Below are 114,738 nucleotides of genomic sequence, written 5' to 3'. Positions count from 1 at the left end.
GGCATGAGTGCGGCCGGCTCCCGGGCCGGCCTTGAGAAACGGGGAGAAGAGACATGAGCGGAACCGGTGATCCCAGCGAGGAGATCGCGCGCCTGACGGCCGAAACCTTCGAGGCGGAGCGTGGCAAGCCGCTGCCGCTCGCCGGTGCGCCGGATGCGGCGCTCACGGTTGTCGACGTGAGCCGCCTGGCGCATGGATTGCGCGAGGGCGGCGCCTTTTCGGTGCTGCTGGAGGGGCCCTCGGCCATGCCGCTGGAGCAGGGCCTGCACGAGGTTCTCATCGCGGAAAAGACGCTGCCGCTGTTCCTGGTGCCGCTGCTGCGCGATGGCGATGTCATGCAGTACGAGGCGGTCTTCACCTGAGCCCGCGCAAGGGCGGAACCGCCGCCGTCGGGCGGTCGCCGGCGGTCCTCACGGCCGCTGGCCGGGCCGCCAGTGCAGCAGGTGATAGATGCCCTTGTCCTCGCTGAAGGCGAAGCCAAGCCTGCGGTAGAGCCGCATGGCACGGTTGTTGTGTTCGACGTGAATGCCCACGGCACGCCCCTCCCGCTCCGCCATCGCGAGAACATCCGCCAGAAGTGCCGCGCCGAGGCCTCCGCCGCGCGCCGCCGGAAGCAGGGCGATGTCGATGATCCGGATTTCAGAAGGCCAGCGCTCCAGATAGAGCCTGCCGATCGCCTCGCCTTCCCGCTCGACGATGAACCACGCCGCGTCGGGATAGTTCTGCATGTAGTGGGTGTGCTGGGCGTGGAACTGCATGTCGAGGAAAGCGGTCTTTTCCGCCTCGCTCCACGGCACGGGAGCGAGTTCCTCGGCGCGTGTCGATGCATACAGCCGGCTCAGGAACGCGAGATCCGCGCTGCCGACGCTGTCGGCCGTGAAGGCCCGAAGGGCAAGACCCGCCCCGCGCGCCGACGGAAACTCCGCCGGCGTGAAGGGGGCGCCCGTCGATGCTGCGTCCGTGGTCGTCATCTCAGCTGTCAGGCGGCGTGAGATCGCGCACGATGCCGTAGGTGAAGATGCCGGAGGAGGCGATCTGGCTCCAGCCGGCTCCCCATGTGGTGGAGTTCAGCGCTGTCTGGCTGATCAGGGACACCGAGTTGTTCTGGGAGGCGCCCAGGAAGTAGCTCAGCCGCCCGTCGGAATTGTAGTCCATCGCAGCCAGTCCGAAGCCGGACGCCGTCGCGATCTTCTGCCATCCGTTCCAGCGCTGGCCGGCCACGTGGGTCTGGAGATTGGCCCATATGCCGCCGTCCTGCGCGACGGCGACGAGCATGATGAGGCCGTCGCCGTCGAACCCGCTGGTCACATTGATCAGCGTGGTGTCGGTCATGCCGGGCTTCGTCCATTCCGACCAGCCTTCCTCGTCGGGAACGGTCTGGCGCAACTGCGCGACCTCGTTGTCCGATGAGACCATGAAGATGTTGATCGCGCCCGTGTCGTCGAGCACGCCGCAGGGGATCGACTTCGCGGTTCCGCTGGTGGCGTCGTCGATACGCTCCCAGCCCGTCCAGTCGCCGGCGGTCAGCGACTTGAGCTCGGTCTGCGCGTTGACATGCACCTGCGCCTGCGCGGGGTTCTGTCCCATGGCGATCAGCATGATGCGCCCGCTGGCGTCGTTGACGAGGCTGATCCGCGAGACGTCACCCGCCGAAAGTCCGGTCCAGGAACTCCAGAGCGTTGCGGGCGGGGCGGGAACCTCGACCGTGACCTCGATCGGCGTGTCCGTGCCCGGAGGCGTGACCCACTCGGTCTTCTTCTGCGTGGTCAGGGGATTCTGGTAGCACCACCAAACGATCCCGCTGTCGGCGTCGACACCGAAGATCTCGACGCGTCCGGACGGACCGCGGCCCATGACGAGCTGCTGGAAGCCGGCGACGCCGTCGGGCATCCCGAGGTCGTGCGGCGCGTTCCAGCGCTGGCCGCCGCCCGGTGCCTGCTCGACGGCTTCGTCGATGTAGTGAACGGATGCGGGCGAGCCGGTGGTCTGGGCGACCATGGCAACGCGACCGTCCAGTGTCGATCCGGTGCCGAGCACGATATAGGCGTGGCCGGTGTCGATCGGCGTCAGCGTCCCGGTCCACGGGCCGTTGGGCGCGATCTGTGCCGTCCAGACAAGCTGGTTGTTGTCGGAACTGATGCCGACCATCATCAGCCGGGACAGTTCCGCGAACGGCGTCTCGCCGACCTCGATCTCGATCATGTCCCCATGCTCACCGGGGATCTGCCGTGTCTGGCTCATGCGTCTTCTCCCTGTCTTCCGGCCGGGCCGGTCGTCGCCTGGGGCCTGAAAGGGCGCGCGGAGCGACGGATCATCCCGCGCGCCGCCCTTCAGCCGCGCGACGGATAGAGGCCCTGAAGCGCGATGATGAAGTTCATCGCCAGATAGGGCTGCATGTTGTTGTGCGCCTGGCTGCCGCCGGCGTCGGTGATCGTCTGGTAGGCCATGCTCGTGTTCGCCGTTCCGGTGGCGTAGGCCAGGCTTCTGGCCCGGCCGAACGTGACGTTGGACGCGGGCTGGGTCTCGTCGGCGATCAGGGTGCTGGCGAAGAGCGAGTGCGAGTGGTTGGGCAGTTGTGCCTCGGTCAGCGTCACCGTCTCGGTGCCGCCGCGCTGGCCGAGCCGGCGGGAGGTCAGGCCGGGGCCGCGCCCCTGGTGCATCGGCGCCCGGCCTTCCATGTTGGGAAGGGCGGTGGTGGTGCGCCCGTCCCCGCCATAGGTGGTGCCGATGAGCGAGAACAGGGCCGTGTTCTGCGAGATTGGCAGAAGCTGGCCGTTGCAGAAGGCCCAGCCGCGCGGGGCGAAGTTGCCCGCGAAGATCCGGATTTCCGCGATGAAGGGTTCAGACATGACGGACCTCCCTCAGTGCCGGCTCGGATACACGCCGAAAAGCGCGATAATGAAACTCACGCAAAGATAGGGCTGCATGTTCGTGTGCGAACGACTGCCGCCCACATGGCTGAGCGAATTGACGGCCATGTTCGTGACCGGCGTTTCCGTGGTGAAGATCGGCGCGATCTGATCCGCGAGCACACGGCCCGTCGGCATGTCGTCGGTGCCGGAGGTCTGCATCGCCCTGAAGTCATGGCCGTGGCTCGGCATCTGGTTCACCGTCAGGGTCACCGTTTCCGAGCCGCTCTTGGAGCCGAGCCGCCGTTCCGACAGTCCCGGGCCCTGGCCCTGGTGGATGGGAATGCGCCCGCGCATGTCGGGCAGGCCGAAGGTCGTGCGGCCATCGCCGCCGTAGATGGTGCCAAGCAGGCTGAAAAGGGCGTCGTTCTGCGACACGGCCAGCAGCTGGCCGTCACAGAAGGCCCAGCCGCGCGGGGCGAAGTTGCCCGCGAACATGCGGATCTCGCCAACATAGGGCTCTGACATGAATTGGGTCCTCCCGGAAAACGGTTTGGGCGGAATGCGCCTGGCGCTGGGTCAGTTGCGTGAGGGGAAAAGCCCCTCGATCGCGATGCAGAACGAGACCGTCAGATAGGGCTGCATGTTCTGGTGCGCCTGACTGCCGCCCACATGGGTGACCGTGTTGCTGCGCAGGCTGGTGACGCTCGCGCCAGGGTCCGTGTACCCGGAGGGAAGATCGGCGAGATAGGCATTCTGCGGAATGGGCGTAGTGCCCGGTCCCGAGATTGCGTCGGCCGCATGCATGTGCTGCGGCATCTCGTTGACGCTGAGCGTATGCGTTTCCTCGCCCGACTTCTGTCCCTCGCTGTGATGGGCTCCGCCATCGGAACGCCCGACGTGGATCGGCGTGCGTCCGCGCAGGTCGGGCAGCGCGAAGGTCGTGCGACCGTCACCGCCGTAGGTGGTGCCGAGCAGGGAATAAAGCGACTGGTTCTGGCTGATCGGCAGGATCTGGCCGTCGCAGAACGCCCAGCCGCGTGGCGGGAAATTGAAGCCCATCATGCGGACTTCCGCGAGAAATGGTTCTGCCATGGCGCATACCTCCCGTTCTGTGCCAGTAGGGGTATATTGTAAAAAATACCAATCATTGGTTGTGCCTGAAGGCAAACTCCGCCCCTGGCACCCTGCAGGTCTCCTGTTCACTCATGCGGCGTTGCCGCCAGCCCTTACGGGCAGGCGGCAACGATGTTGTAGGTGCCGTTGTTGCCCCCGACCGCAGGCGGGCTGAGCGTGTTGGTGCCGTTGAGCACACTTGCGATCGCCGGGCCCGTGGAACTGCCCACGGGCGTACCGACGAGGTTGAACGTGTGGCCGCTGTCCGACGTGACGTAAATGCCGCCGGCAAGGAAGCCACTGGAATTCGTGACCGTGTTGCCGGTGATGTCCGCGCACATGGAACCGGTGTTGCCGCTGCCGGCGTCGATCTCAATTCCGGCAACTGGGAAACCCGCTCCGGACGTGTGGTTGACCTGGTTGCCGGTGATCACTGCCGTGACATCCTGCGTTGCACCACCGGGCTGGAAGAACTTGATGCCTGAGTCGTTGTAGTCGTGGATGATGTTGTTGCTGACCACATAACTGGCCGTGCCACCGCCATCCGCGTCGAACTGCATGGCAAAACCGCCAAAACCACCGCTGCCGCCGGCACCGGATCCGGTGACACCGGAAGTGCCGATGGTGTTGTTCCGGACCTGCGAGGTCAGCGTTCCGCTGAAGAGGCTGCCTGTCTGGATCTCGATCGGGCTGACGCCATTGCCGGCGCTGTAGATCGCGCTCATGTCATTGTCGAGAATGTCGAGTGCGACCGTGCCGGACCCGGTGAATGCGGCGTTGACGCCACCACCGCCGCTGGTCGGGTTGCTGCCATGACGCTGGAAGGTGTTTCCGACACCCGTGCCGCCGATGTCGAGATCGAGGTCGGCGCTTTGGGAGGCGATGATCTGGATGTGATTGGCCAGGGCGCCCGCGAAGGTGTTGTTGGTGATCGTGCCGTTGATGGCTCCCCCCGACACGCTGATCTGCAGGGCGTCATTGCCGAAACCGGCGGTCGCGTCGTCACCGGCAAAGATCGTGGCGTCGGAAATCGCCAGCGTCAGCGTGCCGCCGTTGGTCTTGTCGATCTGGATGGTGTTGTCGGACGCGCCGCCGTAGGTGCCGCCCGAAATCGTCAGCGTGCCGCCGGCGTCGTACATATAGACGGTGCCCTGTCCGACGGACGAGCCGAAGGAGCCCTGCGTGTCGATATTGACAAGCTGCAGGTCGACCGCGGACTGGCCGCGGATGCCGTGATTGCCGCTGCCGTTGACCACCATGTTGGCGAAAATAACGTCGTTGACGTTCTGCAGCCAGATGGCGGTGTCGGTCGTCGCGGCGAGCGTGCCGCCCGAGCCGTCGGTGGAGCCGGTGCCGGTCACCGAGAACGTGCCGGACGTTCCGGTGTTGATCAACGAAATCGCGCGATCCGCGCCATTCGTCGAGACCGACTGCAGCGTGATGCCGCTGGCCCCGATGGTGGTGCTGCTCAGATCGACGCCCCGGCCGCCGCCTGTGGAACTGACGGTGTTGCCGGTTCCGGTGATTGAAAGGCTGCCGCCAAGGGCCGAGATGATACCGCGACCCGTCGTCGTGGAGACAACCAGGCCACCATTGGTGAAGCTGACCGAACTCGAGGCGTCATTGCCGTTCATGCGGATGGCATCGTTCGCGCCGCTGGTGATCGTCTTCGAGGTGCCCGAGAACGTCACGCTGGTGCCGCTGGCGAGATTGGCGAGGTCGAGGGCCGGACCGCCGGTGGCGGAGGAATTGTTGAGGTTCAGGGTCCCGTTGACGGCGACCGTGCCCGAAATCCCGTCGAGGCGGACGCCGCGTCCGGTGCTGGTCGGGGCCGAGACGTTGTTCAGCGTCAGGTTCACCGTGGTGTTGGTGATGTCGAGTGCCGCCGTACCATACGAGGTGACACTCACCGCCGAGACGGTGCCGATCGAAACCGTGCCGGCGTTGCTGGCGTAGATGCCCATCGTGTTGCGTGCCGCAAAAGCCGAGGCGGATTCCAGAGTGAAATTGCCGGTGTTGTTCTGCAGATAGATGCCGCCGCCGCTCTCGCCGGGGTCGTCGGTATCGATGGACACGCTGTCAAGCGTGATATTGGTGGCCGTGTTGCGGATGTCGATCGAGGCGACGCCGTCACCCATGGCGTTGTTGGAACTCACGCTGCCGCCGCCGATGGTGACCTGTCCGCCAAAGTTGGAGACGATGCCCTGGCCACCCGAGCCCGATGCGCGCTGGAACTCCGTGAAAACGAAACGCGCCATGTTGATGGTCGAGCTGGAATTGTTGCTCGTGAGCACAAGCCCGTCACCGCCGGCCGTATAGGAGGCATCGTTGCGGTTGGACGCCTCGATCTGCGCCTGGAAATCGGCACTGAAGGTGCTCGCCGCGTTGGCGATGCGGATGCCCGCAGCCTGGGCGTAATAGATGATGCTCGATGCCGTCGTCGTGAACGATCCCGAGTTGCCGTCGAGATTGAGGCCGTAGGTCATCGGGCCGGCCGCGTTGATATCTCCCAGCGTGATCTGGTTGAAGATGAAATCGGCGGAGGAGCTCAAGATGCTGATGCCGGTTCCGCTGACGCCCAGCGCCGAGGTGTTGTTGACCCGCAGCGTGCCGCTGCCGCCGACGGTGTCCAGATCGATGAAGTTTCCGGTGGCCGTGCCGCTGGCCGTCGCGTTGGCGAAGGTGATGCCCGCCGCGCCGACGTTGACGTTGGACAGGACCATCCCCTGACCGGTCGTCGTGTTGATCGAACGGGTGCCCGTCGCCGCGACGGAGAAGTTGACCGTGCCGCTGCCGGTGCGCCCGCCGGTGATGCCGGTGCCGGTGGATGTGTCGATGTCCAGCCCGCCGGTGAAGGCGATGTTGGTCGTGTCGCCCGTCGCCGCCGTGAACTCGAGGCCGCCGCCGGCAGATCCGGCATTGTTGATGGTCGTCGCGCCGAAGCTGAAATCACCGCTGGAATCGATGATCTGCACACCGGAGTCACTGGAGCCGGAGATATTGAGCGTGCTGATCGTCAGGGCGCTGTTGCCGCCGCCGCCGACCGCGTCGCCGCCATCCACCAGCACGCCGGAGCCGCTGGCGTTGGTCGAGGTCACTGTGCCGAAGGTCAGGTTCATCGTGAGCGGGTCGAGGAACAGCGCCGTGCCGTTGGTCGTGTCGACCGTGCCCGAGCCGCCGCCCGTCATGGTGAAGTCGGTATTCAGCCCGTTCGTCTTGGTATCGACCAGGAGGCCGGTGCCATTGTCGTTGTAGATGTTGAGCGTCGTGAAATCGATCGCGCCCGTGGTGTCGATGAAGGCGACGCCGTCGTCCGAGACGCGCGTTCCGGTCCCCTGGCCCACGTTCAGCGTGCCGGCCGAAACCGTCGCGCCGGCACCGTCGCTGTCGAAGTCCACCTTTTCGAAGCGGATGCCGCCACCCGTGCCGTTGCCGATCACGGTGTTGCCGGCGAAGGCGCGCACCTGCACGGAGTTCTGCACCGTCGAGACGTTCTGGCCCGTGATCGAGACTGTCGGCACGCCCGTCGCGGCACTCTCGAAGGTGGTGTTCGAGATCGAAAGCAGGACGTTGTTCGCTGTTCCGGCTCCGGTCTCGTCGACGTCCAGCGCCTGGCCGCTTGAACGGATGACGTTCGTGCCGGTCATGTTGAGCGTGAGCACGCCGCTGCCGGAGGAGTCGACGTCGATACCAGCCCCCGCGACATCGGTCGTGTCGCCGTTGCCGCCGGACCCCATGGTGATGTCCGTCAGGGTGACCGTGTTGGAAACCCCGTTCGAGTTCACGATATGGATGCCTGCACCGGCCACGTCATTGCCGGTGCCGGTGTTCGACGAACCGATGATCAGGCCGGAGAGCGAGGCATCCGCGTCCTGAAGCAGGATGGCTTCCGCATCGGTGTCATCGACCCGGTTGATGCCGGTCGAGGTGACCGAGAGGGATCCGCCGCCGCTGCCGTCGAAGCGGAGCCCGCCGTCCAGGTCGAGACCGGAGAACTCGACGTTGGTCGCCCCGCCCGTCGTCGCGATGTCGATCGATCGCGCGGAAGAACTGACGTCGATCTGGCTGGAGCGGATGCGGGCCGTCGCATTGGCCGCATAGGACGCGGAGATGCCGTCACCCGAACCGGTGTTGCGGATGGTGGTGTTCTGGATCGTCGAGGATCCGGCAAGCGCCACGGTGCCGCTCGCGGAACTGGAGGTCAGGATCGCGCGGACATCGTCGATAGTGCCACCGGACGCCGTCACTTGCGTGCTGGAGGTGATGCCGGTGAGCTTCAGGCTGGCCGGTGCGCCCGAGCCGCTGAGGCCGAGCGTGGCAAGGTCCACCGTCTCGCCGTTAACCATGGACACCAGAACCTGGCCGTCCGCGAGCGTGAAGGTTCCGTCGTCCTGCGCGACCACATCGATCACGTCGCGAATACTGTCGTCGTTGTTGTCGACGAGAATGATCGCGTCGGCGCCGGAGGCTTCCGCGCCCGCGATCGTGCCCGGGGTCAGGAAGGTGCCGTTGCCCGCGCCCGTGCTGCCGTTGCTGCCGACGACATAGTAGGACGGTCCGGCGAGGTTCGAGGTGTTGGTGGTGCCGAGCACCGTGCCGAAGGCCACATCCTCGAGGTCGTATTCGCCGGTCGAGCCCATGCCCGTCGTCACCACGGCGAAGCCGGTCGTGTCGATGGTGCTTTCCGTGCCCGGATTTGTCGCGTCGCCGTCACCGTACTGGAAGCGGACACCCGCGCCGATGTTGGCGTTGGTGAAGTCGATGCCGGTCTGGACGTTGAAGATCGCGCTCGAGTTGGTTGTGACCACGTCCTTCGTGTTGACATAACCGGTGAGGTCGATGGCCTTGGACCCGGCGCTTCCATTGCCGGTGATGTCGAGGGTCGCGAAGGTGATCTGCCCGTCGAAGGTGCCGCCCGACAGGTTGAGGCCGGTGCCCGCACCGAGGTTGACCACGTCCATGTTGCCGAAGGTCATGTTGCCGTTGGCATTGGTCGCGCGGAACGCGTTGCCCGAACCGCCGGCCATGTCGATGGTCGTGTCGCCGGCCGTGAGCGTGCCGGAGTTGCCGTTGAGCAGGAAGCCGTCGCCACCGGCAAGCGTCAGGTTGACCGTGCCGAGATCGACATTCGCGGCCACGCTGGTCATGGAGATCGCGGAACCGGTCGTGCCGCTGATCGTGGTGGTGCCGGTGACGGTGAAGTCGCCGCCCCCGAAGCCGTTCATGCCGAGGGCCACGGCCCCGACGGCACCTGTGTTGCTGAAGGAGGTCAGGGTGATGCCGCTGGCGGCAATGTCCGACCCGGCGAGGTTGAAGCCCTGGGCGTTCGTGACGTTGAGGCTGCCGGTCGTGATACCGAGCGAACCGCCATTCTGCATCAGGATGCCGAAGCTGCCGTTCGTATCGATGTCGAGGTCCGCGAAGCTGAACACGCCGTTCTGCCCGGCATTGTCGACCGCCAGGCCGGAACCGCCCATCGCGGTCGTGGTGCCGAGATCGACCGCGCCGGTGAAGGAGACGGAATAGTCTCCGGTCGCGCCGAAGGACGCGATGCCGCTGGCACCGTTGCCGTTGGCCGCCACCGTACCGGCGTGGGTCAGGCTGCCGCCGGCGATGTTCAGAAGGGTGATGGCGGCACCCGAGGTGATGTCGATCGAACTCGCGGCATCGAAGGTGTAGGCCGCGTCGCCGCCCTCGATGTAGAGCGCCTCGCCGTTGGTTCCGGAAATGTCGACATTCGTGCCGGTGAACGTGCCGCCGGCATTGAGGAACGAAAGCCCGGTGCCGCCTGTCACGGACGCGATCGAGACATTGCTCAGGCTGTTCGTGCCGGAGCTGCCGCTGAAGAAGATCGACCGCCCCGTGGCGCCCGTCGACGTGATGTTGGACAGCGAGGTGCCCGACGCGTTCCCGAGCGCGATGTCATTGGCATTGCCGGAGAACGACGAATTGGACACCTGGGTGCCCGTCGACGTGGTGATGTCGATGCCGGTTCCGGTGAAATTGCGGATGATCGAGCGATCGACGGTCAGCCCGGTGGAGGACGTGCCCGAGATGCCGGTGCCGACCGTTCCCCCGCCATCGAGAACCACGCCGGCAATGCGGTTGCCGGCGGAGCCGAGCCCCACCAGCGGATCCGTGGCCGTCGAGGTCACGACCGCGCCGCCGTTTCCGGTCGGGTCGGCGATGGTGATGCCGGAGGCCGAGAGCAGGATCGTCGGCGGTACCGTGAGGCTGACGGTGATGGCCTGGCTGCCGCCCGCGCCGTCGCCGAAGCTGAGGAGCTGCATCTGGTCGAGCAGGTTCAGCGTGTCGTTGCCGTTCGTTCCCGCGACATTGATGGTCGCGCCGTTGTTGATAAGCACGATGATGTCGCCGGCGCCCGCGGCAGCCTCGGCGGCGGCCAGCGTCATCGGGTTCGAGGCATCGCGGCCCGAGCCGTCGCCGCCACCCGTCGCGCCGTCGGAATCCACGAAGTAGATGGCACCCGTGCCGAAGCCGAGGCCGGGGCCGCTGGTGAAATTCACGTCCCGGAAGTCGTAGCTGCCGACGGTCGGCGCGGACGACGCGTCGATGGCGGTGTTGGCCGAGATCGTCGACCCCTGGTCCGTGCCGTCCTCGCCGTCGCCGAAGGTGAAGATCGCATTGGTCGAATTGTTGAGCCAGACACCCGTGTTGACGCCGGCAATGCTGCTGGACTCGCCCGTGGCCGAACTGTCGCCGAGGCGTACCGTGCTGCCGCCCGTCGTGCCGCGCAGATCGACGCCGATGGTGTTGGCGGACCCGTTGCCGGTCACGTCAAAGTCGTTGGCGGTGACGGCGGCGTTCAGTGTCGCGCCGTTCAGCTCGATGCCGGTCGTCTCTTCCGAATTGAGCGCGATGTCGAGATCGTTGAAGGAGATCGTCCCGTCGATCGTGCCGGAAATGTCGACACCGGCGCTGTGCGCCTCCCGGCCGGTGCCCGCGACAGCGGGGCCGGTGAACGGGTACAGGTCCGCACGGGGATTGACGATGGAGACCTGGTTGAAGGCGATCGCGCCGCTGGTGTCGGCGATGCGGATCGCGTCCTCCACCGTGTCGGTGATCGTGACGGTCCCCGTGGAGGTGAAGGTGCCGCTGTTGCCGGCCAGGTTGATGCCGACGGTCGCGCCGCCGGTCGTAAAGACGGTGCCCGCGGGCGGGGTGCCGCTCTGGGTGCCGATGGTGATGTCGCCAAACGTGAAATCGCCCGAGGAGTTGGAAATCGACAGCGCACCGGGAGTCGAGAGCCGCTGGTAGCCGGTCGCCCCGAAATCCTGTGACAGCTCTGCGTTGCTGATGTTGGTGGCACCGGTGACCGTGAAGTTTCCGGAATAGTTGTTGGCGATGAAGCCTCCGCTCCCGCCCACGCCTGTCGTCCTGGTCAGCGTCATGCTGGACAGGGAAATCGAGCCGTCGAACCCGCCGGTCGTGCTCTCGAGCTGCACCCTGCCCGCGTCGATGCTGCCGCCTGCGATATTGAGGGTCAGGCCGTTGTTGCCGTAGCTTGCGACCAGGCCGCCGTCAACGGTGTTGACCGTGTAGTCGCTGAAACTGACGCTGCCGCTGTTCCCGCCGAGGAAGAAGACGCCGTTGCGGGTGGCCAGGCCCGGCGTTCCCGACGCGAAGGTGCCGCCGTTGACGGTCTGGATGCCGGCTGCGCCGAGATCCGCATCGAAGGTGACCCCCTCGAAGGAGACACCGTTGTTGAAGAAGTCCGGATCGAAGGATGTCGCACTGCCCAGAAGCGTGTTGTTCGCGAAATTGGTGACGGTCACCAGCTGGTTGTAGGCGGTTACGCGGACGGCTGAATCCTCGGTCGCGAATGTGGAGTTGGACACGGAGACGACGGCGCTGTCATCTCCATAGGTCGCCACCACGATGCCATGTTCGCTGGGCCCGACGCTTCCGAAGGACGCGTCGTGGGTGATCGTCAGCCCGTCCACGGCAAGCTCGAACGCGCGTGTCGCTGCCCCGTCGCTCTGGACGAGCTGGAAACTGTTGAAGCTGCTGCCGGAGGCAACCGTCGCCAGTGTGCCGCCGTTGACGGCGAGCGATCCGTCGAGATCGCGAAGGGCCACCGAGCCCATGTTCGAATTGCTGGTGTCGATCGAGTCGAACGTCGCCTGCACGTTGAGGCCGGTGAGCGACAGCGCCATGGCACCGGTCGTCGTGATCGTCTCGCTGGCGAAGTTGCTGACCCTGAGCGTGCCGCCGCCGGTTCCCACGAGGCCCGTCTGGCCGGAAGTCGTGATCTGCAGGCCGCCGTCGAAGGCAAGGGTGGACGTGGTGCCGTTGTTGTCGAAGGAAACGCCCGCGCCGCCGCCGAGCGCCGTGGTCTGGCCGAGGGACACCAGCCCGCCGAAGGTGACGTCGCTCTGGCCCGTCGCGCCGCTCACCGAGATGCCGCTGGAGCCGGCGCCGTTCGCGGTGACCGTGCCGAAGTGACTGAAGCTGCCGCCGACGCGGCTCGCGATGGAGACCGCCGTTCCGCCGCTCGACGTGATCGAGCTGGACGCGTTGAAGGAGATCGCGGCGTCGCCGCCCGTGACCGCGAGCGTGTCGGACCCGGTGATGTCGACATTGTTGCCGGTTACCGTGCCGCTCGTGTTGGTGAGCGACACGCCCGTTCCGGTCGCGTCCACCGACACGTTGGTCAGCACGACGGAGCCGGAGGTGCCGTTGAGATCGATGCCGTTCTGTGCGGTGGTGCCGCCGGATCCGATCGTCACGCCCTCGATGGTCACGCCCGCGATGCCGGATCCCGAGATCGCCGTGCCGGCGGCGCTGCCGATCGTGATGTTGCGGACCGCGTTGCCGTTGGCGAGGCCGATGGTGCTGACCGCGCCGGACGAATTGGTCAGCGTCGCCGCGCCGTTGCCGGTCGGATCGGTGATGGTCACCGCGCCCGACGGCAGGTTCGAGCCGGTGATGTTGGCGGCGATCACGTAGCCGGCGGAGGAGAAGGTGCGCCCGTCGCCGAAGGTGTTGATCGTCTGGCCGTTGGCGAGCTGGAACGTCAGGCCCGACGTGTCGATGGCCGATCCGTCGTTGACCAGGATGAAGTTGACGGTGCCCAGGCCCGCGGCCGCCGCGATCGCGGTGGAGATGGAGGCGCGGTTGGTGGAGGACGATCCGTCGCCGGTTCCCGTCGCGGTGGCCGAGATGAAATAGTTCGGCACGCCGGACATGGTGAAGTTGAACGGCGCGGAAAAACTCGTGGTGCCGAGTGCGTAGCTGCCGTTGGCGGCATTCACGCCGACGCCGTCGAGGCCGTAGATCGTGCCGCCGATGGTGCCGCCGCCCCAGTTGAACACGGCATCCGGCGCGGCCGCCGCGGCTCCGTTGGTGCCCAGGACAAGGCCGGTGCCCACGTTGGAGATGTTGCCGCCGTCGATGATGTTGATCACGCGGCCGTTCTGGGTGCCGGAAATGTCGACGCCGCGGCTGGCCGTCACGCCCGTTCCGGTGATGTCCAGGCTCTGCATGAGCACGGAGGCATCCGCGCCGGCCATGTTGAGGCCCGCGCCGCCGCCCACGCCCGTGATATCCACGTCGCCGAAGGTGAGATCGGCGTTGGAGGTGCCGCTGAGGTCGATGCCGTCGCTCGACGCGCCCGCGCCCAGCCCGTTGATCTGGGTCGTGCCGGAGAACGCGAAGGTGCCGCCGCCGCTGATGACGATGGCGTCGTCGCCGGTGTTGGTGGCGGAGTAGTCGTTGACGTTGATCGCGCCGGAATTGTTGGTGAACGTCAGCGCGTCGCCGGAGACGTTGCTCACCGAAATGTTGTTGAGGGTCGTCGTGCCGGTGTTGTTGGCGATGACGATGCCGTTGGTGCCGCCGTCGATGGTGATGTCCGACAGGACGGCACCCTGGTTGTTCAGCAGGATCGACGTGCCGGTGATGTTCGAGAACGACAGGTTCGACATCGACGTGTTCGACGCGCCGATGATGCTGATGCCGTTCGTCGCATCCGTGATCGTCAGGTTGGTGAAGGTCGCGCCGTCGACGTTGTTGCCGTCGAGCACGGTGGTGCCGCCGCGAAGCGTCAGACCCGTGACCAGCGTGTTGTCGGCCAGCGTCACCGTGGTCACGCCCGGGTCGCCGTCAATGGTGCCGGCGGTGCCCGAGAGCAGGAAGTTGGTCGTCGAGCCGTCCGAAAGCTGCACGCCGATGGTGGAACCGCCGCCGGCCAGGACCTGGCCGTTCTGCAGCGTCACGCCGGCCGTCGTCACGTCGCCGTTGGCGCCAAGCACCACGACGATGCCGTTGGCGCCCGCACTGGTGATGGCGTTGGACAGGCTGGTCGGATCGGCGAAGGAGCCCGTGCCGCCGCCGCCCTGGGTCGCGTAATAGATGTCGCCGTAGGTCGCGCCGGTGTTCGGGTTCACGACCGGGATCGAGGCGATTGACGTCGAGCTCTGGCGGCTGCCCGCGCGGATGCCCTTGTCGCGCCGCACGCCCTCGTCCATGCGGTCGAGCAGCCGGCTCTCGTCGCGCGCGCCATGCGTCGTGGGCGCCTGGCTGCCGGCGAAGAGCGGAATCCTGAGCCGCGCCGAGGCGACGGCGTCGAGCTTGTCGGACTTGTCGTAGACGAGTTCCGCGCCGAGCGTGAAACGCGAACCGGTGAGGCTCAGCACATCGTCGATGCGGTACTCGAGGCCGAGGCGCCCGCCGGCCTCGGTGTCAAAGCCGTCGCGGTCGTAGAAATAACCGCCCGCATAGGCACGCAGGCGCTGGTTGTCGCCGAAGGGGGAATCGAACAGCGCGCCGATTTCGCCGGTCAGTCCGTACAGCAGGGCGGTGGCGTCGTCCTGGCGGACGCGGGTCTCGACAAGCTGGTTGTTGGTGACCGTGACGCCCGTGCTGCGCACCTGGGAGCCGGTGCCGGCGGTGCCGCTGAGGGGAACATGGGCGTTGATGCGCAGGTCGAAGTTCGATGTGAAGGCCTCGAGGCCGAGGGTGGCGCCGAGCAGGACCTTGCGGTTGTCCGTGCGCACCACGTCGACAAAGGCATTGGCGCCGAGGATGAGGTCCGCGCCCACGACCTGGCGCAGGCCGAGACCGAAGGAGGAGGAGCCTTTCGCGTTCTCGCCGTAATCGAGGCGCATGTCGAGGAAGACGAGGCTGTCACCATCCTGCCCGATCGGCATGAAGCCTTCGAGGAAGGCGCTCGATTCGGATCCCGCCTGGGCGCCGATTTCACCCCAGGCGCCCCACTGCGGGGCTGCGTCCTGCGCGACCGCGGAAGCGGAGGTGCCGGCGAGGAGTGCTGCCGCGCATGAGGACGACAGCAACTCGCGACCCGCTCCCGACAGGAAGCGACGATGGGGACCGACGTACGAAATGACACCCTCCCAGGTGTTGGAAACTCTTAACGGAAACGCGCCGCGCCCCACGCAACACGGAACGCAACCAGCGGTAAGGTTTCCGATACGTCAGGAGATTGCAACGCCGCTTGAGCCGATTCAGGCGAGAAGGCACAGAATTCAGCGGCTTGTTGCCGGTGTGCTACACCGTTTTCGTGATATGGATCATTCACAAATACTATTATCGGTAGAATGAATATAGTTATATTTCGTGGCGGAATGAGACGCCAGACCCGGCCAGCGCACCGTTCCGCTGGGTGAAAAGATTAACGCGGACGGCTCTGGACGGCGGACGCGAGGCCGGGTTTGATGCGGCGGAATGTAGCGTCGCGGGAACCGCCTGCCGCTCGCGACAAGGCCCGTGCGGAAGGCGGGAATTTCCGGATAAGGAAGGAAAGCATGAGCGTACTGGTGCCCGAGCCGCTGACGGCGGACGCCTTCGCGCCTTTCGGTCAGGTGATCGAGGCGACCCATGCCGTGAGCCATCTCATAAACGGGGGGCGCACGCGGCGCTATCACGCGCTGGCGACGGCGGAGCCCGGTGAGGGTGGTGAGGCGATCCTGTCGATCTTTCGCGGCACGCCCTGGCCATCGCCGGTACGGATCAGGATGCTCGAGCGTCATCCGCTCGGCTCGCAGGCCTTCGCGCCCATGGAGCGCCATCCGTGGCTCGTGGTCGTCGCCGAACGGCCCGAACCCTCCGCGTGCCGGTGTTTCCTGGCGCGCGGCGACCAGGGCGTGCAGATCGCCCGTGGCGTCTGGCATCACCCGCTCCTGGTGCTCCAGCCGACCCAGGATTTCCTGGTCGTGGACCGCCGGGGCGAGGGCAACAACCTGGAAGAGGTGTTCTTCTCCGAGGACGCGACACCGACGCTGGCGCCCGTTTGAGGCGGCTGCGCCGGGATCTCAGACCACGTTGCGCTCGCGGTAGGTTTGCAGGAAGGCGCGCACGCGCGCGTCGTCCGGTTCGCTGGAGAAGATCTCCTGCGGCGGACACAGCGTCACGAGCCGGCCCTTGTCGAGGAAGGCAACCCGGTCGGCGACATGGGCGGCGAAGCCCATCTCGTGGGTGACGACGACCATCGTCATGCCTTCGGCGGCCATCTCCTTCATCACCGTCAGCACCTCGCCGACGAGCTCGGGATCGAGGGCCGAGGTCGGCTCGTCGAAGAGCATCACGCTCGGCTCCATGGCGATGGCGCGGGCGATCGCGACGCGCTGCTGCTGGCCGCCTGAGAGGTTGGCCGGGTGACTGTCGGCCTTTTCCGCCAGATGCACCTTGGACAGTGCCGCGCGGGCGGCCTCGTGGGCGCGCGCCTTCGGCATCCGTTTCACCTGCATCAGCGCCTCGGCGACGTTCTCCAGCGCGGTGAGATGGGGCCACAGGTTGAACTGCTGGAACACCATGCCGATGTGCTGGCGCTGGCGGCGAAGCTGTCCCGCCGGCACGGTCCGGCGCGACCCGGTGCCCGCCCCCTCCTGCCAGCCGATCAGTTCGCCCTCCAGGCGCACCTCGCCCTGGTCGTAGGCCTCCAGGAAGTTCAGGCAGCGCAGAAGCGTCGACTTGCCCGAGCCCGAGGGACCGATGAGACACAGAACCTCCGAGCGGTTGACGTCGAGCGTGATGTCCTGGAGGGCCTTGAAGTCCTTGAACGACTTGCCCATTCCCCGGACGGTGATCATCGGTGCCGTCTGGCCGGCGGGTGTTTCTTGACGCATGGGCATCCCCGTTTGCGATCGATCTCAGGCGCGCTTCAGGTGGCGCGTGACGCGGGCCTCGACGCGCCCGCCGAGCCAGCTCGTGGCGATCACCATGAGCCAGTAGAACAGCGACAGCACCAGGAACGGCTCCACATAGGTGAAGGTCTCCGAGGCCATGGTCTGGGTTTCGTAGAGCAGCTCCGGCACGGTGACGACGGACAGGATCGCCGTCTCCTTGCTGAGGATGATGATGAAGTTGGTCAGCGGCGCGGTGATCGGCACCAGCATCTGCGGCAGGATGATGCGCCGCATGATCCGCGTCTCCGACAGTCCGACGCAGCGCGCCGCCTCGATCTGCCCCTTGGGAATGGCGTTGAAGCCGGAACGGAAGATCTCCGCGAAATAGGGGCTGCCGTAGACAATGAAGCTGAGAATGCCGGCCTGCACCGGGGTCAGCACCAGCCCGAGGTAGGGACCGCCGTAGTAGAGGATGAAGAGCTGGATCATGAAGGGCGTGCCCCGGATCAGCTCCACATAGAAGTCGATGAGCCAGCGCAGCGGGGCAAGCGGGGCCCAGCGATAGAGGCAGGCGACGAGAAAGCCGAGCACAAGCCCACCGGCCGTGCCGACGATCCAGCACAGGATGGTTACACCGAAGCCCGACAGAAGGGCGGGGCCGTAGCGGACGAAGAGGTCGAGTTCCATTTCGCCGTCTCCTAACCGATCTGCAGCCGGCGCTCGGCCAGGCGGCCGAGGCGTGACAGGGTGAAGTTGATGACGAAATAGATGGCGGCCGCGGTCACATAGATCTCCAGCGGCCGGTAGGTCTCTCCGGTGATGTTTTGCGCCACGCGGGTCAGTTCGGCGATGCCGACGACGGAGGCGAGCGAGGACACCTTGACCAGCAGGATCAATTCGTTGACCAGGGAGGGCAGGCCGATGCGGATCGCCTGGGGCACCAGGATGCGCCGCCAGAGCGCCAGCGGCGGAATGCCGAGCGCCTCCGCGGCTTCCGACTGGCCGCGCGGGATCGCCTGCAGTGCGCCGCGCAGGATTTCCGCCGTATAGGCGGCGGAGCACATGCCGGTGGCGGCGATGGCCGCGCCGATCGCCGGCAGGTCGATGCCGATATGGGGCAGCATGTAGAAGAACATCAGCAACTGCACGAGCAGCGGGACGCCCCGGAAGAAGCTGATGTAGAGCGCGGCGAGCCGCGACAGGACGAGAGAGTGCGACAGGCGGGCCGCGCAGATCAGGACACCGAGCACGATCGCGATCGCCATGCCGGAGACCGAGATCACAAGGGTCCATCGCGCGGCTGCCAGAAGGTAAGGCAGGTTGTGCGCGATGACGTCGAAGGAAAAATCCACCGGCTATCGCTCCCCTTGGGCGATGTGAACGGACGTCGTGAACGCCGGGCGGTTCGCGGGCCTGGGCGGCCGGTGCCGGGCGTCCTGAAGCGGCCGGCGGAGACATGCCCCGCCGGCCGTGCGGCGCTTACTTGACCGCGGGCATCTCGGTCGGCAGCTCCGGCGCGGTGCCGAGCCACTTCTCGTTGATCGCCTTGATGCGGCCGTCCTCGTGCATCTTCAGCAGGGCGGCATTGATCGCCTCGACGAGCGAGGCGGTCTCGTCGCCCGGACGCGCGACCCAGCCGAAGTACTTCGGATCGCCGAAGGGCGGGGTGACCAGCTCGAACAGGCCGGGACGCTGCACGGCGGCATAGCCCATCAGCGGCATGGAGTTGGCGACGCCCTGGATGCGGCCGGCGGCCAGGTCGGCCAGGGCCTCGTCGATGTTCACGTACTCACGCACGTCCGCCGGGGTGTCGAGCTTGGCGGAGAAGGCCTTGAGCTGCTCGAGCTGGGCGGAGCCCTTCTGCGAGCCGACGGCCTTGCCGGCGATGTCTTCCGGCTTGGTGATGCTGTCGTCGCCGGCTTTCTTGGCCAGCGCTACCGTGGCGTTGCCGATCGGCAGGGTGAAGCTGTAGCGGCTCATGCGCTCGGCGGTGATGGTCACCGGCGCGTTGACGATGTCGAACTTGCCCGCCTCGAGGCCCGGCAGGATCGACTGCCACGGCAGGTCGAGGAACTCCACCTCGACGCCAAGCTCCTTGGCGACTTCCGTGAAGAGGTCGTGGCAGATGCCCTGGTACTTGCCGTCCTTGAGGATGTCGAAGGGCGCGTAGTGCATTTCGGTGGCGGCGACGATCTTGCCCTTGGCCTTGATGTCGGCGAGCAGATCCGCCTGTGCGGCGCCGGAAAGGCCGAAGCTGAGGCCGAGCGCGGCCACCACGCCGAGGATGGTCGATTTCATCACGTTCTGTCTCCTGGTCTCTGGAAGAAGGAAGCTTCAAGCTCTCTTATTGTTTTTGATGGCGTCAGCCAAGAATGGCCGGAAGATTCAGGTCATGCTCGCGTGCGCAATCGAGCGCGATGTCATAGCCGGCATCCGCATGGCGCATCACGCCGGTCGCGGGGTCGTTCCACAACACGCGCTCCAGCCTGCGGTCGGCGTCCTCGCTGCCGTCGCAGCAGATCACCATGCCCGAGTGCTGGGAAAAGCCCATGCCGACGCCGCCGCCATGATGCAGGCTGACCCAGGTCGCACCGCTCGCGCAGTTGAGCAGCGCGTTCAGCAGCGGCCAGTCGGACACGGCGTCCGATCCGTCCTTCATCGCCTCCGTCTCGCGGTTGGGCGAGGCGACGGAGCCCGAATCGAGGTGGTCGCGACCGATGACGATCGGCGCCTTGAGTTCGCCGTTGCGCACCATCTCGTTGAACGCGAGGCCGAGGCGGTGGCGATCGCCGAGCCCGACCCAGCAGATGCGCGCCGGCAGCCCCTGGAAGGAGATGCGTTCCCGCGCCATGTCGAGCCACTGGTGAAGGTGCGTGTTGTCGGGCAGGAGCTCCTTCACCTTCTGGTCGGTCTTGTAGATGTCCTCCGGATCGCCGGAGAGCGCCGCCCAGCGGAACGGGCCGACGCCCCGGCAGAACAGCGGGCGGATGTAGGCCGGCACGAAGCCCGGGAAGGCGAAGGCGTTCTCAAGGCCTTCCTCGAGCGCCACCTGGCGGATGTTGTTGCCGTAGTCGAGGGTGGGAACGCCGGCGTTCCAGAAGTCGACCATGGCCGCCACATGCTCGCGCATGGAGGCACGCGCCGCCGTCTCGACCGCTTCCGGATCGCTTTCCTGCATGGCGCGCCACGCGCCGACGCTCCAGCCCTTCGGCAGGTAGCCGTGCACCGGATCATGCGCGGAGGTCTGGTCGGTGACGATGTCCGGGCGCGGGCCGCCGGCCTTCATGCGTGCGACCAGCTCGGGGAAGATCTCGGCGGCGTTGCCGATCAGCGCCACGGACTTGGCCTCGCCCGCTTTCGTCCAGCGCTCGATCATCCCGAGCGCCTCGTCGAGCGTGTGCGCCTTCTCGTCGACGTAGCGGGTGCGGATGCGGAAATCGGCGCGGGTCTCGTCGCATTCGACCGCCAGGCAGCAGGCGCCGGCCATCACGGCCGCGAGCGGCTGGGCGCCGCCCATGCCACCGAGACCGGCGGTCAGGATCCACTTGCCCTTGAGGTTGCCCTCGTAGTGCTGGCGTCCGGCCTCGACGAAGGTCTCGTAGGTGCCCTGCACGATGCCCTGGCTGCCGATGTAGATCCACGAGCCGGCGGTCATCTGGCCGTACATCATCAGCCCGGCCTTATCGAGCTTGTTGAAATGCTCCCAGGTCGCCCAGTGCGGCACAAGGTTCGAGTTGGCGATGAGCACGCGCGGCGCGTCCTTGTGGGTGCGGAACACGCCGACCGGCTTGCCCGACTGCACCAGCAGGGTCTCGTCCTCGTTCAGCTCGCGAAGGCTCGCGACGATCCGGTCGAAATCCTCCCAGGTGCGCGCGGCGCGTCCGATGCCGCCGTAGACGACGAGCCCGTGCGGGTTCTCCGCGACGTCCGGATGCAGGTTGTTCATGAGCATCCGCATCGGCGCTTCCGTGAGCCAGGACTTCGCCGTGATCTCGGTGCCGGTCGCCGGATAGACGTCGCGGGTGTTGTGGCGCGGGTTGGTCATTGTGTCCTCCGGATCAAAGCTTGCCGTCGAGCGCGAGGCGCTCGAGACGGGGCAGGATGTCTGCAAGATGGGGGCGAAGCCGGGCGGCCTTCGCCTCGTCGTAGGCAAAGGGCGCGCTCTCGGCTGCCAGATGGGTCGACTGGGCGAGTTCCATCTGGATGGCGTGGACATTGTCCGAAGGCCGGCCGTAGTGACGGGTCGTCCAGCCGCCCTTGAAGCGGCCGTTGAGAACGCTGGTGTAGCCGTCCGCCGCGGCACAGGTCTCCGCCACGGCCTGTTCGATCAGCGGATGGCAGGTGGTGCCGTTGTTCGTGCCGATGTTGAAGTCGGGAAGCGTGCCGTCGAACAGGAACGGGATGTGCGAGCGGATCGAGTGGCAATCATAGAGGATGGCGACGCCGTGGATCGCCTTCACCCGTTCGATCTCTGCGGCGAGGGCCGCGTGGTAGGGGGCATGGAACGCCTCCCGGCGCGCGGCAACGTCGGCGTCGTCCGGGCTCTCGCGGTCCTTCCAGATCGGATCGCCGTCGAAATCGGTCACGGGCACCAGGCCGGTCGTGTTCTGCCCCGGATAGAGGCTCGCACCGTCCGGGCCGCGATTGGCGTCGATGCAATAGCGGTGGAACGTGGCGCGGACGGTGGTCGCATCCGCGAGCAGCCCGTCATAGAGCGTGTGGACATGCCAGTCGGTGTCGGCGAGCTCCAGACCACGGTCGTTCAGTCTTGCGCGGATGTCGGCGGGAACCTCGGTGCCGGTGTGCGGCAGGCCGAGGATGACGGGGCTCGACCCCTGGCGGATCTCGACGGGCGTCATGCGATCTCTCCGACAACCAGAAGCGGCGCGGTGCTGGTCGCGGCGACGAGCGCGCGCGTCGAGACAAGGCGGGCTGCCGCCTCGATGTCACCCGCCATGTAGCGGTCGGCGGTCAGCGGGGCGACATGCTCGCGCAGCTTCGCAACGGCCGCCTGCAGCGGCCGGCTTGTCGCGAGCGGCGCGCGGTGTTCGACACCTTCCGCCGCGCACAGCAGCTCGACGCCGAGGATCACGGCGAGATTGTCGTTCATGTGCGCAAGCCGCCGCGCCCCGTGGGCGGCCATGGAGACATGGTCCTCCTGGTTGGCGCTGGTCGGCGTGGAATCGATCGAGCAGGGGTGGGCGAGATGCTTGTTCTCGCTCATGAGGGCCGCCGTCGTCACCTCGGCGATCATCATGCCGGAATTGAGGCCCGGATCGCGGGCAAGGAAGGGCGGCAGGTCGAAGGAGAGCGTCGGGTCGACCATCAGCGCCACGCGGCGCTGGGCGATGGCGCCGAGCTCGGCGATGGCGAGCGCGATCTGGTCGGCGGCGAAGGCCACCGGCTCGGCGTGGAAATTGCCGCCCGAGACGATGCGGCCCTCGTCGATCAGCACCAGCGGGTTGTCGGTCGCCGCGTTCGCCTCGATCTCCAGCGTGCGGCCGGCCATGCGCAGCAGGTCGACGCAGGCGCCGGCCACCTGCGGCTGGCAGCGGATGCAGTAGGGGTCCTGCACGCGGCTGTCGCCGGTGCGGTGGCTTTCGCGGATCTGCGACCCGGTCATGAGGTCGCGCATGGCGGCGGCGACCTCGATCTGGCCGCGATGGCCGCGAAGCGCGTGGATCTCCGGCAGAAGCGGCGCCGTGGAGCCCATGATCGCGTCGGTCGAAAGGCTCGAGGTGACGAGCGTCGCTTCCGCCAGGCGCCAGGTGGAGAACAGTCCGGCGAGCGCGCAGGCGGTGGAGAACTGGGTGCCGTTGATGAGGCCGAGCCCTTCCTTTGGGCCGAGAACGACCGGAGCGAGGCCCGCCTTGGCAAGGGCTGCTCCGCCGGCCATGCGCGTGCCCTCGAACTCCGCCTCGCCCTCGCCAATGAGCACGGCGGTCATGTGGGCGAGCGGGGCGAGGTCGCCGGAGGCGCCGACCGAGCCTTGCGAGGGCACGACCGGCGTGACGCCGCGCGCAAGGCAGCCCTCGATCAGCTCCATCACCTCGAAACGGACGCCGGAGGCGCCGCGCCCGAGCGACAGGAGCTTCAGAACCATCATCAGCTGGGTCGTGGCGGTGTCGAGCGGCTCGCCGACGCCGCAGCAATGGGAGAGGATGAGGTTGCGCTGAAGCGTGGCCGTGTCGGCGCTCGCGATCTTGACGCTGGCGAGCTTGCCGAAGCCGGTGTTGACGCCGTAGACGGCCTCCTCGCCGCTTGCGGCCTCCGCCACCCGCTCGCTTGCCAGGTCGATGGCGGGCTTGGCCGCCCGATCAAGCGTGACGGCAAGGTTCTCGCGGTGGATCGTCTCGAGGTCGTCCAGCGTCACGGCGCCGGGGGTGAGAACGCGGGGCGTCGTCATTTGGCGTCTCCGAAAATGCGCTCGTGCAGCGGATTGAAGCCGATGCGGTAGGTGAGTTCGGCCGGCTCCGCGACGTCCCAGACGGCGAGATCGGCGATCCTGCCAGGCTCCAGCGTGCCGAGGTCGGCGCCAAGGCCGAGCGCGCGGGCCGCCTCGCGCGTGACGCCGGCAAGGCATTCCTCCGGCGTCATGCGGAAGAGTGTCGCGCCCATGTTCATGGTCATGAGCAGCGAGGTGAGCGGCGAGGTGCCGGGATTGCAGTCGGTCGCGAGCGCGATCGCAACGCCCGCCGCGCGCAGGGCGTCGACGGGGGGAAGTTGCGTCTCGCGCAGGGTGTAGAAGGCGCCCGGCAGCAGGACCGCCACGGTGCTGGCGGCCTTCATGGCGGCGATGCCGTCCGCGGAAAGATATTCGAGGTGATCGGCGGAAAGCGCACCATAGTCTGCCGCGAGCTTCGCGCCGCCGAGGTCGGACAACTGCTCGGCGTGCAGTTTCACCGGGATCCCCAGCGCGCGGGCCTTGTCGAACACCCGCGTCATCTGCTCCGGCGAAAAGGCGATGCCCTCGCAGAAGCCGTCGACCGCGTCCACGAGGCCCTGCGCATGGGCCGCCTCGAGACCCGGGATCACCACCTCGTCCACATAGGCGTCGGCGCGGTCCCTGTATTCGGCCGGTACGGCATGCGCGCCAAGGTAGCTGGTGACGACGCGCACCTGGCGCTCGCCCGCCAACCGGCGCGCGGCGGCCAGCATCTTGATCTCGTCCGCGATGGTCAGTCCGTAGCCGGACTTGATCTCGAGCGTCGTGACGCCCTCGCCGATCAGCGTGTCGAGACGGGGCAGGGCGGAGGCGACCAGGTCGTCCTCGCTCGCGGCCCGGGTCGCCGTGACCGTGGACACGATGCCGCCACCGGCCCGGGCGATTTCCTCGTAGCTCGCACCTTCCAGGCGCATTTCGAACTCGCGCGCCCGGTTGCCACCGTGCACGACGTGGGTGTGGCAGTCGATGAGGCCCGGCGTGACCAGCCGTCCGCCAACGTCGCGGCTCGGCAGGCCGGAAAACCGCGCAGGCAGGTCGGCGGCCGTTCCGCACCAGGCGATGCGTCCGTCGGCGCCGATGACCAGCGCCGCATCCTCGATCAGCCCGTAGGCCGGACCGCCGGCCCGCATGGTGGCAAGGCGAGCCCCGGTCAGGAGCTTTGCGGAACCGTCCGCGCTCGTGTTCATTGCCTGTCCCCGTCCCTTGCCGGTGTCGTGGTGCCCGCTCTGGCGTGCCCCGGACCCGGCTGTGCGCGACCGGTATGGCCGGTCGTTCGTCATGAAATATGTATTTGTGAAATTAGGATATGTATGTACATAATTGTCAATCCTGAAAATGAGGCGAGCATGACGCGGATTTGGGCAGAGACGGCCTTGCTGGGCGAGGGATGGTCGAACGACGTGGTCGTGGAGGTCGGTGACGACGGCACGATTGTGAAGGTTCTTGAAGGCGTTGGCCGTGACGAGGCGAAGGCGGGGCATCATGTCGGTGCGCTGCTTCCCGCCCCCGCCAATCTTCATTCGCACGCATTCCAGCGGGCGATGGCCGGCCTGAGCGAGCGGCGCGGACCGGGCGCCCATGACACGTTCTGGACCTGGCGCGAAATCATGTACCGCTTCCTGGGCGCCTTCACGCCGCAGGCGATCGAGGACGTCGCCGCCTTCGTGCAGATGGAGATGCTGGAGGCGGGATACGCGGCGTCCGTCGAGTTCCACTATGTGCACAACCAGGCCGACGGCACGCCCTATGACGATCCGGCCGAGCTGTCGCGCCGCATCGCCGCCGCCGCCAGGACGTCCGGCGTCGGCCTGACGCTGCTGCCGGTCTACTACGCGACCGGCGGTCTCGACGGACGCCCGCTTGCCGGTGGCCAGCTTCGCTTCCGCTCCGACCTCGACGCCTTCGCCCGCATCGTGGCGGGCGCGGAGGAGGCCGTTGCCGGTCTGCCCGCCGATGCGGCGCTCGGCATCGCGCCGCATTCCCTGCGGGCCGTGCCGGCGGATGCGCTTGGCGAACTGATGCGCATGAAGCCCGGCGCGCCGCTGCACATGCATATTGCCGAACAGACCGGCGAGGTGGAGGAGGTGCTGGCCCATCATGGCGCACGACCCGTGGAGTGGCTCTTTGCCAACCACGATGTGGACGAGCGCTGGTGCCTGATCCACTGCACCCACCTGAGCGACGGCGAGCGGCGGTCCATCGCCACGAGCGGCGCGGTGGCGGGCCTGTGCCCGATCACCGAATCGAGCCTCGGTGACGGCATCTTCGATGGTGCGCGATATCTCGAGGAGGGCGGCACGCTGGGCGTGGGCTCCGATTCCAATATCCGCATCGCCCTTTCCGAGGAGATGCGCACGCTCGAGTATTCGCAGCGTCTTCGCGACCGCCACCGCGCGGTTCTGGCGACGAAGGAGCGCTCCTGCGGGCGCCGGCTGTTCGACGAGGTGGTGAAGGGTGGCGCGCGTGCCGCCGGGCGCGCCTCCGGCGCGATTCGCGAAGGCGCGCTCGCCGATCTCGTAGCGCTCGACCGCGCATGCCTCGATCTCGACGGCCTTTCGGGCGACACCATGCTTGACGCATGGATCTTTGCCGGCGACGACAGGGCCGTTGCCGAGGTCTGGGCGGCCGGGCGACATGTCGTCAGCGGCGGGCGTCATGTCCGGCGCGATGCGATCGAGGCGCGCTACCGTGCCGCGATGAAGATGTTGAGGGCGGCCCTTTGACCGACACGACCGGGAGCGGCACGACAGGAACGGGCGCTCCCGCCTCCGGCGGCGAGCCGCCGCGCACGGCCAATTCCTTCCGCGCAATCAAGGCGGAAATCCTGCGCCGCATCCGCGACAGGATATGGCAGCCGGGGGAGCTGATCCCCGGCGAGGAGGACCTGGCGCGGGAGTTCGGCTGCGCCCGCCCCACGGTGAACCGGGCCCTGCGCGAACTTGCCGAGATCGGCATCGTGGAGCGCAAGCGGCGCGCGGGCACCCGCATTGCCGCCCATCCCTTGCGCGAGGCACGGCTTGAGATCCCGATCGTGCGCGACGAGGTGGAGGCGCGTGGCGCGAGCTACCGCTTCTCCGTCCTGTCGCGGGAGAAGGGTCCGCCGCCCGTCGGTCTGCGGGCCCGTTTCGACCTGCCGTCCGCCGCGCCCATGCTGCATGTGCGCTGCCTGCACATGGCGGACGGTCGGCCCTGGCAGTACGAGGACCGCTGGATTCACCTCGCAGCCGTTCCCGACATCGAGAACGAGCCCTTCGACGAGCAGAGCCCGAACGAATGGCTGGTGCGCAACGCGCCCTTCTCGGAAATGGAGATGGTGCTCGGCGCCGCCGCGGCCTCGCCGCAGGAGGCGGAGCTTCTGGGCATTCGCGACGCGGACCCGGTGTTCGTCTTCGAGCGCAGCACCTGGCTGCTCGACCGGCTCATCACCCATGTGCGGATGCTCCACCGCGCCGATTACCGCATGGTGTCGCGGTTCTGAGGGCTGGGCCCGATGAAAGAGACGGGACCGGTTTTCAAGGGCCGGTAACGCCCTTGCCACGTGATCTTCATCGGGGCGTCCATCGCTGAATGTGTCAACCGTGAGTTGTTCGTTAAGAGTGCTCCTGCAAAATGGTGCCAACGCATCACGGTTGCTCAGGGGGTGGCATGTCCGATCGCTTTTTCAGTCTTGTTCTCCAGAAGGAGCCGCGACACGTGGATGACGCGGCCGTGGTCGAGCGGTTGCGTGACCTGGTCGCGCCGATCGGCCTTTCGGTGTCGCTACTGAAGGACGGTCTGGACGGTGGCCCGGCCGTTCTGGAAATCGGTGGCGCCAAGGTCAGCATCGTGAGGCAGGCCCAGCCCGTGCCGGACGGCACGCTGGAGCGCGTCGCGCGCGGCTCGATCGGCTGGCCCGAGGCCCCCGCCGCCGTCGCCGTCCATACCGGCCATGTCATCGTCGGCTGTCTGGAGGAGGCGCAGGACCACCAGCAGGCCCTGCACTTCGCCGCCATGACGACGCTCGCGACCGCCGCCGTGCTGCAGGAAAGCGACGGGCTCGGCGTCTACTGGTCGACCGGCGAGATCATGGTCTCGGGCGAAGGCTGGCAGCAGGCGGCGGCCGCGATCCTGGCGAAATCCCTGCCGGTCGCCGACTGGATCAACCTCATCTGGCGGCGCGGCGGCGAGGGAGAGATCGGCGTCGTCACCGAAGGCGCTCGGGCGTTCTTCGGCATGGAGATCGAATTCGCGCCGGCACGGCTCGAACCGGCGGAGATCGCCGGCAAGATCTTCAACGTTGTCCACTATCTGCTGATGAACGGCGCGGTGCTGAAGGATGGCGACACGCTGGGGCAGAGCGCGGAAGAGATCATCCGGGTGCGTTTCAGGGAGCGTGGCGCGCAGTTCGACGGCCGGGTGATCGAACTGTCGCTGGAGCGGGGCGAGCCGACGCCGGAGCCTGTGTCCCGGCCTGCGCAGCAGTCCGCGCCGATGGCGGCGTCCGCTCCCGAGGCGGCTCCCACGGGCGCCGGTCCGGTCTCTGAGGCGGGTGATGGAACGCCACCCGTTGCCATGCCGGCCATGCCGCTTCCCGACGCCGGCAAACCCGCGCGGCCCAGGCGCCCGGTCTTCGGCAGGCGGGGCCTGAACTGATGGCCTATTACCTGTCTCTGCGATCCTATCAGCCCTATGCCCAGGGGCATTTTGAGTGGGAGAACGAGGGCGCTTACAAAAGCTATGGAAGCATAGCCTCCGGGCTCAGTCGTGGTTTCTGGATCGACCCGGATTTAATGCCGAAATCCGCTCGGCAGACGCGGGACAAGCGGCTCCATGATGTCATCCCCATGCCCGGGATGAATGCGGTCAACCAGCGCTTCAAGGACCTGGTGGAGGAATTCGAGCCCGGGATCCACCAGTTCATCCCCCTTGAACTCCATGATCGCAAGGGCGTGCCGATCGAGGATCAATATTACGTTTTCAACTGCATGGTCTCGATGGATGCCCTGCTTGTCCGGGAGAGCGGCCTGCACTGGGAAGTCGATGAGCCCTCCGGACAGCCTATTATCCGTATCAACACACGCAAACCGATGGTGCTGAGCAAGCCTGCGATCGGATCGCACCACCTCTGGACGGGGCTCTATCTGCACCCTTCGACCAGAGATCATGTCTTCTGCTCGAACGCATTCCAGAAGGAGCTCAAGGCCCGCAAGATCCGCTATCTCGATCAGAAGCCCTGCGAGGAGCTGGACCTGCCCTGGACGCCGGAAGACAACATTCAGCCTGCGCTCGACTGGGAGAAGGAGCATGGCGAACCCTGGGGCTACCGGCCGAAGCTTCGCGCCAGCATCCTGAAGGAACGCGGACGCCTGGAGCTTTAGGAGGCAAGCTTATGGTCTGGATGATCGCGCTGGAATATCAAGATCGAGGCACTCCCCGCTTCGCTCTGGATCCGTTCGAAGACAGTCCGTCACGAAGTAACAACTTCGGTTTCAGCCGCGGCTACTGGGTGGATCCTGCCCGGCAGCCCAGGAGTGGTCAGCAGACGACCAGGAAAAAAGTCCCCGATATCTTCCCGCTTCCGGGCCTCAACGCCGTTCGCCAAAGGTTCAAGGATTTGGTGGAGGAGTTCGAACCTGGCGTTCATCAGTTCATGCCGCTTGTGCTGCGAGACAAGGACGGCGAGCAGATCGACGATCAGTTCTATGTTTTCAACTGCGCGGTGTCCTTTGACGCGATCCTTGTACGTGAAATGGGTTTGGAACCTGTCCAGGAAGGCAAGGAGCCGCCAGTATATACAATTAATTCGTATAACAAGATTGCTGTGAGCAAGCCCAGAATAGAAGGGCATCATCTCTGGATGGGACACCACCTCAGACCAGTGGGGCGTTGGGTATTCATATCCGATGAACTGCACAGTGAAATGAAAAAGAGAAAGATACGCTACTTCAAAGAGGAACATCCAGATGTTCTGGACGTTCCATGGCGGGCAGAAGAGCAGATCAAACCGATTCTGGATTGGGAAGCCAGTCATCCCGTCGAACAATGGACGGCGGCGTCTCGAATAGAGAGGGAACTAAAAGGCTCGGGCGCCCGGTCTTCGGCAGGCGGGGCCTGAACTGATGGCTTGCAATATTGACCCGGCCTTCAGTCCCGCGCGAGCCACGTTTCGAGTTTGAAGGCGAGCCGGAGGACATGCTCTCGTGCGGCTTAAGCGTTGACCGCCCGTCGGACCAGGGCGGATTGCGTCCCGTGCGGCGGGTTCAAGCGCTCACATCGCGCCTTCCTTCGTAAAGTTCGCGATAGGACTGCCTTAATATTTCTCGTTCATCTTGCGCTTTCGATTTGAGGGGGCGGGCACCCCCGATTTCATCCGGGGTTCAACAGTGTGCGATCGACCGGGGGGTGGGGCGCACGGACGGGGAAACGTCGATCGTGTACACCGTGCTGTCCTGCATTGCTGTCGACCACAATCCGTTTCTCGTGGTGCTGGCGGCGGCCATCTGCGTCGCCGGTATCTGGGTCAGCTTTCGCCTGTTCCAGCGCGCCCGTGATACCCATGGCGCGATGCGCGCCGGCTGGCTGTTCCTGAACGGCATGGCGGCCGGATCCTCGATCTGGTGCACCCATTTCGTCGCCATGCTTGCCTTCAAGACACAGGCCGCCGTCTTTTTCAGTCCGACGCTGGCGATCCTGTCCCTGTTCCTCGCAATCGTCGGCACGGGCGCCGGTTTCGCACTCGCCTCGAGCGGGCTGTTCCGCCTTGCCCCGGAAGCCGGCGGCATGCTGGTCGGCGCCTCGGTCGCGGCCATGCACTATCTGGGGATGCTGGGGTACCGGGTGGACGGCCTCGTGCACTGGAACCAGAACTATGTGATCGCCTCGGTCGTCGCGGGTGTGGCGCTCGGCGCGCTGTCGCTCAACCGCTCCATGCGACCCGTCACGATCTGGTGCCGCTACGGCGCCAAGGTTTCCATGGTGCTTGCCATCGTGGCGCTGCACTTCACCGGCATGGCCGCGATGACGATCACGCCGCTGCGTCCGGTGTTCGCCCCGGCCGAGGACCAGACCTGGGCGCTGGCACTCGCGGTGGGCGGCGTCGGCCTCATGGTGATGGGCATGGGCATCGTCACCGCGCTCATCGATCACCGCACCCGGACCGTTGCCGACGAGGACCTGCAGCGCATTGCCGAGATCGATCCGCTGACCGGGCTGGGCAACCGGCTCCAGTTCTCGCGCAGGCTGGAGGAGGGCTGTATCTGGGCCGACAGCAACGACACCCGCCTGTGCCTCGTGCTGGTCAACATCGATGACTTCAAGGTTCTGAACGACCTGCGCGGCCAGACCGCCGGCGATGCCTTTCTCGAGGCGCTGGGCGTGCGCGTGAACGCGCTCCTTAAGGACGGCGAACTGGCCATGCGCATCGGTGGCGACGAGTTCGCCATTCTCAGGCGGTTGAAGGCGGATGAGTCCGTCGATGCGTTCCTGTCTCGGCTGGAGGCCATGTTCCGCCGGCCGCTCAAGGCGTCCGGCTCTCAGCTCGCGTGTTCCGCCGGCATGGGTGTCGCGATCTATCCCGACCACGGCCTGTCGCCGTCGGACCTGCTGGCCAACGCTGGAATGGCACTCGCCCGCGCCAAGGCCGATGCCGTCGAACACACCCAGTTCTGCGATGGTGTCATGGACCAGGAGGAACGCCGCCGCCGGGGGCTTTCGCAGGCCCTGCGAGGCGCGGTCGAGCGCGGCGAGTTCTCGCTGTTCTTCCAGCCGCAGATGGACATTCCCGCCCGGACGCTCTCCGGAGCCGAGGCGCTCATCCGCTGGACGCATCCCGAGCACGGACCGGTGTCGCCGGCGGTCTTCATTCCCATCGCCGAGGAAAACGGCCAGATCGTTGCCATCGGCGACTGGGTTCTGGAGCAGGCCTGCCGGCTTGCCGTGACCTGGGCGGAGCCGGTCCGGGTGGCCGTCAATCTTTCCGCCGTGCAGCTTCGCCAGGAGAATCTGGTGACGCGCGTTGCGGAGATCCTCGAGACGACGGGACTGGATCCCGCGCGGCTCGAGCTCGAGGTCACGGAATCCTCGATCATGGCCGACCTCGGCAAGAGCCTGACGCTGCTGCACGAAATCCGCGCGCTCGGCGTTTCCGTCGCCCTCGACGATTTCGGCACCGGCTATTCGGCGCTGGCGAGCCTGCGTGCCTTTCCCTTCGACAAGATCAAGCTCGACCGGGGGTTCGTCGCGGACCTGGACGGCTCGGAGGAATCGCGCGCCATCATTCACTCGGTGCTCATGCTGGGTCGCTCTCTGGGCACGCCCGTGCTTGCCGAGGGTGTGGAAAACGAGGCGCAACTGGCCTTTCTCTCGGCAGCGGGCTGCGAAACCATCCAGGGCTTCCTGTTTTCACCGCCCGTGCCCGCCGGGGAACTCGCCCGCCAGATCCAGTCCGGCAATGCCTTCGCCCGCTCCGGTACGCAGCGCCACCTGCGGCTGGTCGACAACGAACTGGCGGTCGCCGGCTGACGCGCCGCCAGTGGCACGAAGCCCGGCCCGCGCCCGGTCCGGCGAAGGGCGGCGATCCTTCTGTTTCCCAAGGCAAAACATCCTGACGTAACGTCGGTGATGACCGTCGGGCAGTTTAGAATTGTTTTAAAATATTGATTTTTCTGGAATAAAAACTTGACTGCAAAATACCAAATAGCGTTATTTCGCCTCCGTGCCGCAAGGCGGATCCTTTGACGGCGGGGCCTTGAACCCCGTCGAGCGGGGGCAGGAATGAACGGACAGACCGACAACCGGGGCGACCCGGCGAGCGGAGACCCGGAAACCGGCGTGGAACGCCTGGTGGTTGAGGGGTTGAGGTGCTGGCTTGCCGGCTACCGTGACGGACGCATCGAGACTTGGGAGACGGCCTGGAGCCTTTTCGCCCGGACACTCGGCGTGACACGTGCCAGGGCCGCGGTCTCGGCATTGTCCTGCTATGCCCGTGCCCTGAACACATGGGCCAAGGTCGGCTTCGAGATGATGCCGAGCGAATGCCCGGGGCGCTGCGCCCACGAGTGCCTTGCCATTGCCCTGTTGTCCGCGTGGCAGCGGGGCAGGCGTGAGGAGGCGGCGGGCATCGCCGATGAACTCGTGGTGTCGGGCGGACTTCCCGAAACGCTCGAGGCCGCCGCAAACCTCGCCGACACCCTGCGCCGTCTCGACATGGTGCTTCCGCATGGACCCGGATGTTTCGCCCGTGCCCTCGCGGGGCTGGCACCCGTGCCCGGCAACACCACCCGCCACTAGGATTTGTCGCCAGGCAAACCCTGGCCGCACAGGACTTTCCGCCTTCGGGCGGACCCGCCGGTCATCCGGCAGCAGCCGCCGGCCCAGCCGGCTCCGATACCAGGCGCCGCGGGGGCGGCGCCGCCACATACCCAGGGGATGGGGAGACTGAACATGAGAAAGAAACTGCTTCTGGCAACGATCGCGGCGCTTGCGCTGCTTCCCGTGCAGCGTGCCGCTGCCGTCGAGGCGGAGGCCGTCGTCAGCGGTTACGCCGACATTGCAGCCGCCGCCTATGGCGAGTCGCTGGAAACGGCGAAGGCTCTCGAGACCGCCGTCGACGCGCTGATCGCGACGCCGAACGAGGAAACCCTCGCCGCCGCCCGCAAGGCCTGGATCGAGGCGCGCCGTCCCTACCAGCAGACGGAGGCCTACCGCTTCGGCAACGCCATCGTCGACGACTGGGAAGGCAAGGTGAACGCCTGGCCGCTGGACGAGGGGCTCATCGACTACGTGGACGCCGGCTACGGCACCGAGAACCCGGAAAACCCGTTCTACACCGCCAACATCATTGCCAATCCGAAGCTTTCGGTCGCGGGCAAGGAGATCGACGCCACCGAGATCACGCCGGAGCTTCTGGCCAATGAGCTTCAGGAAGCGGGCGAGATCGAGGCCAATGTGGCGACCGGCTACCATGCCATCGAGTTCCTGCTGTGGGGCCAGGACCTGAACGGCACCGGCCCGGGCGCCGGCGCGCGCAAGGCGAGCGACTACGACACCGCGAACTGCACCAACGGCAACTGCGACCGTCGCGCGGCCTACCTGAAGGCGGCGACCGAACTGCTTGTCGCCGACCTGCAGGAGATGGCTGATGCGTGGAAGGACGGCGGCGCCGCGCGCAAGGAGCTGTCCGACAAGGGCACCGAGGGCGGTCTTGCGACGATCCTGACCGGCATGGGGTCGCTGTCCTACGGCGAGCTTGCGGGCGAGCGCACCAAGCTCGGCCTCATGCTCCACGATCCGGAAGAGGAGCACGACTGCTTCTCCGACAATACCCACATGTCGCACCTCGATGACATCATCGGCATCCGCAACGTGTGGCTCGGCACCTACGAGGGCTTTTCCGGCAACCCGGTGAAGGTGGCCTCGCTCAAGGAACTGGTCGAGGAGAAGGATCCCGAGCTCGCCGCCGAGGTGACCGCCAAGCTCGACGCCACTGTGGCGGCGGCCGAGAAGATGCGTGAGCGCGCCGAGACGGTCGAGGCTTATGACCAGATGATCGGCGAAGGCAACGACGAGGGCAACGCCACCGTTCAGGCCGTGGTCGACGCGCTGGTCGAGCAGACCCGCCCGATCGAGCGTGTCGTGGCCGTGCTTGGTCTTGAGTCCATCGCCTTCGAGGGCTCGGACAGCCTGGACAACCCGAACGCCGTCTTCCAGTAAGACGCCTCGGGCTGCAGACGCCTGAATCAGAACCGGACGCGGCGGTCGGCGAGGGATCGCCGCGTCCCCTTGCCTTTTGCCCGGGTTGGAGGGAAACCGGTACCGGAAACCCGTGTCGTGATGCTCACCAAAAAGATTCTCTTCAAGGCGGGGCTGCTCGGCGGCTCCCTCCTGCTCGTCCCGGCCGCGCTGGCCGACGCCGATCTTGCCCACCGTGACGACCTGTCGCCGCGCGATCGCGCGCGCGTCGCCCGCGTGCTTGCCGATCCGGACGACTGGAGCACGGCCGAGCCCTTCGAGCCCATGCAGGGGGGCGCGGCGACGCATACCAAGCGCGTCAACGCCAATGCCTTCTCCTTTCCCTCCGCCAATATCTCCTTCGAGGAGCAGCAGACATTCGCGCTTGGAAACGGCCTGTTTCGCAAGTTCTGGGTCGCCTCTCCCTCCTCGACGCAGGCCTCGGACGGACTGGGACCGCTCTACAACGCCCGCTCCTGCCAGGGATGCCACCTGAAGGACGGGCGCGGTCATCCTCCCGCGCAGGGCGAGGAACCGGTCTCCCTGTTCCTGCGCCTTTCCGTGCCGCCGAAGACGGAGGAGGAGCGCGCGCGTCTTGCCGGGGGCCATGCCCTGGTGCTGCCGGAGCCAACCTACGGCACCCAGTTCCAGACCTTCGCCGTGACCGGCCTCGCGGCGGAGGGGCGGCTTGAGGTCAGCTATACAGAGCGCCCCGTGGTGCTTGGAGACGGCACGCGGGTCATGCTGCGCGAGCCTTCCTATACAGTCTCCGACCTTGCCTACGGCCCGATGGCCGGGGACGTGATGATGTCGCCGCGTGTGGCGCCGCAGATGGTCGGACTCGGCCTGCTCGAGGCGATCCACCCCGGTGACATCGAGGCCATGGCCGACCCCGACGACGCGGATGGCGATGGCATTTCCGGTCGGGTGAGCCGCGTCCTGGATCCGGAAACCGGCGAGATGACCATCGGCCGTTTCGGCTGGAAGGCATCCGAGCGCAGCGTGCGCAGCCAGTCGGCGGGGGCGTTCGCGGGGGATATCGGCATCTCGACCCCCGATGTTCCGCGCGACCACGGCGATTGCATGCCGGCGCAAACCGCGTGTTTCGAAATGCCGTCCGGCACCCAGCCGCGTCTCGGCGACACGGAAGCGCCCGATCCGGTCATGGAGCTCGTGACGTTCTACTCGCAGAACCTGGCGCTTCCCGCGCGCCGCAATCCGGGGGCCCCGCAGGTCCTGGCCGGCAAGAAGATCTTTCACGATCTGGGCTGCGCCTCCTGCCATCGGCCAAAGTATGTCACGTCACGCAAGGCGGAGGTTCCCGCTCACCGCTTCCAGCTCATCTGGCCCTACACCGACATGCTGCTTCACGACATGGGCGAGGGGCTTGCCGACAATCGTCCGGCCGGAACGGCAACGGGCCGCGAATGGCGGACCGCTCCGCTGTGGGGCATCGGTCTGACGGAAACGGTCTCCGGCCAGCAGAGCTACCTGCACGACGGGCGGGCACGCACATTGGAAGAGGCCGTGCTCTGGCACGCGGGCGAGGCGGAGGCCGCCCGCGATGGCTATGCGGCGCTTGAAAAACGCGACCGGGACGCCTTGATCCGTTTCCTGGAATCGCTTTGACACAGCCGAATGGTGTAGATCAGGCTCGCGGGAGCCGATCGACGGAGAGGCCGCCGCCGGCGCGCCGCAACAGGAGAGCGACATGGGCACCAGTTTTCGTCATCGCATGTCCGGGCCGGCAGGCCGGGGCACCGCGTCCGTCGGCGGGGCAGGGGCCGCTTTGTGGCGAACCGGTCTCGCGATCGCCTGTGCCGTGGCACTTTCCCTCGCGCCCCGGCCAGGTGTCGCCGATGAAGGAGAGCCGGCGATGGGCGCGGTCGACACGACGCCTGTCGACTATGCGCGCTTCGTGCCCGCCCTGATCGAGAATTTCGCGCGGCCCGCAGCCAGCGATCTGACCGAAAGCCTCGTGACGCTCGAAAAGACAATCGCGGGTGTCTGCGCCAAGGGCGCCGGTCCCGATGCGGCCGAAGCCTTCGACGAAGCCTTCGCCGGCGCGGTTGCCGCGCACGGGCGCCTCGCCGCGTTGCGGGCAGGCGCGCTTGCCGATGACGCGCGTGCGGAGCGCCTCGCGTTCGTGCCGGACTCACGCGGCGTGGTGCGCCGTCAGGTCACCCGGCTCGTCGCCGCCAGGGACGAAACCGCGATCGATCCGGCGAGCCTGCGCGAAAAGAGCGTCGCGCTTCAGGGCCTGACCGCCCTTGAGTGGATCGCCTACGACAAGACCGGCGAGGTCGTTCTGGGGCGCGCGGAAGAGGGGTCGGGGGAAGAGGCAACAAAGGCGGCCGACTATGCCTGTGCCTATGCGACGGCGCTTGGCGCGCGCCTCGAGGAGACCTCGCGCGAGGTGAGCGAGGCGTTCGGCGCACCGAGTGGCCAGACCGCTCTCCTTCTGGCGCCCGGGCCCGACAATGCGCTCGTGCATACCGACAAGGAAGCGGCGAGCTTCGTGTTCAACGCCCTTCTCACGTCTCTGGAACTGGCACGCGACCAGATCGTCGGCCCCCTTCTCGACGAGGGCCCGGTCACCTTGCGCGCCGCGCGCATTCCCTTCTCGCGTTCCCATACCGGCTTTGTCCATCTGGCGGCCCTGATCGACGGTTTCGCCGATGCCATCGTCGCCGCCGGATACCCCGAGGCGCGCAGCGACGGAGCGTGGATCGGCAACACGCTCTCCTTCGAAGCGGGCAATGCCCATGGCGCGCTGGAGGCTGTCGATCCCGACCCCGTGCTTGCGCTGGAAGGGGAGAAGGATCTGGGCAAGCTCACCTATGTGCGCACGATCCTCGACGGCCTGCGTCCCATGGTGGCCGGGGAACTCGCCGGCCATCTCGACTTCAAGGGAGGCTTCAATGCGCTCGACGGTGATTGATCGCCGCAGTCTGCTGGTCGGGGCGGGGGCCGCCCTGACCGCCGCCGTGACGCGCTCGGGCAGTGCCCGCTCGGCGCAGATGTTTGCCGCGCTGGATGCCGAGGATCCGCTTTTCGCCGGTGCCCGGCGCGAGGCCGACGGCACCCACTCGGTGGTGGTGACCGGTGTCGACGGCCTGCCGCGCGTGAAAATCGCGCTGCCCGACCGGGGGCATGATATCGCCGTGTGCGAGAAAAGCGGCCGCTGTCTCGTCTTCGCGCGCCGTCCTGGCACCTTCGCCGTGCTGTTCGATCCGCACGGCAAGACGCCGCCGCACACCATTGCCTCCGTTCCGGGGCGCCACTTCTACGGACACGGCGTGTTTTCTCCCGACGGGCAACTCGTTTTCGCGACGGAGAACGACTACGAGACGACGCGGGGCGTCATCGGCGTCTATGACGTCTCGGGCGATACACCGGCGCGCGTGGGCGAGCTGTGGTCGGGGGGCATCGGCCCGCATGACATCCTGCCGATGCCCGGCGGAAAGACGCTGGTGGTCGCCAATGGCGGCATCGAGACGCATCCCGACCGTGACCGGGAAAAACTCAACATCGACACCATGCAACCCAACATCACCTTCCTGGATCTGGATTCGGGCGCGGTGATCGGGCGGCTCGAGGCGCCCGCGCATCTGCACAAGCTTTCGCTGCGCCACATGGCGGTCGGCGAGAACGGTCGCGTGTGGATCGGCGCCCAGCACCAGGGCGGTCTCGACGAGACGCCGCCGCTCCTGGCATCCCTTGACCTGGGCAAGGGGCGGCTGGAGTTTCACGATCTGCCGGACGAGCTTTCCGGGAAGCTGGAAAACTACATCGGCTCGGTGGCGCTCAGCCGCGACGGGGAGGTGGTCGCCGCCTCCTGCCCGAAGGTCGGCCGGTTGCTCTATTTCTCAGCGAGCGACGGCAGCTTCATGGGAAGCCAGCAGCGCCCGGATGCCTGCGGCCTGGCGGCGCTCGACGCGAACGGCTTCCTGATTTCCGATGGCAATGGCGGACTGAGCGACAGCGCGGACGTGGCGGGGCGCCCGGTGCCGCTTGCGTCGTCGCCCGGCGTTTCCTGGGACAACCACATGGTGGCGGTCGACCCGATGCGCTTCGGCGCCTGAATGCGGTGTGCCTGAATGCGGTGTGCCTGAATGCAGTGTGCCTGAATACAGGGCGCCTGAATGTGGTGTGCCCGGCAGGAGCCTCCTGCCGGGTCCTCTCAGGTGACGTCGGCGAAGGAAATCTCCGCCATTATGTCGCCGGCAAGCCTCTCGAGTTCCTGTGACAGGTCACTCGCGGCGAGATCGATGGGAAGCACCACGTCCACTTCGGCGCGGAACATGCGCTCGCCGCTCATGGAACCCGCATAGGCTTCCGTTTCCAACTCGGTGATGCTTACGCGCCTTGCGGCAAAGAGCGTTGCAAGCGCGTGCAGGATGCCGGGATGATCCTGGCACATGAGCGAGACATGGGCCGCCTGGCCGTGGTTTTCCGACGCCGCGTCGGCCTGTTTCACCGTGACGGCAATTCCCTCGCCCGCCAGCGCGCCGAGCGCACCCTCGAGCTCTTTGGAACGGCCGACGGGGACCTCGACGCGAACGATGCCGGCAAAGGCGCCCGCAAGCCGGGACATGGAGCTTTCGATCCAGTTGCCGTCGTGACGTGCGACGATGCTCGCCAGCGTCTCGACAAGGCCCGGCCGGTCCTCGGCAATCGCCGTCAGCACGAGTGAGGTCGTCTGCATCCCGGTGGCTCCTTCAGGCTTCGCCATACATGCCTTGTCCATCGGGCCACACCCTAGAGCAGAGGCGGTCCGCCGTCATCCCGATCAGCGCGGCGGGCGCGAGGAAAGCCCGAAGGCTGCGGTGTAGAGGCGCTCGGCGATCAGGGACAAGCGCGTGAGGATGCGCACGGGCAGCCGTGCCAGCGAGGGCACCACGTCGTGGCAGAAGGCGACCTTGCGCACATAGTCCTCCACCTCCCAGGTGAACCAGCTGTAGGCCGGGAAATAGGCCGTGTCGCCGGCTTCCAGTCGGCGGGTTTCGCCGTCCGGGCCCGTGACGGTGACCGAACCCTCCAGGATGTAGACCGCCTCGTCGCATCCGAAATACCAGTGGAAACGCCCGGCGGTGCAGTCCCACACCGCCATGTTGGCGTTGCGGTCGTCCCCCTGTGCCAGGGTGAGCGCGCGGGCCCTGGGCTCGCCGTCCAGGATCCAGTCCGGGTTGATCGGTGCGTCCTGGAGCTCGAGACCCTCGGTGCTGGCGAGCGTGAGGCCGGAGGCCATGCGCATGGCGCCCTGCGGAATGTCCCGGGACGTCGTGTCTTGCGCCGCGAGCCTTGTCATCTTTTGCATTCCTCCCTGGGTGCGGGGCCTGCCCCCGCTCGTGTTGCCGGGAGATTGCCGTAAGGAGATAAACAACCGGTTAGGCGGCGGCGTGTCGGCACGTCGATACGCCGCGGCGGAATTGCCGCTTGATGCCCGCCCGCCGCTCCTCTAGCGTGCCCGGCCAATGACGGCGTCCCTTGAGGGGCTGAAAGCGATTCCGGTGGAGATCGACCCAAGTCGGGGATCCACTCCGGAGCTGTCTGGACGGCGACCTGCCAAGCACCGCCCGCGCGATGTCGCGTCGGGCGAGCGGCCTGCTGCGTTCCCCGACCCGCCCGCTCCGCAACGGTCTGCGCGTCACCCGAACAAGGACAGCCTGTCACATGGCCGAAAGCATGCCGCTAGGGCATGTCGGCGCGGGGAGCTCTCGGACGAAAGACGACTTTGTCGTTTTCCCGAGTTCGGGCAAATCTCCCTGCGCGATACGTGAGGGAGACACGACATGGCGAACGCAACCGCTCACGCCGGCGGGCAGGACGGGGCACCGGAGACGCGGACCGCACCGCAAACGGGTCCGGTCGCCGGGGGCGAAAAGCTCGGGCTGATGATCTGCGGGCACGGCAGCCGCAACCGTGGCGCGGTGCGTGAATTCGCGCAGCTTGCCGAGCGCCTGCGCGACCGGTTTCCCGACTGGCCGGTGGAATACGGCTATCTCGAATTCGCCAATCCCGTGATCAAGGACGGTCTCGACCGGCTGCGCGAGCAGGGATGCACGCGCATTCTCGCCGTACCGGGAATGCTGTTCGCGGCCGGGCACGCCAAGAACGATATTCCCTCCGTCCTCAACACCTACCAGGCCCAGAATCCGGGCGTGACGATCACCTACGGTCGCGAGCTTGCCGTCGATACGCGGATGATTCGCGCCGCCGGCGAACGCATCCGTGAGGCGCTGGAGGCGGCGGGCGACGACGTGCCGATGCATGAGACGCTGCTGGTCGTCGTGGGGCGTGGCGCGTCCGATCCGGACGCCAACTCGAACGTGGCCAAGATCACCCGCATGTTGTGGGAAGGCTTCGGTTTCGGGTGGGCGGAAACGGCCTATTCCGGCGTCACCTTTCCGCTGGTCGCCCCGGGCCTCGAACATGCGGCGAAGCTTGGCTACAAGCGCATTGTGGTGTTCCCCTATTTCCTCTTCTCCGGCGTGCTGGTGAGCCGCATCTACAACACGACCGACGAGGTGGCGGAGCGTCACCCCGACATCGAGTTCCTGAAGGCGGGCTATCTCAACGACCATCCGCAGGTGATCGACACGATGGCCGACCGGGTGCAGGAGATCCTGCAGGGCGCCAACCTGATGAACTGCCAGATGTGCAAGTACCGCGAACAGGTGCTGGGCTTCGAGGAGGACGTTGGCCGGCCGCAGGAGAGCCATCACCACCACGTGGAAGGGCTCGGTGACGACGCCGAATGCAAGCTGTGCGAGGACGTGTGCACGGGAGCCTGCGATCAGGTGGCGACCGGCGGCGGCCATCACCATCATCACCACGCGGACGGGCATGGGCATTCGCACGACCATGCCCACGGTCATAGTCACGGCCATGATCACCATCATGGTCACGGGCATCACCACCATCATGATGGCCATGACCACGACCATCATCACCCGGTCTATCCGCATGCGGACCACCCGCTGGGACCGCGCTCGATGAGGAAGGACGGGTGAGCGGGCGGCCTCCCGCATACGACTATGTGAAGGACCCGGGCGAGATCTACCGGCGGTCCTTCTCGATCGTGCGCGGCGAGGCCGCGCTCGCGCACCTGCCTGCGGCCCTGCATTCGGCGGCGGTGCGGATCGTCCATGCCTGCGGCGATCCGTCCGTTACCCGCCATCTCGCCTGGAGCGAGGGGGTGGAACAGGCGGTCGCGAATGCGCTTCGCGCCGGGGCTCCGGTCTTCACCGACGTGCGCATGGTGGCGGAGGGGATCATCGCCTCGCGTCTTCCCGCCGGCAACGAGATCCGCTGCACGCTGAACGAGCCGGGGGTTCGCGACCTTGCCGCCAACCTTGGCACGACGCGTTCGGCGGCCGCCGTCGAACTGTGGCGCGACGGGCTCGACGGCGCGGTCGTCGTGATCGGCAATGCGCCGACCGCGCTGTTCCATCTGCTGGAAATGATCGGCGCGGGCGGACCGCGTCCGGCCGCCATCCTCGGGTTTCCCGTCGGCTTCGTCGGCGCGGCGGAATCGAAGGAGGCGCTTGCCGAAAACCCCTTCGCCATTCCGTTTCTCGCCCTGCGCGGCCGGCTTGGCGGCTCGGCGATCGCGGCGGCCGCGCTCAATGCCCTTGCCGCCGGGCTGCCCGAGGAGGAGATCGCGTGAGCGCCCGTCCGGATCCTGCGTCTCCCTGGCTGACGGTGATCGGCATTGGCGAGGATGGCCTTGCCGGACTCTCCGCCATTGCGAGGGCTGCGCTCGACGAGGCAGGGATCGTCTACGGCGGCGCGCGCCACCAGGACCTTGCCGAGGTTCCGGGCGCGCGCTTTCGATCCTGGCCGAGCCCCTTTCACGAAGGTGTCGCGGAGCTTGAGGCGCGGCGCGGCCGACCGACCGCCGTGCTGGCCTCCGGCGACCCGATGTGGTTCGGCATCGGCGCGACGCTGGCCCGGAGCATTCCCGCCGAGGAAATGCTCGTGCTGCCAGCCCCCTCGTCGCTGTCGCTTGCCGCCGCGCGTCTCGGCTGGCCGCTTGGCGAGGTGGAAATCCTGTCGCTGCACGGTCGCCCGGTCGACACGTTGCGGGCCGCGCTCTATCCCGGCGCGCGCATCCTCGCGTTGACGAGCGGGTCGCGGACGCCTGGCGAGATCGCCGATCTTCTGGTCGACGAAGGCTATGGCGAAAGCCGGGTCGTGGTGCTGGAGCACCTTGGCGGCCCGGTGGAGCGCCGCGTCGAGGCGCTTGCGGAAAGCTTCGAGGGCGTGGTCGCGGATCTCAACGTCACGGCGATCGAGGTGGTGCCCGTGCGCGACACGCCGTTGCGCGCCCGCGTGCCGGGTCTGCCCGATGACGCCTTTCGTCATGACGGCAAGCTCACCAAGCGTGAAATCCGGGCCGCGACGCTGGCACGCCTCATGCCTCTTCCAGGCGCGCTCCTGTGGGACGTCGGCGCCGGATCGGGAGCGGTCGCCATCGAGTGGATGCGTGCCGCGCGCGGCGCGCGCGCCATCGGTCTTGAGCCTCACGACGGACGCCGGGCGGTCGCCCGCGCCAACGCAGCCGCACTTGGAACGCCGGGCCTCGAACTGCTCGACGCCGATGCGCCGGAAGGACTCGAGGGACTGGAGGCGCCCGATGCCGTGTTCCTGGGCGGCGGCCTGACCGCGCCGGGAATGATCGAGGCGGTGCTGTGGGCCCTGAAGCCGGGTGGGCGGCTGGTTGCCAACGCGGTAACGCTGGAAAGCGAGGCCGTGCTTCTCGCCGCTTACGCGAGGTTCGGCGGCGACCTGACCCGTATCGCGATCTCGCGTGCGAGCCCTGTCGGCGGCATGACCGGCTGGCGGCCGCTGATGCCTGTCACGCAATGGAGTCTGGTGAGATGAACCAGGACGGCGGTGCCCGCGCCACGGGCACTCTTTACGGCGTCGGTCTCGGGCCGGGTGACCCGGAGTTGATGACGCTGAAGGCGCACCGGCTGATTTCGTCGGCCCGGGTGGTGGCCTATCCCGCCCCCGATACGGGGGAGAGTTTCGCCCGCTCCATCGCGGCGGACGCAATTCCGGCGGATGCCCGCGAGATCCCCATCGTCGTACCGATGCGTGTCGAGAGGTTTCCCGCAAGGGCCGTCTATGACCGCGCGGCGGAGGAAATCGCCGGGGAACTCTCCGCCGGCCGCGACGTGGTGGTGCTGTGCGAGGGGGACCCGTTCTTCTACGGCTCCTTCATGTATCTGTACGAGCGTCTCGTCGACCGGTTTCCGGCGGAGATCGTGCCGGGCGTCACCTCGCTGACCGCCTGCGCCGCACGTCTGGGGCGTCCGCTCACCGCGCGCAACGACGTTCTCACCGTGATCCCGGGTCCGCTCGCCGACGAGGAGGTCGCCGCGCGCATCGAGGCTGCCGGCGCGGTCGCGATCATGAAGGTGGGGCGGCACCTTTCGCGCCTCAAGTCCCTGATCGCGCGGCTTGGCCTTCTCGATCATGCGGGCTATGTCGAACGGGCGACGCTCGCCGCCGAGGCGGTCGCGCCGCTCGGTGAGGTGGACACCGCCTCCGCGCCGTATTTTTCGATGATCCTGATCTACAAGGGAGATGAAGCGTGGATGCTTCCGCCGCGATCCTCGTCCTGACGCCGGCGGCGCTTTCGACCGCGCGCAAGGTGGCCGCCGCGCTGCCGGGCTCGACCCTGCACGGGTTGGCCCATCGCGTGCCGGGTCTGGATGTCGCCTTTGCCGAGACGCTCAATCACATTCGCGCGCTCTACCAGGCCGGCACGCCGATCATCGGCGTGTGCGCGTCCGGCATCCTGATCCGCGCGCTTGCCGCCGTGATCGAGGACAAGCGCGCCGAACCACCGGTGATCGCGGTCTCGGAGGACGGTGCGAGCGTCGTGCCGCTTCTTGGCGGTCATCGCGGGGCGAATTCGCTTGCCCGCCAGGTCGCCGGCGCTCTGGAGGCCCATGCGGCGGTGACGACGGCCGGGGACACGGCGCTCGGCGTTGCGCTCGACGCGCCGCCCGCCGGATGGTGGCTCGCCAATCTTCCCGATGCCAAGGGCTTCATGGCCCGCCTTCTGGCCGGTGAACCGGTGCGCGTCACCGGAGAGGCTCCGTGGCTGAGCCGCTCGCGCCTTGCCGTCTCGCCAGACGCGGAACTTGAAATCGCGGTCACCGACGAGGCGGTGACGCCCGGACCCGACCGTCTCGTCTATCATCCGCGCACCCTCGTGGTGGGCGTCGGCTGCGCGCGTGGCTGTCCGGCGGAGGAACTCGTTTCGCTGGTGCGCGAGACCCTGGGCGAAGCGGGCCTGGCCGAAGGCGCCGTGGCGGCGGTCGCCTCCATCGACCTGAAGGGCGACGAGACGGCGATGGCGGAACTTTCCGCCGTGCTTGCCGCGCCGCTGCGTCTCTTCGATGCTGCGACCCTCGAGGCGGAGCGTGACCGCCTCGCCAATCCTTCCGAGGTCGTCTACGCGGAAGTCGGCTGCCATGGTGTCGCGGAAGGGGCGGCACTCGCCGGCGCGGGCGTCAACGGATCGCTTATCGTCGAAAAACGAAAGACGGCCAATGCGACGGTTGCCGTCGCGCGTGCGGCGGCTCCGGTCTCGGCAAAGGAAGTCGGGCGGCCACGCGGGCGCCTCGCCGTCATCGGTATCGGTCCGGGCCGCGACGACTGGCGCACGCCCGAGGCCTCGCGCCTGCTTGCCGAAGCGGACGAGGTGATCGGCTATTCGCTTTATCTCGATATTGTCGCGCCGCTCATCCAGGGCAAGCCGCGTCATGCCTTTCCGCTCGGCGCCGAGGAGGAGCGTGTCCGCTTCGCCCTTGAACGGGCGGGCGAGGGGCGGTCCGTCGCGCTTGTGTCGTCCGGTGACGCGGGCATCTATGCCATGGGCGCGCTGGTCTATGAACTGGTGCACCGTGACCGGGATGCTGGCGGCGTGAGCGATGCGGCGCGCCGGGTGGAGATCGTCAATGCGCCGGGCATCTCGGCGCTTCAGGCCGCCTCCGCGCGTATCGGCGCGGTGCTCGGCCATGATTTCTGCACCATCTCGCTGTCCGACCTGCTCACCCCGTGGGAGGCAATCGAGAAACGGCTGAAGGCAGCCGCCGACGGTGACTTCGTGATCGCCTTCTACAACCCGGTCTCGAAGCGCCGGCGCACGCAGCTTGCCGCCGCCCGCGAGATCCTGCTCGCCGCCCGCCCCGCCGACACGCCGGTGGTTCTTGGTTTCAACCTCGGACGCGCGGGGGAGACGCTCACCGTGACCACGCTGGGCGATCTCAAGGTGGATGACGTGGACATGCTGACCACCGTGCTTGTCGGCTCGTCCGCCTCGCGCGCGGTCATGACCGGCTCCGGCAAACCCTTCGTCTACACGCCGCGCGGCTACGCCAAACGCATCGAGGAGAAGCTATGACGGTCCATTTCATCGGCGCGGGTCCGGGCGACCCGGACCTGATCACCGTGCGCGGGCTGAAGCAGATCCAGTCGTGCCCGGTCTGCCTGTTCGCGGGCTCGCTGGTGCCCGAGGCGGTCGTGGCGGCCGCTCCCGAGGGCGCGCGGGTTGTCGATACGGCGCCCATGACGCTGGACGAGATCATGGCGGAAATCGTGTCCGCCCATGAAAAGGGACAGGACGTCGCCCGGGTTCATTCCGGCGATCCCTCGCTCTACGGGGCGATCGCCGAGCAAATCCGCCGCCTGCGCGCGCTCGGCATTCCCTTCGACGTGACACCGGGCGTTCCCGCCTTTGCCGCCGCCGCCGCCGCGCTGGGGCAGGAACTCACCATTCCCGAGGTCGCGCAGACGGTGATCCTGACGCGCACGGCCATGCAGTCCTCCGCGATGCCGGAAGGGGAGGATCTCACGACCCTGGGGAAGAGTGGCGCGACCCTTGCGATCCATCTTTCGATCCGCAACCTGCGGGAGGTCGAGCGTCAGCTTTCGCCGCTTTATGGCGCCGATTGCCCCGTGGTGGTCGCCTATCGGGTCGGCTGGCCTGACCAGGCGTTCATCCATGGCACCCTGTCCGATATTCACGAGAAGGTGCGCGCGGCGAAGATCACCCGCACGGCACTCGTGCTTGTCGGCCATGCGCTGGAGCCGCAGGAGGATTTCCGCGACAGCGCCCTCTATCACGCCGACCACGTGCATGTTCTGAGGCCGAAGAAAAAGAAGAAAACCGCCAAATCCACAACCTGAAATACGAAATCTTACAATTTCAACCTATGAGTGAATAGCCTAGCCTTCTCCCGTACAAACCGGAGGAGGAAAGACCATGTCGCATGAAGAGGCGCAGCTCGAGCGTATCGTCAACCTGGATGGCGACAGGCACAAGATCCTGGAATTCTACGAGGACTGGGCATCCACCTATGCCCGGGATGTCGTCGAGGGGATCGGCTATACCGGCCATGTCCTGACGGCGAAGGCGGTGGCGGCGCGGGTCGGTCCGGAGGCGGAAATCCTCGACGTGGGCTGCGGCACCGGACTTGTTGCCGTGGAGCTGAAACAACGCCGGCCGGCGCTGCGGATCGACGGGATCGACCTGACTCGCGGCATGCTCGACGAGGCGGAGGAGACGCAGGCGTATCGCTCTCTCGTCCTTGGCGACATGAACCATCCGCTGGACGCGGATGACGACACCTACGACGGCATCGTCAGCTCCGGCGTCTTCACCACCGGACATGTGGGGCCGGAGCGGATGGACGAACTGGTGCGTGTTGCCCGTCCCGGCGCCCCCATCGTCCTGGCCATTCGCGACACCGCCTGGGAGGGAGAGGGGTTCAGCGCTCATGTCGACCTGCTTGAGCGGCAGGGGCGCCTGCGCGTGGAGGAAAGCCGGCGCGAGCCCTATCTGCTGAAAACCGGTGTCTTCTGCCAGCTCTGCGTTCTCGCGGCCGCCTGACGGGCGTCGGTTTGCATCCTGACGGGTCTCTGCCTAGGGTATGGCGCAAGCCAGAAAAGGAGAGACCCGTCATGGAATCGGACAATCCGCTTCTCAAGCGCGCCTATGCCCTTGATGGAGATGCCGGCCGCATTCGCGACCTGTATGCCGACTGGGCGGCGAGCTACGACGCGGATACGCTCGACGGCATGGGGTATGTCGCGCCGGTTCTCGCGGCGCGCGCGCTGAGCGAGGCGTTGGAGGGTGAAACCGCCGAAGCCCGCATTCTCGATGCCGGATGTGGCACGGGCCTTGTCGGAGCCGAGATCGCGCGCCGCACGGAGGCCGAGATCGACGGCATCGACCTTTCGCCCGGCATGCTGGAGGAAGCCGCGCGCAAGAAGGTCTACCGGAGCCTTGCCGAGGCGGACATGACCGCGGCGCTCGATCTTCCCGACAACAGCTATGACGGTGTCGTCAGCGTCGGAGTGTTCACCAGCGGTCACGTCGGGCCCGAGGCGATCGACGAACTCGCCCGCGTGGCACGTCCCGGCGCGCCGCTTGTCGTGACCGTGCACGAGAAGGTGTGGGAGCCCGACCGCTATGCGGCACATCTGGCGGAGATGGAGCGCCACGGACTGATCCGGTTGCGTGCGATCAACGATGCGCCCTACCACGAGAAGGAAGGCTACACCTGCAAGCTCTGCCTGCTGGAAGCGGCCTGAGTTGCGACAACGGACGGGTCATGCCCGTCCGTCCGCCTTATGCGATATCGATCAGATGGCAGAAGGACCCCATGACCGTGCCGGCCCTGAGCCCGAGCGCGCCGAGGTCCGCGCCGGTCGCGTCGCGTGCCTGGAACAGCCGCTCCGCCGCCCCCTCGTGCAGGATGGAGGCGTAGTGCCATTCGTGTGCGGAAAAGCCGCCGGCGAATGGCGCGCCCAAAAGCCCGTCGAGGTGTCGGTATCCCAGATGTCGGCGACGGCTTGCAAAGCTGGTGGTCAGCGGCAGCAGGCCGAGCATCCTGTGATGTATCCCTTCGGCGTCCACCAGAACGTCGCCCAGGGTCATGTAGCCGCCGCACTCGCCATAGATCAGGGCTCCGCGTTGCACGGCCGATGCCATGCCCTGTTGGAAGGTTGCGGTGGCTGCCAGCCGGGCGGCATGTAGCTCGGGGTAGCCGCCGGGCAGGTAAACCGCGTCGGCCTCTTCGCAGGGGGACTCATCGGCCAGTGGCGAAAAGAACGAAAGTTCCGCGCCGGCTCGTCGCCAGCCTGACAGGAGATGGGGATAGGCGAAGGCGAATGCCACGTCGCGGGCAACCGCGATCCGCTGGCCGAAAGGTTCAAGCCGTTTCGGCGAAGGGGCATCGGAAGCCCTGTCCGGAACCGCCAGTTCTCCCGCGACCTTGCGCAGGGCCACGAGGTCGCAGGAGGCGGCGATGCGTGTGGCGGCGCTGTCGAGAAACGCGTCGAGGTCGTCGCGCTCCCCGGCCTGGACCAGGCCCAGATGGCGCTCGGGAAGGGCAAGGGCAGCGTCGCGTGGGACGGCGCCGAGCACAGGCATTCCGACGCCTGCGAGTGCGCCGGACAGCATCGCGGCGTGGCGCTCGCTTCCCACGCGGTTGAGGATCACACCGGCGATATGGACGTCGTCGCGATGGTCGCGAAAGCCGCGTACCAGCGCCGCGACCGAGTGAGATTGTCTGGCCGCGTCGACGACAAGCACCACAGGAAGCCCGAGGCGGGCGGCGAGGTCGGCAGTCGAGCCGGATCCGTCCGCCGCGCCGTCGAAGAGACCCATGACCCCCTCGACAAGCAGCAGGTCGCAGCCCGCCGCCTGGTCGCCCGCCAGTGTGTCGACCAGCGCGCCACGCATGGCGTGGGCATCGAGGTTGACGCTCTCCCGTCCGCTGGCCGCCGCGTGAAAGGCCGGGTCGATGTAGTCCGGTCCTGCCTTGGCGCTGGCAACGGCAAGCCCGGCGCGGGCGAAGGCGCGCAGCAGTGCGAGCGTGATGACCGTCTTGCCGCTTCCGGACGCGGGGGCCGCGATCACGAGGCCGGGCGCGCGGGAGGCGTGCGAATGCGAGGAGGCGGGAAGGCTCACGCCGAGCCGGCCTCGGTTTCCCTGCGCAGGCCGAGCGGGTCCGCGTCGAGCGCGCGTCCGGCCAGCGCGCCCAGCCAGTCGAGCCCGGCGCGCAGGCGCACCACCTCGCCGACACAGACGACCGCGGGCGGTTCAAGGGCGGCTTCGCGGGCAGCATTCGCCGCCTCGCCGAGCGTGGTTTCCAAGACGCTCTGGCTGGCGAGCGAGGCGTTGCAGACGATGGCGACCGGCTCCGAGGCGGCGCGTCCGGCCGCCATGAGTTCGCCCGTGATCTGGGCAAGATGCTTCATCGCCATGTACATGACGATCACCGGGGAGCCGCTTGCAATGCCGGCCCAGTCGATTGCGGAGGGGGCAAGGCCCGTCTGGTCGTGGCCGGTCAGGAAGGTGACCGCCTGATTGGTGTCGCGATGGGTGGCGGGAATGCCGGCGTAGGCCAGTCCGCCGATGCCGGCCGTGATGCCGGGAATGATGCGGAACGAAATGCCGGCACCGACCAATGTGAGCGCTTCCTCGCCGCCCCGTCCGAACACGAAGGGGTCGCCGCCCTTGAGGCGAAGCACGCGTTTGCCCTCGCGCGCGTGCTCGATCAGCCGGAGCGAAATGTCGCGCTGCTTGGGGCTCGGCTTGCCGCCGCGCTTGCCGGCGTATTCGACTGCCGCGTCGGCCCGCGCGAGCTTCAGGATCGATGTGTCGACAAGCGCGTCGTAGACGATCACGTCCGCCTGCTGCAGCCCGTTGAGAAGATGCAGTGTCATCAGCCCCGGATCGCCGGGGCCCGCGCCCGCGAGCCAGACCGTGCCGGCCTCGAAAACGGGCAGCCTGAGATGGGAAGGGTCGGGGCGCTCCAGCGCGCGTGTCGTCGTATCGCTCATCAGGCTGCCGATATTAGGGGGCCTTGATCGCCGCGCCAAGGTCGCAGAACCGCCTGCGAACACCTGTTTTGCGACCCTTTCACCCGGAGCCGGCACCTGGGCCGCTGCGCGCGTGACGCATTCCCGCGGCGGGCCTATAGTCCGCCGCATGAGCGAGATCGACCCGAAGCCCCTGCGCCGTGGCTGGACCACGGGTGCCTGCGCCACGGCCGCCGCGAAGGCGGCCTGTACCGCGCTTTTGGCAGGGCGGTTTCCCGATCCCGTGACCATCGTGCTGCCGAAGGGCGAGGAGCCGGCCTTTGCGCTCTCCCGCGAGGAGGTCGGTGAGGACGAAAGGGGGGCGTTCGCCCTTGCCGGCATCGTCAAGGACGCGGGCGACGATCCCGACGTGACCCATGGCGCACTCGTGATCTCGACCGTGCGCAAGGGGGAGCCTGGTTCCGGGATCGCCTATCGCGCCGGTGAGGGGGTGGGAACAGTGACCCGCGCAGGGCTTCCGATCGATCCGGGCGAGCCGGCCATCAACCCGGTGCCGCGCAGCATGATTGCGCAGGTGCTTGCCGAAGTCGCGGCGATGGCCGGCGTTCCGGCCGACTTCGAGGTGGAGGTTTCGATCCCCGGTGGCGAGGAGATCGCGAAACGCACCATGAACCCGCGCCTGGGTATCGTCGGCGGCCTTTCGGTCCTCGGAACCACCGGCATCGTACGTCCCTTTTCCTGCGCGGCGTGGATCGCCTCGATCCATCGCGGGGTCGATGTGGCGCGGGCCGCCGGGCTGGAGCATGTCATCGGCGCGACCGGGTCGACCTCCGAAGCCGCCGCACGTGCCCGCCACCCCGATCTTCCCGAGATGGCCTGTCTCGACATGGGCGACTTCGCCGGCGGGCTGCTCAAGTATCTGCGCGCCCATCCCGTTCCGCGCCTGACCATGGCAGGCGGCTTCGCCAAATTCGTCAAGCTGGCCCAGGGCGCGATGGACCTGCATTCCGCCCGCAGCCAGGTTGATTTCGATGCGCTTGCCGGGCTCATGCACGAGGCGGGCGCACCGCCTCTCCTGGTGGAGGAAGCGCGACAGGCGAACACCGCCAAGGAGGTTCTGGACCGTGCGGCGGGCGAGGGGATCGACGTTGCTGCGCTGGTGGCCCGTGCCGCGCGTGGGCGCATTCTCGAGATTCTCAGGGGGGCGCCGGTTCGCGTCGAAGTGCTTCTCGTGGACCGCAAGGGACAGCTCGTTGCCGAGCTCCCCTTCGAGGGCGACGGGGCGGCCCCATGACGCAGCCGGAGGACACCGCGCCGCTCAAGGTTCTGGTGCTGGGTGGCACGGGGGATGCGCGCGCGCTTGCCGCCCGGCTTGTCACGGACACGCGCTTTTCAGCGAGCGTGTCGCTCGCCGGTGCCGTCGAGAGGCCCGACGCCTATCCGCTCCCCGTGCGTTCGGGCGGGTTCGGAGGCGTCGAGGGCCTGTCCGGCTGGCTCAGGGACAATGCCGTCGGTGCGCTGGTCGACGCGACCCATCCCTTTGCTACCGGCATTTCCCGGAACGCGGCCGAAGCCGCCCGCGCCACGGCCACGCCGCTCGTGCGCCTGGAGCGTCCGGCCTGGCGCGCGGGTCCGGCGGACAGGTGGCAGGAGGTCGACGATCTGGGTGAGGCGGTGGCGGCGCTTCCACCTGGCGCGCGACCGTTTCTCGCAATCGGGCGCAAGGAGATCGCGCGTTTTGCGAGCCGGTCCGATCTCGACTGCCTGATGCGCATGATCGATCCGCCCGGCGAGGAGGAACGGTTGCCCAGGGGAAGGCTTGTGCTCGCACGCCCGGCGCGGGACGCGGACGCCGAGGTCGCCTTGCTGAGCGAACACGGGGCCACACATGTGGTTGCCAAGAACAGTGGAGGTCCGTGGGGCGAAGCGAAACTGATCGCGGCCCGAAGGCTGGGCCTTCCGGTGATCCTCCTGCGTCGTCCGCCGGCTCTGGAGGTTCATTCCGTCCCCGAAGTGGACGGAGTTCTCGACTGGCTTGAAAGTCTGTCCGCCCGGTGAGGCTCAGGCGCCGCCGCGCCCCCGAAGCTTGAGAAGTGCAATCTTCCAGAGGTAGCGGATCACGCCGGAGGTGTAGCGCTTGCCGAGCCGGCGCGGCTCCTGCAGGAAGCGGAACACCCATTCGAGTCCGGTCCGGCGCAGGAGGGAGGGCGCGCGCACGACCTCACCCGCCGTGAAGTCGAACAGGGCGCCGACACCGATGGCGAGCGGGACGTCCAGATGGTCGAAGAGCCTGTCGATCAGGAACTCCTGCTTCGGATTGCCCATGGCAACAAGCAGGATGTCGGGTCGTGCGGCATTGATTCCGGCCGCGACTGCCAACTCGTCCTTGTCCGCGAAATACCCGTCGTGCCAACCGCAGACGTCGATGTTCGCATGATTGGCGGCGAAGCGGTCCGCCGCGCGTTCGACGATCTCCGGCTTCGCGCCGAGCAGGTAGAGACGCGTTCCCGCAGGGGCCTTGTCGAGAAGCGCGGGTATGAAGTCCGTCCCGTTGAGATTGTCGGGAAACCCTTTCCCGGCGAGCACGCGCGCCCCGATCTCGGCTCCGATGCCATCGTTGAGAACGAGGAACCGTGACAGCGTGTCCGCGAAAACCGGCTCGTCCATGGCAAGCAGGATGCCGTGCGCGTTGGCAAAGGCGACCCGTTCGCGGCGGCGCGTCGCGATGGTCTCGAGAAGGCGCTGGATGGCCGCATCCCGCGACAGGCGGACGATGCGCACCGGGCCGATGGCGACCACGTCCGGCGCCTGCACTTCGGCGGCAATCGGATGGCTGTCCGCGCTGCCGTGCGGAACCTCGCTCATGCGGGGCTTCCGAAAAGCGGTGCGTCGGGCTGTAGGGTGGCGCTGCGGATCATCGTGCGCTGTGGGTTCCCTGTGGTCGGTTGGTTGCATATGGCGGCAACAATCGACCGCCCGGCCCTTGTCCGCAAGTCCGGACGCCGCAAATTCCCCTGTTGCCGGAGCGTTTCCCGCATGGTCGCGCAAGGGCTTGGGAGTTTCTTAACCATGATTCCGGCACTCTTGCGTACATGATCGAAGGGCCTGCCATGCGGCGGGCCCGGGCACGCGCGATTTCGGGCGCGGCGGATAAAGGTTCGGATTGCGCCGATGATCGACGTCTACCAGATACCCGGCATCCTGAGAAAGCGGTTCGCCTGGCTCGTCATCGTGCCTGTAATTTGCGTCGCGCTGGCCGTCGTCTACGCGCTCCTGCGCACGCCGACATACACCGCCACGGCCGAGCTTTTGATCGAACCGCAGAATTTGCAGATTGTCGGCAACGACATCGTCCAGCGTGGGGGAACCGATGGCGTGCAGCGGCTGGCCATCGACAGCCAGGCCTATGTGATCCTGTCCAACTCGGTCCTGGATGAAGTCATCGACAAGCTCGATCTGGAGAGCGACCCGTTTATCCGGCCGACGTCGGGCGGTCTGATCTCGAGCCTGCTTGGCGGGGGCAAGGTGGAACTCAGCCCCGAGGACCGCCGCTCGGCGACCATCGACAGCCTGCGCAAGAACCTGAAGGTAGCGCGCGTCGAGAATGCCTTCATCTTCAATATTTCCATGACGCATTCGGACCGCTTCAAGGCGGCCGAGATCGCCAACGAGGCGGCTAGGGCCTATCTCGAGGAGCAGAGAACACTGCGCTCGGACGCCACCTTGCGCGCCAGCGTCGAGTTGCAGGCCCAGGCCGACAGCCTGCGCAAGCGCGTCGAGGCGGCGGAAGCGGCGGTCGAGACGTTCCGCGCGGAAAACGGCCTGATCAGCACCGGGGACCGGGGGCTGGTGGTGAGCCAGAGCCTTCAGGACATCAACACCCAGCTTACCCAGGCGAGGGTCGAGCTTGAGGGAGCGAAAGCCAATGCGGAACTCCTCGAGGGACTGACCGCCTCCGCGATCGAGGCCGGCGCGCTCCCCGCCAACCTGCAGACCTCGACGCTCGGCTCCCTGCGCGTGCAATACGCCCGCATCGCCGAGCGGGAGTCACAGGCCGCGACCACGCTTGGGGCCAACCATCCCCAGCTTCGCGAATTGCGCTCCCAGCTTGCCAACACGCGCGGCCTTATCGAGGCGGAACTGAACCGCGTGCGCCGGTCGGTGGAGGCGAGCCGTCAGCGTGCGGAGGCCAATGTGGCCGCGCTGGAGGCCGAGCTTGCCCGCGTGTCGTCCAACTCCGTCGACCAGAGCAAGGCCCAGATCCGGCTGCGCCAGCTCGAGAGCGAGGCGGAATCCCTGAACACGGTCTACCGCTCGTTCCTCTCGCGGGCGAAGGAACTCGACGAGCAGCGCGAGATCGACACGAGCAATTCGCGTGTCATTTCCGCCGCCGTCGCTCCGCTTCGTCCCACGGGCCCCTCGGGTGCGATCGTGGTGATCGCGGCCGCCATTTTCGGCGTGATCGCCGCAGCCGGCGGCAGTGTCGGATTCGAGATCCTGAACGGCCGTCTGGGGTCGGAGCGCGAGCTTGTCGATGTGACCGGCGTTCCGCTGATCGCCAGCGTCAGTGCGCCGCCGCGCCGTATCGCTGGACGAGGGGGTGCGGACCCCACCGCCGCCGAACGCCAGATGGCGGTGATGCGCATTGCCTATGCCTTGCGCCATGCCTTCGAGCATGAGCGCCCCGCGCATGTTCTCGTGCTCTCGGTGGACGAGAAGCTCGAGATCTCGCCGCTGGTGCGCGCCATCGCGGCCAGCCTCTACGACATGGGCGAAGACGTGCTTCTGGCTCATCCCGTCGACGGCGGCAATGGTCGGATGCCGGAAGCGCAGGCTCCCGAGGCAATGCCGCCCGCCCGCACGCGCTTGTCGAGCCGCCGGCGCGAGGCCGCGATCGCTCCCGCACCCGCACCGGCTGCCACCGATGCAGGACCCTTCACGGTCGAACGCCTCGATGGCGGGGCGGGGGAGCGCGGCGTGGATCCGTTCTCCGCGACCGATCAGGAGTTTCTCGTGATCGACGGCGGCTCGGCCACCGCCAACCCGTATCTGCCGACGCTGCTCGGAGCGGCCGACGCGATCCTCCTGGTGTCCAGCGTGGGCGGTACGGCGCGCAGCGATCTTGATCGCACGCTTGCCATCCTGAAGCCCTGGGAAGACCGGATGCTCGGAAATGTCGCGCTGGCAGCCTGACCCACTGGCGCGCCCGGCAGCGAGCCGGCTTCCCTCCTCGCGCCCCACGGCCGTTCGTCGTCCGGATGTCCATCACATGTGGACGCTGGCCGCGGGTATGGTCGTCGTCGGCACCGTGGTCTTCAACTTCCTGCTTGCCTTCGTGAACACCCGCCTTTTCGGCGTGTCGCAGAACCTTGTGATGCTCGCGGAACTGGTGCTGATCTCGGCAACGCTTGTGCTGGCGGTGGACAGACGTGCCGGGCTCTACACGCTTCTGGCGGTCTATCTCGCCTACATGCTGTTGATCCTGTCGCTGCGCCCCGAGCTGGACCTCAAGGCGATCCGTGACGGACTGATCCCGATCGCCTTCTATTTTCTCGGCCGCAAGATGCGTCGCATCGAGGATGTGGACCGGATCGTGCTCGTCTGCGCCGGCATCGTCGTGATGATCGGACTGTTCGAGTATTTCCTGCTCGACGCCTTCATAGCCAACGTCAACGTGCTGAAATACTACATTGCGCGAGGTTCGCTCGACGTGGGCGACAAGGGCATGGGCGATTCCTCCCTGTTCATCAGCGGCACACGCTTCCAGGGCCGCAACCTGCTCCCCTTCCTCGGGCCGCATCGTGTCTCCTCGGTCTTCCTGGAGCCCGTGGCGATGGGCAACTTCGGCGCGTTCCTCGCGCTGTGGGCGATGTTTCGCAAGGACATGTCCCACCGGCTCTGGCTGGCTGCGGCCGCTGTCGTGGTCATCATCATGGGCGATGCCCGGTTCGGGATGATGGTGTGTTTCGCGCTCGTGGCCGTGCTCCCCTTTTCCCGTCTGATCCCCCGTGTGGTCTGGTTCCTGATCCCGGCGTTGATCACCGTCGCGATGGCGATCTACGGCCTGTCGACCAACGCGGTGTACTGGGAAGACAACCTTGCCGGCCGCTGGCTGCACGCATCGTGGATCCTGCTCAGCCTCGACGGATGGGGGCTGTTCGGAATGTCACCGGTAACGCCGTTCCTCGAGGACAACGGATACGCCTATTCGCTGCACCAGTTCGGCATTCTCGGAGCCGGCGCGCTGTGGGGGCTTTATATCTTCGGTCCCGTGCGCTCGCAGGATGCCTGGCGGTTTCGCGCCCCGCTGGTTACCTACATCTGCCTGCTGATGATCGTCTCGAGCTCGTTCTACTCGATCAAGACGGCGGCGATCCTGTGGTTCTGTGCGGGCGCTGTGGACGTGTGGGCGGGCTTTTCCGTTCGCGGCACCTATCGCGGCGCGGCCTCGCGGCTGAGTGCCCCGCTGTAGAAATCCTCGTAGCGCTTCGCCGTGCTGTCCCACGAATAGCCGGCCGCGACGACCATCATTGCCTCCCGCGTGGCCTCCGGTGCGCGTTGCAGGCCCGCATGGGCGGCCTCGAGTGCATCCGCCGCCACGACCGCGTCCGAATACCCCGTGAGCCGGATCCCCTCATGACGTGCGGCGAAGGCCATGAAGGCGGCGTTCGCCTCCACCACCGGAACAAGTCCGGCGCTCATGGCCTCGATCAGGGCAATGCCGAAGCCTTCGTAGACCGAGGCGCTGGCGAACAGGCTGGCCTGACCCAGCAGTGCGCGCATGTCCGCGTCGCTCGGCCCGACATGAAGGGCGACACGGCCCTCGAGCCCATGTCGGGCGATCATCGCGCGCACGTCCTGCGCGCTCCAGTCGAAGGGTGTTCCGATGATGTCGAGACGCCAGTCCGGATGACGCGGGGCCAGTTCGGCCATGGCGTCGATCAACCGGTCTATCCGCTTGTTGGTCGAGAGCCGGCCGATTGTGACGATGGAGCGGGTCGGCTTGCGCGAGCCCGCATCGCCGAGTTTCTCCAGATCCACGCCGTTCTCGATCAGGCGCACGGTTCCGGGCGCGATGGTCGCGAAGCGCTCGTAGTCGCTCTGGCTGCAGCAGGCCAGCCCCCGATAGGCCATGGCCGAAAGGCGGGTCAGGGTGTTGAACCAGAGCGTCTTCAATCCGCCGGCATTGCCGCTGTGAAAGAACCCGCCGTGGGTCGTGGCAACAAGCGGGATGCCCTGAAACGGACGGGCGAGGGCCAGTGCGTCGAAGAAGAAGTCTATGGCGTGGACATGGACCAGATCCGCTCCCCGGATCGCGGAGAAGACGCCGGGCGTGACCGGATAGCGGGTCGAGAGATGCGAGGGCAGGCGCACGACCTCGATTCCCTCGATGGTTTCGCGGGCCGGAAGACGCGTGCCGTCCCCGCCACGAAAGACGCGGTCGCACGTGACGACGGTCACCCGCGCGAAACGGTCGCGCTGGCGTGCGGCAAGGCTTGCCACGAAATCCTCGAGCCCGCCGATGCTCGGCCGGTACTGCCGTACGACATGCACGAGATGGAGGGAGGAGATGTCCTTCATGCGTGCAAGCCTCCGGGACGCGCGACCGGATCACCGCCACGTGCCGAAAGAGCCCGGATCACGCCCTCGACGCCGCACAGGGCGAGATGGTGGCCGTCCTCGGGGGATTCCGCATTCTGGCGCGGGAGCAGCATCGGCGACTTGCGGTGTCCTGGAAACAGGCAGCCGGGTGTCGTCGTGACCGCGCTGGCGAACCCGATTTCGGCGAGCCACTTCGCCTCGCGCGTGCCGGTGATCGAGGGCGGGCCGTAGGGATAGGCGAAATGCGGCACCTCGCGCTGGAGCAGGGTCTCGAGATCGGCCTTGTTTCCGGCGATGTCCGCCACCGCGTCCTCGCGCTTCAGCAGGCCCAGCGCCCGGTGGGTGCGGGTATGGGCCCCGATCGACACCAGCGGATGCTTGTCGAGCTCGCGCACCTCGTCGGCACGCAGGAACGTGTCCCGCACCAGGTCCGGCACACAGACGTCGTTTGCGGCGAACAACGGCCCGAGTTGCTCCGAGCGCCGGAAATTCTGCCAGACCCAGGCCGTCGCGCGGCGCAGGCCCCAGATCTTCGAGGCGGTGTCGGGGCACTGGAAACGGGTGTTCATCGGCTCGAAGTCGACCGCCTCGCGGTCGCGGAAAAGCGCGAGAAGACCCAGCCACCACGCATTGAGCGAACCGTCCATCGAGCCGGTGGGAACATAGATCGTCGCAGGCGCCTCGTGGCGTTCGAGGACGGGCAAGGCGAGATCGCGATTGGAGCGGTAGCCATCGTCGAAGGTGAGGACCACGAAGGGACGCGGGTTGTCTCCCGAAAGTCGCGTCAGTCCCTCGTCGAGTGTGACGATGTCGCGCCCCTCCGCGCGCAGGCGGGCAAGCAGCGTGTCGAGCACGGAGATCTCGCAGCCCTGGTCGAGCGTACCCTCCCGGCTTTTCACGAAATCGTGAAACATGAGGATGGTGCCGCGGCCGCGATAGCGCCGTCCGACAAGGCGCGAGAGCCCGGTCCAGTTCAGCGTCCTGAGGCCCGTAGAGAGCACGAGGGATCTGATGCGCTCGCGCACCGTGGGGCCGGGATGAATATCTCTGCCTTCGGTAAGATCCGCCAAGTTCTTTTCCCGCCCCGTTTCCTGCCTGTCGGCCCCTGCGTCTCCAGAGTTGCCGCGCGGATCCGTAGCGGCCGCGCCTGCCAAGTCTTATCCGCTGCTTATGAACGTCAGGTTGCCAGATGACGCCCATACCCGAAGGCGGCGCGAAACGGGGCCGGTCCGGGCCGCCCGAGTGTATCGCATCAAGACCCTGTTCACCGATCCTGTTGCTTTTCGGGGGCGTTCGCGTCATGGGCATTGTTCAAATACTGCGAATTAACATTCACACCCTAGGGTTTTGATTGCTGGGCGAGATACCGGAAGTGGGGCTGGCGCGACCTGACCCGTGACACTCCGGTGTGCCCTGCAGGGCCGACCTCGGACAAGGGATCCGTTCCGACTGATGCGCATTCTCATGGCCTGCGGGGCCTTTCCTCCACATTTCGAAGGCGGCGCGCCCGTTTCCGCGCTTCTCGTCGCGCGGATGCTCGTGGGAGAGGGGCACGAGTTGCGTATCATGACGGTGGGGGACGAGGACGTTCGCGAGACCTATGAGGGGCTCGAGGTGCACCGCGTTCCAACGCTCAACATCGACTGGAACTACTGGAAGCCGGGCCGTCCCGTGTGGAAGAAGGGGATCTGGCACATCCTCGAGAACGGCAATCCGCGCGCCCATGCCGCCATGCGTCGCGAAATCGCCGAATATCGCCCCGACGTGCTGCTGACCGACAGCATCGAGAACATCAACGTCGCTTCATGGGCGGCGGCGCGGTCCATGGGCGTTCCCGTGGCGCATACCCTGCGCAATGCCTTCCTGCTGTGCTGGCGCAGCGTGATGCAGAAGAACGGCCGCAACTGCGACCCGCGCTGCGTGAGTTGCATGGTCTCCTCGCTCGGCAAGCGCTTCTTCTCGCGCTATGTGGACGCGGTCTGCGGCGAGACGCAGGGCGTGATCGAGCGACACGTGGACGAGGGATATTTCCCCCAGGCGGCGACACGCTGCATTCCCGGCGTGATCGACGGCGAGATTGCCTCCGCGCCGCGCTCCATGCCGCAGGGCCGGCCTTTCCGCATCGGCTTTATCGGGGTGCACCGTCCGTTCAAGGGACTGGACGTCCTGGGCCGTGCCGCGCGGCGTCTCGAGGGCGATCCGTCGGTGGAATATGTCATCGCCGGAACCGGCAAGCCCGGCGAGGAGGACATCCAGCGGCAGGACTTCCCGCGCGAGCGTACCCGGTTCCTTGGCTGGAGCCAGCCGGAGGAGTTCTTTCCGCAGATCGACCTGCTCGTCTTTCCCTCGGTCGGTCGCGAGGCTTTCGGCCGCGTCGCGATCGAGGCTTTCGGACACGGCGTGCCCGTGGTCGGCTCCGATCTTGGAGGCATTGCCGAGACGATACGGCCGGGCGATAACGGCTTCCTGTTCCCCGTCGCCGATGACGCGGCGCTTGCCGAATGCATCACCCGGGTCGCCGGGGACCAGGTGCTCTACGAAACCCTGTCACGCGGGGCACTTGCCTCGACCGATGCCTATCGGTGGGACAGGGTGGCCTCCCAATACACCGAGCTCCTCCGGCTCGCCGTGAACCAGGCATCCGCCCGGCGCGGCAGCGGAGCGCGCGAAGGACTGGCATCATGATCGAACGCATCCGGACCATCGTGGCCGGTCGCGGATTCCGCAAGCTGTTCTGGTCGCTTCTCAGTCGCGGCAGCAGCACGATTCTGAGTTTTGCGCTGCTTTTCGCCGCCAGCCATGCGCTGGAGACGGACGAATACGGCCTCTACATCTTTCTGTTCTCGGTCGGGTCCTCTCTCGGCCTGATCTGCGTCTTCGGCCAGCAGGTGCTTCTGGTGAAGCACTTCCGCCTGCAGAACCACGAACCCGGCCGCACCAATCAGGGGATCCTATTCTACAACAGTCTCTGGCTGCTGCTTGGCTGCGGTGGACAGCTTCTGGCGGCAGCGCTCCTCTGGACCTTCGGCGAGGGGCTTCCGGCCCCCTACGACCATTTGGAGATCGCGCTCGTTTTCGGTGCGATCTTCACGCTCAGCGAGTATCTTCAGGGATATTTCCTCGTGTTCGGGCGCATCGTTCTGGCGCTCATGCCGCGCGAGAACCTGTGGCGGCTGCTGTGTTCGCTGGCACTTGTCGGACTTGCCTGGGGAGGCTGGGTCACGAGCGGTGCGGCGGCGGCGGAACTCGTGGCGGGGCTGCTGGCGATCATGGTCGGCTATCAGGCGGTGCACTTCGTGGCGGCCGAGGGACTGGGCTTCCTGCGCTCCCATGGCGCGCGCGAGGACGTTCCGGAACGGGTCTGGCGCAACGAGACGCTGAACTTCTCCGCCAACGGGTTCTTCCAGGCGGCGGCGCTCTATCTCGAGACGATCCTGATCGGCATCGCGATCGGCCTCGACATCGCCGCCTTCTACTTCGTCGCCAACCGCATCGCCTCCCTGCTGATCCTGCCCGTTCTGGCGATCGACACGGTCGGCGTCCCGCTCATCTCCGCAAAGTTCCAGGAGAAGGACCACGATGGCGCACAGCGCCTTGTGGCGATGCTCTCCGCCGGCAGTTTCGTGCTTGCCCTGATCGGCGGCGTCGGCCTCTTCTTCGTCGGACCTTTCGTGCTGCATCTGTTCGATGACGCCTTCGTCGAACACTTTCCGGTGCTGGTGCTTCTCTCGGTCGGCGCGATCGCCCACGCATTCTTCGGTCCCGGCACGTGGCTGATGATGATCGGCGGCGGCGAGGGCTACCTGCTCAGGATCCGCAGCGTGATCTTCGTCGTCTACCTGGCCCTGCTGTTCGGGCTCGGCAGCCAGTTCGGTCCCGAAGGCGTGGCGATTGCCGGCCTGGGCCAGCTTCTCGCGCTGCACCTTGTCTCGCGGTACTGGACGATCCGTCACTGGAAGGTGGATTGCGCGGCGACGGCCTTCCTGGCCCTGCGCTGGCACGACAAGCGTGCCCGCGAGACCGGCGACGAACCGGGGGGCATGGAGCGGCCCGTGCCCGCCACGGGAGGGAGTGGGGAAAATGGGTCTTCCTGAACCGGTCTTGAGGGGCGGCGCCCTTGCCCTTGCCGCGTTCCTCTCCCTTGCCCAGCCCGTGGCCGCCGCGGAATGCCTGCGTGGCGCCAACGCGGCGGGGGCCGAGTTCGGCTACAACATTCCCGGTGTCTTCGGACGCGACTACACGTATCCCTCCGCGAAGACGCTCGCCTACCTGCGTTCCAAGGGCATGAACGTGGTGCGCCTGCCGTTTCGCTGGGAACGGCTGCAGCCGAAGCTCGACGCGCCCTTCGATCCCGTGGAGCTCAAGCGCCTTACCGACACGGTGAACACCATCACCGACCTCGGCATGACGGTGGTGCTGGACCCGAGCAACTTCGCCAAGCACTTCGACGATCTTGTCGGTTCCAGGCGGGTTCCGCTGTCCTCCTTCGCCGATTTCTGGCGTCGGCTCGCCCCGCTTTGGGCCGGCCGTGACGACGTGATCTATCTGGTCATGAACGAGCCGGCCTATATCGACGCCAAGGATTGGCTTCCGGCCAACAACGCGGCACTCGCCGCGATCCGCGAGACGGGTGCGGACAATTTCGTTCTGGTCGCAGGTACGATCTGGACGGCGGCCGTGCACTGGTACGCGGACCAGCCGGGCGGCTCCAACGCCGAGGTCATGCGTGGTGTCGTCGACCCGATGAACCACTTCGGCTTCGACATTCACCAGTATCTCGATGACGACTACTCCGGCACCAAACCGGCCTGCAACAAGGTCGAGGAAGCCATGGAGGCCTTGAAGCGGGTTACCGCCTGGATGGAGGAGACGGGCAATCGCGCCTTCCTCGGCGAGTTCGGCGGATACGCGCGACCCGATTGCTATCGCGGGCTTGCCCGCGTCGTCGGGTATCTCAATTCCCGGCCCGACATCTGGCTTGGCTGGTCGATCTGGGCCGCCGGCGACTGGTGGGGCGACTATCCTCTGTCCATTCAGCCGAACGAGAACGGGGACCGGCCCCAGCTCACCGCGATCGAGCGCTTCATTCCGCGCACGCGGCCGGAGGAAAAATCCTGCAAGGCGCTGGAGCGACGCTGATGGCCGGAAAGCCCGTTCTTGCCGCATCGTCCGGCGCGCTTCCTCCCCTTCGTCCTCTGGCGATTGCGGGAACATTCGCGCTTCTGCACCGGCCTTCCGGCGATCCCGGACCGGTCGGCGTGGTGATCGCCGATCCGCTTGGCTACGACGCATTGTCCCTGCGCCGTCCCATGCGTCTGCTCGCCGACAGGCTGGCCGGTCAGGGCGTTCCCGTGGTGCGCTACGACCAGCCGGGCACGGGGGATTCCGCCGATGACGCCCTGGCCGTAACGGGCATCGACCGCCTTGCGGAGACGCTTCGCGCCGCGTGCCTCGAACTGATGGCCGAAACCGGCGTGCAGCGTGTCGTTGTCGCCGGTGTCGGTATCGGCGCCTTTCTGGCCGTGCGCTGGGCGGCTGAAAACCCGCTCGAGGCGGCCGGCCTTGCGCTTCTCGCCCCCATGGTCAGTGGTCGCAGTACGCTTCGGGAGTGGCAGATGCGCGCGGCGATGATCGGCGACATGACCGGATCGCCGCCGGTTGCGGTCGAGGGCGCCGCCCTCGCGGTTGCCGGTCTTGCGATTTCCGACCCTCTTGCTGCGGAAATCCGCGGCGTGAAACTCGACGCCGGAGAGGTGCGCCAGGACCTTCCCGTGCTCGCGCTTGCCCGTCCGGGCGTGGCGGCGGAAGAGGCTTTCGCCGATGCCTTTGCCGGGCGTCCCGACTGCGAGGCCGGCCTGTTCGAGGCCTTCGACGCGGCGGTCGCGGACCCGACCCTTTCCCTGCCGCCGGAGGACGCGTTCTCCCGCGTCGAGGCGTTGGTGCACCGGGTTGTCCTGCGGGAGCAGGAGAGCCGCGTCCAGGTGCTGCCCGCGCTTTCCTCCCCCTCCGAAGTCGCGGTTCTGGAGGGGAACGGATGGCGTGAGCAGCTTGTCGTCTTCGGCCCCGAAGAGGCTCTCGTCGGCGTATGGTGCACGCCCCGGGCGCCCCGGTTCGGTGTGTCGCATCCGGTGATCTTCCTGGGGGCGGGCGGCAATCCGCGCGCGGGGTGGGCACGCGGCACCGCGCAAATGGCGCGCCGGCTTGCAAGCGAGGAGGGCATTGCCTCCCTGCGTTTCGACCTGGCCGACGTTGGAGACAGTCGCGCGCGCTCAGGCGCCCCTTCCACCGTTCACTACTGGTCGGGGCAGACGGAGGAACTCTCCGCCGCGCTGGACCTGTGCCAGCGTTTCGTGCCGGGGTCGCAGGTGATCGTCGCAGGGTCCTGTGGCGGCGCCTATCTGGCCCTCAACGGTGCCATGGCCGACACCCGCATTGCCCATGTCGTCGCGATCAACCTGCAGCGGTTTCTCTGGGATGCGCGCGACGATGTCGGTCGCATCCTCAGGCTCGGCAACGTCGCGACGCGCGACTACGGGTGCAAGCTTCTGGACCGTCGGAAACTCCGCCGGCTCCTGTCTGGGCAGGTGGCGGCCGGCGCGATCCTGGGAGAGGTCATGCGTCGCGGCCTTCGTGGCGTTGAGCGGGCGAGCGCGCCCTGGCTCTTCGGTCTGTCTCCCTTCTCGCGGCTCTATCGGCGTGTGCATCGGGGCCTTGAGGGGCTGGCGGCACGTGGCGTTCCCGTCGATCTCTTCTACAGCGAGGGAGATCCGGGGCTCGCCCAGCTCGACCTGTTTTTCGGCAGGTCCCGTTCCGGACTGGCCGCCTATCGCAACGTCGACGTGAAGACGCTTCCCGGCGCGGACCACAGTCTGACGCGTGCCGCTGACCGGGAACCTGTATTCGCGCGCCTGCGACAGATCGCACGACCCGCGCCGCACGGCATCAGCGCCGAGGCGGCCGAGTAGCGCCGGCGGCCTGCGGAGCGGCTGACAAGGTAGTTGGCCAAGGGTGGCTGGCCAAGGGCGGTTGGTGGTTTCAGCCGGCGGAAAAGCCCTTTGACACGGCGTTGAGCGCCCGCACGCTTCCCGACGGGCCCGCGCCTGCGGGCATTTCCTCACGCGCAACGAGGTGCACAAGGCGTTCGCAGCCGGGCGCCAGGTGAAACCAGTTGTCTTGCGGAAGGTATCCGGGCGCGTCGATCGCAACGCTCTGGGCGACCCTGTCCGCGGCAATTCGCAAGATCGTGTGACCCGCCTCGTCCCGCTCCGGCGTGACGGACAGCTCCGCCGGGGACATCGGCCGGCTGCGCCCGAGCGGGAAATGGAAGGCTTCGTCGAGGCGCTCGCCTGTTTCCGCGTCCAGCATCGCCACATGCACGCAGTCGTGCGAGGCGGGGCCGAACCTGTAGGCATGGGTCACGTCGAAGAACGCGCCGATGAGATCGGTTGCCCAAAGGCTTTTCGAGTCATGAGGGGTCATGTCCAGAACATGCTCTCCGCTGGCGACGGCCATGCCGTTGCGTGCCAGGCAGCGCAACGCGAGCTTCACCCTGCGCGGAGCGGGCCCGTCGTTGGCCACATGCACGGCAAGGCCGTTCGTCCCTTCGTCCGTTGTCGAGACGCGCAAGGGCGCGAAGGCACGCTTGAGCGCATAAAGCGCCGACTTCGGCGTGCCGTCACAGGAGACGATGCCCCAGCCGGCGCCCGGCATCAGGTCCTGGAAGGTCCACACCAGGGCCCCCGCGCAGGAAGAGCCGGGCCGCCGCCATTCGGCGAAGGTCGCTTCCATCACCTCCGCGACGGCCGCCCGGCCGTGGTCGAGATAGGACGCAGGATCGCCATACCGCAGATCGAGCGGGTCGACCCGGTAGAGGTCGCGCACGTAGTGATCGCGCACGTCCTCGAAATCCCATCCGACATCCCGGTCGCGCGGCACGCCGCGCTTCCAGTCCGGATGATGACAGGGGGCTCCTTCGGGGCCCATCGGGGCTCCGGTCTCCGGCACATTGGAAAAGGCAAGGCATTCGCCGGCAAACCGGACATTCGCCCGCCGTGCGTCCTCCAGCGGTCGGCGGTATGCGCCGACGCCGTAATAGTGCGCGATGCCGTTTCCCGGCAGGAACGGCAGGCCCTCGCCGGACGGGGAGTTTGGAACATAGGGCACGTCCGGGCGAACGGAGGCGGCGGCTTCGGGCAGGATCTCCCGCGTCAGCGGGCCGTTCCACCGGCTTTCGGGCAGGCCCATCATCGCGCCCTGCTGGTGCATCTCGCTGCCGCCGCAGATGACGGCAAGTGAGGGGCAGAACGAGGTTCCTGCCAGGATTTCGCGGGTCTCCCGCCGGACGGCTTCGGCGAAGTCCGGATCGCTTGCCGGATAGTCGAGGTTCGCAAAGGGCAGGTCCTGCCAGACGAGCAGGCCGAGTTCGTCGCAAAGCTCGAAGAAGGCGCGTGCCTCGGGGGCCATGGTTCCGCCGATGCGCAGCATGTTCATGTTGGCATCGCGGGCAAGCGTCAGCCAGGGCGCATAGGCGTCCCGTGTGCCGGGAAGCGAGACGATGTCCGCGCTCGTCCACACGGCCCCGCGACAGAACACCGGCGATCCATTGATGCGCAGCGAAAACCCCGCGCCGTCCGGTCCGTGATCGACCTCGATGCGCCGGAACCCGGTCCGGCACAGGGAAAGGTCGACGCCGTCGCCGGCGAGCCGCACCTCGTGAAGGGCGGGCGTGCCGTGCGTGTGCGGCCACCAGGGGGCGACGCCTGGAAGCGTCAGATGGGCCTCGAGCCCGTCTTCGTCTCCTGCCTTTGAAAGATCCGCCTCGTGCCCGGCGCAGGTGATGCGGAGACCTTTTGCCCCAGCAAGGCCCGGTCCCGGAACCAGACAGACCGTCAGGTGTCCGGTTCCCTCCGCGTCGAGCGTTGCCGTCACGCTCAGGTCTTCCAGACGCACGGCGCTTTCGGGGACAAGATGCAGCGGGCGCCAGGGGCCCACCGCATGAACCTCGGGACACCATCCCGGCATGTGGCCGAGAAAGGTGGTGCGCACGAGCCGCAGGCCGGGTTCGTTCACGAGTTTCGTCTTCCAGCGCGCGCGTGGGCCAGGCATCTTCAGATGCGGACGCAGCGCGCGGAAGCACAGGTGGATTTCTTCCGCCCGCTCGAGATCGATGGCGACCTCCTGGCGGGCGTACATGCTGCTTGAGATGAGAAGGGGTTCGTTGTCGAGCCATGCCTCGCAGATCGTGGCGAGGCCTTCGACGACAAGACGGCAAGGCCCGTTCGCGGGCACCGGCAACCTTGCGCGGTACCAGACGTCCTGATCGTGCAGGGGCAGCGGTGCGTCACGGTCGTAGCGTCCGGCCCGTTCCAGTGCCTCGGCCGCCGTTCCCGGCACCTGTGCCGCGATCCATCCGGTTTCCCCGGATAGCTCGCGCGGGGCCGAGGCAAGGCCGGCCGGCGTGAGCGCAAGTTCCCACTCCGCATCGCGAAGAAGGTCCGCGCTGCCGTCGAGCGTCGCCGCGTCGATCATGAAACCCCTCCCGGACGGATCACGCCGCCGCGTCGTGACGGCCGGATTTCGCGAGCCGCTCGCCTACGTTTTCCATCAGCGCGTCCCAGGCTCCCGCGGCAGGTTCGAGAGCGTCATCGAGCCCGGCGAAACGCCGTCGCGCCAGTGCGCGAGCGAGCTGGAACTGGAGTGTCTTGCAGCTCTCCGCGATGCGGAGCGCCTCCGAGGAAGCGCGTTCCAGGGAGCCGTCGGGTGCAAGCCACTGAAGATGGGTCGCGGCCAGCTCGAAGTTGGCGCCTGCCTGGCGCAGTGTATTGAACGCGTATTTGTGAAACACGTCGAACGGGCGCTCGGCGAGCGCCTCGATCTGTTCCTCGAAGACGGCCTTGTAGGGGCGGAAGGGGTTCTCGGCCGGGCGGCGCGCGAAATGGCGGGCAAGGAGGTCCAGGGCGATCTCGTGCAAGTCCGTTTGCGGCGCCTTGTCTGGAAACTTCGCGAACTCCGTATAGGGCAGGAACGGAAGCGGCTGCGCGTGGTCGCCGCGCTGGAAAACGCCGTCGAAATCCTCGCCCGAGAGGGAGAAGAAACCGCCATTGTGGAAGTAGGAAAGCGTACGCGCCCCGGCATCGAGCGCGGTGATCGCCACCGTCGTCTTGCCGTGTTCGCTCCGGTAGCCCACCCCTTGCGTGTCGGGCAGGAAGAAGCTGTCCACCTCCACGAGACAAAGGCGGCCGCGCGCGATCTGCATGGCCACGTGGTTCTCGATCGGGTCATAGACCGCGAGCTCGGTTGCGCGGATGCCGTAGAGCCGTTCCAGGTCCTCGAGCGGCACCTTGAAGAAGGTGAACTGGTCGCCCTCGAAATCCTGAGAAAGCGTGAAACCGAGCATGGCACGCGGTTCCAGTCCGAGCGCCGACAGGACCTCGATCCACAGATCCACATAGCAGTTGGTCTCGGGCCAGATGCGCTCCGCCGCATGAAGGGCATGCGGCCGGTAGCTGTCCGGCGACAGGCTTGCGAGACGGTCGAACATGGTCTCAGCCCCAGAGCGCTTCACGGACGGAAGCGGGCCAGGCGTCGGTGTCGAGACCGTGCCTTGCAAACAGCGCCAGCGCGATACGTTCCAGGCCGAAGCCGACACACGCCGTGTGCGCCGTCTCGCCGTCCGCGGTGGAGAGACCCCAGGTGTGGCCGAAGTGGTCCTGGTGGTAGTTGAAGCTCAGGCAGGCGGTCTTGTTGGCCTGTGAGGTCACGGGGATGAGAAGCTCGAACTTGAGTTTCTGCTCGCGCTGGCTGTTGCCCATCATCTTGCCGGCGCGGCCGAAGAAGGGGTCATTGGCCGTGTCGAGCTCGGGGGCCAGGCCCACCGCCTCGATCAGCTTCTGACCGCGCTCCATCCAGTCGGCGCGGAAGGCCATCACGTCCTCGGGCGTTCCCATGCGCACGAACTCGCGCATCCGGAAGAGCTGCATGCGCGCCGGGTCCTTGGATGGTTCGTGCCGGAAGCAATAGGACTGAAGGTCGAACAGCCCACCACCCTCGGGCAGGGGGCCTCGCCTGGCGATCACCGGATAAAGCGGGTAGCAGGCCGCCGGCGTCAGCACGACGTCGGTCGCCTTCTGGCCCTGGGTCCAGTCCTCGCCTTCGGCCATGCACTGGAGCAGGTTCATGTGGTCCAGCTCGCAGCCGCAGAAGCTGTGCACGGTTCCCGCAAGCTGCGGGAAGCTCTTCATGTAGCCGGATCCCTCGAAGTGGGCGCGGTTCATGCCCGGCGGGAAGCGGATCACCTCCGGCTTCGCGTCGGCCGGCGCATGGGCGTCGATGAGGCGTTCGAAGCCGGTGATGACCGCCTCGAAGCCGCCGCCACGGCCATAGAGGCCGTCGATGCCGGTATCGATCAGGTGCCCGGCGTCGAAGAGCCGGTCGAGAAGACTTGTCTGCATGTCCATCGTTTCCCCTCCCTCAGCCGAAAAGGCTCGTGTCCTGCTTGTGGACCAGCAACATCGTCGACGTGTTGCCGAGGATGCGGTCGTTGGAAATCATGAGCTGCGCGGAATGCGCGTCACGAAGATGGCGACCCAGGCTGTAGGGAGTGTCGTTCTTGTAGCCGAGGATCCCGCAGATCAGCATGCAGTGGTTGATGATCGTGAGGATCGTCTGCGAGCTTGCGACCTTGAGGTTGTTCATGGCCACGGCGAAGCTCATCGAGGAGAGGGCGTCGTCGTCGGCGCGGGCGCGCTCGTACTGCTCGATGGCCGCGACCACGCTGCCCTTGACTCCCTGAAGCAGGCTGGAGGCCTCGGCCAGGCGCAGGGCGCCGGGAGGCGTCGCGTCCGGCGAGCGTCGCGCGGCGGCCCGCACGAAGGCCTGGGCGCGGGAAAAGGCGTCGGCAGCGATGCCGTACCACAGGGCGCTCCACAGGATGTGCGAATAGGCGAGCATCGACTGTGCGGCGATCTCGGCGAAGGGCTTGGGCAGGATCTGTTCCGCCGGAGCCTCGCCCTTGAACAGGAAGCCGTTCGAGCATGTGCCGCGCATACCGAGCGTGTCCCAGTCATGGGTCTTCTCGAGCGTGTACTGGCCCTTCAGGAAGACGGTCATGACCTGGTCGGAGGGTGCCGCGTCGCCATGCGCGCGCGAGGTGATCAGGATCGCGTCCGCCTCATCGCCGTAGGAGATGACGGTGGCGTCCTTCTCGAGCCGGCAGGTGTCGCCGTCTACATCGATGGCGCAGATCGAGTTGCGCAGGTTGCCGCCGATTCCGCCTTCGGTGGTGGCGGAGGCCAGCAGAAGCTGTTCACGCGTGATGCGTTCCATGAAGCCGCGATGCCAGGGGCTGTCCTCGCCATGGGTGATGAGGCTCGACGCCTTGATCTGGTGCATGGCGAAGATCATCGCGGCGGAAGAACAGGCATGGCCGAGCTGGGTGCACAGCGCCGCGATCTCGCCGACGCTGGCGCCGTCACCGCCAAGGGCGACCGGAATGTGGGCCCCGAGCAGACGTTCGTCCCGCAAAGCCTGCACCGCCTCGCGCGGGAACCGGCCGGCGGCGTCCACGTCGCCGGCATGGGTGGCGGCGATTTCCGCCACGCGGCGCATCCGGGCGCCGAGATCCCGGGTCGTGGGCGAGGCGTGCACGTTCATCATGCCGCCCTTTGCGCCGCCGTGATCTCGTCGACCGCGGTGCTGATCGCCGCGATGGAGGCGAAGGTCTTGCGGTTCAGCCGGTCTTCCGGGAACTCGATGTCGAAGCGGTCCTCGATCGCCAGCATGAGCTGGACCGAGGCGAAGGACGACAGGCCGGCTGCGTAAAGGTCGGCATCATCGGCAAGGCTCGCCACATCGACGGGCAGCTTGCCGTGACTTGCCAGAATCTCGCGGATTGCTTCGGTACTCGACATCGGTGCCCTCCAGAATATGCGGCAGAGTTGCGCAAGGTCGCAATTGATTGGCTTGCGCGTTCCCTCGAACGGGAGAGAAGTCTCCCACGTTCGCGTTGAAGATCCCTAAAGCCGCGAAGTGAGGTTCGCGGGAATCGTTGCATTGGTTAACCGCAGGTTGACTCCCGCCGCAAGGACGGAACGTACGGGCGGGACGGCGGCAATCGCGTGCGAAGATAATTGACCGACCGGACGATCAATTTATATTCACCGCAAGCCGCCCGTTGACGTCGCTGCACGCGCCGTCGAAAAGGTGCAAGTCTCGTTTTGACCCCCGGGGAGGGAAACCGAATGCGCGAAGCCTTCATCTGTGACTATGTCCGCACGCCGATCGGCCGCTTTGGCGGCGCGCTTTCGGGCGTTCGGGCGGACGATCTCGGCGCCGTTCCGATGCGGGCGCTTGTGGCGCGCAACAGCGGCGTCGACTGGAGCCGCGTGGATGACGTGATCTACGGCTGCGCCAACCAGGCAGGCGAGGACAACCGCAACGTCGCGCGCATGGCCGCCCTGCTCGCCGGGCTTCCGCTGGAGGTTTCCGGCACGACCGTGAACCGCCTCTGCGGGTCGGGGATGGATGCGGTGATCATGGCCGCGCGCGCCATCCGCGCCGGCGAGGCAGACCTGCTGATCGCCGGCGGCGTGGAGAGCATGTCGCGCGCGCCCTTCGTCATGCCCAAGGCCGAGACCGCCTTTTCCCGCGCGGCCGAGATCCACGACACCACGATCGGCTGGCGCTTCGTCAACCCGGTGATGAAGGCGCAATACGGCATCGATTCCATGCCCGAGACGGCGGAAAACGTCGCCGAGGACTACAAGGTCTCGCGCGCCGACCAGGACGCCTTCGCCGCCCGCTCGCAGGAAAAGGCCGTCGCCGCGCAGGAAAACGGCCGGCTGGCGCGCGAGATCGTCCCGGTAACGATCCCCCAGCGCAAGGGCGAGCCCGTGATCGTCGAGCGGGACGAGCATCCGCGCGCCGGCACCACGGCCGAGAAGCTTGCAAAGCTGCCGACGCCCTTCCGCCAGGGCGGCTCGGTGACGGCCGGCAACGCCTCCGGTGTCAACGATGGCGCGGCGGCGCTGCTGATCGCCTCCGCCGAGGCGGTGAAGGCCCATGGCCTGACGCCGATCGCCCGGATCACGGGTGGCGCGGCGGCGGGTGTTCCGCCGCGCGTGATGGGCATCGGCCCGGTGCCGGCGACGCGCAGGCTGATGGCGCGGCTGGGGCTGACCATCGGCGACTTCGACGTGGTGGAGCTGAACGAGGCCTTCGCCGCGCAGGGGCTGGCGGTCCTGCGGGAGCTCGGGCTTGCGGACGATGCCGAACAGGTGAACCCGAACGGCGGGGCGATCGCGCTCGGTCATCCGCTGGGCATGTCGGGCGCGCGCCTCGTGGGCACGGCGGCGCTGGAGATCGCCTCGCGCGGCGCCTCGCGCGCGCTCGCCACCATGTGCATCGGCGTCGGACAGGGCATCGCCTGCGCCATCGAGAAAGCCTGACGCCGGCGCGAAACGCGGCGGGAGGCGTCCCCGACACGGGCGCCACACGACAGACGGCAAAGGGGGCGGCGCGCGGGGCCGCCCCTTTTTCGTGCGGGGGTCAAACCGGCAGGGCGACGAGGTCCTGGTGTCCGACACGGGTGACGAGCCCGCCTTTCGCGATCTGGCCCAGGCGCAGGTCCAGCCACGCGTCCACCTCCTGCGGGTCGATGCCTGTTTCGCGCGCCGCTTCCGCCCAACCGGCGACCAGCATCGAGTGGAAATCGGTCTCGTCGCGCAACGCCTCCCAGTCTGAGGGACCTTGCGTGACCCTGAAGCCCGCCGCGCGAAACGCGTCCACCGCTGTCGCGTGGGCGGCTGGTCCGAGTGCCGGGCCGAAACCCTTGTCTCGCCCCTGGTGAGCGGCCATCGCCTCACGGATCCGGGCGTCGAGCGGGTAGGCGGGGTCGGCTTCCTGGCGTCCGTCGAACGTCAGCATGGCGAGAAAGGGCAGGCCGCGCGCTGCGAGTGTCGAGGCGAGGCCCTCGATCCACCCGCGCGAGACGAGGTCGAGAAAGGCGGAGGTCGTCACCGCATCGACGCCCTCGAGAAGCGCCTCCGCCAGGTCTCCCGAAAGCCCTTGCGAAAGGTCGCTCTCGATCGCCTCGACGGCATGGCCGTGCCGGTCTGCCATTTCGATGGACCGTTCCACAAGCGCCGGGTCATGCTCGGCGAAGCGCCAGCAGGTGTCTTCGGGAAGATGCGGCGCGAGTGCACGCAGCGTGGCGCCGGTGCCGGCCCCGAGATCGAGAACGAGCAGGGGGCGTGCGAGCGCGTGCCGCCTCTCGGCGAGCCGGGCCGCGAAAATCGCGATAATCTCCGCATTGCGGGCGCGCAGGTCCACGGGTTCGCGGGCGTCAAGCCAGCGGGTGGAAAAGCCGCTCATTTCGCCTCTTCCGGGCCGAGGATCCGGCCAAGGACGGACAGCAGGCGCGCGGCCTGGATGTCCCAGTCCGGCAGGGTTTCGGCGTGAGCGCGCGCGGCCGCGCCCATGTCGAGCCGCCGTTGCGGATCGTCCAGAAGCCCTGCGATGGCGGTCGCGACGTCCGTGACGGCACCATTTTCGCAGACAATGCCGGCGGCCTCGGGGATCGTGTCACGCACCGCCCCTTCGCCTGTGGCCACGATGGGCAGCCCGTGGGCCATCGCCTCGGCGAAGACCATGCCGTAGCCTTCATAGAGCGTCGTCAGAACGAAGAGATCGGCGTTGGCATAGAGCGTTTCCAGCGCGTCGCGGGGCAGCGCGCCATGCAGCGTCACCCGGTCGGACAGGCCCAGGCGCGCTATCGTGTCGGCAATCTGGTCCGCATGAACGGGGTCGAGCTCCAGGCTTCCCACGAGGTCCAGGTGGAACGAGCGGTCGGCGAGGCGCGCAAGCGCGGACAGCAGCGTGCCGTGATCCTTTCGCGCGATCAGCGAGCCGACGCACAAAAGTCTGCGCGGACCGTGCGCGGGGGGCACCTCGGTCTCGCGCAGGGGCGGCAGGGCAAGCGCGAGGGCAGGCTCCACCACGCTGATGCGGTCCTCGCTCACGCCGAAGTCTTCGTGCAACGCGCGGGCGGTATGGTTGCTGGTCACCACAACGTGCCGCGCCAGCGCGAGCGCCCGACGTTCCGCCTCCTCCAGAAGAAGCGCTTCGCCAGGCTCGAGCCCGCTTTCATGGGCAAGCGGGTGATGCACGAGCGCGACAAGCCGCAGGCGCCGCGCATGGGGGGCGACCACCGCGTCCAGGACGCCGAAGGCAAGCCCGTCCACCAGCGCCAGCGCGCCATCCGGCAGGGCGGAGAGTCCGCTGGCGGCCTGAGCAAGCGTTGCCTCGTCCGGGAACGGATAGCCGTCGCCAAGACCGTGGACCTCGACCTCCATCCCGGCGCGTTCCAGCGCCGCGATCAGGTCCCGGTCATAGGCATAGCCTCCCGTCGGCGTGTCGAGCCGGCCCGGATGCAGGAAGGCGATCTTCCCCCCGGCACGCTCGGTCAAAGCGTGCCCTCGTACCATGCACGGGCCACGTGGGATTCATGCAGCGTGACACGTATCGCGGACAACTCGCTGCCAGGGCGACCCAGACGGTTCGCGCGTGCGGCCTCCGCCAGACGGTCAAAGATATGCCTGGTCAGGAATTCCGTGGTGGTGTTCCGGCCCTTGAACTCGGGAACCTCGTCGAGATTGGCGAAGTTGAGCGGTTCCAGGACTTCTTTCAGCACCTCATGTGCCCGGCCGATGTCGACGACGATTCCGTTTGCGTCCAGTTCCCCGGCCAGGAAGGCGGCATCGACGACGAAGGTCGCGCCGTGAAGCTTCTGGGCGGGGCCGAACACCTCGCCCTTGAAGGAATGGGCGATCATGATGTGGTCGCGGACTTCAACTGCGTGCATTCGCTATCTCCGGCATCAGTGGGAGAGGTGTCCCGCGCGCCTCGGCGAGCGGGCAGTCGTTGCGGGCTGGGATGTGTCCCGGTCCCGGACAAGTTCAAGACGTCGCGGCATCACGGGAGACCATCTCCTCGCGATTGTGAACGATTGGCTGGGCCAGCACCCGGCGGTGCCCGAAGAAAATTTCCGGAAGCACACGGGGCGCGTCGTCGATCGGCACGGGCGCCTCGAGAAGCAGGTCCAGGGTATCATCACGAAGAAGTGACAGCGCGGTTTTCATGCGTCGCCGGTAGCTCCAGCGCGCGCGCCGGGCGGGCGGCACCTGCCCGACCTGGCTTGATTTCAGCGTCAGGCGCCGGCTGTGGAACGCCCCGCCCAGCGAGGCGCTGACGGGCTGGTCGCCATACCAGCTCATCTCCAACACAAGGGCTTCCTGCCCCGCGAGGGAAAGCGCCGTGTCGAGCCCGGCCGGATGCCCGCTCGCATGGATCACGATGTCCTGTTCGCCCGCCGCTTCCTGCGGCAGTGCAAAGTCGGCGCCGAGGCGTTGCGTAATGTCCGCGCGTGCCGGATCGACGTCGACGAGCGTCACGCGCGTGCCTGGAAGTTTCGCGCAAAGGCGCGCCACGAGAAGGCCCACGACCCCGCCGCCGACCACGGCAATGTGATCCCCCGGTGAGGCGCCTGCGTCCCATAACCCGTTGAGCGCGGTCTCCATATTGGCCGCAAGAACCGCCCGGAGTGCCGGCACGTCATGCGGCACGGGCACGGTCGCGTCGGCGGGAACGGTAAAGAGGGACTGATGGGGATGCAGCACGAAGACGCGTTCGCCGACGCGCCCGGCAGGGCCTTCGACCACTTCGCCGACGGCGGCATAGCCGTATTTGACCGGAAAGGGGAAAGCGCCCGCCTGAAAGGGCGCGCGCATGCGCGACCATTCGCTCTCCGGGATACGGCCGGAAAAGACCAGCCGCTCGGTGCCCAGGCTGACGGCCGAGTAGAGCGTGCGCACGAGCACCTCGCCAGGCCCCGGAGAGGGCACGCTCTCCTCCCGCAACTCGAGCTTTCCAGGACCCATGGTCCAGAGGGCTTTCGCGCTACGGGAAATTTCGGATGGAATGCTGCGCTGCGTCACAAATCCTCCTTAGTCCCCGGTGACGTATAGCGCAACCGAGAGGCTGCGGCAGCAGCAGGCACGATCGGGTTCAGGAAAAAGGTTCGACACCATGTCACAGGAAGGCGCAGCGCGCATTCTTCCGAAGGGAACGGACGGGATGGCAAGCGAAGGCATGACGGACACGTCCCATGTTCCGGTCGATGCGCGCCGGCTTTCACGCCGCCGCATGATCTTTCTCGCGCTGGTCGTCGCCACCATGGCGGCGATGGTCGCGATGCTCGTGCTCAGCTTTGCCGGAAACGGTGTCTCCGCCGGAGAGGGTGTGATGATCGCCTGCTTCCTCTTCACGCTTCCCTGGACCGTGATCGGCTTCTGGAACGCGGTCATCGGCCTGGCGCTGATGCGCCTGTCGCGCGATCCGGTGCGCACGGTCTGCCCGGTGGAGCCGGGCGACACGCGCGAGCAGAGCCCGGCATCGGTGGCGATCCTCTCTTGCATCCGCAACGAGGATGTGAGCCAGGTCGGCGCCTACCTCGATGCCACGATCGCAGACCTCGCCCGCTCCGGCCGTGCCTCGGGCTTTTCGCTCTATGTCCTGTCGGACACCAATTCCGCCGATATCGCCCGCGAGGAGGAGGTCGCCTTCGAGCGCCTCGCCGCGCGCTGGCGGGACGTGATGCCGGTGCACTATCGCCGCCGCGCCGACAATCCGGGTTTCAAGGCCGGAAACATCCGCGATTTCCTGGAGCGCTGGGGCGCGCGCCACGACTACATGCTGGTGCTGGACGCCGACAGCTTCATGTCGTCCGCGACCATCCTCGATCTGGTTGCGAAGATGGACGCCAATCCGCGTCTCGGCATCCTGCAGACCCTGGTCGTGGGCATGCCGACCGTCAGTGCCTTCGCGCGCGTGTTCCAATTCGGCATGCGGCTGGGCATGCGCTCCTACACGCTCGGCAGCGCCTGGTGGCAGGGCGACTGCGGCCCCTACTGGGGACACAACGCGCTGATCCGCATCGCGCCGTTCGCCGGCGCCTGTCACCTGCCGCTGCTGCCTGGAAAGGGGCCCCTGGCTGGCCATGTGCTCAGTCATGACCAGGTGGAAGCCGTTCTCATCCGTCGTGCCGGCTACGAGGTGAGGGTGATCCCCGTGGAAACCCGCTCCTTCGAGGAAAATCCGCCGAACCTGCTGGAGTTCATCCGGCGCGAGCTGCGCTGGTGCCAGGGCAACCTCCAGTACCTCAAACTGCTCTACCTGCCCGGCCTTCTGCCGGTCAGTCGCATTCAGCTCGTGCTGGCGATCCTCATGTTCGTTTCCGCGCCCGCCTGGATCGCCTTCATGACCCTGGGGGCGCTTCTCGTGCTCGTCGGCGGGGAGGAGATGATCCGTTTCGAACCGGGGCCGGGTCTGGCGCTGTTCGCCACCATCCTGACCATGATCTTCGCGCCCAAGATCGCCTCCGTCGTCGACATGCTGGTCGACCCCGGTTTGCGCAGGGCCTTCGGCGGCGCGCCGCGCATTGTGGCGAGCGCGGTCAGCGAGGTGGTTTTCGCCGCGCTGATGGCGCCGATGATCGCGGTGGCCGTCACCCTGTTCGTCGCGGGACTGCCTTTTGGCAAGGCGATCGGCTGGGGCGCGCCGATCCGCGACAACCGCGCGCTCCCCCTTCTCCTGTGTGCGGCGAAGCTCTGGCCCCAGACGCTGTTCGGTCTGGCCGGCTTCGCGTGGGGCTTCGCGGTGACGCCGGGCGCCATCTGGCCTCTCCTGCCGGTTGTCCTCGGGCCGGCGCTGGCAATTCCCTTCGCGCTCGCGACGTCGGGGCCGCGTGCCGGGCGTCTGGCACTGGCAAGCGGCTTGTGGCGCCTGCCGGAGGAAAGCACGCCGCCGGAGTGCCTGCTGCCGCTGCACCTGCCCGCTCATGCCTCGCTCGGCATCACGTTCACGCCGCCCGCCGATGTGCCGTCTGCCCGCATGGAGGCGGAAATGGGCAAGGTCGGCGCCTGAACGGAAGACGTTCCGTCACGGCCGGGTCGCGGTGGCGTGAACCGTATGCGATCCCGCCTCAAGCGGGCTTGATTTGAGCGGAGCGTGCCGCGCGACCACCTTCTGCCGTGACGGGAGGGAAACGAGGCATCTCCTGCCGTCGTCGCGTGAAGTGCATTCCGTTCCGGGATGCAGGCGCGAGCCAGACAGACAGGAGAGACCCATGACCGGCCAGTCCGCTATGCGCGCAACGGCTCCGAAACCTTCCCTCTTTCCGCCGCTGAGTGCTGCCACGCTCGTCACGGCGCTTCTCGGCGGTATCTTCGCCGATGGCGCCTGGGAGATCTGGGCGCGGGTGATCACGCCCTATTGGGTGGGAGGTCCGCTGCAGCCGGCGGCCCTGGTGCAGTCGGTGTTCGGCTTCCAGAACTTTTCGCTCGCCGAGGCGATCCATCTGGTGGTCGGCGTGGTGTTCTATCCGCTCGGATATCTCTTCATCGCCCGGCCGATCGCGCGCATGGTTCTCCCCTCGCTGCCCTGGCCGGTGGTTGCCTTCGGCTACGGCGTCGGGCTCTGGGTCTTCGCGCTTTACGTGATGGCGCATCTTTTCGCCGGGCTGCCGCCCTTCCTCGGCTTCATCCAGCTCGCCTGGGCATCACTCGTGGGGCATGTCATCTTCGGCGTGGTGCTCGGCTTCATCGTCCGGCTGCGCGAGGGATGACGCGCGCCCGCACCTCGTGAAAGGTTGACCGCCACATGACCACCGACGAACTCCGGGAGCGCGGCCGCGCTCCCGGCTCCGTGACGTCCGGCCCGCTTGCGGGCCTTCGGGTTCTCGATCTCTCGCGCATTCTTGCAGGACCGACCGCGACCCAGCTTCTGGGCGATCTCGGCGCCGAGGTGCTGAAGGTCGAGCGGCCGGGCAAGGGCGACGACACGCGCGGCTGGGGACCGCCCTTCGTTCGGGACATGGACGGAGGCGAGACACGCGAGAGCGCCTACTACCTGTCGGCCAACCGCAACAAGCGCTCGCTCGCCGTAGATCTTTCCACGCCCGAAGGTGTGACGTTGGTGCGGCGTCTTGCGCGCGAGGCGGACATCCTGGTCGAGAACTTCAAGGTCGGCGATATCGAGCGGCGCGGCCTCGGCTACGAGACGCTTTCGGCGGACAATCCGGGCCTCGTCTATTGTTCCATTTCGGGCTTCGGCCAGGATGGCCCCTATGCCCAGCGGGCCGGCTACGACTTCCTGATCCAGGGCATGGGCGGTCTCATGTCGCTTACGGGCCGCCCGGACGAGGAGGGCGGGGAACCCACGAAGGCCGGTGTCGGCATCGCGGACGTCATGTGCGGCATGTATGCGGCGAATGCGATCCTTGCCGCCGTGCACCACCGACATGCCACCGGCCGTGGCCAGCACATCGACATCGCCTTGCTCGACACGCAGGTTGCCTGGCTCATCAACCAGGGCGTCGCCTTTCTGACGGACGGAAACGTGCCACCGCGCCGCGGCAACGCCCACCCGGCCATCGTGCCCTACAACGCCTACCCGGCACGCGACGGGTCGTTCATCCTCGCAGTGGGCAACGATGCGCAATTCGCGCGGTTTTGCGAGATCGCGGGCGCTCCCGGGCTTGCGAGTGATCCGCGCTTTGCCGCCAATGCCGACAGGGTGCGCAACCGCGACCTGCTGGAACCGGAGATCCGCCGATTGACGGAACGCCGTGACAAGGCGGACTGGATCGCGGCGCTGGAGGCGGCCGGCGTGCCCTGCGGCCCGATCAACGATCTCGAAGACGTGTTCGACAACCCGCAGGTCCGTCATCGCGGAATGCGGATCGAGATGGACCACCCGGCCGCGAAGGACGGCAAGGTGGCGCTCATCGGCAATCCGGTGAAGTTTTCGCGGACGCCGGCAAGCTACCGGCATGCGCCGCCGCTGCTTGGCGAGGGCGGGCACGATGTCGTGGCGGACTGGCTGGGCATCACGCGGGATCAGGCGGAGGCCCTTTCGGGGAGCTGTCGCGACGAAAGGGAAGATGCATGAGCGAAACCACGGCGCAAACGGGAACGGCGCCCCTGACCGGAGCGGATTTCATTGCGAGACGGCTCGCGGCCGCCGGCGCACATCACGCGTTCGGCATCCCCGGGGGCGAGGTGCTTGCCCTCATGGGAGCGCTTGAGGACGCGGGCATCGCCTTTCACCTTGTCAAGCACGAGAACGCCGGTGGCTTCATGGCCGAGGGGGCCTGGCATGCGGAGGCGCGCAAGGGGCCGGCGGCTCCCGGCATCCTGCTTGCGACACTCGGCCCCGGTGTCGCCAATGCGGTCAACGTTGTCGCCAACGCGAGGCAGGACCGGGTGCCGCTGATTTTCCTGACCGGCTGCGTCGATGCGGCACTTGCCGAGACCTACACGCATCAGGTCTTCGATCATCAGGCGCTCCTGCGGCCGATCACGAAGGCGAGCTTCAGGGCAACGCCCGGCGCGCTCGGCGCCATGATGGACAAGGCGATCCGAACCGCCCTCGAGGGGCAGCCCGGCCCGGTCCATGTGGATGTGCCCATCGGGGTCGCGGAAGGCCCGTGCGATGAGCAGCCCGGTGCCCCGCAACCGCTCGCATGTTCTGGCGGCACGGTCGCGACGGGGCCGGCCCTCGAAGCGGCGAGGGAGTTGTTCGCGCAGGCGCGTCGGCCGCTCGCCATAGCCGGCGTCGACGCGGTCAACGAGGGAGCGGGTGCCGGGATCGCCGCCTTCTGCAGGCGGTTCGATGTTCCGCTCGTGACCACCTACAAGGCGAAGGGACTTCTGGACGAGGAGGATCCGCTCGCCCTTGGTGGTGCCGGTCTTTCGCCGCGTGCCGACGCGCACCTCCTGCCGCTTCTCGAGGCGTCGGACTGCATCCTGCTTCTCGGGTACGATCCCATCGAGATGCGCGCCAACTGGCGTGAGCCCTGGCCGGAGAGCGCGCCGGTGATCGAGATCGCCGGGAGCCCGCGCGACCATGGAATGCACGCGGTCCGGCACCTGCTTGCAGGCGGTATCGCTCCGACGCTCGAGGCTCTCGGGGCCGGGGTGACTCCAGCCGGCGGGATGTGGGGCGGTGGTGAGGTCGCGAGGGCGAAAAAGGCGCTCGCCGCGCTCTTTGCGCCCGAGGTGGACGGATGGGGACCGGCAACGGTCTTCGACACATTGCGCCGGACGCTGCCGCGCGACACGGTCGCGACCGCCGACAGCGGCGCGCATCGCATTCTCGTTTCGCAGATGTGGCGCACGGACTTTCCGCGCGCGATGCTCCAATCCTCCGCATTGTGCACCATGGCATGTGCGCTGCCGCTTGGCATCGGCCATGCGCTGGCGGACCCGGAGAGGCCGGTGATCGTTTTCGTCGGCGATGCGGGGCTCGAGATGGGACTCGGCGACCTCGCGACACTGCGTGATGCGGGCCTTCCGGTGATCGTGTGCGTTCTGGTGGACGAGAGTCTGGCGCTGATCGAACTCAAGCAGCGCGCGTCGCAGCGCCCGAATGTCGGCGTCGATTTTTCCGGCACGGACTTTCCGGCCGTGGCGAGGGCCTTCGGCGGATACGGCGTATGGGTCGACGATGCGGAAAGCCTTGCCCGCGAGGCCGGGGCGGCACTTGCCCGCCAGGGCTTTACGCTGCTTGCCTGCCGCATCGGACGACGCGCCTACGATGGCAAGTTCTGACGGCAAGCCTGGATCGGGGAGGCGGGTTAAGTCACAAGATTGTAAAGCTCGCTTGACATATCGTGTGTGGCACGGCAATTTGTAAAGCACACTTTACAAGAGGTCGAGCATGACAGATTCCACGCCCCGAGCCGTTTTGCGCGGATTCCTGCCCGTTTCACTGGCGTTCCTCGCCTATGTCGTGACGCTTGTCGTCTCGCTGCGGCTGCTGGCGCACGGTATTGACGACAGGAACGCGGAGATCGCCGTTTCCCTCGCCCCCATTCTTCCGACCATTGCCGTGTGTCTTTGCATCGTGCGTCAGATCCGCCGTCTGGACGAGATGCAGCGTGCGCTTCAGTTCGAGGCGCTGGCGCTGTCCTTTGCCGCCACGGCCCTGCTGACGTTCAGCTACGGTTTTCTGGAAAACGTCGGCTTTCCGAAGCTGTCGGCCTTCGCGGTCCTGCCGCTCATGTGCGGGTTGTGGGTGCTTGGCGTGTTTGCCGGCCGGTGGCGGTATCGATGAGGAACCGCATTCAGGAGCTGCGCCGGGAGCGGGGGTGGTCACAGGCGGAGCTGGCCGTGCGCCTGGACGTCTCGCGCCAGACCGCCAACGCGCTGGAGCGCGGGCGCTATGACCCGAGCCTGCCGCTCGCCTTCCGCATCGCGGCCGTGTTCGGCCTGTCCATCGAGGAGATCTTTCAGCCCTGAAGAGAGGGCGCGTCGGGGAAGCCCGGGCTCAGCCCATGCCGAGCCTGAGGCGCAACCGCGTGCCGATCAGGCTGCCGACGAAGGCGAAGACCAGCCAAAGCCAGCCGTGCATGGAGCCCGACACGATCCCGCCGAGATAGGCGCCGATGTTGCAGCCGTAGGCGAGCCGCGCGCCGTAGCCCATCAGCAGGCCGCCGACGATGGCCGTCGTCAGGTCAAGGCGCGAGAGTTTCCACACCGGCGCGAACCGTCCCGCGAGTGCGGCCGCGGCCATCGCGCCGAGCAGGATGCCGAAATTCATCACCGAGGTGGCGTCCGCGAAGACGGAAGCCTCGAGTGCGCCCTTCTGCCACTGCCAGTAGGGCCAGTCCGTCACCGGAACGCCGAGCGTGTTCAGGATCTTGCCGCCCCACAGGGCGAAGCCGGATGTGATGCCCCAGGGGCGCCCGAGCACCAGGAAGGTGGCGATGCCCACCACGGCAATCATGATCGCTCCGAGCATCGGCGACCACGGACCGGTGAGGAAGGATTCCGTGCGCCGGGGTTCGGCGATACCGCCGTGGGCCTTGCGTTCGATGGCGATGGTGGCGAGTGCGATCAGCCCCAGCACGGCGGCGGTCGCGGCAAAGGCTCCAAGCGGCCCGAGCGCCGTTACCAGCGAGAAGGCGGGCAGCGAAGGGAGCTGGCCCCAAAGGTGCATGTGCGGTGTCGCGGCGACGGAGCCGGCCACGAAGGCGGCAAGTGTCACCATCATGCGCGTCGAGCCGCCACCCGCGGTGAACAGTGTGCCGGAAGCGCATCCTCCGCCGAGTTGCATTCCCAGGCCGAACATCGTCGCACCAAGTGCCGCCGCGATGCCGAAGGGAAACACGAACCCGCCGGCGGGAAGGCCGGCGCCGGCGCCCCAGGCGATCAGGGGAAAGGAAACCGCCGAGGTCAGCAGGATGAGGATGAACTGCGCCCTCAGTCCGCCGCCACGCTTCTCGGTCACGATGCGCCGCCATGCGGCGGTGAACCCGAAGCTTGCATGATAGAGCGCAAGCCCCGCAAGCCCACCGACAAGCGTGGCGAGCCCTAGGCGGTGACCGCCCTGGGTGGTGGCAAGCACCGTCACGGTGGCAAGCAGGCCGAGCGCCAGTGCAAGCGGCGTGCGGTTCGTGGCGGAAAGGGTCTGGACCGAAGCTGTCATGACACTGGATTTAGCTTTCCCGGGCCGGAAGCGGAAGCAAAGGCGTTCTCCACATGCGCATCGTCGCGCAATACCGTTCCACGTCCCGACGGTTCCCGCAAGGGAACCCGGAGGCCGCCTCGTGCGTTTTGACGATGTCAATGGACACGAGAGCCACAAGTTTTTGTGTGTTGCGTGTCATCGGGGGCGCCTGAACACTCTGGATCGGGCTGGCTGACGGGAGATTTTCCTATTCCCTTGAAGGGAAAGGAGATCTTCCAGGGATCCCGACCGACGCGAGAGGACCGAAATGCCCCAGACCGATCACTTCGGTTATCCCCTGACCCTTCCCGGACCGGCCGCGCTTGCGCCCTGGAGGGCGACCGTTTCGGCGTTCCTCGCTCATGGCAGCAGCACGCCGGAGCATCTGGCGGAGACCCTTCGCCTTGCGCCTGACTTCGCTCTCGGCCATGCCTCTCATGGCCTGTTCTGCCTGCTTCTGGCGCGACGCGAGCTCGTGACGGTCGCCGAGGCGGACTGGCACCGCGCCACGGAAGCGGCGGACCGGGTCGGGGCAACCGTGCGCGAACGTGCGGTGGTCGACGCGCTTCGCGACTGGCTGGACGGAGCGCCGCGCAAGGCGGCGGATCGCCTGGACCAGACGCTTACCGCCCATCCTGCGGATGCCCTTCTGATGAAGCTCGTGCATGGCATCCGTTTTGTTCTCGGCGACGGCGGCGGCATGCGGCGGTCCATCGAGACGGTGCTGCCGTCCTATGATGCCGACCATCCCGCCCTTGGCTATGCACTCGGTTGTCACGCCTTCGCACTGGAGGAAACCGGCGACTATGCACGGGCGGAGCGGGAAGGGCGCCGTGCGGTGAGCCTTGCCGGCGACGATGCCTGGGGTCTTCATGCCGTGGCGCATGTTCTCGACATGACCGGGCGCGCCGAGGAGGGGCGGGCGTGGCTCGAGACCAACACCGGCGCTTTCGATCACTGCAACAATTTCCGCTATCACGTGTGGTGGCATCTGGCCCTCATGTATCTCGACAAGGGCGAGATCGACCGTGTGATCGAGCTTTACGACAATGACATCCGTGCCGAGCGCACCGACGACTATCGGGACATCTCCAATGCGGCATCCCTGCTGGTGCGGCTTGAAATCGAGGGTGTCAACGTCGGTGGCCGCTGGGACGAGCTTGCGCGCCTTTCCGAGACGCGTGTCGACGACCGCTGCAATGTCTTTGCCGACCTCCACTACCTGATCTCCCTGGAAGCGGGCGATCGCCGTCAGGCCGCCGACCGGATGCTGGCGAGCGTCTCGGCCCATGCGGAAGAGGACACCGACATGGGCCGGATCGCGGGCACCGCCGGCGAGCCTGCGGCACTTGGTCTGGATGCCTACTATCGCGGCAGCTATTTCTCCGCGTTCCGTCACCTGAGCGCCGCCCGTCCGCATCTGGTCACCATCGGCGGCAGTCATGCCCAGCGCGATGTCTTCGAGCGCATCACCATCGACGCGGCCCTCAAGGCGGGACTGGCGCAGGACGCGGAGGACCTTCTTCGCGCGAGACTGAGCCTGCGCGGCGGCCTCGACCGTTTCGCGGCCGAGCGGCTTGAACAGGCGGCGCGCATGAAGCGGGCCGCGGCGATCATGCAGGACAAGCGCCTTCGTGCCGTTCCGGCCTGAAAAAGGCCATGATTTCAGGGTGACAGGGCGTCGCTGACCGGCGCCGATGCCATGCAGCATCTTGGGACGAAAAACACGTGAACATGCATTCCCCTTCTCCGTCCTCGCCGGTTCGCCGGCGTGACCCGCGCCTCGATTTCTTTCGCGGGCTTGGCATGTTCATCATCTTCATTGCCCACCTGCCGGACAACACCTGGACGCTCTGGATTCCGGCGCGTTTCGGGTTTTCCGACGCGACCGAGATCTTCGTCTTCTGTTCGGGGATGGCCTCCGCGATCGCCTTCGGCAAGGTGTTCGACCAGCACGGCATGATGATGGGCGCCGCGCGCGTCAGCCATCGCGTGTGGCAGGTCTATTTCGCCCATGTGTGCCAGTTCCTGATCCTGGCGGCCGCCCTCGTGGCGATCCAGACCAGCGGCGTTCTGGAAAGCTGCTGCGGGCTGACCCAGGACTATGTCGGTTCCCTGAACCTCTGGCACTTCTTCGAGCGCTCGGAGGTGACCCTGCCGGGCCTGCTGACGCTCACCTATGTGCCCAACTATTTCGACATCCTGCCCATGTATATCGTCGTTCTGGCCCTGATGCCGGTGATGATGCTGCTCGCCCGCCAGGGGCGGATGTGGATGTTCGCCGCCATGGCGGGTCTGTGGCTCGCGGCGTCCTTCCACTTGCTCGACCTGCCCGCCGAGCCGTGGTCGGACCGGTCGTGGTTCTTCAACCCCTTCGCGTGGCAGCTCCTGTTCTTCACGGGCTTCGCCTTCATGCGTGGCCAGATTCCCGCCCCGCCCGTTCGGCGCGATCTCATCGTCCTTGCCGGGGTGATCGTCCTGGCGAGCATGCCGCTCGCCTGGCATCGTCTTTATCTCGAGGTGCCTGCACTGCTGGAGGCGCGCAACCTGATCGAACCTTTGTGGATCAAGACGGAGTTCGGCATCCTGCGCTTCGTGCATTTCCTGGCGCTGGCCTATCTCGCGTGGATCGCGGTGGGGGCGGGCGGGTGCTATCTCGTCACCGAAGACGCCTGGGGCAAGGCGGTGCGCGTGATCCAGAAGGTCGGACAGCAATCGCTCGCCGTCTTTCTCGCAAGCCTCGTGATCGCGCAGGGCGTCGGAATCCTGCGCGACATGGTCTGGGGCCGGGGCAACATGCTGGTGGAGTTTATCGCCAATGTCGGCGGCATGGCGCTTCTTGTCGCGGTTGCCTATGTCGTTGCCTGGTACAAGGGCCAGCCTTGGCGCAAGCCTCCCACGGGGCCCCGCCATCCGGGGTCATCCGCGGGCAGCCATGCGGCCTCTGGCGACGCGCGGCATCCCGAGCAAATGCGGCAGCCCGCCTGAGTGAGCCTTACCGCTCGCCGAATTGCCAGCCGCGCCGTTCGGCCAGTGTCTCGAAGGCGTCCGCGATCCACTCCGCGCGCACGCTGTGTCCCCCGTCGTGCAGGCACACCCGCAACAGGGCGGGGTCGTCGGGCTTCGGGCTTTCCTGCGATTGACAGGTGAAGCCCTTGCCCGGCGTGCGATCGGGAAATGTCTCCGCGACGCCCATCCTGCGCTGGAAGACGGCAAGGCTTTCACCCACGTCCGACTGGCGCCAGCCGTCGCCGATGGACCGCCCTTCGAGCGGCACGGTCCGGTCGGTGCGTCCGTGCACATGAAGCAGGACCGGCGCGGGCGAGGGACAGTCCTCGGGTATCGGGTCCCAGAAGGCGCCCGCGACCGGTGCGAAGCCGGCGAACAGCTCGCCGCGCCGGCAGGCGAGGCTCCATACCATCGACCCGCCCATGGAAAAGCCCGCGACCATCAGCCGGTCGGCCCGCAAGGGAAAGCGGTCCGTCATGTCCGCGACGAGTGCGTCGAACCACCGGAACTCGTCGCGATGCGCACTGGGGGAGCCTGGAAAGGACCACGTGCCGCCTTCGCCCTGAGGTGCTACGAAGGCGACACCCAGGCGGTCGGAAAGCGTTGCCCATGCCGCGTTGCGCATCTCCGCCTCGGCGGACCCGCGCCAGCCGTGCAGGAAGACGATGGCGGGGATCGGCGTCGTCCCGTCCCAGTTTCGTGGAAAGCGGATCCGGTATTCGCCCCCGGCCACCCGGCACGCCGTTTCGACACCGCACCCGGCCTTGCCGACCGAGCCGTCCGTGTCTTCCCCGGCCAGAGCCGGGGTGCCCCTGGTACTTGCGAGAAGAAACGCCATCGCGGCGAGCGTTGCGGTGGATTTGGAACCTGGAATGCCGATCATGAAGCCTTCTCCCTGGCCGGGGAAGGATGGTGCATTGCTGTTTCCAGACAATGGCGAAGACGGCTCCCCGCGCTCACGCTTCGGTGAGCGGGGACGCGCGGCACTTCCGGTCCTAGAGGATCGCCCAGCGGATCAGGCTGGCGATGACCAGCAGCGTTCCCACGCCCGCGAGCCACAGGGCGGCGAACCAGGCAAGGCGTTTCCAAAGCGGGGAGGCGGCGGCCGGATCGCCGTCGCGGTCCTCCGGCCGGGCCCCGCTGTGCATCAGTGGTAGCCCTCGCCCGCGCGCACCTTGCCGCGGAACACCCAGTAGGCGTAGGCGCTGTAGGCGAGGATCATCGGGATCAGCACCGCCGCGCCGACGAGCAGGAACAGCAGCGAACTGTCCGGCGCCGCCGCCTGCCAGATGTCGATCGAGGGCGGCACGATGTTGGGGTAGAGGCTGATCCCGAGGCCGATGTAGGTGACGAGGAACAGGCCCAGGCTCGCCAGGAAGGGAACCGCGTCACGCGTGCCCGTGAGGCCGCGGAACAGCACCAGCGCCAGAACCACGACCATCGCCGGGACGGGCAGGGTGTAGATGATCTGCGGCATCTCGAACCAGCGCGCGGCGAAACCGTCGTCGAGCAACGGCGTCCATACGCTGACAACCGTGATGGCCCCCAGCATGGCGATGCCGAGCACCTGCGCCTTCTCGCGGAAATGCGCCTGCATCGGGCCTTCGCATTTCCAGATCAGCCAGGTCGCGCCGAGCAGCGCGTAGCCGATGACCACGGCCACGCCGGTCATGAGCGAGAAGGGAGTGAACCAGTCGAGCCAGCCGCCGGCATAGGCGCGTCCCTCGACGTCGATGCCCTGGACGATGGCGCCGAGCGCGATGCCCTGGGCAAGGGCTGCGGTGAGCGAGCCGAGGAAAAACGCGATGTCCCAGATGCCCCGTCGCTCGGGGCTCGACTTGAAGCGGAACTCGAACACCACGCCACGGAAGACAAGCCCGATGAGCATCGCGATCAGCGGCGCATAGAGCGCCGGCATCAGCACCGAGTAGGCAAGCGGGAAGACGGCGTAGAGCCCACCTCCGCCCAGCACCAGCCAGGTTTCGTTTCCATCCCACACGGGTGCGACGGAATTCATCATCACGTCCCGTTCCGCGGAGGAGCGGGCGGTGGGAAACAGGATGCCGACGCCGAGGTCGAAGCCGTCGAGCACGACGTACATGAAGACGGCGACGGCGATCAGCATCGCCCAGATCAGGGGAAGGTCGATGGCCATTGTATCACTCCGCCGGCTGGGTGGTGTCGCGCGCCTCGTAGGCGGAGACCGGCGTCACGCCGGCCGCGCGTGTCGGCTCGCCGCGCTCGGGCCCGTCTTCTCCGGTGCCGGGCGTGTGCCCCATGGCACGAAGCATGTAGTAGGTGCCGATGCCGAAGACGATGAAATAGACCACGATGAAGACGAGCAGCGACGTGGCCACCGCCGGCGCGTCCACAGGCGAGTGGCTCTCGGACGTTCTCAGCAGGCCGTAGACCGTGAAAGGCTGGCGTCCTACTTCCGTCGTGATCCATCCCGCGAGCACGGCGACGAAGCCGCTTGGTCCCATGAGGAGGGCCGCGCGCTTGAACAGGGGCGTGTCATAGAGCCGCCCGCGCCAGCGCAGGTACAGGCTCCAGACGCCGAGGCCGAGCATCAGGAAGCCGATGCCCACCATGACGCGGAAGGAGAAGAACACGATTGTCGCGTTGGGCCAGTCCTCGCGCGGGAAGTCCTTGAGCCCCGGCACCCGCCCGTCGAGTGAGTGGGTGAGAATGATGCTGCCGAGCTTGGGAAGCTCGACCTTGTAGCGGGTTTCCGCCGCCTCCATGTCGGGAATCCCGAACAGCAGCAGCGGCGCGCCGCGTTCGCCCTCGAAATGTCCCTCGACGGCGGCGATCTTGGCCGGCTGGTGTTCGAGCGTGTTCAACCCGTGCATGTCGCCGGCCATGATCTGCACCGGCGTGACGATGGCGGCCATCCACATGGCCATCGAGAGCATGATCCGTGCGCCCGGATTGGTCTTGTCCTTGAGCAGGTGCCAGGCGCCGACCGCGCCGACCACGAAGGCCGTCGTCAGATAGGCCGCGAGCATCATGTGCACGAAGCGGTAGGGGAACGAGGGGTTGAAGATGATCTCGAACCAGTTTTCCGGGATGAACTGGCCGGCGGCGTTGATGGAGTGACCCGCCGGGGTCTGCATCCAGCTGTTCACCGACAGGATCCAGAAGCCCGAAAGCGCCGTGCCGAAGGCCACCATGGCGGTGGCGAAGAAATGCAGCCGGCGCCCCACCCGGTTGAGGCCGAAGAGCATGATGCCGAGGAAGCCCGCCTCGAGGAAGAAGGCCGACAGCACCTCGTATCCCATCAGCGGCCCGAGCACCGGCCCGGTCTTGTCGGAGAAGACCGACCAGTTGGTGCCGAACTGGTAGGTCATGACGATCCCCGACACGACGCCCATGCCGAAGGCGACCGGAAAGATCTTGAGCCAGAACTTGAAGGTGGCGAGATAGATCTCGCGCCGCGTCGCGAGCCACAGCCCCTCCAGGACCATCAGGTAGCTCGCCAGTCCGATGGTGAAGGAGGGGAAGATGATGTGGAACGAAACCGTGAACGCGAACTGCATCCGCGCAAGTTCGACCGCTGTGAAATCCATGTCGCTTTCCCCGAGCCTGACGGCACGCCGGATGTTTCTCCGGCGGCCTGTTGGGTCTCTTCCTCCGACGCGATTATGGCCCTGCGCGGCCTGGCGCCCATGTGGCAGATTGAAGCCTGCCGGTTAAGGAGACGGAACCCCGGCGGAAAAATTTTTTCAAACGCCTGACTTTTCAGTCTTCTCCGTCCGTCGGAATGTTCAGGATGTTTCCGCAGTGCTTGCAATGGACGGCGTCCGGGTCATGTCGGGCAAGCCCGCAATCCGGGCAGGGATAGCGCACCTTCTGCGGCCGGAAGATCGTCTGAACCAGCCGCAGGAAGAGCCCCACGCCGAAGACCATGATGAAGATGGTCATGAAACGACCGACGCTGTCGGTCATCGTGATGTCGCCGAACCCGGTCGTGGTCAGTGTCGTGACGGTGAAATAGAGCGCGTCGAGATAGGTGTTGATCGCCGGATTGCGGTGGCCTTCCAGAACGAAGACGAGGGCCGTGACCACGAAGATGAAGACCAGCAGGTTGACGCCGGAATTGATCATCTCCTCGTTGCGGCGGAAGACGCGTGACATGTCCCTGAGTTCGCGCAGCAGGTGATAGGAGCGCAGGATACGCAGCATCCGCGCCACCCTCAGGAAGCCCAGGTTGTCGACGAAGGCGCTGGCGAAAAGCGACAGGATCACCACCAGGTCGGTAATGGTCGTGAACTGGAAAGCCTGGCGCAGGGGGCGCTTGGCGGCCACCAGCCGCAAGACGAGGTCGAGGGTGAGGACCACGCCCAGCACATAGTCGAACGTGTGGTTCACCGGAGCTTCGGCGGCCATCGAGGCGACCAGGAAATAACCGATCGTGAGCACGTCGAAGGCGATGAGCCCGAACTGCCAGATCCGCGCCCTTCGGGTCGAGCCGAAGTAGAGCTCGTGCAGGGTTCCGCGCAGGCGGCCGGCCGGGCGAAGCGGCGGTTTGGTGGCATGCGGGGCGAGGCGGTCTCGGATGTTCATGGGGCGAGAAGACCGTGTTCCCGTGCGCCCGTCAATCGCGCCGCGCGCAAGTCGTTGGTGCCGTTCGGGCATTCGGGGGATATGCGGCGTCCGCGAATCGGCGCAAACTCTTTGTTAACCATTTCAGGAAAACGGGTCCGGCGAACCGTTCCGGATCGAAGCGGGGTGTACCCATGTCCGCATTTTCAAAAGCACTTCCAACACTCGATGATTCGCTGCGCTTCGCGGAACAGCACGTGGGCGACATCATGCACACGCCCCGCTCGCCGGATGGTGCCGCCTACCGTTTCATCGTGCGCGGTACGGGCCGTTTCGGCAATGGCGCGCGTTCCGGTCGTCCGAACGAGGTCGTGGCCACCACCCGCCGCGAGGCAGAGCTGAAGCGCCTTCATGCGGTCGCCACCAGTATCGCGCTTTATCTGGAGGAGCGTATCGCGGCCGAAACCGACACGTTCGGTGCTGGTGCGGTTCCCAACTGAGACCCGGGATGCGGGCCCGTCTCGTTATGAGGCCACATCCTGTTGCTGGAGCGTGCGCTCCAGAACCGACAGCCAGTTGCCGTGGGCGATCCGGGTGATCAGGTCCTCGCCGTAACCGGCCTTGCGCATGCCTTCCACGAGAACCTGCAGGCCGGCCACGTCCTTCATGGCGCGGGTAACCATGCAGCCGTCGAAATCCGACCCCAGCGCGACACCGTTCTCTCCGAGCCGCGACAGCAGGTGATCGAGATGGCGCACCATCCGCTCCACCGGCAGGTCGGGATTGAAGCGGCCCTGGGAATCGAGAAACGCCACGTGAAAATTGAGCCCGACCACGCCGCCCGTCTCGGCGATGGCGTCGAGCTGGCGGTCGGTGAGATTGCGCGCCGAGGGCGTCAGCGCGTGGGCGTTGGAGTGGGTGGCAACCAGCGGCGCGTCGCTGATGGCCGCCACGTCCCAGAAGCCCTTCTCCGTCAGATGCGACAGATCGACGAGGATCTTCAATTCGTTGCAGGCGGCAACGAGCGCCTTGCCGGTGTCCGTCAGGCCGGGGCCGCTGTCGGGCGAGGCCGGGCAGGTCATGGGCGCGCCGTGGCCGAAGATGTTGGACCGGCTCCACACCGGCCCCAGCGATCGCAGCCCCATGGCGTGCAGGGTCTCCAGCGTCGTGAAATCGGCGTCGATCGCCTCCGCCCCCTCGATGTGCAGCAGCATGGCGAGACTGTCGCGGGCCATCGCGTCGCGAATGTCCGAGACGCTGCGGCAGATGCTGACGGCGCCTTGCGACGCCCGTTCGATGCGCAGGGCGCGCGCCGCCATGCGCAGGGTGAAGTCCAGAGCCGCCGGTTGTGCGAGCGGGGCGAAATGGCTCGGATCGTTGGGATTGAAGCGGACGGTGATGTCCTCATCGATGCGCGAGGGCGAGAACATCGCGAAAAAGCCACCGGCGAAACCGCCCTCACGGGCGCGGGGCAGGTCGATGTGATCGTGGTCGGCACGCGCCAGGAAGTCGCGCGGGCTCCCCTTGCGCGCGCCCAGTTCCAGCTTCAGCAGGGTGTCGTTGTGGCCGTCGAAGACCGGAACCGGGGTGTGCGTCACGTGCGTTCGCTCCTGTGGACTTGATCGGAACCGGCGGGATCAGCGGGCTGCGCGCTCGGGGAACAGGCCTGCGAGACCTTCCGCGCTGGCCGCGCAGATGCCGCGCTCGGTGATGAGGCCGGTGACGAGCCGGGCCGGCGTCACGTCGAAGGCGGGATTCGCCGCCGGGGTTGTCTCGGGGGTGATGCGGACCTTCGTCACGCTGCCGTCGGCAAGCTTGCCGTGGATCACGGTCACCTCGTCCTCGCCGCGCTCCTCGATGGGGATGTCCCTCAGTCCGTCCGTTACGGTCCAGTCGATGGTCGGGGAGGGCAGCGCCACATAGAAGGGGACGCCGTTGTCGTGGGCGGCAAGTGCCTTCAGATAGGTGCCGATCTTGTTGCACACGTCGCCCCGCGCGGTCGTGCGATCGGTGCCGACGATGACCATGTCGACCTCGCCGCGCTGCATCAGGTGCCCGCCCGCATTGTCCACGATCAGCCTGTGCGGCACGCCGTGGCGGCCGAGTTCCCAGGCGGTGAGGCCCGCGCCCTGGTTGCGCGGGCGCGTTTCGTCGACGAAGACATGCACCGCGATGCCCTCGTCGTGGGCCTGGTAGATCGGCGAGGTTGCCGTCCCCCAGTCCACGGTGGCGAGCCAGCCCGCGTTGCAATGGGTGAGGATATTGACCGGCTCCCCGGCTGGTTTTCGCGCCGCGATGTCGCGGATGATCTCCAGGCCGTGGCGTCCGATGGCGTGATTGAGCGCGATATCCTCGTCGCAGAGCTCGCGCGCAAAGCTCCACGCGGCGGCGCGGCGTTCGGCCTCCGGGAGGGGCAGGAGCCGTTCGCGGGCCGCATCGAGGGCCCAGCGCAGGTTGATGGCCGTCGGCCGGGTGGCAAGGAGCGTTGAATACGCGTCGTCGAGCGTGGCGTCGTCGGCTGCGTCCAGCAGTGCGATCGCAACCCCGTAGGCCGCCGTCGCGCCGATCAGCGGCGCCCCGCGCACCCACATGTCGCGGATCGCGGTCGCCGCGTCCTCCAGCGAGCGCAGTTCCAGTGTGACGAACGCGTGCGGCAACTTCGTCTGGTCGATGATGCCGGCACCGCGCCCGTCCGCGGTCGGCCAGATGGAGCGGTAGGCGGTTCCGTCGATCTTCATGAAAAGGGTCCCCGTGGAGCTGTCCCCCGTTGTCGGACACGCGGCCCCGGCTGGCAACCCTGGCAGGTGATCCGGGTGCGGGCCCGCCGCCTCCGGGCATCGGGGCGGGAATGGCGAAGGCAAATGCAAACGCGACGGCCCGCCGCTTTCGGGGAAAGGGCGGGCCGCGGGCGGGGAAGCCGCGCAAGGGGGTTGCCCCTTGCGCGAATGGGTCAGACGGTTTCGCGCAGAACCACCTCGAAGCCCTCGAACTGGGGCGGGCCGAGATACAACGGCTTGTTGTCGCCGGCGTTCTTGTGCGCGTCGCGGAATGCCTGGCTCTGCGTCCAGGCGACGAAGGCTGCGTGGTCGCGCCAGATCGTGTGCGAGGAGTAGAGCGTATGGTCGTCCTCGGACGCGCCCTTCAGCAGGTGAAACTCGACGAACCCGTCGACCTCGGAGAGCTTGCGGTCGCGGTTGCGCCACACGTCCTCGAACGCCTCTTCCTGGCCTTTCTTCACGCGGAAACGGTTCATCGCGATGTACATGTGGCTTGATCTCCCTGGGTGTCTCGGTCTGGGTTGATCTGGGGTGTGTCCGCCGTATGGACAAGGGACTGCAGCGCCTTGCGGAACGCGCTCTGTCCGGATGAGCGCAGCGGCACGAAGGGCTTGTTGAGCTTCTGGCAGATCTTCTTGGCGCGCAGGCATGCGTCGTGGCTGACGCAGTTGACCGGGCAGAAGACGCAATCGACCGACGGCAACAGGCTGTCGAGGCGCTGCGGCGCGTCCTCCACCCCACCGTCGTGATGCACGAAGGTCGCGTTGAAGGCTTCCGCGATGCCGCGCAGCCGGTCGCGATGGCCGTGCATTCCTCCGACATAGAGCACCGCGCGCGGCGCGCCGTCGGCCTCGCCCACCGGGGCGACGAGATGCGGGGACGCGCGGTCTGACACGGCAAGGGCGTCGTCGAGGACGTGTCGGGGAGTGTCTCCGGGAGACCGCGTCGATACGCTAATCTCGTCGCCGCGCTCCATCTCCGCCAGCCGCGCCTCGGCCAGGCGGGCGCGGGCCCGTGCGGTCTGGATGGCGCGGGCCGATTTCGCCAGTCGGCGGCGCAGCAACGTGTTCTCCGACTGGGCCGCGATCTCGGTATCGGCAGTCGGGATGCGGCTGTCGCGCTCGGCCTTGAGCGCGGTCAGGGCGGCGCGCAGGTCGGCGATTTCCCGGTCACGCTCGCCAAGCGCCTGTTTCAGGCCCGCCTCGACGCGCCGGGCGCGCTCTTCCGCCTCGGCAAGCTGGTCGCGCAGGGTGGTTGCCTCCGCCGTTTTCTGGCGAAACGAGGCGCCGGCAAGATGCGAGAGCATGTGCACCTCGCCGAAGATCTCGACCCGAAGGCGCGACGGGATGTGCCCGAGCGTCATGAACGACCAGTAGGCGGGCGCCACCTGGCCGCGTTCGCGCATGTCCTGCCAGAGCGCGGTCAGCGCCTCGGGCTCGCGGACTCGCGCCACCCGACGCAGGGCGCCCTCGAAGCGCTGGTCGAGCAGCTTCTGGAATGCGCGTGAAAAAACGTTGTCGGAGGTGGACATGCGCACGAAGTGGCCGTGCACGTCATAGTCGGGCGTCTCGGGAGATACGTCGATGCCCACCTTGCGCGCCACCCGGCGCAGGTCCTCGACGCTGGCACAGGTGCCCACGATCGAACAGTGGACGTTGTCGGTCTGCTCCCACAGCGCGATGCGCCGCCTTGGCGCGCCATCGCCGGTGCAGTCCGGACCTGCCGGCCTGTCGCGGCCGGTGGCATGGGCTTCCACCGCTTCCGAGATGGCGCGCTGCAAATCCTGATGCCTTGCGCACATGGTCTGGTTGCCTTGCTGCCTTGCCTTCGGGGCCGGCCGGAGCCGGCAAATTCGAAGCGTGGCTTGCTGAGCGTCGAGGGAGAGGACACGTGGCTTGCTGGCGCTTGGATCTCCTCCGCCTCTGGGCACAGCGAGACGGTGGACCTGACTTGGGTATGAAAGATGAGTTTTGTAGTCAAGTATATTCCGCGAGCCCGTGTCACTTGGCGCGATCGGCGCGTCCCGATCGAGGTGCGGATGACAAAAAGTCGCGCTTTTCCGAACTCCATGATTGCATCCGGATCAAAAGATGACTATTCGAGTCATGAATTAAGTTGCGAATGACTCGCAAGTTTAGACCCGTTCCAAACTGCGGCCGGGTGGTGTGTTCCAGGATGTGCGGATGTTCGGGCCGATGGGTCCGGCCCGCACGGGACACGCTCACCGTCCGCATCCGCAAGAGCGAAGGAGCTTTCGGATGACTTCTCCCAACGCATACCGCAACGACGCTGCCGCTCCCCGTCGCTCCCGTCCGCTGCGCGGCACGACGCTCGTCTCCCCGCAGGTGCCGGCCCAGTCGGGGCCCCAGCCGCTCGAGCTCGACAGTGACGTGTTGTTCCAGGGCGGGCGCGAGCTTCATATCCGCCACAACGGCAGCCTCTACCGTCTGTCCATCACGCGCTTCGAGAAGCTGCTCCTCACGAAGTGACCGCGCCGGCGTTGTCCTGACGCACGCAGGCGTGTGCGGTCTCGGGCGCCCTTGCGTCGCTTCCCGGCATCTGCCAAAACCTGTCCCGCCGGTCGAGATGCGTCGGCTGCGCGGGGCTGGGCCCGCGTGAACCTGGCAGGATGAAACGCGCGCCATGATCCGTCGGGCCAAGACCCCCCGGGTATCGATTTTGCCGGCCACGACCTTCCGGGGCGCCCGTGGCTTGGCCGGAGGGCTGTCGGCCGTCCGCGCGCCATCGGCTGTCCGGCACTGGCACCGCGCGTCCCGCGCTCTCTTTTCTCCCGTTTTTTCCAGGCCGTTTCGAAGCTGGTCCTCCCAGGGGCCGGCCTGCGGGCGATTTAGCCAGGCGCTGAGCGCCTGAGAGGGGGCGTGATGCCCGTCGTCACCGACGCGTATCCATGCGCGCGACAGGCGGGCAGCGACTGGAAACCCCCCGAAAGTCTGATAAAAGTCCGAAATCCCTTTCAACAGGCCGCGCCGGCAGCTTTGCGCGCGCGCCGCAGAACGTGACGGTGTCATGTCCGAACTCGAAACACTGGAATCCGGTATCCTGGCGGCCATCGCCGCTGCCTCCACCGAGGCCGAGCTCGAGGAGGTGCGTGTCGGCGCCCTCGGCAAGAAGGGGTCCGTCTCCGAGAAGCTGAAGACCCTGGGCACGCTTTCGCCGGAGGAGCGGCGCGAGGCCGGCCCGGCGATCAACGGCCTCAAGCAGCGCGTCGGCGAGGCGATCCAGGCGCGCAAGGAGGTCCTGCAGGAGGCCGCGCTCGATGCCCGCCTTGCCGCCGAGCGCGTCGATGTCACCCAGCCGCTGCGCCCCGCGCCCTCGGAGACCGGGCGCATCCATCCGGTCAGCCAGGTCATCGACGAACTGACGGCGATTTTCGCCGACATGGGCTTTTCCATCGCCGAAGGTCCGGACATCGAGACGGACCACCTGAACTTCACCCAGCTCAATTTCCCGCCCGATCACCCGGCGCGCGAGATGCACGACACGTTCTTCCTGCATCCGTGCGAGGACGGCGAGAAGATGTTGCTGCGCACGCACACCTCGCCCGTGCAGGTGCGCACGATGATGTCGCAGGAGCCGCCGATCCGCGTGATCACGCCCGGGCGCACCTATCGCTGCGACAGCGACCAGACCCATACGCCGATGTTCCATCAGGTCGAGGGTCTCGTGATCGACAAGGAGAGCCACTTCGGCCACCTGAAGTGGATCCTGCAGGAGTTCTGCAAGGCGTTCTTCGAGGTCGACGAGATCAAGATGCGCTTCCGCCCGTCGTTCTTTCCCTTCACCGAGCCGTCCATGGAGGTCGATATCGGCTGCGACCGGTCCGGTGGCGAAGTGAGGATCGGCGAGGGCGACGACTGGCTGGAGATCCTGGGATGCGGCATGGTGCATCCCAATGTGATCCGCAACTGCGGTCTGGACCCGGACGTCTATCAGGGCTTTGCCTGGGGCATGGGCATCGACCGCATCGCGATGCTGAAATACGGCATGGCGGACCTGCGCGCCTTCTTTGACGCCGACGTGCGCTGGATCGATCACTACGGCTTCCGTCCGCTCGATCTGCCGACCCTGTTCGGAGGACTTTCGCGATGAATGTGACCGCGCTCCTGCGCAAGGTGCTGCTTGCCGTCCTCGTCCTGGCCGGTGCGACCCAGGCGTTGGCCCAGGACGGGACCCCGGCGGGTGCCCGTGCCGGTGTCTCGCCGGCGCCGCTGTCCTTCGTCGACGTGTGCGCCGACAAGTCGGACGAACGCGGCCGGTTGCGCTACTGCGACGATTATTTCCGGCAGGGGCTTGGCGCTGCCGCCGACCCGGTGCTCTACCTGCGCGACCGCATCACCACCCTGCGCGCCAGCCAGGAGGCGAATGCGGAAGACAATTACGAGAGCTTCCTGACGGCGGTTGCCATCGTCGCCTTCCTGTCCATCGCCACCATGGTGCTGGTGGTCAGCGAACGGCGCATTCCAGGGGTTGCGAAGTGGTCGTCGGTGACCTCGGCGCTGGCGCTCCTCGTCATCATCGCCACGATGACGGTCGGCTGGCTCGACAAGTACCGGGCGGAGGACGCGGCCATGCTCGAGTTCGGGTTGCTGCGCGATCAGGTCGAGGCCGAAGCCTCGCGCATCATCGCCGCCGGCGGCACGGTGAGCGAAAGCGACATCCGCCGCTGGAGCGACCGGATGCACGAGATCGGCCGGCGCTTTGCCGTGAACTACGGCGATGCCTCGATCGTGCCCGACCTGGACCGCTTCACCCCGTCGAATTGAGTTCACCGCGCGCTGGCGCCCCGGCCTGACCGGTGGCCGCCCGGCACCGCGATACACGAAAGACCGAAGCCATGAAATTCACCCTGTCCTGGCTCAAGGATCACCTTGAAACCGATGCCTCGCTTGAGGAGATCGTCGACACGCTGACCCGCATCGGCCTCGAGGTCGAGGGCGTGGAAAATCCGGCCGACAAGCTGAAACCCTTCACAATCGCCCGCGTGACCGACGCGAAGCCCCATCCCAATGCGGACCGTCTCAGGGTGCTCACGGTGGATGCCGGCTCCGGCGAGCCGCTGCAGATCGTGTGCGGGGCGCCCAACGCGCGCGCAGGGCTCGTCGGCGTGCTGGCGCGTCCGGGCGACTATGTTCCGGGCATCGACGTGACGCTCTCCGTCGGCAAGATCCGCGATGTGGAGAGCTTCGGCATGATGTGCTCGGAGCGCGAGCTCGAACTATCCGACGAGCACAACGGCATCATCGACCTGGGCGAGGACGCGCCCGTGGGCATGTCCTATGCCGCGTTCGCGGGCCTTGACGATCCGGTCATCGAGATCGGCCTGACGCCGAACCGGCCCGACTGCACCGCCGTCTCGGGCATCGCGCGCGATCTTGCCGCCGCCGGCCTCGGCCGCTTCAAGGAAAACCGCCCGGAGCCGATCCGGGGCGAGGGAGCCTGTCCGGTCAACGTGCGCCTCGAGTTCGGCGACACGCCCTCCCTCTGCCCGGCCTTCGGCCTGCGTCTCGTGCGTGGCGTGAAGAACGGCCCGTCACCGGCCTGGATGCAGAAGCGCCTCGCCGCCATCGGCCTGCGTCCGATCAATGCGCTGGTCGACATCACCAACTATCTCACCTTCGACCGGGGGCGTCCCCTGCACGTCTTCGACGCGGGCAAGGTGAAGGGCGATCTCGTCGTGCGCCGGGGCCGCGAGGGCGATGAGCTGCTCGGCCTTGACGGCAAGACCTACCGCTTCGACGACACCATGTGCGTGATCTCGGACGATAACGGCGTCGAGTCCATCGGCGGCATCATGGGCGGCGAGCATTCGGGCTCGTCCGAGGAGACCGTCGACGTGCTGATCGAGTCGGCGCTGTGGGACGAGGTCAACATCGCCCGCACGGGCCGCACGCTCGGCATCAACACCGACGCGCGCTACCGTTTCGAGCGCGGTGTCGATCCGCAGTTCTGTCTGCCTGGCCTCGATCTCGCGACGAAGCTGGTCATGGACCTGTGTGGCGGCACCCCGAGTGAGGTGCTCTTCGTCGGCGAGATCCCCGACACCGAGCGCACCATCGACTTCCCCGTCGCCGAGGTGAAGCGCCTGTCCGGCCTCTCCCTGACCTCGCCCGAGATCCGGGGCGTGCTGACGCGCCTGGGCTTCTGGGTCGCGGGCTCCGGCGACGAGGTCAAGGTGGCGCCGCCGTCCTGGCGTCCCGACGTGCACGGCAAGGCCGACCTCGTGGAGGAAGTCGTACGCATCGTCGGCCTCGACAAGGTGGAGTCGACACCGCTCCCCCGCACGTCCGCCGTTGCCGGCCGTATTCTGACCACGGCCCAGATCCGTCGCTCGCAGGCCCGTCGCACGCTGGCTGTTCGCGGCATGAAGGAGGCGGTTACCTGGTCCTTCGTCTCGCGCGTGCAGGCGGAGGCCTTCGGCGGCGGTTCGCATTGTCTCGAACTGGCCAATCCGATTTCCGCCGAGATGTCCGACATGCGTCCGAGCCTGCTGCCGGGCCTGGCCACGGCGGCCCAGCGGAACGCCGACCGGGGGCATGGCGACGTGGCCCTGTTCGAGGTGGGCCAGGTCTTTGCCGATGACACGCCGAAGGGCCAGTCCATCGTCGCGGCCGGCGTGCGTCGCGGAACGGCCGGTGTCGCCGGAGCAGAACGCCACTGGTCGGGCAATGCCGCGCCGGTCGGCGTCTTCGATGCCAAGGCGGACGCGGAGGCGGTGCTTTCCGCCCTTGGCGCGCCGGTGGACAAGCTGATGGTCTTCACGGACGTGCCCGACTACCTGCATCCGGGCCGCTCCGGAGAGCTGCGTCTGGGTCCCAAGACGGTGCTGGCCCGCTTTGGCGAGCTGCATCCGCGCACGTTGCGCGCACTCGACATCGAGGGGCCGCTTGCGGTGTTCGAGGTCTTCATCGACGCGCTTCCCGAGCCCAAGTCCAAGGCGGGGCGCTCCAAGGGGGCCTTCACCGCGCCGGACCTGATGCCGGTGCGTCGCGACTTCGCCTTCGTGGTCGATGAGGCCGTCAGCGCGGAGAAGCTCATCAAGGCCGCGCGCGGTGCGGAAAAGGTGCTGATCGGTGATGTGACCCTCTTCGACATCTACCGGGGGCAGGGCGTTGGCGAGGGGAAGAAGTCGCTCGCCATCGATGTCACCCTGCAGCCGCGCGAGCGGACGCTCACCGAAGCGGAGATCGAGGCGGTCGCCGCCAAAATCCGCGCCGCGGTCGAAAAGGCCACCGGCGGAACCCTGCGCGGCTGATCACTCCTTGACGAACGTGCTCCGGTCGGCGGGTTCCGGCCGGAGCACGGGACGTCCGTGACTCTCTCTCCTTCAAACCTGTGAAATCGGGCGTGCGGTGCCTCACCGTCGCCGCATCGTCTGTGGCATAGTCGTGCGAAAAGCGGGATCGCGATGCGGGACACCCGACGCGGCGCGAAGATGACGGCAGGCGGAATGACAGGAAGGGACAAGGGCGCCATGCGGAGCGCGGGTCGGCGAGAGACGTCCGGCCCGTCCATGCGCTCGCGTGCGTGGCGCTTCGCCAATGCGCTGCAGGAAGGGCGTGCCCGAATGCCGGGCCCGGCTCCCGTGGACCCCGCGCCCCGGCCGGAGCCCGAACCCCGGCCTGAGTCCAAACGCCGCCCTGAGTCCAAACTCCGCCCGGAGCCCGGCCCAAGGGTTTCGCGGTCGCCCAGACCGGTGATGCCTCCTCCCGCCGACGAGGCCGGTGAGGCGACGCGCCTGTCGCGCGAGGTTCTCGGCGATCCGGCCCGCTCCGGCGAGCGGGACCGTCGCGCCATGCTCGAACTGATCCTGCGCACCGACCCGCTGGTCATGGACATATTGCGCCGAGCGCGCGCGCTGGCCCTTCCCGACTGGCGTCTGGTCAGCGGCGCGATCTACCAGAGTGTCTGGAACGCGCTGACCGGGCGTCCGCCGGGCCACGGCATCAAGGATGCGGACCTCGTCTATTTCGATGCGTCCGACCTCTCCTTCGAGGCGGAGGACCGTGTGATCCGTGCCGTCACGCCCGCGTTCGAGGGGATCGGCCTGCCGGTGGAATTGCGCAACCAGGCAAGGGTCCACCTCTGGTTTCCCGAGCGTTTCGGCGCCGCCTATCCGCAACTGACCTGCACCGAGGAAGCGCTTCTCAACTACGCCTCGCGCACCCATGCGGTGGCCGTGCGGCTGGAGGCGGACGGGCGGCTGGACATCGTCGCGCCCTTCGGGCTCGCCGATATCTTCGCCATGCGCATCGTGCCCAACCCCGCGCTCGACAATGCCAGGACACATGCGGAAAAGGCGCGTCGCATGAAGGACCTCTGGCCTGAGGTCGAGGTGGTGGATTGGCCGCAAACGGCCAAAGGGGGAGACGGCAAGGCCGCTCCGTCTCAGCCGTCACCGTCCTCGCGCGACTGGATGCGGCTTTCGACGAGGCCGCGCAGCGAGTTGCCGCAGTAGAGGCTTTCCGCTGCAAGCAGGTCCGCCAGCGTAAGTTCCGCCTCGAAGGCGCGTCCCGTTTCAAGAAGCGCCGCGCGCAGGGTTCCAGGCAGAAGTCCGGCGCCGAGTGGCGGCGTCAGAAGCCGGCCGTGCCGCGCGATGAACACGTTGCTGATCGCGCCCTCGCTCACCAGTCCGTCGCGGTTCAGGAAGACCACCTCGTCGCAGCCTGTTTCCGCGCCAAGGCGTGCGCGTTCGCCGTCGTACAGCGCGCGCCGGGTGGTCTTGTGGAACAGCAGCGGGTCGCATGGGTCGAGCCGTTCGGCGGAAATCGCGACACGCCAAGGCCCGCGCGTGTCGGGCAGGGCGGCATCCGTGAGCGAAACCGTTCCGTCCGGGTCGAGCTGCAGCCGCACCCGCCGCGTGCCGCCATCACTATCACTGGCGACGGTTTCCGCGTGAGCCTCGAGCGTGCGTCGCAGCCTCTCCGCGTCATGGCGGAAGCCGAGCATGGAGGCACTGCGCAGGAGCCGCGCCAGATGGCGTTCGAGCAGGGTGTATCCGCTCCCGGGCTCGAGCCGCAGGGTCTCGAACAGCGAGAAGTCAGGCGCGCTGCGGGTGAGGAAATGCAGCTTCAGCGCGCATTCCTCGAACTCGGGCCTCGCCTGGCTGTCGAACACCACGCCCGACCCCGTGCCCATCTCGAAGCGCCCGTCGTCCCCTGCAACCAGCGTGCGGATCGCCACGTTGAAACGGAAGTCCCCGTCCGGCGCCAGATGTCCGATGCTGCCCGTGTAGATCCCGCGCGGGGACGGCTCCAGTTCGTTGAGGATTTCCATGGCCCGAAGCTTTGGCGCTCCGGTGATCGAACCGCAGGGAAAGAGCCGGGCGATGATGGCGGCAAAGCCGGTGTCCGGCACAAGGTTGGCTTCCACCGTCGACGTCATCTGGAACAGCGTCGCGTAGGATTCCACCTCGAACAGGCGCGGCACCTGCACCGAGCCCGGTTCCGCCACCCGGGACAGGTCGTTGCGCAGAAGGTCGACGATCATCACGTTCTCGGCCCGCGACTTCGGGTCGAGCGCAAGGGAGGCGGCGAGCGCGTCGTCCTCGCGTGCGTCGCGCCCGCGCGCGAGCGTTCCCTTCATGGGGCGTGTGCGCAGTCGCTCGCCCTCGCGTTCCAGGAAGAGCTCCGGCGACAGCGACAGCACCCAGTGGCGGTCGAGCCGCAGCAGGGCGGCGTGGCCCACGGGCTGACCGCGCAGAAGCCGTGCAAACAGCGCCCCCGGGTTCCCCGACCACGTGCCCCTTGCGCGCATGGTCAGGTTGGCCTGGTAGATGTCGCCACACGCGAGGTGGTCGCGAACGCGTTCGAAGGCTGCCTCATGCGCCCTTGCGTCCATGTCGAAGCCCTCGACCGCGATAGAGGCCCGGGGCGTGTCGCCAACGAGGCAGTCGAGAGCCTCGTCCGGCGTCATCCTCCGTGGGGCGTCATAGGCGCCGAACCATACCAGCGGCAGGCCGTTGCCCGGCTCCGGTCCGGGCAGGGCGGCGAGCTTGGGCTCGAACGCGCGGCCCGCCTCATAGGCAAGATAGCCGGCAAGGTGCGACCCGCCGCGCGCGGCCGTCTCGATGGCCGCCAGCGTCGCGGATACGTCTTCCACGCGATCGCACGCATGGATTTCGCGCGGGGTCTCGAACCAGAGGACGTCGTCGTGCGTTATCAGCACGACCGTTCCGGGGGCGATCCCGGGCGTTCCGCCTAAAGGGGTGTTTCGTGCCATGCCGGTCGGGTCCGCGCCGTCCATGTCCTGCACCATTGTCCCGCCGTCTCGCGGCGCGTCTGCCGAAGCGTCGTTGTGTATCCCAGTTTTCCGGTCTTGGCATCCCGTGCCTGTGCGCGGCAACCCTCGGACCGGTTCCCCTGAGGGCCCCGCGCCTGTAGAGCTTGGATGCCGTCCCGACGAAAGGCCCTGAATGACCAACGACCAGATCCTCATTCTCGCAATCCTGGCATCGGCCATGGTGCTTTTCCTGTCGGCGCGTCTGCGTCATGACGTGGTGGCGCTCGCGGCGCTCATCGCCTGCGTCGTCGCCGGACTGGTGCCGGCGGACGTGGCCTTTTCCGGTTTCGGCCATCCGGCGGTGATCACGGTCGCCTGCGTTCTGGTTCTCAGTCGCGGCCTTCAGGTCTCCGGCGCGGTCGACATTCTCGCCCGCACCGCATTGCCGCAGGAGGGCGGCCGGCTGCTGACGCTGACGGCGCTCATGGCGCTGGGCGCGACGCTCTCCGGCTTCATGAACAACGTGGGTGCCATGGCGCTGCTGATGCCGGTGTGCCTGCAGCTCGCGCGGCGGCTGGAGCTTGCGCCGGGCCAGGTGCTCATGCCGCTCGCCTTCGCCACGATCCTGGGCGGAATGACCACACTGGTCGGCACGCCGCCCAACCTCATCGTGGCCGGCTTTCGCGCCAGTGCCGGCGCGGGCTCCTTCTCCATGTTCGACTTCACGCCGGTCGGCCTTGCGGTTGCCCTTGGCGGTATTGTCTTCGTCGCCCTGGCCGGCTGGCGCCTCGTGCCGGTGAAGAAGGCGGCCGCCGGCGAGAGTTTCGAGATCGGCGGCTATCTCACCGAGATCCGTGTGCCCGGGGACAGCAAGGCGACGGGCATGACCCTTCACGACCTGGAGGGCGAGTTGGAAAAGGCCGGCGCGCAGGTCGTCGGCCTCGTGCGCAACGAGGTTCGCGTCAGCGCGCCGCGCGGAGGGCGGCGGGTGCGTGCCGACGACATTCTTGTCGTCGAGGCGGATGTGGAGGCGATCGCGGACGTTCTTTCCAAGCTCGACCTGAAGCTCGAGGAACAGAAGAAGCCGGAGGAGGACAAGGCCGACCGCGAGGAAAAGGACGGCAAGCAGGAGCGCAAGACGGGCGACAAGGCGAAGAAGTCCGCCGACGACGCGAAGGCGCGCACCGCCGCCGAGACGTCCGGCTCGAAAGGCAAGTCGAAGGCGTCCGTGCGCGATGACGGCGCCGACGTGGAAGACGATGATGAGGAAGCGGAGGAGGAAGAGACGTCGCGCTCCGGCGAGGGCGACGAGATCGTCCTGCGCGAACTGGTGGTACGGCCGGAATCCTCCATCGTCGGCCGTTCGGCGCGCGACATGGCGTTGCGCTCGCGCTACGGGATCAATCTGCTCGGCGTGTCGCGCGACGGGCGTCGTTCGACCGCGCGCCTGCGCACCATGCGCCTGCAGTCCGGTGACCTCCTGCTGATGCAGGGTGCCTCCGATGCGCTGTCGGAGTTCGCCCAGGAGGCCGGCTGCGTGCCGCTGGCCGAGCGTGACCTTCGCATTCCCGACACGCGGCGTGCCCTGATAGCGACGCTCATCATGGCGGGTGCCATTCTCGTCTCCGCCCTTGGCCTGTTGCCGGCCGCCGTCGCCTTCGCCGGCGGCGTGCTTGCATCCATGGTGCTGCGCACCGTGCCGCTGCGCCAGGTCTACACCTCGATCGACTGGCCGGTCGTCGTACTGCTTGCGGCCCTCATTCCCGTCGCCGGAGCCATGGAGCAAACCGGAACGGCGCGGCTCGTCGCCGATGCCCTCGTCTCCACGGTCGCGCAGGGCAATGCGGTGGTCGCGCTGACGGTGGTTCTGGTGGTGACCATGTTCCTGTCGGATGTCATGAACAACGCGGCGACGGCCGCCGTCATGTGCCCGATCGCGCTGGGCATCGCGGCCTCGCTCGGCGCCTCGCCGGACGGCTTCCTCATGGCAGTGGCCATCGGGGCGTCCTGCGCGTTCCTTACGCCCATCGGCCACCAGAACAACACGCTGATCCTGGGTCCGGGCGGTTTCGGCTTCCGCGACTACTGGCGGCTCGGCCTGCCGCTGGAGCTTGTGGTGGTCGTCATCGCGGTGCCGCTTCTGCTGGTCGTCTGGCCGCTCTGACCGGCGGGGTGATCGGCCACACCCTAAGCCCGTGTCAGGCGTACGATCCGCTCCATCATCGCTGGTGGCAGGATGCCGAGATCGCGGTCGGAAATGAGTTCGTCCAGTGAACCGAGGTCGCAGACTTCCGCGACGGAGCGGGCCGCGAACTTGGTGTGATCCACGACCGCGATGGTGCGTTCGCAGCACTCCATCGCCACGCGCTTGATTTCCGCGTCATCGAAGGTGGTGGCCGAGAGGCTGGTGCCGGCCACGCCATCCGCTCCGAGAAAGTAGATGTCGGCGCGAAGGCTTGCCAGCGTCTGCCGCGCCCATGTGCCGGTGAGGCTGTAGTAGCCGTTGCGCACCTGCCCGCCGACCACGAGAACGTCGGTACGCCCCACGGCCGCGGCTTCCGCCACCTTGAGGTCGAGCGCGACCACCGTCACCCGGCGGCCGGCAAGGGCCTGCGCCACCGCGAGGGCGGTGGTGCCCGCGTCGAGGAGGACGATCTGCCCGTCGTTGACCCGGCTGGCGGCTTCGGCGCCGATGCGCCGCTTGGCGCCCTGGTTGTGGCGCAGCTTCTCGAGCAGAAGCGGTTCCGGGGCGACGCCCGTCGCTTCCTTCGCCACGACGCCACCATGGGTGCGCGAGACGATCCCCGCCTTTTCAAGGATCGTGAGATCGCGCCTGACGGTGGGAAGCGAGATGTCCAGCAGGCCGGCAAGTTCGGCGGTGCCCACGTGCCTGCGCTCCCGGATCACCTCGATCATCTGCTGCTGCCGCTCGTGAGGAAAACGCGGACGCGATCCCGGCATCAATAACTCCCTGAAAAAACACATCGTGAAACATGGCGAGGATATATGTCAAATTGCACGAGCCGGCCCTGCGGCACCCCGTGAAAACGGCAAAACGGGTCAGAACGGCAGCGGGGCGTTGTCCTTGACCTCCTTCATGACAAAGAAGGTTCGCGTCTGGCGCACGCCCGGCAGAGCGATCAGCGTCTGGCCGTGCAGCCGGTTGAAGTCGTTCATGTCGCCGACCCGGATCTTGAGCAGATAGTCGAAATCGCCGGCGACCAGCGCACAGTCGAGAACGAACGGAAGACCGGCCACCGCCTCCTCGAAAGCAGCGAAACTGTCAGGCGTCGACCGATCGAGGACGACGCCGACCATCGCGACCGCGCCGAGGCCGACGGCATGCGGGGCGACCTGCGCGCGAACGCCGGTGATGTAGCCGTCCTCGAACAGCCGCTGGGTGCGTCGGTGGCAGGTCGGCGCGCTCACATTCACCTTGCGGGCGAGATCGGCGTTTGAAAGCCGACCGTCCTCCTGCAGGGCCCGCAGGATGTTGCGGTCGATCCGGTCCAGATCCGGTGTGAAAGGATCTTTCATCAACAGGCAGTCTTTCGGAAGATATTTGGATTTCTGATTTCATGCATCCTGATATGAAAAAACTTTCGTCGCAAGTTCGAAAGCCCCTTTCGCGGTCATTCTGATAGGGTCACGTCCCGTGATTGCCGGCCCTTCAGGAGACCCGCCCATGCTGGAAGAATTCGAACGTTACCCGCTCACCTTCGGTCCCACGCCGATCGAGCACCTGCCGCGTCTGACGGACGCGCTCGGCGGCAAGGTCGAGATCTATGCCAAGCGCGAGGACTGCAACTCGGGTCTCGCCATGGGCGGCAACAAGCTGCGCAAGCTCGAGTACATCGTTCCCGACGCGATCGCGTCCGGCGCGGACACGCTCGTCTCCATCGGCGGCGTGCAGTCCAACCACACCCGCATGGTCGCGGCGACCGCCGCCAAGATCGGCATGAAGTGCGTGGTGGTGCAGGAAAAGTGGGTTCCCCACTATGACGCGGTGTACGACCGTGTCGGCAACATCCTGATGACCCGCCTGATGGGCGCCGACAGCCGCCTCGTCGAGGATGGCTTCGACATCGGCATCCGCCAGAGCTGGGAAGATGCGATGCAGTCCGTGCGCGATGCCGGCGGCGTTCCCTATGGCATCCCCGCCGGTGCCTCGGTGCACAAGTATGGCGCGCTTGGCTACGTCGGTTTCGCCGAGGAAGTGGCGAAGCAGGAAGAGGAGCTGGGCTTCAAGTTCGACTATATCGTCGTCTGCGTGGTCACCGGTTCCACCCAGGGCGGCATGATCGTCGGCTTCGCGGCGCAGGACCGTGCCGACCGCGTGATCGGCATCGATGCCTCCGCCACCCCGGAGCAGACGCGCACGCAGGTCCGCGAGATCGTCGACAACACCGCCGACCTGGTGAAGCTCGGCCGCAAGGTGCGTGACGATGAGATCGTCATTCTCGAGGACTATGCCTATCCGGCCTACGGTGTTCCTTCCGAGGAGACCAACGAGGCGATCCGCCTTGCGGCGCGCACCGAGGCGATGATCACGGACCCGGTCTACGAGGGCAAGTCCATGCAGGGCATGATCGACCTGGTGCAGAAGGGGTATTTCCCCGAGGGCTCCAAGGTTCTCTACGCCCACCTCGGCGGCGCTCCGGCGCTCAACGGCTACAGCTACTACTACCGCGAGGGCTAAGGCTCCCGGATTCCCCTCTTCCTCCCGGAAGACCCGAGAGGCTCCCGGTCAACGATCACCGGGTGCTTGCCTGCGGCACGCGCGATCCCCTCGGCGCGTGCCGCTTTTTCATGTGCCGTCGAAGGGCGCGTGAAGGACCCGCCCGCCTTGACAGCGCAGCGGCGCGGCGGCCATCTGGCGTGCGGCAGGATACTCTTGCCGGCCCGTCGGGAAGCCGTCCGGGCATGAGGCGGGACGGCGCGGAGCGAGAGGGCGGCCATGGACAGCAAGCGGTTCACCTCCGCCCTGACACTGCGGCACATGCGGATCATCGCGGCGCTCGCGGAACTCGGTCTCGTGGCGCGGGTGGCTGAGTTCCTGGGCGTTACCCAGCCGGCCGTGTCCAAGCAGATCACGGAGCTGGAAAGCCTCGTCGGCGTTCCCATCGTCTCGCGGGACCGAAACCGGCTGCATCTGACGCCGGTCGGACGGCGGCTGGCCGAACATGCGCGCCAGGTGCTCAACCAGATCGACCGGGCCGCATTCGATCTTTCGGCCATGGCGAGCGGCGTGTCCGGAACGGTCTCGATCGGCGTGGTGAGCTCGCTCGCGCCCACGCTTCTGCCTCCCGCCATCGCACTGTTCAAGCGCAGCGCGCCCGCCGCAAGCCTTGCCGTCACCGAAGGCCATTTCAATGCGTTGCGCCCGCGCCTCGAGGCGGGAAAGCTCGACCTGGTGATCGCGCGGGTGTGGCATCCGGGCGATCTCCCCGGGATCGAGCAGAGCGTGCTGATGAGCGAGCCGGTGGTGGTGGTGACGGGCCCGGGGCACCCGCTCGCACGCCATCCCGGGATCACGTGGCCGGATCTTTCCGAGTGCCTCTGGCTCCTGCCGCAGTCGGATTCCGTGGCGCGTCACGCCTTGCAGGCCTTTTTTGTCGAGGTGGGCCTGTCCCCGCCGGAAAACACCATCGACTCCGTGTCTCTGACCCTCAACGTGGAACTGATGCACCTCACCCAGGCGGTGGGCATCTTCCCGCTTGCGCTCGCCCGGCGTCACGCGCTGCGCGGCGATCTCGTCATTCTGCCGCTCGACACCAACGGCCTGCTGTCGGAAGCCCGCTGCTTCTGGCGCCGGGGGCAGTTCGAGACCAACGGCACCGCGGATCTGTTCCTCACCTGCCTGCGCGAAACATCCGCATCTTAGCGCCTGGAAGTATTCCTTCCGGTTATTGTTTGTGTCTCATAACTCATTATTTCTCCCTTCTTCTCCTGTATAGCCTTAACAAAAGGAAAGATTTCGGGAGGGGTCCTGACATGAAATTGCAATCTCCCACGTGCGGAGGGCACGTGGCGTGAGCACGTCGTCGCTTGCGGAATTGCCGGCGCGCGACCTCGTTGCGGGGTTTGCCGGGAGCCGCTTCACGCCCTCGGATGTCGTCGAGGCATGCCTCGCGCGCATCGCCGACCTTGGCCCGTCGATCAACGCGCTGACCGCGATCGATGCCGAGGGCGCGCGCGTCGCCGCGCGTGCATCGGATGCGCGCTGGGCGGCTGGAACGCCGCTTGGTCCCCTCGACGGGCTGCCCATCGGCGTCAAGGATCTGCAGGACGCCGCCGGCTTTCTCACCACCCATGGAAGCCCGCGCTTTCGCGCCAATGTCGCCAGGGCCGACCTCCTCATGGTGTCGCGGCTGCGCGCGGCGGGCGCCATCGTGCTCGCCAAGACCAACGTGCCCGAGTTCGGCGCGGGTGGAAACTCGCGCAATCCCGTGTGGGGCGCGACCGGCAACCCGTTCGATCCGCGTCTTCTCGCCGGCGGTTCGTCTGGCGGGTCGGCGGCCGCGCTCGCGGTCGACCTCCTGCCGCTGTGCACCGGCTCCGACACCGGCGGCTCCCTGCGCCTGCCGGCGGCGCTTTGCGGCATTGTCGGATATCGCCCTTCGGCCGATGTGGTGGCCCATCCCGCCCGTCCGCTCGGCTGGTCGACCATCTCGGTGCTCGGCCCCATGGCCCGCGACATGGACGACCTCCTGCTCATGCTGCGCGTGATCCAGGGGCAGGATCCGGACGATCCCCTGTCGTCGCCGGCGCCCGCCAACCGTTTCGCCCATGTCGATGCCCGGCCGCTCGGCACGCTTCGGGTCGGCTACAGCGAGGATTTCGGCGGCGTGCCGGTGGATCCGGGCATTCGCGAGACCTTCCGCAGCCGTATCGCCGCCATCGCGCCGCATGTGGCGGAGTGCCGCGAGATCGACATGGCGCTCGGCGACATGGACCGGACCTTCGACATCCTGCGCGCGGAGAGCTTTCTCGCCGCCTTCGGCAAGGCCTATGCGGATGCGCCCGAGACCTTCGGGCCCCATATCGCGGCCAACGTGAAGCTCGGAGAGGGCTTCACGCTCGCCGACCGGGCCTGGGCGCACGCGGAGCAGACGCGCATCCTGCGGGCCTTCAATGCCCGCATGCGCGACGTCGACGTGGTATTGATGCCGACGGTGCCGGTGTCGCCCTTCCCGTGGAGCGACCACTACCCGGCGGAGATCGACGGTCGGAAGATGGATATCTACTATCGCTGGCTGGCCCTGACCTATCGCGGCTCCCTGTCGGGCGGTCCCGCGCTGACCCTGCCGGCCGGGCGGGATCATGCCGGCATGCCCTTCGGCCTGCAGGTTCTTGGCCCCGTGCGGGGCGACGAGGGGCTCCTGTCGGCGGGTCTTGCGCTGGAGTCGCTGCTCGCGGCCAGCCCCAGGACGGCGCGCCCGCGCCCGGACCTGGAGCGCCTGCGGGCCTCGCGGGTCGACCTTACGTCGATCGTCACCCATCCGGCGGCGGGGGAGGGGTCGGGAGACGGCACCGCCGCCGTCACCGCCGTCTGACGGGGGCCGTGCATGTGGATCGTCGCCCTTGTCTTCGCCGTGCTGCTGCTGAGCGGCACCGCCTTCGCCTATCTGATGGGCGCGGTGTCGGTGGTCTCGTTCCTCGTCGCGGACAAGGCGCCGTATCTCTCGATCCTGCCCCAGCGCATCTTCGCCCAGCTTGACGTCTTTGCCTTCATGGCGATGCCGCTCTTCATCCTGACGGCGGAGATCATGAGCCGGGCGGGCGTGACCCGCAGCCTGATCGATTTCGCCCTGTCGCTGGTCGGCCGGTTTCGCGGCGGGCTCGGCCACGTCAACATCCTGACCTCGGTCTTCTTCGCCGGCATTTCGGGCTCCGCCGTGGCGGATTCCGCCGCCCTGTCGCGCACATTCGTGCCGGCGATGGCCGAGCGTGGCTACGACCGGGTCTACGCCGGCGCGGTAACGGCCGCCTCGTCGATGATCGGGCCGATCATCCCGCCCTCGATCATCATGATCATCTACGGTGGCCTGACCGGCGCCTCGGTCGCGGCCCTGTTCGTCGCGGGCGTCGTGCCGGGCCTGCTGCTCGCGGCCGCGCTCATGCTGCTCAACGCGGGGATCGCGCACTGGAAGGGGCATCCCGGCGGCAGCAACGAGGGGATGCCGCGCTTCTGGCCGAGCCTGTTGCGCGCCGCCCCGGCGCTCTGCCTGCCGGTGGTCATCCTGGGATCGCTGGTCTTCGGTTTCGCGACGCCGACGGAAGGTTCCGCGCTCGCCGTCCTCTGCGCGCTTCTCGCCGGCAGCTTCTACGAGGGGATCCGCTTCAGGATGCTCGTGGAGGCTCTCGAGGCGACGGCGAGGCTCACCGGCACGATCTTCATCATCCTCGCCGCGATCTCGGTGCTCGGCTATCTCGCCGGCCAGATGGGCTGGTCGCAGGCGCTTGCCGGGTGGGTGGAGAGTTTCGGGCTGACCGGCACGCGTTACCTGTTCTTCCTGCTTGCGGTGTTCCTCATCGCCGGCATGTTCATGGACACACCCGTCGCCCTGTCGCTGCTCGTGCCGCTCTTCGCCCCGCAGGCGCTGGCCCAGGGCATCGACCCGGTGCACCTGGGCATCGTGCTGAGCTTCAACCTCTGCATCGGCCTCATCACGCCGCCGCTGGGCAAGTGCCTTGTGGTCGTGGCGGCGCTGACCGGGGTCAACTACTGGCGCCTTGCCGTGGCGACGCTGCCTTTCGTGGCCGTGCAGGTTCTGCTTCTGGCGGCTCTCGCCTATTGGCCCGAACTGAGCCTGGCGTTGCCGAGCGCCTTTGGATTTTCCGTGAACTGACCGACACTCAAGAGACGTGGGACGTATGGGAGGAATGAGGATGAACTTCAAGATTGCCGCGCTCGCGGCCGTACTTCTCGCCGCCGGGCCTGCCCAGGCCGAGGTGAAGATCGCGCTCGACACCAAGCCGGATCTGGAGACGTCGGGCTCCTACAACTGGGCCCACGCCTTTGGCGAGGCGCTCACCGCCGCCGGCATGGAGGTGCGCGAGATGCCGCGCGGGTCCATCGGCGACGAGGCGGAGAAGCTCGACCAGCTCTCGCTCGGACTGCTGGAGGTCTCCCTGTCCGACGTGCGCTCCGTGGGCCAGATCGATCCCTTCATCTACGGTGTCCGCCTGCCCTACATCTTCGACGACGTCGATCACATGTACCGGGCCCTGGACGAGGGCAATGTGCTCGACCGGGTCAATGAGGCGATCGCCGGCCAGGACGTGAAGCTCCTGGCGCTCGTTCCGCTCGGGCCGTCCTCGGGCATCATCACCACGTCCAAGGCGGTGCGCTCGCCCGCCGACATGCAGGGCCTGCGCATGCGCGCGCTCGACGACGCCCAGATCGCGCTCTACCAGGCCTGGGGCGCGTCCGGCGTGATCGTGCCCTGGTCGGATGTGCCGGCGGGCCTGCAGACCGGCATCGTCGACGGCTACCTGAACTCCGCCTTCGTGCCGATCATGTTCGGCCAGACCGACATCGTGAAGAACTTCTCCGACGCCGGCGTCATCATCCCGCTGCGCGCGGTGATGGTCTCCAAGGGCTGGTACGATGGCCTGTCGGACGAGGATCGTGCCACCGTCGACAAGGCGGTGGAGACGGCCGATACGGCGACCCGCGCCTGGCTCGACCGCGTCGCGGTGAGCTCGCTGGAGGCGCTCGAGGCGGCCGGTGTCACCGTGCAGCGCCTGAGTGCGGAAGAGCGTGCCGCCTTCCGCGATCTCTCGAAGCAGGTCTACACCTCGGACCTCATGCCGGCGGACGCGGTCAAGGCCTGGACCGACCTCACCGGCAGCACCCGCTGATCAAGGGCGTGGGGCCGGGTCGTCCGGCCCCCGCATCCCGCCGCAGCGGCGGGGCACGACGAGGAGCATGAGCAGATGCGCGGTTTCGTCATTGGCCTCAGCAACGCCATTCACGCGGTTGCCCGCCGGGTCGCGGTGCTGGCGATCGTCGTGATGTTCGCGACCGTGATGCTTCAGATCATCGCCCGGTATGTGTTCGATGCCCCGCCCGTGTGGACCGAGGACATCGCGCGCTACATGATGGTCTGGACCGGCCTGCTGGGGGCCACGCTGTCCTTCAAGGACCGCTCGGATGCGGTGCTGCTGAACAACGTGTTTCCGCGTCGCCCGCGCCTGTTCGCCTTTCTCGCCGAGGCCATTCGCAGCGCCGCCGTCATCACGTTCGCCGGGCCGGTGCTGTGGTACAGCTTCATCGGCCTGCGCGGCGGCTTCGCCAAGGGCTATCTCGCCCGCCAGGCGACGCTGACGGCCGACACGCTCGGCATCCCCATGGTGTGGATCGCCGTGGCCGTGCCGCTCTCGATGGCCATTATCCTGGTGCATCTGGCTGCCCGCTGGGCGGAGCCGGAGACGACCTGACAGCCTCGCCGCGTCGTGCCGCCTCGGGCGGCGCGACGGCGACGGCTCACGCGGCCTTGTCGAGTGCGGCCCCGTCCGGCGCGTCGAGCAGCGCGTGCACCCGTCCGCGCACCTTTTCCGCGGCTTCCTCGCGCACCGGCCCATAGCCGCGGATCTCCATGACGAGCGTCAGGATCTCCTCCGTTCGGGCCGGCCCCAGGTGGTCGTGGTCGCGCGCGAGCCTTTCCAGAAGGTCCTCGAACCATACGAGAAGCTCCCGGTCGAGCTTGCGGTCCGCCGTGCGCGCGAAGGGATCGAACGGTGTGCCGCGCAGTCCCTTCAGGCGCGCAAGCACCTTCAGCGCCGGCGTCATCCAGGACCCGAAGCGGCGCTTGCGCGGACGCCCGCGAGCGTCCACCCCACCAGGCAGGAGCGGTGGCGCGAAGTGGTAGGCCACCTTGAAGTCGCCCTCGAAGGTGTCCTTCAGCCTGTCCTGGAACCCG

General features: G+C 67.2%; 96 protein-coding genes (2 of these 96 cut by a window edge). 52 read left to right on the top strand and 44 right to left on the bottom strand.

From position 1 onward, the window contains the following. A protein-coding gene (locus ACYX4S_RS15495; RefSeq protein WP_476360858.1) for a hypothetical protein crosses the window boundary here: on the top strand, positions 1-7 show its final stretch. Its footprint begins 431 nt before the window's first position; 7 of the gene's 438 nt are visible here — the last part of the coding sequence; its start codon lies off the left edge, out of view; the stop codon is at positions 5-7. A gap of 46 nt (positions 8-53) precedes the next feature. Continuing rightward, positions 54-362, top strand: a complete 309-nt coding sequence (locus ACYX4S_RS15490) for a DUF6916 family protein (protein ID WP_476360857.1) — start codon at positions 54-56, stop codon at positions 360-362. Positions 363-410: 48 nt separating this feature from the next. On the opposite strand, the gene ACYX4S_RS15485 is transcribed toward ACYX4S_RS15490, so the two are convergent. From ACYX4S_RS15485 to ACYX4S_RS15460, 6 genes are all read right to left on the bottom strand, one after another. Continuing rightward, positions 411-971: a GNAT family N-acetyltransferase gene (locus tag ACYX4S_RS15485; RefSeq protein ID WP_476360856.1), complete on the bottom strand. Its 561-nt coding sequence runs from the start codon at positions 969-971 to the stop codon at positions 411-413. A gap of 1 nt (position 972) precedes the next feature. After that, on the bottom strand, positions 973-2,241 hold the full coding sequence (locus tag ACYX4S_RS15480) for a DUF8189 domain-containing protein (RefSeq protein WP_476360855.1): 1,269 nt from the start codon (positions 2,239-2,241) through the stop codon (positions 973-975). A gap of 89 nt (positions 2,242-2,330) precedes the next feature. Then, on the bottom strand, positions 2,331-2,849 hold the full coding sequence (locus ACYX4S_RS15475) for a phage tail protein (protein WP_422067749.1): 519 nt from the start codon (positions 2,847-2,849) through the stop codon (positions 2,331-2,333). Positions 2,850-2,861: 12 nt separating this feature from the next. Beyond that, the gene (locus ACYX4S_RS15470) at positions 2,862-3,377 is read right to left on the bottom strand and encodes a phage tail protein (RefSeq protein WP_476360854.1); all 516 of its coding nucleotides are present in this window, start codon (positions 3,375-3,377) and stop codon (positions 2,862-2,864) included. A gap of 51 nt (positions 3,378-3,428) precedes the next feature. After that, positions 3,429-3,944 carry a phage tail protein gene (locus ACYX4S_RS15465; protein WP_476360853.1) on the bottom strand — a complete coding sequence of 172 codons (516 nt, stop codon included), beginning with the start codon at positions 3,942-3,944 and terminating at the stop codon, positions 3,429-3,431. Between the two features lie 134 nt (positions 3,945-4,078). Continuing rightward, positions 4,079-15,280, bottom strand: coding sequence for a right-handed parallel beta-helix repeat-containing protein (locus ACYX4S_RS15460; protein WP_476360852.1), 11,202 nt, complete (start codon positions 15,278-15,280; stop codon positions 4,079-4,081). Between the two features lie 471 nt (positions 15,281-15,751). Between ACYX4S_RS15460 and ACYX4S_RS15455 the strand changes: the two genes are divergently transcribed. After that, entirely contained in the window at positions 15,752-16,240 is a 489-nt protein-coding gene (locus tag ACYX4S_RS15455) for an ureidoglycolate lyase (RefSeq protein ID WP_476360851.1), read from the top strand. A gap of 18 nt (positions 16,241-16,258) precedes the next feature. Here the strand turns inward: ACYX4S_RS15455 and ACYX4S_RS15450 are convergent, their stop codons facing one another. The 8 genes from ACYX4S_RS15450 to hutI form a co-directional block, all read right to left on the bottom strand. Next, complete coding sequence (locus ACYX4S_RS15450; protein ID WP_476360850.1) at positions 16,259-17,071, bottom strand: amino acid ABC transporter ATP-binding protein; 813 nt, start codon at positions 17,069-17,071, stop codon at positions 16,259-16,261. Between the two features lie 24 nt (positions 17,072-17,095). Next, complete coding sequence (locus tag ACYX4S_RS15445) at positions 17,096-17,758, bottom strand: amino acid ABC transporter permease (protein ID WP_422067755.1); 663 nt, start codon at positions 17,756-17,758, stop codon at positions 17,096-17,098. Between the two features lie 11 nt (positions 17,759-17,769). Continuing rightward, entirely contained in the window at positions 17,770-18,423 is a 654-nt protein-coding gene (locus ACYX4S_RS15440; protein ID WP_422067756.1) for an amino acid ABC transporter permease, read from the bottom strand. A gap of 127 nt (positions 18,424-18,550) precedes the next feature. Next, positions 18,551-19,369: a transporter substrate-binding domain-containing protein gene (locus ACYX4S_RS15435; RefSeq protein ID WP_422067757.1), complete on the bottom strand. Its 819-nt coding sequence runs from the start codon at positions 19,367-19,369 to the stop codon at positions 18,551-18,553. Positions 19,370-19,433: 64 nt separating this feature from the next. Further along, complete coding sequence (gene hutU / locus ACYX4S_RS15430; protein WP_476360849.1) at positions 19,434-21,116, bottom strand: urocanate hydratase; 1,683 nt, start codon at positions 21,114-21,116, stop codon at positions 19,434-19,436. A gap of 13 nt (positions 21,117-21,129) precedes the next feature. Continuing rightward, a complete protein-coding gene (hutG, locus tag ACYX4S_RS15425; protein WP_476360848.1) occupies positions 21,130-21,930 on the bottom strand; it encodes an N-formylglutamate deformylase in 801 nt (266 codons plus the stop codon). After that, positions 21,927-23,477 (bottom strand): histidine ammonia-lyase, encoded by a 1,551-nt coding sequence (gene hutH, locus ACYX4S_RS15420; protein ID WP_476360847.1) that lies wholly within the window; start codon positions 23,475-23,477, stop codon positions 21,927-21,929. The genes hutG and hutH overlap by 4 nt, the downstream gene beginning before the upstream one ends. Beyond that, a complete protein-coding gene (gene hutI, locus ACYX4S_RS15415; protein ID WP_476360846.1) occupies positions 23,474-24,703 on the bottom strand; it encodes an imidazolonepropionase in 1,230 nt (409 codons plus the stop codon). The genes hutH and hutI overlap by 4 nt, the downstream gene beginning before the upstream one ends. Before the next feature lie 159 nt (positions 24,704-24,862). Between hutI and ACYX4S_RS15410 the strand changes: the two genes are divergently transcribed. From ACYX4S_RS15410 to ACYX4S_RS15360, 11 genes are all read left to right on the top strand, one after another. Then, a complete protein-coding gene (locus ACYX4S_RS15410) occupies positions 24,863-26,239 on the top strand; it encodes a formimidoylglutamate deiminase (RefSeq protein WP_476360845.1) in 1,377 nt (458 codons plus the stop codon). Then, on the top strand, positions 26,236-26,994 hold the full coding sequence (locus tag ACYX4S_RS15405; RefSeq protein ID WP_476360844.1) for a UTRA domain-containing protein: 759 nt from the start codon (positions 26,236-26,238) through the stop codon (positions 26,992-26,994). The genes ACYX4S_RS15410 and ACYX4S_RS15405 overlap by 4 nt, the downstream gene beginning before the upstream one ends. 167 nt (positions 26,995-27,161) lie before the next feature. Beyond that, complete coding sequence (locus ACYX4S_RS15400) at positions 27,162-28,148, top strand: DUF4261 domain-containing protein (RefSeq protein WP_476360843.1); 987 nt, start codon at positions 27,162-27,164, stop codon at positions 28,146-28,148. After that, positions 28,148-28,873, top strand: coding sequence for an imm11 family protein (locus ACYX4S_RS15395; RefSeq protein WP_476360842.1), 726 nt, complete (start codon positions 28,148-28,150; stop codon positions 28,871-28,873). Before ACYX4S_RS15400 ends, ACYX4S_RS15395 begins: the two co-directional genes overlap by 1 nt. Before the next feature lie 11 nt (positions 28,874-28,884). Then, positions 28,885-29,610 carry an imm11 family protein gene (locus ACYX4S_RS15390; RefSeq protein WP_476360841.1) on the top strand — a complete coding sequence of 242 codons (726 nt, stop codon included), beginning with the start codon at positions 28,885-28,887 and terminating at the stop codon, positions 29,608-29,610. Between the two features lie 317 nt (positions 29,611-29,927). Then, positions 29,928-32,015: a putative bifunctional diguanylate cyclase/phosphodiesterase gene (locus ACYX4S_RS15385; RefSeq protein ID WP_476360840.1), complete on the top strand. Its 2,088-nt coding sequence runs from the start codon at positions 29,928-29,930 to the stop codon at positions 32,013-32,015. A gap of 252 nt (positions 32,016-32,267) precedes the next feature. Continuing rightward, a complete protein-coding gene (locus ACYX4S_RS15380) occupies positions 32,268-32,783 on the top strand; it encodes a hypothetical protein (RefSeq protein WP_476360839.1) in 516 nt (171 codons plus the stop codon). Between the two features lie 153 nt (positions 32,784-32,936). Next, a complete protein-coding gene (locus tag ACYX4S_RS15375) occupies positions 32,937-34,205 on the top strand; it encodes an imelysin family protein (protein WP_293719993.1) in 1,269 nt (422 codons plus the stop codon). A gap of 120 nt (positions 34,206-34,325) precedes the next feature. Then, on the top strand, positions 34,326-35,852 hold the full coding sequence (locus ACYX4S_RS15370; protein ID WP_476360838.1) for a di-heme oxidoreductase family protein: 1,527 nt from the start codon (positions 34,326-34,328) through the stop codon (positions 35,850-35,852). Between the two features lie 82 nt (positions 35,853-35,934). Then, positions 35,935-37,164, top strand: a complete 1,230-nt coding sequence (locus ACYX4S_RS15365; protein WP_476360837.1) for an imelysin family protein — start codon at positions 35,935-35,937, stop codon at positions 37,162-37,164. Further along, positions 37,145-38,308, top strand: coding sequence for a DUF1513 domain-containing protein (locus ACYX4S_RS15360; RefSeq protein ID WP_476360836.1), 1,164 nt, complete (start codon positions 37,145-37,147; stop codon positions 38,306-38,308). The genes ACYX4S_RS15365 and ACYX4S_RS15360 overlap by 20 nt, the downstream gene beginning before the upstream one ends. Before the next feature lie 98 nt (positions 38,309-38,406). On the opposite strand, the gene ACYX4S_RS15355 is transcribed toward ACYX4S_RS15360, so the two are convergent. Next, positions 38,407-38,931: a glycine cleavage system transcriptional repressor gene (locus tag ACYX4S_RS15355; RefSeq protein ID WP_476360835.1), complete on the bottom strand. Its 525-nt coding sequence runs from the start codon at positions 38,929-38,931 to the stop codon at positions 38,407-38,409. A gap of 84 nt (positions 38,932-39,015) precedes the next feature. Further along, on the bottom strand, positions 39,016-39,534 hold the full coding sequence (locus ACYX4S_RS15350) for a cupin domain-containing protein (protein ID WP_476360834.1): 519 nt from the start codon (positions 39,532-39,534) through the stop codon (positions 39,016-39,018). Positions 39,535-40,120: 586 nt separating this feature from the next. Here ACYX4S_RS15350 and ACYX4S_RS15345 point away from each other — a divergent pair. From ACYX4S_RS15345 to ACYX4S_RS15310, 8 genes are all read left to right on the top strand, one after another. Beyond that, the gene (locus ACYX4S_RS15345) at positions 40,121-41,239 is read left to right on the top strand and encodes a sirohydrochlorin chelatase (RefSeq protein WP_476362878.1); all 1,119 of its coding nucleotides are present in this window, start codon (positions 40,121-40,123) and stop codon (positions 41,237-41,239) included. After that, positions 41,236-41,895 (top strand): precorrin-8X methylmutase, encoded by a 660-nt coding sequence (locus ACYX4S_RS15340; RefSeq protein WP_476360833.1) that lies wholly within the window; start codon positions 41,236-41,238, stop codon positions 41,893-41,895. Before ACYX4S_RS15345 ends, ACYX4S_RS15340 begins: the two co-directional genes overlap by 4 nt. Further along, positions 41,892-43,112, top strand: coding sequence for a precorrin-6y C5,15-methyltransferase (decarboxylating) subunit CbiE (cbiE, locus tag ACYX4S_RS15335; protein ID WP_476360832.1), 1,221 nt, complete (start codon positions 41,892-41,894; stop codon positions 43,110-43,112). The genes ACYX4S_RS15340 and cbiE overlap by 4 nt, the downstream gene beginning before the upstream one ends. Continuing rightward, complete coding sequence (cobI, locus tag ACYX4S_RS15330) at positions 43,109-43,858, top strand: precorrin-2 C(20)-methyltransferase (RefSeq protein ID WP_476360831.1); 750 nt, start codon at positions 43,109-43,111, stop codon at positions 43,856-43,858. Before cbiE ends, cobI begins: the two co-directional genes overlap by 4 nt. Further along, positions 43,828-45,648, top strand: a complete 1,821-nt coding sequence (gene cobJ, locus ACYX4S_RS15325; RefSeq protein WP_476360830.1) for a precorrin-3B C(17)-methyltransferase — start codon at positions 43,828-43,830, stop codon at positions 45,646-45,648. Before cobI ends, cobJ begins: the two co-directional genes overlap by 31 nt. Beyond that, positions 45,645-46,433, top strand: coding sequence for a precorrin-4 C(11)-methyltransferase (gene cobM, locus ACYX4S_RS15320; RefSeq protein ID WP_476360829.1), 789 nt, complete (start codon positions 45,645-45,647; stop codon positions 46,431-46,433). The genes cobJ and cobM overlap by 4 nt, the downstream gene beginning before the upstream one ends. A gap of 76 nt (positions 46,434-46,509) precedes the next feature. Next, positions 46,510-47,136, top strand: coding sequence for a class I SAM-dependent DNA methyltransferase (locus tag ACYX4S_RS15315; RefSeq protein ID WP_476360828.1), 627 nt, complete (start codon positions 46,510-46,512; stop codon positions 47,134-47,136). 71 nt (positions 47,137-47,207) lie between these two features. Beyond that, the gene (locus tag ACYX4S_RS15310) at positions 47,208-47,840 is read left to right on the top strand and encodes a class I SAM-dependent DNA methyltransferase (protein WP_476360827.1); all 633 of its coding nucleotides are present in this window, start codon (positions 47,208-47,210) and stop codon (positions 47,838-47,840) included. A 37-nt stretch (positions 47,841-47,877) separates the two neighbouring features. On the opposite strand, the gene ACYX4S_RS15305 is transcribed toward ACYX4S_RS15310, so the two are convergent. Then, positions 47,878-49,221 (bottom strand): cobyrinate a,c-diamide synthase, encoded by a 1,344-nt coding sequence (locus ACYX4S_RS15305; protein ID WP_476360826.1) that lies wholly within the window; start codon positions 49,219-49,221, stop codon positions 47,878-47,880. After that, positions 49,218-50,096: a uroporphyrinogen-III C-methyltransferase gene (cobA, locus tag ACYX4S_RS15300; RefSeq protein WP_476360825.1), complete on the bottom strand. Its 879-nt coding sequence runs from the start codon at positions 50,094-50,096 to the stop codon at positions 49,218-49,220. Before cobA ends, ACYX4S_RS15305 begins: the two co-directional genes overlap by 4 nt. A 148-nt stretch (positions 50,097-50,244) precedes the next feature. On the opposite strand from cobA, the gene ACYX4S_RS15295 reads away from it, so the two are divergent. Together ACYX4S_RS15295 and ACYX4S_RS15290 are read left to right on the top strand one after the other, a co-directional pair. Then, entirely contained in the window at positions 50,245-51,369 is a 1,125-nt protein-coding gene (locus tag ACYX4S_RS15295) for a cobalt-precorrin-5B (C(1))-methyltransferase (protein ID WP_476360824.1), read from the top strand. Next, entirely contained in the window at positions 51,366-52,133 is a 768-nt protein-coding gene (locus tag ACYX4S_RS15290) for a cobalt-precorrin-6A reductase (protein ID WP_476360823.1), read from the top strand. Before ACYX4S_RS15295 ends, ACYX4S_RS15290 begins: the two co-directional genes overlap by 4 nt. Before the next feature lie 3 nt (positions 52,134-52,136). Here the strand turns inward: ACYX4S_RS15290 and ACYX4S_RS15285 are convergent, their stop codons facing one another. Further along, a complete protein-coding gene (locus ACYX4S_RS15285) occupies positions 52,137-52,940 on the bottom strand; it encodes a WecB/TagA/CpsF family glycosyltransferase (protein WP_476360822.1) in 804 nt (267 codons plus the stop codon). 306 nt (positions 52,941-53,246) lie between these two features. On the opposite strand from ACYX4S_RS15285, the gene ACYX4S_RS15280 reads away from it, so the two are divergent. Together ACYX4S_RS15280 and ACYX4S_RS15275 are read left to right on the top strand one after the other, a co-directional pair. After that, a complete protein-coding gene (locus ACYX4S_RS15280) occupies positions 53,247-55,268 on the top strand; it encodes a GumC family protein (RefSeq protein ID WP_476360821.1) in 2,022 nt (673 codons plus the stop codon). Between the two features lie 76 nt (positions 55,269-55,344). Then, positions 55,345-56,547: a UDP-phosphate alpha N-acetylglucosaminyltransferase gene (locus ACYX4S_RS15275; RefSeq protein ID WP_476360820.1), complete on the top strand. Its 1,203-nt coding sequence runs from the start codon at positions 55,345-55,347 to the stop codon at positions 56,545-56,547. On the opposite strand, the gene ACYX4S_RS15270 is transcribed toward ACYX4S_RS15275, so the two are convergent. Continuing rightward, a complete protein-coding gene (locus tag ACYX4S_RS15270) occupies positions 56,508-57,656 on the bottom strand; it encodes a glycosyltransferase family 4 protein (RefSeq protein ID WP_476360819.1) in 1,149 nt (382 codons plus the stop codon). The two genes, ACYX4S_RS15275 and ACYX4S_RS15270, sit on opposite strands and share 40 nt — an antisense overlap. Continuing rightward, on the bottom strand, positions 57,653-58,747 hold the full coding sequence (locus tag ACYX4S_RS15265) for a polysaccharide deacetylase family protein (protein WP_476360818.1): 1,095 nt from the start codon (positions 58,745-58,747) through the stop codon (positions 57,653-57,655). Before ACYX4S_RS15265 ends, ACYX4S_RS15270 begins: the two co-directional genes overlap by 4 nt. 382 nt (positions 58,748-59,129) lie before the next feature. Between ACYX4S_RS15265 and ACYX4S_RS15260 the strand changes: the two genes are divergently transcribed. The 4 genes from ACYX4S_RS15260 to ACYX4S_RS15245 are packed head-to-tail and all read left to right on the top strand — an operon-like array spanning position 59,130 to position 64,642. Next, positions 59,130-60,362, top strand: coding sequence for a glycosyltransferase family 4 protein (locus ACYX4S_RS15260; protein WP_476360817.1), 1,233 nt, complete (start codon positions 59,130-59,132; stop codon positions 60,360-60,362). Then, on the top strand, positions 60,359-61,771 hold the full coding sequence (locus tag ACYX4S_RS15255) for a lipopolysaccharide biosynthesis protein (RefSeq protein ID WP_476360816.1): 1,413 nt from the start codon (positions 60,359-60,361) through the stop codon (positions 61,769-61,771). The genes ACYX4S_RS15260 and ACYX4S_RS15255 overlap by 4 nt, the downstream gene beginning before the upstream one ends. Then, positions 61,758-62,816, top strand: a complete 1,059-nt coding sequence (locus tag ACYX4S_RS15250; RefSeq protein WP_476360815.1) for a glycoside hydrolase family 5 protein — start codon at positions 61,758-61,760, stop codon at positions 62,814-62,816. Before ACYX4S_RS15255 ends, ACYX4S_RS15250 begins: the two co-directional genes overlap by 14 nt. Continuing rightward, entirely contained in the window at positions 62,816-64,642 is a 1,827-nt protein-coding gene (locus tag ACYX4S_RS15245) for an alpha/beta fold hydrolase (RefSeq protein ID WP_476360814.1), read from the top strand. The genes ACYX4S_RS15250 and ACYX4S_RS15245 overlap by 1 nt, the downstream gene beginning before the upstream one ends. A 70-nt stretch (positions 64,643-64,712) precedes the next feature. Here the strand turns inward: ACYX4S_RS15245 and ACYX4S_RS15240 are convergent, their stop codons facing one another. From ACYX4S_RS15240 to ACYX4S_RS15220, 5 genes are read right to left on the bottom strand one after another with little or no spacing between them, the layout of a single operon-like run. Continuing rightward, positions 64,713-67,205, bottom strand: a complete 2,493-nt coding sequence (locus ACYX4S_RS15240; RefSeq protein WP_476360813.1) for a glycoside hydrolase family 2 protein — start codon at positions 67,203-67,205, stop codon at positions 64,713-64,715. Positions 67,206-67,224: 19 nt separating this feature from the next. Beyond that, positions 67,225-68,217: a DUF1839 family protein gene (locus ACYX4S_RS15235; RefSeq protein WP_476360812.1), complete on the bottom strand. Its 993-nt coding sequence runs from the start codon at positions 68,215-68,217 to the stop codon at positions 67,225-67,227. Positions 68,218-68,221: 4 nt separating this feature from the next. Beyond that, the gene (locus tag ACYX4S_RS15230; protein ID WP_476360811.1) at positions 68,222-69,133 is read right to left on the bottom strand and encodes an amino acid--[acyl-carrier-protein] ligase; all 912 of its coding nucleotides are present in this window, start codon (positions 69,131-69,133) and stop codon (positions 68,222-68,224) included. 13 nt (positions 69,134-69,146) lie between these two features. Then, positions 69,147-70,328 carry an acyl-CoA dehydrogenase family protein gene (locus tag ACYX4S_RS15225; protein WP_476362877.1) on the bottom strand — a complete coding sequence of 394 codons (1,182 nt, stop codon included), beginning with the start codon at positions 70,326-70,328 and terminating at the stop codon, positions 69,147-69,149. Next, positions 70,328-70,585 (bottom strand): acyl carrier protein, encoded by a 258-nt coding sequence (locus ACYX4S_RS15220; protein ID WP_476360810.1) that lies wholly within the window; start codon positions 70,583-70,585, stop codon positions 70,328-70,330. The genes ACYX4S_RS15225 and ACYX4S_RS15220 overlap by 1 nt, the downstream gene beginning before the upstream one ends. 330 nt (positions 70,586-70,915) lie before the next feature. Here ACYX4S_RS15220 and pcaF point away from each other — a divergent pair, with 330 nt between their 5' ends. After that, entirely contained in the window at positions 70,916-72,121 is a 1,206-nt protein-coding gene (gene pcaF / locus ACYX4S_RS15215) for a 3-oxoadipyl-CoA thiolase (RefSeq protein ID WP_476360809.1), read from the top strand. A gap of 100 nt (positions 72,122-72,221) precedes the next feature. On the opposite strand, the gene ACYX4S_RS15210 is transcribed toward pcaF, so the two are convergent. From ACYX4S_RS15210 to ACYX4S_RS15195, 4 genes are all read right to left on the bottom strand, one after another. Continuing rightward, on the bottom strand, positions 72,222-73,046 hold the full coding sequence (locus tag ACYX4S_RS15210) for an SAM-dependent methyltransferase (protein WP_476360808.1): 825 nt from the start codon (positions 73,044-73,046) through the stop codon (positions 72,222-72,224). Beyond that, entirely contained in the window at positions 73,043-74,140 is a 1,098-nt protein-coding gene (locus tag ACYX4S_RS15205; protein ID WP_476360807.1) for a glycosyltransferase family 4 protein, read from the bottom strand. The genes ACYX4S_RS15210 and ACYX4S_RS15205 overlap by 4 nt, the downstream gene beginning before the upstream one ends. Next, positions 74,137-74,535, bottom strand: a complete 399-nt coding sequence (locus ACYX4S_RS15200) for a 6-pyruvoyl trahydropterin synthase family protein (protein WP_476360806.1) — start codon at positions 74,533-74,535, stop codon at positions 74,137-74,139. Before ACYX4S_RS15200 ends, ACYX4S_RS15205 begins: the two co-directional genes overlap by 4 nt. 94 nt (positions 74,536-74,629) lie before the next feature. Further along, positions 74,630-75,610: a zinc-dependent alcohol dehydrogenase gene (locus ACYX4S_RS15195; RefSeq protein ID WP_476360805.1), complete on the bottom strand. Its 981-nt coding sequence runs from the start codon at positions 75,608-75,610 to the stop codon at positions 74,630-74,632. A 196-nt stretch (positions 75,611-75,806) separates the two neighbouring features. Between ACYX4S_RS15195 and mdoH the strand changes: the two genes are divergently transcribed. The 6 genes from mdoH (at position 75,807) to ACYX4S_RS15165 (ending at position 82,030) form a co-directional block, all read left to right on the top strand. Further along, positions 75,807-77,654 (top strand): glucans biosynthesis glucosyltransferase MdoH, encoded by a 1,848-nt coding sequence (mdoH, locus tag ACYX4S_RS15190; protein WP_476360804.1) that lies wholly within the window; start codon positions 75,807-75,809, stop codon positions 77,652-77,654. Between the two features lie 202 nt (positions 77,655-77,856). Beyond that, positions 77,857-78,354 carry a hypothetical protein gene (locus tag ACYX4S_RS15185; protein WP_476360803.1) on the top strand — a complete coding sequence of 166 codons (498 nt, stop codon included), beginning with the start codon at positions 77,857-77,859 and terminating at the stop codon, positions 78,352-78,354. Positions 78,355-78,389: 35 nt separating this feature from the next. Beyond that, on the top strand, positions 78,390-79,679 hold the full coding sequence (locus tag ACYX4S_RS15180; protein ID WP_476360802.1) for a CaiB/BaiF CoA transferase family protein: 1,290 nt from the start codon (positions 78,390-78,392) through the stop codon (positions 79,677-79,679). After that, entirely contained in the window at positions 79,676-81,340 is a 1,665-nt protein-coding gene (locus tag ACYX4S_RS15175) for a thiamine pyrophosphate-binding protein (RefSeq protein ID WP_476360801.1), read from the top strand. Before ACYX4S_RS15180 ends, ACYX4S_RS15175 begins: the two co-directional genes overlap by 4 nt. 109 nt (positions 81,341-81,449) lie before the next feature. Continuing rightward, positions 81,450-81,845 carry a hypothetical protein gene (locus ACYX4S_RS15170; RefSeq protein ID WP_476360800.1) on the top strand — a complete coding sequence of 132 codons (396 nt, stop codon included), beginning with the start codon at positions 81,450-81,452 and terminating at the stop codon, positions 81,843-81,845. Then, positions 81,842-82,030, top strand: a complete 189-nt coding sequence (locus tag ACYX4S_RS15165) for a helix-turn-helix transcriptional regulator (protein WP_476360799.1) — start codon at positions 81,842-81,844, stop codon at positions 82,028-82,030. Before ACYX4S_RS15170 ends, ACYX4S_RS15165 begins: the two co-directional genes overlap by 4 nt. Positions 82,031-82,058: 28 nt before the next feature. Here the strand turns inward: ACYX4S_RS15165 and ACYX4S_RS15160 are convergent, their stop codons facing one another. Then, entirely contained in the window at positions 82,059-83,219 is a 1,161-nt protein-coding gene (locus ACYX4S_RS15160; protein WP_476360798.1) for a YeeE/YedE family protein, read from the bottom strand. Between the two features lie 289 nt (positions 83,220-83,508). On the opposite strand from ACYX4S_RS15160, the gene ACYX4S_RS15155 reads away from it, so the two are divergent. Both ACYX4S_RS15155 and ACYX4S_RS15150 read left to right on the top strand, forming a co-directional pair. Beyond that, on the top strand, positions 83,509-84,891 hold the full coding sequence (locus tag ACYX4S_RS15155) for a tetratricopeptide repeat protein (RefSeq protein ID WP_476360797.1): 1,383 nt from the start codon (positions 83,509-83,511) through the stop codon (positions 84,889-84,891). Between the two features lie 83 nt (positions 84,892-84,974). Further along, complete coding sequence (locus tag ACYX4S_RS15150; protein WP_476362876.1) at positions 84,975-86,228, top strand: OpgC family protein; 1,254 nt, start codon at positions 84,975-84,977, stop codon at positions 86,226-86,228. 7 nt (positions 86,229-86,235) lie between these two features. Here ACYX4S_RS15150 and ACYX4S_RS15145 read toward each other — a convergent pair whose 3' ends face one another. From ACYX4S_RS15145 to ACYX4S_RS15125, 5 genes are all read right to left on the bottom strand, one after another. Then, positions 86,236-87,132 carry a CE1 family esterase gene (locus tag ACYX4S_RS15145; protein WP_476360796.1) on the bottom strand — a complete coding sequence of 299 codons (897 nt, stop codon included), beginning with the start codon at positions 87,130-87,132 and terminating at the stop codon, positions 86,236-86,238. 112 nt (positions 87,133-87,244) lie between these two features. Beyond that, on the bottom strand, positions 87,245-87,397 hold the full coding sequence (locus ACYX4S_RS15140) for a DUF2474 domain-containing protein (protein WP_476360795.1): 153 nt from the start codon (positions 87,395-87,397) through the stop codon (positions 87,245-87,247). Continuing rightward, complete coding sequence (cydB, locus tag ACYX4S_RS15135; RefSeq protein WP_476360794.1) at positions 87,397-88,404, bottom strand: cytochrome d ubiquinol oxidase subunit II; 1,008 nt, start codon at positions 88,402-88,404, stop codon at positions 87,397-87,399. The genes ACYX4S_RS15140 and cydB overlap by 1 nt, the downstream gene beginning before the upstream one ends. A 4-nt stretch (positions 88,405-88,408) precedes the next feature. Beyond that, positions 88,409-89,818: a cytochrome ubiquinol oxidase subunit I gene (locus ACYX4S_RS15130; RefSeq protein ID WP_422067811.1), complete on the bottom strand. Its 1,410-nt coding sequence runs from the start codon at positions 89,816-89,818 to the stop codon at positions 88,409-88,411. A 172-nt stretch (positions 89,819-89,990) separates the two neighbouring features. Beyond that, positions 89,991-90,815 carry an ion channel gene (locus ACYX4S_RS15125; RefSeq protein WP_476360793.1) on the bottom strand — a complete coding sequence of 275 codons (825 nt, stop codon included), beginning with the start codon at positions 90,813-90,815 and terminating at the stop codon, positions 89,991-89,993. Positions 90,816-90,988: 173 nt separating this feature from the next. Here ACYX4S_RS15125 and ACYX4S_RS15120 point away from each other — a divergent pair, with 173 nt between their 5' ends. Further along, positions 90,989-91,294 carry a hypothetical protein gene (locus ACYX4S_RS15120; protein WP_422067813.1) on the top strand — a complete coding sequence of 102 codons (306 nt, stop codon included), beginning with the start codon at positions 90,989-90,991 and terminating at the stop codon, positions 91,292-91,294. 24 nt (positions 91,295-91,318) lie between these two features. Here the strand turns inward: ACYX4S_RS15120 and ACYX4S_RS15115 are convergent, their stop codons facing one another. The 4 genes from ACYX4S_RS15115 to ACYX4S_RS15100 all read right to left on the bottom strand — a co-directional run bounded on the left by ACYX4S_RS15115 (position 91,319) and on the right by ACYX4S_RS15100 (position 95,372). Further along, the gene (locus ACYX4S_RS15115; RefSeq protein ID WP_476360792.1) at positions 91,319-92,392 is read right to left on the bottom strand and encodes a dipeptidase; all 1,074 of its coding nucleotides are present in this window, start codon (positions 92,390-92,392) and stop codon (positions 91,319-91,321) included. A 39-nt stretch (positions 92,393-92,431) separates the two neighbouring features. Beyond that, entirely contained in the window at positions 92,432-93,532 is a 1,101-nt protein-coding gene (mtnA, locus tag ACYX4S_RS15110) for an S-methyl-5-thioribose-1-phosphate isomerase (RefSeq protein ID WP_476360791.1), read from the bottom strand. Positions 93,533-93,744: 212 nt separating this feature from the next. Then, positions 93,745-94,059 carry a heme-degrading protein HmuQ gene (gene hmuQ / locus ACYX4S_RS15105; RefSeq protein ID WP_422067816.1) on the bottom strand — a complete coding sequence of 105 codons (315 nt, stop codon included), beginning with the start codon at positions 94,057-94,059 and terminating at the stop codon, positions 93,745-93,747. Then, entirely contained in the window at positions 94,044-95,372 is a 1,329-nt protein-coding gene (locus ACYX4S_RS15100) for a DUF2325 domain-containing protein (protein ID WP_476360790.1), read from the bottom strand. The genes hmuQ and ACYX4S_RS15100 overlap by 16 nt, the downstream gene beginning before the upstream one ends. 457 nt (positions 95,373-95,829) lie before the next feature. On the opposite strand from ACYX4S_RS15100, the gene hemP reads away from it, so the two are divergent. The 5 genes from hemP to ACYX4S_RS15075 all read left to right on the top strand — a co-directional run bounded on the left by hemP (position 95,830) and on the right by ACYX4S_RS15075 (position 102,047). Continuing rightward, a complete protein-coding gene (hemP, locus tag ACYX4S_RS15095; RefSeq protein WP_422067818.1) occupies positions 95,830-96,060 on the top strand; it encodes a hemin uptake protein HemP in 231 nt (76 codons plus the stop codon). A 538-nt stretch (positions 96,061-96,598) separates the two neighbouring features. Continuing rightward, positions 96,599-97,681 carry a phenylalanine--tRNA ligase subunit alpha gene (pheS, locus tag ACYX4S_RS15090; protein ID WP_476360789.1) on the top strand — a complete coding sequence of 361 codons (1,083 nt, stop codon included), beginning with the start codon at positions 96,599-96,601 and terminating at the stop codon, positions 97,679-97,681. Beyond that, on the top strand, positions 97,678-98,355 hold the full coding sequence (locus ACYX4S_RS15085) for a phenylalanyl-tRNA synthetase subunit alpha (protein WP_476360788.1): 678 nt from the start codon (positions 97,678-97,680) through the stop codon (positions 98,353-98,355). Before pheS ends, ACYX4S_RS15085 begins: the two co-directional genes overlap by 4 nt. Positions 98,356-98,426: 71 nt before the next feature. Continuing rightward, positions 98,427-100,844 (top strand): phenylalanine--tRNA ligase subunit beta, encoded by a 2,418-nt coding sequence (gene pheT, locus ACYX4S_RS15080; protein WP_476360787.1) that lies wholly within the window; start codon positions 98,427-98,429, stop codon positions 100,842-100,844. Positions 100,845-101,288: 444 nt separating this feature from the next. After that, positions 101,289-102,047 carry a nucleotidyltransferase family protein gene (locus ACYX4S_RS15075; RefSeq protein WP_476360786.1) on the top strand — a complete coding sequence of 253 codons (759 nt, stop codon included), beginning with the start codon at positions 101,289-101,291 and terminating at the stop codon, positions 102,045-102,047. On the opposite strand, the gene pabB is transcribed toward ACYX4S_RS15075, so the two are convergent. Then, positions 101,978-103,846 carry an aminodeoxychorismate synthase component I gene (pabB, locus tag ACYX4S_RS15070; protein WP_476360785.1) on the bottom strand — a complete coding sequence of 623 codons (1,869 nt, stop codon included), beginning with the start codon at positions 103,844-103,846 and terminating at the stop codon, positions 101,978-101,980. The genes ACYX4S_RS15075 and pabB overlap by 70 nt on opposite strands. 157 nt (positions 103,847-104,003) lie before the next feature. Between pabB and ACYX4S_RS15065 the strand changes: the two genes are divergently transcribed. Continuing rightward, positions 104,004-105,974 carry an SLC13 family permease gene (locus tag ACYX4S_RS15065; RefSeq protein WP_476360784.1) on the top strand — a complete coding sequence of 657 codons (1,971 nt, stop codon included), beginning with the start codon at positions 104,004-104,006 and terminating at the stop codon, positions 105,972-105,974. Between the two features lie 23 nt (positions 105,975-105,997). Here ACYX4S_RS15065 and ACYX4S_RS15060 read toward each other — a convergent pair whose 3' ends face one another. Together ACYX4S_RS15060 and ACYX4S_RS15055 are read right to left on the bottom strand one after the other, a co-directional pair. Continuing rightward, the gene (locus ACYX4S_RS15060) at positions 105,998-106,771 is read right to left on the bottom strand and encodes a DeoR/GlpR family DNA-binding transcription regulator (protein WP_476360783.1); all 774 of its coding nucleotides are present in this window, start codon (positions 106,769-106,771) and stop codon (positions 105,998-106,000) included. A gap of 99 nt (positions 106,772-106,870) precedes the next feature. After that, the gene (locus ACYX4S_RS15055) at positions 106,871-107,347 is read right to left on the bottom strand and encodes an Lrp/AsnC family transcriptional regulator (protein WP_422067826.1); all 477 of its coding nucleotides are present in this window, start codon (positions 107,345-107,347) and stop codon (positions 106,871-106,873) included. Between the two features lie 148 nt (positions 107,348-107,495). Here ACYX4S_RS15055 and ACYX4S_RS15050 point away from each other — a divergent pair, with 148 nt between their 5' ends. The 6 genes from ACYX4S_RS15050 (at position 107,496) to ACYX4S_RS15025 (ending at position 114,256) form a co-directional block, all read left to right on the top strand. Then, positions 107,496-108,509, top strand: a complete 1,014-nt coding sequence (locus tag ACYX4S_RS15050; protein WP_293722426.1) for a 1-aminocyclopropane-1-carboxylate deaminase — start codon at positions 107,496-107,498, stop codon at positions 108,507-108,509. A gap of 258 nt (positions 108,510-108,767) precedes the next feature. Next, positions 108,768-109,694, top strand: a complete 927-nt coding sequence (locus ACYX4S_RS15045) for a LysR family transcriptional regulator (protein ID WP_422067828.1) — start codon at positions 108,768-108,770, stop codon at positions 109,692-109,694. A gap of 148 nt (positions 109,695-109,842) precedes the next feature. Continuing rightward, positions 109,843-111,366, top strand: a complete 1,524-nt coding sequence (locus ACYX4S_RS15040) for an amidase (protein ID WP_476360782.1) — start codon at positions 109,843-109,845, stop codon at positions 111,364-111,366. A gap of 12 nt (positions 111,367-111,378) precedes the next feature. Continuing rightward, the gene (locus tag ACYX4S_RS15035; protein WP_476360781.1) at positions 111,379-112,662 is read left to right on the top strand and encodes a TRAP transporter large permease; all 1,284 of its coding nucleotides are present in this window, start codon (positions 111,379-111,381) and stop codon (positions 112,660-112,662) included. 40 nt (positions 112,663-112,702) lie between these two features. Further along, positions 112,703-113,677 carry a TRAP transporter substrate-binding protein gene (locus tag ACYX4S_RS15030; RefSeq protein ID WP_476360780.1) on the top strand — a complete coding sequence of 325 codons (975 nt, stop codon included), beginning with the start codon at positions 112,703-112,705 and terminating at the stop codon, positions 113,675-113,677. 75 nt (positions 113,678-113,752) lie between these two features. Then, positions 113,753-114,256, top strand: a complete 504-nt coding sequence (locus tag ACYX4S_RS15025) for a TRAP transporter small permease (protein WP_293722435.1) — start codon at positions 113,753-113,755, stop codon at positions 114,254-114,256. Positions 114,257-114,302: 46 nt separating this feature from the next. Here ACYX4S_RS15025 and ACYX4S_RS15020 read toward each other — a convergent pair whose 3' ends face one another. Next, positions 114,303-114,738: the end of an indolepyruvate ferredoxin oxidoreductase family protein gene (locus tag ACYX4S_RS15020; protein WP_476360779.1), read on the bottom strand. Its footprint extends 3,014 nt past the window's final position; the window shows 436 of its 3,450 coding nt (coding positions 3,015-3,450); its start codon lies beyond the right edge, outside the window — the gene reads right to left on this strand; the stop codon is at positions 114,303-114,305.

It is taken from the genome of Stappia sp. ABD4_338 (genome assembly GCF_056312175.1).
This window is presented reverse-complemented; position numbering and strand designations above follow the sequence as displayed.

Bases quoted from the DNA above. Each gene is read 5' to 3' on its own strand.
- ACYX4S_RS15100 (WP_476360790.1), bottom strand. From the start codon at position 95,372: ATGTGCGCAAGGCATCAGGATTTGCAGCGCGCCATCTCGGAAGCGGTG.
- ACYX4S_RS15085 (WP_476360788.1), top strand. From the start codon at position 97,678: ATGAATGTGACCGCGCTCCTGCGCAAGGTGCTGCTTGCCGTCCTCGTC.
- ACYX4S_RS15370 (WP_476360838.1), top strand. From the start codon at position 34,326: ATGCTCACCAAAAAGATTCTCTTCAAGGCGGGGCTGCTCGGCGGCTCC.
- ACYX4S_RS15410 (WP_476360845.1), top strand. From the start codon at position 24,863: ATGACGCGGATTTGGGCAGAGACGGCCTTGCTGGGCGAGGGATGGTCG.
- hemP (WP_422067818.1), top strand. From the start codon at position 95,830: ATGACTTCTCCCAACGCATACCGCAACGACGCTGCCGCTCCCCGTCGC.
- ACYX4S_RS15230 (WP_476360811.1), bottom strand. From the start codon at position 69,133: ATGGACATGCAGACAAGTCTTCTCGACCGGCTCTTCGACGCCGGGCAC.
- ACYX4S_RS15395 (WP_476360842.1), top strand. From the start codon at position 28,148: ATGGCCTATTACCTGTCTCTGCGATCCTATCAGCCCTATGCCCAGGGG.
- ACYX4S_RS15055 (WP_422067826.1), bottom strand. From the start codon at position 107,347: ATGAAAGATCCTTTCACACCGGATCTGGACCGGATCGACCGCAACATC.
- ACYX4S_RS15245 (WP_476360814.1), top strand. From the start codon at position 62,816: ATGGCCGGAAAGCCCGTTCTTGCCGCATCGTCCGGCGCGCTTCCTCCC.
- ACYX4S_RS15200 (WP_476360806.1), bottom strand. From the start codon at position 74,535: ATGCACGCAGTTGAAGTCCGCGACCACATCATGATCGCCCATTCCTTC.
- ACYX4S_RS15280 (WP_476360821.1), top strand. From the start codon at position 53,247: ATGATCGACGTCTACCAGATACCCGGCATCCTGAGAAAGCGGTTCGCC.
- ACYX4S_RS15130 (WP_422067811.1), bottom strand. From the start codon at position 89,818: ATGGATTTCACAGCGGTCGAACTTGCGCGGATGCAGTTCGCGTTCACG.
- ACYX4S_RS15435 (WP_422067757.1), bottom strand. From the start codon at position 19,369: ATGAAATCGACCATCCTCGGCGTGGTGGCCGCGCTCGGCCTCAGCTTC.
- mdoH (WP_476360804.1), top strand. From the start codon at position 75,807: ATGGCAAGCGAAGGCATGACGGACACGTCCCATGTTCCGGTCGATGCG.
- ACYX4S_RS15150 (WP_476362876.1), top strand. From the start codon at position 84,975: ATGCATTCCCCTTCTCCGTCCTCGCCGGTTCGCCGGCGTGACCCGCGC.
- ACYX4S_RS15470 (WP_476360854.1), bottom strand. From the start codon at position 3,377: ATGTCAGAGCCCTATGTTGGCGAGATCCGCATGTTCGCGGGCAACTTC.
- ACYX4S_RS15345 (WP_476362878.1), top strand. From the start codon at position 40,121: ATGATCTGCGGGCACGGCAGCCGCAACCGTGGCGCGGTGCGTGAATTC.
- mtnA (WP_476360791.1), bottom strand. From the start codon at position 93,532: ATGAAGATCGACGGAACCGCCTACCGCTCCATCTGGCCGACCGCGGAC.
- ACYX4S_RS15185 (WP_476360803.1), top strand. From the start codon at position 77,857: ATGACCGGCCAGTCCGCTATGCGCGCAACGGCTCCGAAACCTTCCCTC.
- ACYX4S_RS15480 (WP_476360855.1), bottom strand. From the start codon at position 2,241: ATGAGCCAGACACGGCAGATCCCCGGTGAGCATGGGGACATGATCGAG.
- ACYX4S_RS15120 (WP_422067813.1), top strand. From the start codon at position 90,989: ATGTCCGCATTTTCAAAAGCACTTCCAACACTCGATGATTCGCTGCGC.
- ACYX4S_RS15075 (WP_476360786.1), top strand. From the start codon at position 101,289: ATGCCTCCTCCCGCCGACGAGGCCGGTGAGGCGACGCGCCTGTCGCGC.
- ACYX4S_RS15155 (WP_476360797.1), top strand. From the start codon at position 83,509: ATGCCCCAGACCGATCACTTCGGTTATCCCCTGACCCTTCCCGGACCG.
- ACYX4S_RS15465 (WP_476360853.1), bottom strand. From the start codon at position 3,944: ATGGCAGAACCATTTCTCGCGGAAGTCCGCATGATGGGCTTCAATTTC.
- ACYX4S_RS15390 (WP_476360841.1), top strand. From the start codon at position 28,885: ATGGTCTGGATGATCGCGCTGGAATATCAAGATCGAGGCACTCCCCGC.
- ACYX4S_RS15270 (WP_476360819.1), bottom strand. From the start codon at position 57,656: ATGAAGGACATCTCCTCCCTCCATCTCGTGCATGTCGTACGGCAGTAC.
- ACYX4S_RS15030 (WP_476360780.1), top strand. From the start codon at position 112,703: ATGAACTTCAAGATTGCCGCGCTCGCGGCCGTACTTCTCGCCGCCGGG.
- ACYX4S_RS15445 (WP_422067755.1), bottom strand. From the start codon at position 17,758: ATGGAACTCGACCTCTTCGTCCGCTACGGCCCCGCCCTTCTGTCGGGC.
- hutH (WP_476360847.1), bottom strand. From the start codon at position 23,477: ATGACGACGCCCCGCGTTCTCACCCCCGGCGCCGTGACGCTGGACGAC.
- ACYX4S_RS15235 (WP_476360812.1), bottom strand. From the start codon at position 68,217: ATGTTCGACCGTCTCGCAAGCCTGTCGCCGGACAGCTACCGGCCGCAT.
- cobM (WP_476360829.1), top strand. From the start codon at position 45,645: ATGACGGTCCATTTCATCGGCGCGGGTCCGGGCGACCCGGACCTGATC.
- ACYX4S_RS15145 (WP_476360796.1), bottom strand. From the start codon at position 87,132: ATGATCGGCATTCCAGGTTCCAAATCCACCGCAACGCTCGCCGCGATG.
- ACYX4S_RS15025 (WP_293722435.1), top strand. From the start codon at position 113,753: ATGCGCGGTTTCGTCATTGGCCTCAGCAACGCCATTCACGCGGTTGCC.
- ACYX4S_RS15050 (WP_293722426.1), top strand. From the start codon at position 107,496: ATGCTGGAAGAATTCGAACGTTACCCGCTCACCTTCGGTCCCACGCCG.
- ACYX4S_RS15260 (WP_476360817.1), top strand. From the start codon at position 59,130: ATGCGCATTCTCATGGCCTGCGGGGCCTTTCCTCCACATTTCGAAGGC.
- pabB (WP_476360785.1), bottom strand. From the start codon at position 103,846: ATGGTGCAGGACATGGACGGCGCGGACCCGACCGGCATGGCACGAAAC.
- ACYX4S_RS15170 (WP_476360800.1), top strand. From the start codon at position 81,450: ATGACAGATTCCACGCCCCGAGCCGTTTTGCGCGGATTCCTGCCCGTT.
- ACYX4S_RS15125 (WP_476360793.1), bottom strand. From the start codon at position 90,815: ATGAACATCCGAGACCGCCTCGCCCCGCATGCCACCAAACCGCCGCTT.
- pheT (WP_476360787.1), top strand. From the start codon at position 98,427: ATGAAATTCACCCTGTCCTGGCTCAAGGATCACCTTGAAACCGATGCC.
- cobI (WP_476360831.1), top strand. From the start codon at position 43,109: ATGAACCAGGACGGCGGTGCCCGCGCCACGGGCACTCTTTACGGCGTC.
- ACYX4S_RS15140 (WP_476360795.1), bottom strand. From the start codon at position 87,397: ATGCACAGCGGGGCCCGGCCGGAGGACCGCGACGGCGATCCGGCCGCC.
- ACYX4S_RS15380 (WP_476360839.1), top strand. From the start codon at position 32,268: ATGAACGGACAGACCGACAACCGGGGCGACCCGGCGAGCGGAGACCCG.
- ACYX4S_RS15360 (WP_476360836.1), top strand. From the start codon at position 37,145: ATGCGCTCGACGGTGATTGATCGCCGCAGTCTGCTGGTCGGGGCGGGG.
- ACYX4S_RS15315 (WP_476360828.1), top strand. From the start codon at position 46,510: ATGTCGCATGAAGAGGCGCAGCTCGAGCGTATCGTCAACCTGGATGGC.
- ACYX4S_RS15450 (WP_476360850.1), bottom strand. From the start codon at position 17,071: ATGCGTCAAGAAACACCCGCCGGCCAGACGGCACCGATGATCACCGTC.
- ACYX4S_RS15210 (WP_476360808.1), bottom strand. From the start codon at position 73,046: ATGAGCGGCTTTTCCACCCGCTGGCTTGACGCCCGCGAACCCGTGGAC.
- cydB (WP_476360794.1), bottom strand. From the start codon at position 88,404: ATGGCCATCGACCTTCCCCTGATCTGGGCGATGCTGATCGCCGTCGCC.
- ACYX4S_RS15160 (WP_476360798.1), bottom strand. From the start codon at position 83,219: ATGACAGCTTCGGTCCAGACCCTTTCCGCCACGAACCGCACGCCGCTT.
- ACYX4S_RS15165 (WP_476360799.1), top strand. From the start codon at position 81,842: ATGAGGAACCGCATTCAGGAGCTGCGCCGGGAGCGGGGGTGGTCACAG.
- ACYX4S_RS15295 (WP_476360824.1), top strand. From the start codon at position 50,245: ATGAGCGAGATCGACCCGAAGCCCCTGCGCCGTGGCTGGACCACGGGT.
- ACYX4S_RS15365 (WP_476360837.1), top strand. From the start codon at position 35,935: ATGGGCACCAGTTTTCGTCATCGCATGTCCGGGCCGGCAGGCCGGGGC.
- ACYX4S_RS15285 (WP_476360822.1), bottom strand. From the start codon at position 52,940: ATGAGCGAGGTTCCGCACGGCAGCGCGGACAGCCATCCGATTGCCGCC.
- ACYX4S_RS15275 (WP_476360820.1), top strand. From the start codon at position 55,345: ATGTGGACGCTGGCCGCGGGTATGGTCGTCGTCGGCACCGTGGTCTTC.
- ACYX4S_RS15045 (WP_422067828.1), top strand. From the start codon at position 108,768: ATGGACAGCAAGCGGTTCACCTCCGCCCTGACACTGCGGCACATGCGG.
- ACYX4S_RS15255 (WP_476360816.1), top strand. From the start codon at position 60,359: ATGATCGAACGCATCCGGACCATCGTGGCCGGTCGCGGATTCCGCAAG.
- ACYX4S_RS15475 (WP_422067749.1), bottom strand. From the start codon at position 2,849: ATGTCTGAACCCTTCATCGCGGAAATCCGGATCTTCGCGGGCAACTTC.
- hmuQ (WP_422067816.1), bottom strand. From the start codon at position 94,059: ATGTACATCGCGATGAACCGTTTCCGCGTGAAGAAAGGCCAGGAAGAG.
- ACYX4S_RS15250 (WP_476360815.1), top strand. From the start codon at position 61,758: ATGGGTCTTCCTGAACCGGTCTTGAGGGGCGGCGCCCTTGCCCTTGCC.
- ACYX4S_RS15065 (WP_476360784.1), top strand. From the start codon at position 104,004: ATGACCAACGACCAGATCCTCATTCTCGCAATCCTGGCATCGGCCATG.
- hutU (WP_476360849.1), bottom strand. From the start codon at position 21,116: ATGACCAACCCGCGCCACAACACCCGCGACGTCTATCCGGCGACCGGC.
- cobA (WP_476360825.1), bottom strand. From the start codon at position 50,096: ATGAGCGATACGACGACACGCGCGCTGGAGCGCCCCGACCCTTCCCAT.
- pcaF (WP_476360809.1), top strand. From the start codon at position 70,916: ATGCGCGAAGCCTTCATCTGTGACTATGTCCGCACGCCGATCGGCCGC.
- ACYX4S_RS15240 (WP_476360813.1), bottom strand. From the start codon at position 67,205: ATGATCGACGCGGCGACGCTCGACGGCAGCGCGGACCTTCTTCGCGAT.
- hutG (WP_476360848.1), bottom strand. From the start codon at position 21,930: ATGACGCCCGTCGAGATCCGCCAGGGGTCGAGCCCCGTCATCCTCGGC.
- ACYX4S_RS15175 (WP_476360801.1), top strand. From the start codon at position 79,676: ATGAGCGAAACCACGGCGCAAACGGGAACGGCGCCCCTGACCGGAGCG.
- ACYX4S_RS15400 (WP_476360843.1), top strand. From the start codon at position 27,162: ATGTCCGATCGCTTTTTCAGTCTTGTTCTCCAGAAGGAGCCGCGACAC.
- ACYX4S_RS15035 (WP_476360781.1), top strand. From the start codon at position 111,379: ATGTGGATCGTCGCCCTTGTCTTCGCCGTGCTGCTGCTGAGCGGCACC.
- ACYX4S_RS15350 (WP_476360834.1), bottom strand. From the start codon at position 39,534: ATGACAAGGCTCGCGGCGCAAGACACGACGTCCCGGGACATTCCGCAG.
- ACYX4S_RS15355 (WP_476360835.1), bottom strand. From the start codon at position 38,931: ATGCAGACGACCTCACTCGTGCTGACGGCGATTGCCGAGGACCGGCCG.
- ACYX4S_RS15485 (WP_476360856.1), bottom strand. From the start codon at position 971: ATGACGACCACGGACGCAGCATCGACGGGCGCCCCCTTCACGCCGGCG.
- ACYX4S_RS15310 (WP_476360827.1), top strand. From the start codon at position 47,208: ATGGAATCGGACAATCCGCTTCTCAAGCGCGCCTATGCCCTTGATGGA.
- ACYX4S_RS15290 (WP_476360823.1), top strand. From the start codon at position 51,366: ATGACGCAGCCGGAGGACACCGCGCCGCTCAAGGTTCTGGTGCTGGGT.
- ACYX4S_RS15375 (WP_293719993.1), top strand. From the start codon at position 32,937: ATGAGAAAGAAACTGCTTCTGGCAACGATCGCGGCGCTTGCGCTGCTT.
- ACYX4S_RS15455 (WP_476360851.1), top strand. From the start codon at position 15,752: ATGAGCGTACTGGTGCCCGAGCCGCTGACGGCGGACGCCTTCGCGCCT.
- ACYX4S_RS15490 (WP_476360857.1), top strand. From the start codon at position 54: ATGAGCGGAACCGGTGATCCCAGCGAGGAGATCGCGCGCCTGACGGCC.
- pheS (WP_476360789.1), top strand. From the start codon at position 96,599: ATGTCCGAACTCGAAACACTGGAATCCGGTATCCTGGCGGCCATCGCC.
- ACYX4S_RS15195 (WP_476360805.1), bottom strand. From the start codon at position 75,610: ATGGGTCCTGGAAAGCTCGAGTTGCGGGAGGAGAGCGTGCCCTCTCCG.
- ACYX4S_RS15180 (WP_476360802.1), top strand. From the start codon at position 78,390: ATGACCACCGACGAACTCCGGGAGCGCGGCCGCGCTCCCGGCTCCGTG.
- hutI (WP_476360846.1), bottom strand. From the start codon at position 24,703: ATGAACACGAGCGCGGACGGTTCCGCAAAGCTCCTGACCGGGGCTCGC.
- ACYX4S_RS15225 (WP_476362877.1), bottom strand. From the start codon at position 70,328: ATGAACGTGCACGCCTCGCCCACGACCCGGGATCTCGGCGCCCGGATG.
- ACYX4S_RS15220 (WP_476360810.1), bottom strand. From the start codon at position 70,585: ATGTCGAGTACCGAAGCAATCCGCGAGATTCTGGCAAGTCACGGCAAG.
- ACYX4S_RS15060 (WP_476360783.1), bottom strand. From the start codon at position 106,771: ATGCCGGGATCGCGTCCGCGTTTTCCTCACGAGCGGCAGCAGCAGATG.